Below are 86279 nucleotides of genomic sequence, written 5' to 3'. Positions count from 1 at the left end.
TATCTTGCGCTGCGCGCGCCTCCGGTCGGGCTACGCCCGCCCTCCGCCGCACGCAGCGCAAGGCGACCCTCAACTAACCGGCATCATATCCGAAAAGGGGGTCCCTCTTCGACGCCGATAGGGGGTCCCTTTTGAACGCCGTTTGACAATTGTGACTGAGGTGCCGAGACTCAGAACGGGCGGCAAGGTCATCACGCAAGTCGGTCGCGAACCGTTCCAGCCGCGCGAGGCTCTCAGCTAATGAATACCGCTCATCCGCCGCCAAAGCCGATGTGTGATTTTCCGGGTACTGCGCGAATTTCGGATCATCAGCCAAGGCGTCGCGCAATGCCTCAACCGGGTTGAGTATCTGCTGTTGCAGCCATCGCGCCCGCTTGGAGAGAGACATATCATCAGGGCCATGGTCAAAGCTGGACGGCGTGGCATCGATAATCGCGCGAATGCGTTTGCCGACCGCTAGGAAATCGCGACGCGCCGCCTCGACCTTATCGTCTAACCCGAGATGCCCCGACAGCTTGCGCATCGCCGCGTCACCAAACATCTCCGGCCATGGCAGATACATGATGCTCCTTACTGCCGTGCAGTCACGAACAATGCGTCCAACTCTCCGGGCTGGCGCGAGTCCGCATGTCGGTTGCTCAAAAAGCCCTACACATTTGGGCTCAATTCCGCGAGCCGCTGCCCCCACATCTCCAATGCCTCGCGCTTTTCATCGGCATAGTTGTGCCGGTTATACACCGCCGCAACGCCTGAAATAATGCCGCTGACGTGGTTTAGAATCTTCTCGGTCACAGCTTGCGCAACCCCCAGCTTGGCAAGGTTGGTCGCGGCGGTGCGGCGCAGGTCATGGTAGCGCCAGTCGGAGGTTTCGGATTCGGCGGAGAGCCGGCGCAGCCACTTCGAATAGCCACTGACAGGCGTTTGGCGCGTGGTCGTAAAGACGTAATCGCAATCGAGGAAACGCGGGACCTCATTGAGGATTTCGAGGGCGAAGGTGCTGAGCGGCACATAATGCTTCTTGCCGTTCTTGGCGCGCTCGGCTGGAATCACCCAAACCTTCTCCTCGAGATCGATTTCGCTCCAGCGCATCTCGGTCAGTTCGCCCCGGCGTTGTGCGGTCGCTAGCAGCATGGGAACGATCTGCCGAAACGGATAGACCTCGTTGCGGCATGCCCGCAGAATGCGAACCAACTCATCATCGTTCAACACACGCTCGCGGGACACCTCCTTGGTGGGAGGTTTCACGCCGACGATCGGGCTGGCTTCGAGAATTCCGCGTTCGATACACCAGTTGAACAGTTTGCGGACATGCGAGAGGATGCGGTTGGCCTGATAGCCTGCTCTCCGCTCAATGGCTGCGTCCATCAATTCCAATATGTCGTACCGCTTGATCTCGCGGATATCACGCTGGCCATGCGCGCTTACGAATTCCTGCTCCAATATGCGCTCAGCTTCGCGCCAACTCTTATTGCGGGTCTGCGCATATAAGCGGATGAACTCGCGGCAGACGGTCTCGACCTTCATGTCGGGTCTGCGTCGCCGCTTGGTTGGGTCGATCCCCTCATCGGCCTGCCGGAGTAAATCGATTGCCTTCTCGCGGGCCGTTGCCAACGACAGGCGCGGATAGACGCCAAGCGTGACCCGTTTCTGTTCAAGGCCAAAACGGAATTTGACGGAAAAGACTTTTCGTCCGTTCTCCGAAACCCGAACACTCAGGCCGGGACAGTGAAGATCATGGACATCATATCGTTTTTCTTTGCCCTTGAGGGCATCGAGTGTTTTCGCGGTCAAGGCTTTCTTCATGTGTCATCCTTTCGAATGACACTTCAATAATCATGGAAATCAGCCAATCTCAAAGGAATTCCTCGTCTGTGGAGAACCCGGATCAGGAAAGTGCAACGCGGCGCAATCTGATAATATGCTCCGACACCGGGGGGTTGTTTAGATCAATTTCTCGTACCGATGCTCAGACCAAGCGTCGCGACACTGTTTCTCGGTTTTGGGTCTCATGCGATCGAATGATGACTACCTGCCAGCCTAGCCGATATCCACGTTGAGATAATAACGCGCATAACGCCGTTCGCCCGTGCGTGTGAGGGCTTCCAGATCGACCAATTCAGAAAGATCGCGGGTGGCCGTCGCGGATGTCGCATCCGTGATCGTCCGGTAGTTATGCGCACTGAGCCCGCCTTTGAAGCCATCCGGGCCTTCGGCAAACATGCGCAACAACGCCTTCTCTTGCCGCGCGTTGATCCGGTTTCTAAGGCGATCGAACATGCGGGTCTTTTCTATGAGGAAACGGATACGTGCGATCGTCCTCGTTTGGGCTTCAAGCACGATGTCGGCAAACCAACCGAGCCAACTATCAATCTCGTTGACCGCGCTCGCGCGCTGGAGTTCCGCATAATAGGCCTTGCGATGCCGATTGATGGTTTCGGCAAGGGCGGTCAGCGTCGGCGCTTCAAGAGCCTGTGCAAGTGCCTTCTCGGCGATCGCCCGCCCAATGCGCCCGTTTCCATCTTCAAACGGATGGATCGATTCAAACCATAGATGTGCAATCCCGGCGCGCGTGATCGCTGAAAGGGGCTTGGCTCCTGCCGGTGCGCTATCGTTGAACCATTGGATGAACGCCTGCATCTCGGCGGGCACACGATCCGAGGGCGGCGCCTCATAGTGGACGCGAGGCGCATGGAGCGCGCCGGAGACGATTTGCATCGCATCGGCATGCGCGCGGTACGCGCCGACCTCGTTGATGTCCCTGCGACCGTTCATCAGCATCTTGTGCCAATCGAATAACTGGCGATCGGTCAGCGGCTGGGCATAGCTCCGATAGAGATCGGCCATAAGTTCCGCCGCCCCGGCTTCCGCGGCATTCGCGCGGCGCTGGGATACGGCAAATCCAAGCTGCTTGGCGATCGAGGATTGCACGCTGGCGCGGTCGAGCACCTCCCCCTCGATCGCTGAACTCTCGACCATCTCTTGCGAGATAAGCTCGATTGCAAAGCCGCGCTGGGTTTCGCCGTCCAGATGATGCAAGGTGCCGATGACGACCCCGGCCCCTTTGAGGAATTGCGCTTCCGCCGAATGGAGGCGCGCGGCATCGAAGCGGAAATTCGGCCAATCCGGTTGTTGCCAGTTCCAGCGCATGATCGATCGACAGCCTTTCTATCGATCACAATATGCGCATTAAATGATTTATAAAACATCTTTCTATCGATCATTACTCTGCATGAGGCGTAGGGCAATGAAGCATGGGATTTTTCCTGACGGAGCAGGCATCGATCGATATGACACTGGCGACCGGCATCGTGCTCAATAAAGCCCGAACCTTCTCCCACCATCCGATACCCAGAAAATCACCGATCTTCCGCTGGGGTCCCAAGCGGGTATCGGGCGCTTAAGATTGGGTGAAAGAGCATGAAGCGGCCTCAGACAAATTGCTCAACCAAAGAGTCGAAAAATCATTGACTAGCGGACGAGATGCTGCGATATCGAATGATATAAGTTATTGAAAAGATTGACTTTTAATCAGTAGGTCGCTGGTTCGAACCCAGCAGGGCTCACCAAACCCCTTCCTTCACCACCGGCTTATGAACCAAGAGCAGGCGGTTGGCCACGGGCAGGCAACGCCGAGCCTCATGCGAAATGCAGCTTGCGATATTTGCCGCGGAAATAGAGCAAGGGGTCGCGGCGCGGTTCGAAGATCGCCTTGAGGACGCGGCCGACGAGGATGAAATGGTCGCCGCCCTCGTGCACCGCCTCGCGCGCGCATTCGAAGCTGCTCAGCGATCCGGGGAGCACGGGGGTGCCGAACTCGCCCATCTCCCACGGCGTCGCGGCGAAGCGGTCCTCGCCCTTGCCGGCGAAACGGTTCGACGTCGGCTGCTGGCCGATCTGAAGCACGTTGACCGCGAAGCGGTCCGCCCCGCGCAAGGCCGCGCCGCTGCCCGCGCTGTTGGCGATACAGACGAGCAGCAGCGGCGGGTCGAGCGAGACCGAGGTGAAGCTGTTCGCGGTGAGCCCGATCGGCGTGCCATCGGGGCAGATTGCGGTCACCACCGTCACCCCGGTCGCGAAACAGCCGAGGGCGTCGCGAAAGGTGCGCGCGTCGGACCCGGCGCGATATTCGGGCGACCCGCGCGGCGCGCGGCGCTCGAGAAAATCGATCAGATAGGCGCCGAGTGCGTCGCTGCGGTCGTCGGTGACGAGCCGCGCCATATCCTCGACCTCAACCAGCTCGCCGTCGGGAAGCTGGCCGACGAAGGCGGCGGCATCGTCGCGCGAGACGAGGTCGCTCATCATCCCGCGGACATAGAGCGTCGGCAGCGCGATATTCGCCGCGACGCCCGCAAAGCGTTCGGCGATCGCGGCATGATCAAAGGCGTCGAGCAGCCTTATATCCCATTGCGCCTGCCCCGGCGCGAGGTTCGCCGCTTCGCGCAGCCGTTCGCCGATGCGCCGCGACGCGTCGGCTTCGGGATTGACCGGCAGGTCGACGAGGACGAGCCCCGAGGCGAGCAGCGCGGCGTCCTGCTCGAGCGCCGCGCCGGCGACCCAGCCGCCGAGCGTCGAGGCGACGACCACCGGGCGCGTCCCGAGCTGCGCGAGCACCGCGCGCAGATCCTCGACCATCGCTTCGAAATCATAGCGCCCGTCCTCGGGCCATTCGCTGCCGCCATGGCCGCGCAGGTCGAGGCTGATCACGCGGCGCCCCGCCTTTCCGAGCGCATCGGCGATGCTCGCCCAGACGGCGCGCGTCTGCCCGGCGCCATGGAGCAGCAGCACCGCCGGATCGTCGTCCGCCCCGGCAACCTCCGCCTCGAGCCGAACGCCGGCAAAACCGCGATACTGGACGATGCTCATGCGCGCTCCCTAGAGCGCGCGGGCGCGTTCGTCGAGGCCCGGCGCGCGGCGCTTGACCCCCTGCCCGCAATTCCCCATCGTCGGCACCTTACGTAAAGGGAAAGCAACATGGATCCTCTCTTCGACTTCACCGGCAAAGTCGCGCTCGTCACCGGCGGGTCGCGCGGGCTCGGCTACCGCATGGTCAAGGCGCTTGCCGAGCGCGGCGCCGACGTCATCGTCGCGAGCCGCAAGCTCGACAATTGCGAGGAGGTCGCGGCGGAATGCCGCGCGTTCGGCCGCAAGGCGATGGCGCATGCGGTGCACTGCGGCCGCTGGGACGAGATCGACGCGCTGGTCGAGGCCGTCTATACCGAATTCGGCCGGATCGACATATTGATCAACAATGCCGGCATGTCGCCCGCATGCCCGAGCCACGAGATGCCCGAGAGCCTGTTCGATTCGGTGCTGAACCTCAACTTCAAGGGCCCTTTCCGCCTCGCGAGCCAGGTCGCGCACCGGATGAGCCAGGGCGAAGGTGGCTGCATCATCAACATCAGCTCGACCGGCTCGCTCGAAGCGCTGCCGACGGTCGTTCCCTATGGTGCGGCAAAAGCGGCGCTCAACGCCATGTCGGTGTCGCTGAGCCGCGAATATGCGCCCAAGGTGCGCGTCAACACGATCGCGCCGGGGCCGTTCCTGACCGACATCGCCGAAGCGTGGGAGCCGGGGAAGCGCGAGGCACAGCCCGTCGCGCTCGGCCGGCCGGGGCGCCCCGAGGAGATCGTGACCGCGGCGCTGATGCTCGCCAGCCCCGCGTCGACCTACACGACCGGCGCGCTCGTGCGGGTCGACGGCGGCCCGCGCTAGCGGCGGAACCCCGCGAGCCGCTGGTCGACGATCGCGTCGGCCTCGGCGATGATGCGGTCGATCAGCTGCTGGCAGGTCGGGATGTCGTGGATCAGCCCCTGGACCATCCCCGCCCAGAAAACGCCCTTGGTGAGATCACCGGTTTCGAGAAGTTCGCGGCCAGCCTTGCCGTTCACCAGTTCGGCGACATCGGCGAAGGTCGCGTCGGGAACCGACAGGCGGCGCACCACCTCTTCGGACACCGCGCTCTTGCCGACGCGCGCGGTGTTCTTGAGGCTGCGGAAAATCAGGAAGCTGCCGCGCTCGTCATTCTCGACATAGGCCTGCTTCACATTGTCGTGGATCGGCGCTTCCTTGGTCGCGCAGAAGCGCGTGCCCATGTTGATGCCCTCGGCGCCCAGCGAAAGCGCCGCGACGAGCCCGCGCCCGTCGCCGAAACCGCCAGAGGCCAGCATCGGGATTTTCACCTTGTCGGCCGCCGCGGGGATCAGGATCAGCCCCGGAATATCGTCCTCGCCCGGATGCCCCGCGCATTCGAACCCGTCGATCGAGATGATGTCGCAGCCCGCCTTCTCGGCCGACAGCGCGTGGCGCACCGCCGTGCATTTGTGGAGGATCGTCACGCCGTGCGGCTTCAGCATCTCCCAGATTTCGCGCACCGCCTGGGTGCCCGCGGTCTCGACGATCTTGACCCCGCCGTCGATGATCGCCTGGGCATAAGCCTTATAATCGGGCGCGTTGATCGTCGGGAAGACCGTCATGTTCACGCCGAAGGGCTTGTCGGTCATCGACCGGCAGCGCTCGATCTCATCGCGCAGCGCTTCCGGCGACGGCTGCGTCAACGCGGTCAAAATGCCGAGGCCTCCGGCATTCGACACCGCGCTCGCCAGCTCGGCATAGCCGACGCTCTGCATCCCGCCCTGCACGATCGGATGCTCGATCCCCAGCATTTCCGTGATCCGCGTCTTGAAAGCCATGCGCTGTCCTTCCCTTGTTCGATCCTGCCCTTACGGCATTGCCGACTTCACCCTTGAATTAAGTTGACGCTTACGTCAACGTCGGGTTCGGAGTCAAAATAGTTAGGTAGCGAAGGGAATCGGAATGACGGCGACGAACACAGGCATATCGGATCGCGCACTGGCGATTGCGGCCAAGGTCGAGGCGTTCGTCCGCGAAACGGTGGTCCCTTATGAAAAGGACCCGCGCCGCGACCATCACGGCGCACCGACCGATGAGCTGGTGATGGACATGCGGGAAAATGCGCGCGCCGCGGGCGTGCTGACACCCCATATCCTCGATGACGGCAGCCATCTCAACCAGCGCGAGACCGCGGTGGTGCTGATCAAGAGCGGCCTGTCGCCGCTCGGCCCGCTTGCCTGCAACACCATGGCGCCCGACGAGGGCAATATGTATCTGCTCGGCAAGGAAGGCAGCCCCGAACTCAAGGAGCGCTTCCTGAAGCCGATGGTCGAGGGGCGCGTTCGCTCCGCCTTCTTCATGACCGAACCCGCCGACGAGGGCGGCGCGGGGTCCGACCCCTCGATGATGCAGACGACATGCCGCCCCGACGGCAATCATTGGGTGGTAAGCGGCCGCAAGACCTTCATCACCGGTGCCGAGGGTGCACGCGTCGGCATCGTCATGGCGAAGGCCGAGGAAGGCGCGTGCATGTTCCTGATCGACCTGCCCGACCCCGCCATCCGCATCGATCATATACCGAACACCATCGACAGTTCGATGCCGGGCGGCCACGCGACGCTGACCATCGACAATCTGCGGGTTCCTGCCGACCAGATGCTCGGACAGGCCGGCGAAGGCTTTCGCTATGCGCAGGTCCGCCTGTCCCCTGCCCGCCTGTCGCACTGCATGCGCTGGCTCGGCGCCTGCATCCGCGCCAACGAGATCGCGACCGACTATGCGAACCGCCGCCACGCCTTCGGCAAGCCGCTGGTCGATCATGAAGGCGTCGGCTTCATGCTCGCCGAAAACCTCATAGACATCAAACAGGCCGAGCTGATGATCGACTGGTGCGCGGGCGTGCTCGACACCGGGTCGCTCGGCACCGCCGAAAGCTCGATGGCGAAGGTCGCGGTGTCCGAGGCGCTGATGCGGATCGCCGACCGCTGCGTCCAGGTGATGGGCGGCACCGGGGTCACCGACAAGACGATCGTCGAGCAGGTGTTCCGCGAAGTCCGTGCCTTCCGCATCTACGACGGCCCCACCGAGGTCCACAAATGGAGCCTCGCCAAGAAGATCAAGCGCGACTGGAAGGCGCAGCAGGCCTGATCCCACGCGGAGAGCCAACGACCTGCCCAAAATCCGTAGCGTCAAAGTGCTTGACGTTTACGTTAACGTACGGATGATGGGCGGCGATCATCAAGGGTGAGGAATCGGGACCGATGTCGATCTTGTACGACGAGGGGCAGCAGGCGATCGCGACCGAATCGCGGCGCGTGCTCGAAGCGCGGATGAAGAAGGACGACCTGCTTCCGCTGCTCGAAACCACGGGCCGCTACCACGAAGCCTTCTGGACCACCGCGAAAGAGCAAGGCTGGACCGCCCTCGCCCTGCCCGAAGCCCATGGCGGTCTCGCGCTCGGCCTCGTCGAGATGGGGTTGGTCACGCATCAAGCAGGCCGGACGCTGAGCGGCGCGCCTTTCCTGACCTCGAGCTTCGGGGTCGCAAAGGCGATCGAGCTTTACGGCAGCGATGCGCAGAAGGCGCGCTGGCTTCCGGGGCTCGCGAGCGGCGAAGCGATCGGCGCGGTGGTCTTCGCCGCAGGCCCCGACGCGCTGCCGGCCCAGCCCGGCATCACCTTCACCGACGACCGGCTCGACGGCATCGGCGCCGGCGTCACGGGCGGGCTCGCCGCCGATGTCGCGATCGTCTTCGCCAATGGGCCCGGCATGCCGGTGCTCGCGATCGCCGATCTGGCGGACACCCCGCGCACCGCGGTCGCCAGCTTCGACAACAGCCGCTGCATCGCCGACCTGGAATTCCGGGGCACCGCGGCCGAAGCGCTGGCCGTCGGGAGCGGCGCGCGCGACGCCTCGCTCCACATCCTCGCGCTGCAGGCGGTCATCACCGCGCACGAGCAGACCGGCGGCGCCGAGGCGCTGATGGAGATCGCGCGCGACTATGCGCTGACGCGCAAGGCGTTCGGCCAGCCGATCGGCGCCTTCCAGTCGATCAAGCATCGCATCGCCGAACTCTATGGGCTCGTCGAGTTGGCACGCGCCAATTGCATCCATGCCTCCTCGCGCGAGGGTCAGGCCGATTTCATCACCGCCGCCGCCGCGGCGCGCCTGTCGGCGACCGACGCCTATGACACCGCGGCGCGCGACTGCATCCAGATCCACGGCGGCATCGGCGTGACATGGGAAATCGGGCTCCACCTGCACATGCGCCGCGCGCGCAGCCTCGCGCTCGAACAGGGAAGCAGCCTGTTCTGGGAGGACATTCTCGTCGACCGGTTGGCAGGAGAAGCGGCATGAGCGATCTCGAAGCCTGGCGCGCCAAGGCCGCGGCCTGGTGCGAATCGATGGTGCCGACCTTCGGCAAGGCGGCGCGCAAGGGTCTGAGCGTCGAAGCGGATCTGGCGCTCGGTCGCCGCTATCAGAAGGCCAAGTTCGACGCGGGCTATGCCGGCATCAACTGGCCGAAGGACGTCGGCGGGCAGGGCCTCGGTCATATCGAGAAGGTCAGCTTCGAGGCCGAGGAGATGAAGCACGGCTTCCCCAACGTCTATTTCGGCATCTCGCTCGGCATGCCGGTGCCGGTGCTGATGCAGTTCGGCAGCGACCGCGACTTCGTGAAGGAGCGCGTGGTGAAGGCGCTGCAGGGCGAAGAAATCTGGTGCCAGCTCTTTTCGGAACCCTCGGGCGGCACCGACCTCGCGGGGCTGCGCACCCGCGCCGAGACCGACGGCAACGGCTGGAAGATCAACGGGCAGAAGGTGTGGACGAGCTGGGCGCAATATTCCGACTATGGCGTCATCGTCGTCCGCACCGACCCTACGGTCGCCAAGCACAAGGGCCTTACCTACTTCTGGGTCGACATGAAGGCGCCCGGCGTCACCGTGCGCCCGATCAAGCTCGCGGGCGGCGATAGCCACGTCAACGAGGTCTTCTTCGACGACGTGAAGATCAGCGACGACCATCGCATGTCGCCGGTCGGCGGGGGCTTCGCGGTCGCGATCGCGACCTTGATGATCGAGCGCTATGTCGCGACCGACAGCGCCGGTTTCGGCCCGCACCTCGATCTGTTCGTCGAACTGGCCAAGGAGGTGCGGCTGAACGGCCGCCCGGCGATCGAGGACGGCCGCATCCGCCAGCAGATCGCGCGCAACTATGCGATGCGCGCCGGGCTCGATTCGATCAACCTGCGCGCGCGGCGGATGATGGAGGCCGGCATGACGCCCGGCCCCGAGGGCTCGCTCAACAAGCTCGTCGCGGTGCGCTCGCGCCAGAAGCTGTCGGAACTCGCGATCGACCTGCAGGGCGCGGGCGGTTTCGCCTTCGACGAGCACGCCTCGCCCAAGGACGATTGGGCGTCGAGCTGGATCAACGCCCCGACGGGCCGCATCGCGGGCGGGTCGGACGAAACCCTGCTCAACACGATCGCCGAGAAGATTCTCGGCCTGCCGCAGGATCATCGCCCCGACAAGGGCGTCCCCTTCAACGAGATACCAGCCTGAGAGGAGCCTCCCCATGAAAATCGATTCCTCCATCGCCGCTGTCGTCACCGGCGGCGCATCCGGCCTCGGCCGCGCGACCGCCGAGGCGCTTGCCGCCGCGGGGGTCAAAGTCGCCCTCTTCGATATCAACGACGCGCTCGGCGAAGAGGTCGCGAAGTCGATCGGCGGGCTGTTCGTCCATGTCGACATCACCGACGAGCAATCGGTCCTGGATGGCTTCGCCAAGGCGCGCGCGGCGCACGGGCAGGAGCGCGTCGCCGTCCACTGCGCGATGACCTCGCGCCGCGGCAAGACGCTGGCCTATGACAAGGAAACGGGCACGTTCCGCCGTACCCCGACCGAGGATTATGCCTATGGCGTCGCGGGCATATTGACCGCGAGCTACCGCATCGGCTCGATCGCCGCCGAGGGCATGGCGACCCTTCCCGAGATGGAAGACGGCGAGCGCGGCGCGATCGTCTTCACCGCGTCGGTCGCGGCGCAGGACGCGCAGATCGGCCAGGTGATCTACGGCTCGGCGAAGGCGGGCGTGAACGGCCTCGTGCTGCCGATGGCCCGCGACCTTATGGACCTCGGCATCCGGGTCAATTCGATCATGCCCGGTGTGTTCGGCACGCCGCTGCTCGGCAATATGAACCCGAAGGTGAAGGAAAGCCTGGAGGCCTCGGTCCCCTTTCCCAAGCGGCTCGGCAAGGCCGAAGAATATGCGAGCCTTGCGATGGAAATGGTCCGCAACACCTATTTCAACGGCCAGGCGGTGCGTCTCGATGGCGCGATCCGCATGGCTCCCCGTTAATCACTCTCCCCGACTGAAAGGAAGTTCACATGTCCGAAGCCTATATCATCGACGCCGTCCGCACCCCGCGCGGGATCGGCAAGCCCGGCAAGGGCGCGCTGTCGCACCTCCACCCGCAGCACTTGGCCGCGACGGTGCTCGCCGCGATCCGCGACCGCAACAACCTCGACACCGCGACCGTCGACGACATCGTCTGGTCGACCTCCAGCCAGAACGGCAAGCAGGGCGGCGACCTCGGCCGCATGGCCGCGCTGTCGGCGGGTTATGATACCAAGGCCAGCGGCACGACGCTCGACCGCTTCTGCGGTGGCGGCATCAGCTCGGTGAACTTCGCCGCGGCGAGCGTGATGAGCGGAATGGAGGATTGCGTCATCGCGGGCGGCACCGAAATGATGAGCTTTACCGCCGCGCACGCCGCCGAACAGGCCAATGCCGGCATCAAGCCGCTCGGCATGGGGTCGGGCCACGAGGCGCTCGACGACATTCACCCGCAGTCGCACCAGGGCATCTGCGGCGACGCGATCGCGACGATGGAGGGGATCAGCCGCGAAGCGCTCGATGCGCTCGCGCTGGTCAGCCAGCAGCGCGCCGACATGGCGATCAAGGAAGGCCGCTTCAACAAATCGGTCGTGCCGGTGCTCAACCCCGACGGCAGCGTTGCGCTCGATCGCGAAGAATTCCCGCGGCCCGAAACCACCGCCGAAGGCCTCGCGGCGCTGAAGCCGAGCTTCGCCGGCCTCGCCGATTTCGACCTCGGCGGCGGCGTCACCTTCCGCAAGCAGATCAACCGCCGCTATCCCGATGTCGATATCCAGCACTTCCACCATGCCGGCAACTCGTCGGGCGTCGTCGACGGCGCCGCCGCGATCCTGCTGACCTCGAAGGATTATGCCGACAAGCACGGCCTGAAGCCCCGCGCGCGCATCGTCGCCTATGCCAATATCGGCGACGATCCGACGCTGATGCTCAACGCCCCGGTTCCGGCGGCGAAGAAGGTGCTCGAAAAGGCCGGCCTCAAGAAGGAAGACATCGACGTCTGGGAAATCAACGAGGCTTTCTCGGTGGTCGCCGAGAAGTTCATCCGCGACCTCGACCTCGACCGCGAAAAGGTGAACATCAACGGCGGCGCGATGGCGCTCGGCCATCCAATCGGCGCCACCGGCTCGATCCTGATCGGAACCGCGCTCGACGAACTCGAACGCTCGGGCGGCCGCTATGGCCTCGTCACCATGTGCGCCGCGGGCGGCATGGCGCCGGCGATCATCATCGAGCGGATCTGATCGATGCTCCCCCCTCCCGCTTGCGGGAGGGGTCGGGGGAGGGCCTGTTGCGGGCGCGCTTTACCCGACATGCCCTCCCCTAACCCCTCCCGCAAGCGGGAGGAGAACAACTCAAAACGGCCCGCGCACGGCGATCGTCCGTGCCGGGCTGTAGAGATTGAGGAACATCGTTCGACCGTCGGGCGCGAAGCAGACGCCCGCGCATTTGGTCTGTGCGGCCACGCGGGCGAAGGGATAGACCCCGCCGTCCGGCGTGACGCCGCGCAGCCAATTGCCAGGCCGCGCGCCGCGCCGGTCTTCGCAGACGATGAGGTGGCCGTTGGGCGCCACGATCAGATTGTCGCCGAAGCTGAAATGCTCGGGCTCGGTCGATTCGAGAAAGAGTTGCAGCTTGCCGGGCACCTTCGCCTCCGCCGCGGAGCCTTCAGCGGGCGACGGTCGATAGCGCATGATCTGCCCGCGCCGCGCGGGGCCGCCCGAGGTGCAGGTGAAATAGATCTCGCCATCGCCGCCGTGGATCCCCTCGCCGCGCGCGAAGATCGCCGCGCCGGCCCGCGCCCCGCGCTTGCGCAGGTCGTCCCCGGGGCTTTCGACCTCGTCGAGATCGATCCAGCGCACATCGTTCCAGCCACCGCTCGCAAGCACCGGACGCGACCAGTTGCGCGTATCCGCGAGCGCGGGGTCGAGCAGCGCCAGCGCCTGCAAGCGCCCGCCTTGCCGGAGCTGTCCGGGCACCGCGGGCAGGAAACGGTAGAAGAGGCTGTCCCGCCGGTCCTCGGTCATATAGATCGCACCGCTTTTCGGATCGCAGACGGCGGCTTCGTGGTTGAACCGGCCCATCGCGCGGATCGGTTCGGCGGCAACGAGCCCGCCGGGCGCGAGGGGCGTTTCGAACACCCAGCCATGGTCCTGCCCGTGCCGCCCGACAGCGCGCGATACATCCTCCTCGCAGCTCAGCCAGCTGCCCCACGGCGTCATTCCGCCCGAGCAGTTGCGGATCGTGCCGACCAGCGCGAGATATTGCTCCTCGACCGCGAGCGTCGCCGGATCGAGGATCAGGGTCGACACGCCGCCCGGAAGCGCCTCGCCGCTTCCGCCGCGAACGCAGTCGAACGCGGCGGCATCGGCGCCGGTGCCCACCGCGCAGGCCCCATAATCGAGTTCGTCGGCCCCAAGCTCATGGTTGCGCATCAGACACAGGCGCCCATCGGCGAGCGTCGCGCAGCCCATGCCATCGGCGCTGTTCGGCACCTTGCGCCCGTCGCTCATCGCCTGTCCGAATTGCGAAATAATCTTGTAGGAAAAGCCCGGTGGCAGGTCGAGGATGCCCGCCGGGTCGGGGATCGGTGCACCGAAGCCCTGCCCTTCGGCCAGCATCGCGGCGGAGGCATGCCGGCTATGAAGCGCGAGGCCGGCGAAGGCGGCCGCCATCAGGCCTCCGGCAAAGCCGCGGCGGTCGAGTGCGATGGATCCCCGTTCCATGCCGGCGCGATAGGCGCATGCGGTGACAGGTCGGCTGCAGAAATCGGACAGTTTCGCGACAGTTTGAAGTTCATCGGCACATAAGTGCAATATTCGGATGGGCCGAAGGCCCCAAGAGGAGACAGGATATGGCAGGACCGCTCAAGGGCATCAGGATCGTCGAGTTCGCGGGCATCGGTCCCGGCCCCTTCTGCGGCATGATGCTCGCCGACCATGGCGCCGAGGTGATCCGCATCGACCGCCCCGGCGGTTTCATGGACCCGCGCGATCCCCTGTCGCGGAACCGCACCTCGATCGCGCTCGACATGAAGAACCCCGAGGCCGTGCAGACCGCCCGCGACCTGTGCAAGAGCGCCGACGGCATCATCGAGGGCTATCGCCCCGGCGTGATGGAGCGGTTGGGGCTCGGCCCCGAGGTGCTGCTCGCCGACAATCCGAAGCTCGTCTACGGCCGCATGACCGGCTGGGGGCAGTTCGGCCCCTATTCGCAGGCAGCGGGGCACGATATCAATTACATCTCGCTTTCGGGCGTGCTTCACGGGATCGGCCGCGCGGGCGAGAAGCCGGTGCCGCCGGTCAACTATGTCGGCGATTTCGGCGGCGGCGGCATGATGCTCGCCTTCGGCATGGCGAGCGCGCTGCTCCATGCCGCGAAGACCGGCGAAGGCCAGGTGATCGACTGCGCGATGACCGACGGCTCGGCGCTGCTCGCGGGGATGACCTGGGGGTTCAAGGCGATGGACCGGCTGAAGGACGAAGCCGGCGTCAACATGCTCGACGGCGGCGCGCATTTCTACGACACCTATCGTTGCTCGGACGGCAAGTTCATTTCGATCGGCTCGATCGAGCCGCAATTTTACGCGCTGCTGCGTGAAAAGACGGGCCTCGCCAACGATGCCGCCTTCGACGCGCAGATGGATCCCGCGCAATGGGGGCCGCTCAAGGAGAAGCTCACCGCGCTGTTCGCGACGAAGACGCAGGGCGAATGGTGCGAGTTGATGGAAAGGACCGACGTCTGTTTCGCCCCCGTCCTGTCGCTCGAAGAGGCGCCCAAGCACCCGCACAATGTCGAGCGCGAGACCTTCGTCACTATCGGCGGCGCAACCCAGCCCGCCCCCGCGCCGCGCTATTCGGCGACGGTGAACGATACGCCGCGTGAGGCGCCGAAAGTCGGAGCGGATGCCGATGCCGTTCTGGCGAGCCTCGGCTATGACGGCGCAAAGATCGCGGCGCTGCGCGACGGCGGCGCGGTGCGCTGATCCGTCACTCGGCGCGCGCGGTCAGGGTTTCCCACAGGCCGCGCCCGCCGAAGCCGGCAACCTGTCGTCCCAGTCGCTCGGCCCAATAGGCGTCGTTGCCGTGCAACCCGCGCCAGCGCATGAGCGGGATGGTCACGCGGTGAAGGTCGTATTCGCGGGTGAAGCCGATCGCGCCGTGGACCTGATGCGCGACCGCGGTGACGATACCGACCGCGCGATTGGCGCGCAGCTTCGCCGCCGCGATCTCGAAATCGGCCGCCTCCGCGTCGAGCCCGGCCGCGTCGAGTCGCGCCGCCATCGCCGCGGCGGCGGCATCGACCGCCGCGACCTCGCACGCCAGAACCGCGAGCGATTGCTGCACCGCCTGGAACTTGCCGAGCGGACGCCCGAACTGCTGGCGCGTGTTCACATGCTCGATCGACAGCGCCAGCGCCTGCCCCATCGCACCCGCCATCAGCCCGACCGTCGCCGCGGCGTGGAGCGTCTTCGGCGCATCGCCGAGCCCCGACAGGATCCGTTCGGCCACGGGCAGGTCGGGCACCGCGACGCCGGCGATGCGCAGCACTGCATTCGCATCGCCCCAGTCACCGCCGAATCCGCCGTCGGCTTCGGGCACGAGCAGCAGATCGAACCCTGCCGCCTCGACCGGCGCCATGCCGGCCTCGGCGGCTTCGGCGAACACGGCGCGCGCCGTGTCGCACAGCATCTCGCGCGCCGCGCTCATCGCAGGCCCAGCCCGCGCGCGATGATCCCGCGGATCACCTCGCGCGTTCCACCGCGCAGCGAAAAACTGGGCGAGGCGATGAGCAGCGCGCGCAGCAACCGCGCCAGATCGTCCGTGTCGTCCCAACCGCAGTCGGCCACCGCCTGCACGCGGCGCGGCATGTCCTGTTCGAAGCCATTGCCCAGTTCCTTGACCACCGACGCCTCGACCATCGGATCCTCGCCCGCCGCGAGCTTCGCCGCGGTCGACATCGACAATTGGCGCAGCGTCCACATCTCGGCGGTCAATTCACCGATCAGCGTCGCGAGCGCCGGTGCGGGATCGGGTCCCGCCGCGTCGATCAGGGCGACCAGCAGCGCGTGGCTCGACAGGTAGCGCTCCGGCCCCGACCGCTCCAGCCCAAGCTCGGCGGTGACCTGTTTCCACCCCTGCCCCCGCTCGCCGACCAGGGCGCCGTGCGGAACGAGGACGTCGTCGAAGAAAACCTCGTTGAAATCGTGATTCCCGGCCATGTCGATGATCGGACGGATGGTGATACCGGGCGTGTCGAGGTCGATCAGGAGCTGACTGAGCCCGGCATTGCGCTCGCTACCCTCCTCGGTGCGGATCAGCGCGAGCATGATGTGCGACAGATGCGCGCCGGTGGTCCAGATCTTCTGACCATTGACACGCCAGCCCTCGGCGGTCTCGCGCGCGCTCGTCCGCACCGCGGCGAGATCCGATCCCGCACCGGGTTCGGAGAGGCCGATGCAGGCATAGGTTTCGCCGCGCGCGATCCCCGGCAGATAGCGCTGGCGCTGTTCCTCGGTGCCATAGCGCAGGATCAGCGGCCCCGTTTGCCGGTCGGCGATCCAGTGTGCGCCGACGGGCGCGCCGGCGGCGAGCAGTTCCTCGATCGCCACATAGCGTTCGAGCGGATGCCGGTCGCCACCGCCGTAGCGGGCGGGCAAGGTCATGCCGATGTAACCCGCGGCCCCCAGGGCACGGCTGAAATCGGCGTCGAAGCTCGCCCAGCAATTGGCGCGGCGGACGATGTCGCCCCGCGGCTGATGATCGGCGAGCCAGCGCCGCAGATCGGTCCGTAGAGCCGAACTATCGCCCGGCGGGTCGAAAGGGTAGAGTGCAAAGCCTTGCATGTCCCGCCAGCCATGCAATAGCTTTTCGAAACTGAAAAGGATGATCTGAACGATGGGCGAATTTCTGAGTGTCGAACGGCGGGGCAAGGTCGCAATCCTGACGATGAGCAAGCCCGAGAGCATGAACGCGATCGGCACGCACGCCGACTGCGACGACATCATCGACACGCTGCGCGCGCTCGGCGAGGATCGCGGGGTCAGCGCGATCGTCCTGACCGGCAGCGGCAAGGCGTTCAGCGCCGGCGGCAATCTGAAATCGATGCAGGATCGTCAGGGCATCGGCGTGCTCGACCAGCCCGATTCGACCCGCGCCAACTATCGCCGCGGCGTTCAGGCGGTGATCCGCGCGCTGATGGACTGCGAGATCCCGATGATCGCCGCGGTCAATGGTCATGCCATCGGGCTCGGCTGCGACCTCGCCTGCACCTGCGATATCCGCATCGCCGCCGAGAGCGCGAAGTTCGCGTGCAGCTTCATCAAGGTCGGCATCGTCCCCGGCGACGGCGGGGCGTGGCTGCTCCAGCGCGTGCTCGGCTATCCGCGCGCCGCCGAACTGTTCCTGACCGGCGACCGCTTCGACGCCCGGACGGCGAAGGACTATGGCCTCGTCACCGAGGTCGTGCCCGACGCCGAACTGCTCGACCGCGCGCTCGCCATCGCCGACCGGATCGTCTGCAACCCGCCGCGCGCGCTGCGCCTCACCAAGCGGCTGCTCCGCGAGGCGCAGCACAGCCGGATGAGCGACATCCTCGAACTCAGCGCCGCCTATCAGGCGATCGTCCACGAAACCGCCGACAACCGCGAGGCGATCAATGCCTTCGTCGAAAAGCGCGCGCCGGTGTTCACGGGAGAATGACCATGCTCGCCGACCGCGTCCTGCCCCTTTCGGGCGTCCACAATTTCCGCGATTACGGCGGCTATGCGGTCGAAGGCGGCGGGCGGCTGCGCGACGGCATATTGTGGCGCTCGGCGCACCATGCCGAGGCGGCTGACGACGACCTGACGGCGATCGACGGGCTGGGCATCGAGACGATCATCGACCTGCGTGGCGACGACGAACGCGAGATGCACCCGTGCCGCCGCAGTGAGAATTTCGCTGGCCGGGTGCTGTTCGCCGGAGGCGCCACCGCGGGTCTCGCGCCGCATCTTCAGGCGGCGGTTGGCGCGATCGACGCTGCGACGGCGCGGGCACGGATGATCGACACCTATGCCGGCATGCCCTATCGCCCCGCACTCGTCGCGACGCTGCGCCTCTACCTCGCCGCGCTCGCCGAATATGACGCGCCGAGCCTCGTCCACTGCGTCGCGGGCAAGGACCGTACCGGCTTCGCGGTCGCGATCGTCCACCGGTTGCTCGGCGTGCACGAGGACGATCTGATGCACGACTATCTGCTGACCAATACCGCCGGCAAGGTCGAGGAGCGGGTCGCGCAGGGCGCGGCGCATATCCGGGCGCGCTATGGTTCCGAGATCCAGGACGAGGCGGTGCGCGCGATCATGTCGGTCAATCCCGTCTACCTCGACGCCGCACTGGCGACGGTGCGCCGCGACCATGGCGACATTCCGGGCTACGCCGAGGCGGTGCTCAACTTCACGCCCGAAATGCGCGAGGCGATGATCGACCGGCTGGTGGTCTGAGCCGGCGTCAGCCGGGCTCCTTCACCAGCACTCCGCCCTTCACCACCGCCGCGACATGCTCGAGCCGCGTCACGTCGGCGAGCGGGTCGCCGTCGACCGCGATGATGTCGGCATAGCGGCCGACCGCGATCGAACCGACGTCGCCCGTCATGTCCAGCGCCTCGGCCCCGCTCAGCGTCGCGGCGCGGATCGCCTGGATGGGAGTCATGCCCCATTCGACCATCTTCGCGAGCTGCCGCGCATTGTCGCCGTGCGGGTATACGCCCGCGTCGGTGCCGAAGATCATCCGCACCCCCGCCTTCACCGCGCGCTGGAAGGTCTGGCGCTGGGCGAGGCCGATCGCCTTTTCCTTGTCGAGGCTTTCCTGCTCGGTGCCGTTCGCGGTGCCCGTCGCGAGGATATAATCGTCGTTGTAGATATCCATGTCGAACCAGGTCTTGTGAAGAGCGGCGAGCTTGATCGTCTCGTCGCTCGCGAGGCTGCAATGCTCGATCATGTCGATGCCGGCGAGGATCGCGGTGCGGATGCCCTCGTCGCCATGCGCGTGCGCCGCGACCTTGATCCCCAGCATATGGGCCTCGTCGGCGATCGCCTTCATCTCCTCGAGCGTCAGCTGCTGCGCGCCGACGCTGTCGCCGAGCGAGAAGACGCCGCCGGTCGCGCAGATCTTGATCACGCGCGCGCCGAATTTGTGCAGCCAGCGCACCTTGCGGCGCGCTTCCTCGGGGCTGTCGACCACCGACGGCTCCTTGCGGTCCATCGACGGCGGCAGACCGCCGCTGTCGCAATGCCCGCCGGTCGCGCCGATCGCCCAGCCCGCGGGGATGATGCGCGGCCCTGGAATATAGCCGCCCTCGATCGCCTGCTTGAGCCCGACATCCTCGAAATCGGCCGAGCCGACGTTGCGCACCGTGGTGAAGCCGGCGTCGAGCGTCGTCTTCGCGTTGGCGACGCCGACGACGGTCCAGAAGCTGTCGGTATAGCGCAGCGCCTGATAGCCGCCGACTTCGGCCAGCGAGGTCAGGTGGACGTGCATGTCGATGAGGCCGGGAAGCAGGGTCCGCTCACCGAGGTCGACATGCCTGACGTCGGCGCCCCAACGCACCGTGCGCGCGTCAGCGATGTTCGTGATACGCCCGTCGGGCCCGACGAAGATGGCGGGATAATCGACCGTCTTGCCGCTTGCGACGTCGAGCATGTGCGCGGCGGTGATCACGGTCTGGCCGGTCGCCGCGCCCTGATGTGCCGCCGCGCCCGACGCCGCGAAAGACGCGGTCGCCGCAAGCGCGATTCCCCGCAGAAAAGTCCCGAACTTCACACGGAATCGCATATCCGCCCTCCCCCTGTCGATGCCCGCTTCGTTGATGGCAAAAAGCGGCCTTGTAGGACAGCGGAAAAAGAGCCGGCGAGAGATGCCTTACCCCAAGCTCGTCATTGCGAGGGCCGCAGGCCCGTGGCAATCCAGAGCGGTGCACGGCCACTCTGGATTGCTTCGCTCCGCTCGCAATGACGGGGGTTTTTCCAACGAGACGAGGACAAGACATCATGGACGACTGGAACCTTCCCTGGACCGGCGGCTGCCGCTGCGGCAAGCTGCGCTTCGAGATCAGCGCGCCGCCGCTGATCACGATGGCGTGCCACTGCACCGGCTGCCAGAAGATGAGCGCGAGCGCCTATTCGCTGTCGATGGCGATCCCCGACGGCGGCTTTCGCGTGACCGAGGGCGAGCCGGTCATCGGCGGCCTCCACGATCCACGCCTGCACCACAGGCATTGCGATCACTGCAAAAGCTGGGTGTTCACCGAGATCGAGCCCAGCATGGGCTTCACCAACGTCCGCCCCTCGATGCTTGACGACTTCGCCTGGTTCGAGCCCTTCATCGAAAGCTACACCAGCGAGGCGCTGCCCTGGGCGAAGACCGGCGCGAAGCACAGCTTCGCCGAATTTCCCGGCATGGACGATTACGGCCCGCTGGTCGCCGAGTTTGCCGAGAAGGGCGCACGGCCGGGGCGTTGACGCGGCGGGCAGACCGCGCCTAAGGCGCGGCGTCGCCCGATAGGCCGGAGCTCCGATGTCTTTTCTCTCGCTCGGCCTCGTCGTGCTCGCCGCGCTGGTCCACGCGACATGGAACCTGCTCGCGAAGCGCGCGGCGCACGCGGGGGTGGCGTTCGTCTTCGCCTATAATCTGGTCGCGACGATCGCCTATGCGCCGTGGGTCGCGTGGGTCTTGCTGACCGAGGGCATGGCGTGGAGCGGCGTCGCGGTCGGCTTCATCTTCCTCTCCGCGCTCGTCCACCTCGCCTACAGCCTCTGCCTCCAGCGCGGCTATCAGGTCGCCGATCTGTCGGTCGTCTATCCGGTCGCGCGCGGGACCGGGCCGACGCTCGCATCGGTCGGCGCCTTCCTGCTGCTGGGCGAGGATATCAGCGCGCCGGGGATCGCGGGCCTGCTGCTCGTCGTCACCGGCATCGCGCTGATCGCGACGCAAGGGCGCTTCGCGGCCTTCCGCACCGCCGAGGCGCATCGCGGCGTCCGCTGGGGGATGGGAACCGGCGCGTTGATCGCGACCTATACCGTCGTCGACGGCTGGGCGGTGAAGATGCTCGGCGTCGTTCCGGTGGTGCTCGACTGGCTGTCGAACATGCTGCGTTTCCTCTTCCTGCTGCCGGTGATCCTGCGCAATCCGTCGGGCGCGATGGCGCGGATGCGCGGTCATTGGGGCCTTGCGATCGCGGTCGGCCTGCTCTCGCCCGCCTCCTATATCCTCGTGCTGACCGCGCTGAAAATGGGCGCGCCGCTGCATGTCGTGGCGCCGACGCGCGAGATGTCGATGATGGCGGGCGCGCTGTTCGGAATGATTTTCCTCGGCGAAGCGGTCGGGCGCTGGCGGCTCGCCGGCTGCGTACTGCTGATCGTCGGCGTCGTGCTGCTCAGCGGCTGACCCGCCGATCGATCGCCGCCGCCGCGAGCGCGAAGGCCGCGCCGAGCATCGTCCCGCCCAGCACATCGCTCGGCCAATGGACGCCGAGCATAACCCGCGACAGCGCGGTGAGCAGGACGGCTCCCGCCGCGCACCCCGCCGCGGCGCGGCGCCAGAGTGGCGGCGCGAGCAGCGCGAAGGCGAGCGCGATCGCGGTGACGCTGGTCGCATGGCCGCTGGGGTAGGACCAGCTCGACACATGGTCGAGATGCGGGATCAGGTCGGGGCGCGGGCGGTCGAAGATGTTCTTGAGCAGGCTCGACGCGAGATTGGCGGCGACCGCCGTGCCGACGAGCAGCAGCGCGGGCCGCCGCCCGGCGCCGCGCCAGAGCCACGCGGAGAGGAGCAAGGCGAGCGCCCAGCGCGGAACGCCACCGCCGAACCAGCTCACCTCCTGCATGAAGGCGATGAGCATCGGAGACGAAGCGTCGGTGGTGAGCAGAACCGGCGTTGCGAGCAGGGCGTCGGTGGTCGTCACCGCTCGTCCTCCGACGAACAGACCCAGCAGCAGCGCCGCCCCTAGCAGCAGCGCGGAGGCCAACCACCGTCGCACGCCGCGCGCTCAGATATGCAGCGCGCGTCCGTAGGCGCCGAGCACCGCCTCGTGCATCGTCTCGCTGATCGTCGGGTGCGGATAGACGGTGTGCATGAAGTCTTCCTCGACCAGCTCGGCGGTCTTGCCGACGGTATAGCCCTGGATCATCTCGGTGACCTCGGCGCCGACCATATGCGCGCCGAGCAGTTCGCCGGTCTTCGCGTCGAACACCGTCTTCACGAAGCCCTCGACCTCGCCCAGCGCGATCGCCTTGCCATTGCCGATGAAGGGGAAGTTGCCGACCTTGACCTCGTGCCCTGCTTCCTTCGCCTTCGCCTCGGTCAGCCCGACGCTGGCGATCTGCGGGTGGCAATAGGTGCAGCCGGGGATGTTGCGCGCATCCATCGGGTGCGGGTGGACATCCTTGTTGCCGAGCTCCTGTGCGATCGCCTCGGCGGCGATCACGCCCTCGTGGCTCGCCTTGTGCGCGAGCCACGGCGGCGCGGTGACGTCGCCGATCGCCCACAGCCCCTTCACATTGGTGCGGCAATAGGGATCGGTGTCGATATGCCCCTTGGTGGTCTTGACGCCGAGCGTGTCGAGCCCGACGCCCTCGGTATTGGGGATGATGCCGATCGCGACGATCGCATGGCTGTAATCGCCCGCCTGGACCTTTCCGTCCCTGGTCTTGATCTTCGCCGACACGCCGGTCGCGCTCGCTTTCAGTTCCTCGACACCGGCTCCGGTCAGGATCGTCATGCCCTGTTTTTTCAGCGATTTTTCGAGGAAGCTCGACACGTCGGCATCCTCGACCGGCACGATGCGGTCGAGCATCTCGACCACGGTCACTTCGGCGCCCATATCGTTGTAGAAGCTCGCGAATTCGATCCCGATCGCGCCCGAGCCGATGACGAGCAGCTTCGTCGGCATTTCGGGCGGGGTCATCGCGTGACGATAGGTCCAGACGCGCTTGCCGTCGGCGGGTGCGAAGGGCAGATCGCGCGCGCGCGCGCCGGTCGCGACGATGATATGCTTCGCGGTCAGGGTTTCGCTGCCCTTCTCGCCCTTCACTGCCAGCTTCCCGGGCGCGGTGAGCTTGCCGTCGCCCATATGGACGGTGATCTTGTTCTTCTTCATCAGGTGCGTGACGCCCTGGTTGAGCTGTTTCGCCACCCCGCGGCTGCGCTTCACCACCGCCTCGAGATCGGCGCTGATGCTCGCCGCGGCGAGGCCATAATCCTTGGCGTGCTGCATATAATGATAGATTTCGGCCGAGCGCAGCAGCGCCTTGGTCGGGATGCAGCCCCAGTTGAGGCAGATGCCGCCGAGATTCTCGCGCTCGACGATTGCCGTCTTGAGCCCGAGCTGCGCCGCACGGATCGCCGCGACATAGCCGCCGGGACCCGAACCGAGGACGATGAGGTCGTAGTTGGTATCAGCCATTATGGGCTCCTGTTAAAGCCCCTCTCCCCTTGCGGGAGAGGGGTTGGGGAGTGGGGTCGGCGCGCGTCTGCGCGCCCGGAGATTCGATTTCGTGCAATATGGCTTCGGCCACGCCTTCGCCATTGGTCAGCACGTCGTTGTTCCAAAAACGGAGAATGCGAAAACCTTGCTCTACCAGCCAAGCGTCGCGTTGCTCGTCATAGGTGCTTTCTGCATGTTGCCCGCCGTCGGCCTCGACGATCAGGCGATGCTCGAAACAGATGAAATCGGCGATGTAGAGATCGTCGATAATCTGTTGGCGCCGCCAGCGGATACCGGCCAGTCGTCCCGCGCGAAGGATCGACCAAAGCCGGCGCTCGGCATCGGTCGGGTTCGAACGCATATGGCGCGCGCGTTCCAGCATGGTGGCTTTTCGGGCGAGAGCATCGGTCAGAGTCTTGTGCGCCGCGGACGCGGCGCGAACCCCACTCCCCAACCCCTCTCCCGCAAGGGGAGAGGGGCTATGCCCTCCATCGATCATTACGCCACCAGCCCTAGCGGGTTCTCCACGATCTGCTTGAACGCCTGCATCAATTGCGCGCCGTCGGCGCCGTCGATCGCGCGGTGGTCGAAGCTGCCGGTCGCCGACATGACGGTCGCGATCGAGACGGCGTCGTCGACGATCCAGGGCCGCTTCTCGCCCGCGCCGATCGCCATGATCATGCCCTGCGGCGGGTTGATGACCGCGTCGAACTGGGTGATGCCGAACATGCCCATGTTGCTGATGCTCGCGGTGCCGCCCTGATATTCGTGCGGCTGGAGCTTGCCCTCCTTGGCGCGGGCGGCGAGTTCCTTCATCTCGGTCGAGATCTTGCTCACCGATTTCTCGTCGGCGCCGGTGATGATCGGGGTGATCAGGCCCGCGGGGACCGACACGGCGACGCTGATGTCGGCGCGGCTGTAGCTGATGAGCTGGTCACCGGCATAGCTGACGTTGCATTTGGGCACCTGGATCAGCGCCTTGGCGAGCGCCTTGATCAGGAGGTCGTTGACGCTGAGCTTGACGCCCTGCGGCTCGAGCGCCGCGTTGAGCTCGCCGCGCAGCTTGAGCAGCTTGTCGAGCTGGATGTCGACGGTCAGGTAGATGTGCGGGATCGTCTGCTTCGCCTCGGTCAGGCGGCGCGCGATCGTCTTGCGCATGTTGCTGAGCTTGTCGGCGGTGTGCGGAATGTCGGTCTCGAAGGGCGTCGTCCCAGCGGAAGCTGTGACCGCTGGCGTTGGAGCGCTGCCGATAGCGGCCCCAGCCTGCGCTGGGGCGACGGTTGCGGGCGCATGTTCAAGGTCTGCCTTGACGATGCGGCCGCCGGGGCCGCTGCCGGTCAGCGCCTTCAGGTCGATGCCCTTTTCGGCAGCGATGCGCTTGGCGAGCGGGCTGGCCTTGATGCGGTCGCCCGAGGATGCGGGCGCGGGTGCCGGTGCAGGCGCCGCCGCTGGGGCCGGGGCCGGGGCGGGCGCGGGTTCGGCCTTTGCTTCGGGAGCCGGCGCAGCGGCGGGGGCCGGCGCGGGCGCGGCCTTCGCCGTGCTCGCATCCTCGCCTTCGCCCGCGATCGTCGCGATCACGGTGCCGACCTTCACATTGTCGGTGCCCTCGGGGACCAATATCTGCGCGATCGTGCCCTCGTCGATCGCCTCGAACTCCATCGTCGCCTTGTCGGTCTCGATCTCGGCGAGCAGGTCGCCCGATTTGACCGTATCGCCTTCCTTGACCAGCCATTTGGCGAGCGTGCCCTCCTCCATGGTCGGCGAAAGAGCGGGCATTTTGAGTTCGATCGGCATCGTCGCTGTGGTTCCTGTCAGTCTGGGGAGGCCGGGGCCTGCCGTTACGGCTTCTCCCTCGCCATAAGCATAAGCCGGGTCAAGGTCCAGCGGGGCGAACTTGCGTTTCATACGAATGTGACGCAGTCTCGCGCGCGAAAAAGAACAAGAGGGGTCGGGGCGATGCGGACATATCTGGTGGTGATCGACGATAGTCCGGAAGCGACGCTGGCGCTGCGCTTCGCGGCGCGGCGCGCGGCGCGCACGGGCGGCGGGGTGATGGTGCTCGCGATCGTGCCGCCGCAGGATTTTCTCGCCTTCGGCGGCGTCCAGGCGACGATCGAGGCCGAGGCGCGCGAGCAGGCCGAGGCGCTCGCCTCGGCGGCGGCCGAAGCGGTCGCGCAGGAGGCCAATGTCTCGCCGCAGATCCTCGTCAGATCGGGCAAGCCCGCCGAGGTGGTGCGCGACGTGATCGGCGCGAGCGACGAGATCGCCGCACTCGTCCTCGCCACCGCGCCGAGCGGCGCGCCGGGGCCGCTCGTCGCCTATTTCACCGGGCACGACGCGGGCACCCTGCCCTGCCCGGTTATGCTGGTGCCGGGCGGGATCGACATCGATCGGCTCGACGCGCTGAGCTGAGGGCGGCAAAGCCCCTCCCCCGAAAGGGAGGAGGTGATTTGTCTTATTGCCCTGCCAGCGCCGCCGACTGGTCGACCGGCACCACCGGCAGCAGCACGCCGCTCGCGGTGTCGCCGCCCTGCAGGATCGTCACCTCTTGCTTCTTATAGTCCTCGGGCTTCGCGAGGAAGATATTGGGGACGAAGGTCTGCGGGTTGCGGTCGTAGAGCGGAAACTGGCTCGACTGGATCTGCACCATGATGCGGTGCCCCGGCTGGAACACATGGTTCACCGTCGGCAGGCGGAACTTGTAGGCCTGCGTGACGCCCGAGGGGACCGCGGTCGGGTTTGCGAAGCTGTCGCGATAGCGGCCGCGGAAAATGTCCTGGCTGATCGCGAGCTGATAGCCGCCCATCTTCGGGTCGGTCGCCACCTCGGCCGGATAGACGTCGATCACCTTGACGACGAAATCGACGTCCGATCCGGTGATCTGCGCGAAGATGTTCGCCATCGGCGCGCCCGACACGCGCACCGGCTCGGTCAGCACCCCGGTCTGATAGGTCAGCACGTCGGGGCGGCCGTCGACGTGGCGCTGGTCGCTGACCAGCCAGTCGCCCCAGCGCCCGTCGCCGAAGTTCACCGGGCGCGACAGATGCGGCACGGGCTTCGCCGGATCGGAGATATAGCTGGTGACGCTTGCCGCCGGCTTGCCGAAACCGAGGCTGCCTTCGGGCCCGACATAGATCGGGGTGAGCGGCGCCTGGCACCCGCTTTGGCAGGCGAGCGGCCAGGTCGTGAAGCGGTCCCAGTGATTTTCGCCGGTGTTGTAGATCGCGGCGGCGGGCAGGTTCGCGGGCGGGCCGTCCTTCAGATACTGGTTGAAGAGCGGCAGCACCATGTCCTTGCGGAACTGCGCCGCGGTGTCGCCGTCCCATTGGAACGGACCGAGCGAGCGACCTTCGCGGTTGATCTGGCTGTGACGCCACGGGCCCATGACGAGGAAATTGTTGCCCATCTTCCCCTTCGCCTTCAGCGCCTCCCAGCTCATGATCGCGCCGTACATATCCTCCTGGTCCCACAATCCCTGTTCCCACAAGGTCGGGACATTCGAGGGGTTGGCGGCGACCAGCTTGTCGAGCGCCTGCTGCTGCCAATAATCGTCATAGGCGACATGCTTCAGCATCTTCTGCCAGAAGGGCAGCTGGTCGTAGCCGACCTTCTTCGCCCAGTCGTTCGCCGATCCGGTGCGGAAATTGTCGTAATCGTCATAGCCGCCGGTCGAGGGCACCTTGCCCTCGCCCTTGTAGCCGGTCTGGCCGCCGATCCACGCGATATTGGCGAGGCGGAAGGCACCGTGGTGGAACCAGTCGTCGCCCATCCAGCCGTCGATCATCGGGCTCTCGGGCGCCGCGACCTTCAGCGCCGGGTGCGGATTGAGCAGCGCCATGACGACGGTGAAGCCCTCGTAGGACGAGCCGATCATCCCGACGCGGCCGTTCGATTCGGGCAAGTTCTTCTTGTTCACCAGCCAGTCGATCGTGTCCCACGCATCGGTGGTGTGATCGACCTTGGTCGGGTTGAGCGGGCCGACCGGCGGGCGGTTGACGATATAGTCGCCCTCCGACCCATATTTGCCGCGGATGTCCTGATAGACGCGGATATAGCCGTCCTTCACGAAAATCTCGTCGGCGAGCGGCAGCGTCGACAGCATGCTGGGACTGTCCATCCGGTTCGCGCGGCCCTTGGCATTATAGGGCGTGCGCGTCAGCACGATCGGCGCGTTCTTCGCGCCCTTGGGCACGACGATGACGGTGTAGAGTTTGGTGCCGTCGCGCATCGGGATCATCTCGACGCGCTTGTCATAGTCCGCATTCTGCTCGGGAATCACGAATTTGTCGGGGATGTCGCTGGCGACCGGCGCCGATTTCGGCGCCGCGGTCTCGGCCGCGCCAGTGACCGATGCGCTGGTCAGCGCAAAGGCCGACAGAGTGACGAACAGGAACGAGCGGACCATGCGAACCCCCTTATTGTCGATTTGGCAGGCGCGGACCTTGGCCCCGCAGGCGAAGCATTGCAACCTTTGGGCGTAACGATCTTGCGCAAAAAAAGACGGAGCGGCGCGCGGCCGCTCCGCCAAAAGCCGGATCGGTAAGTCAGGCGGTGGCGGTGGCACGCGGCAGCGCGGCGGCGCCCTTCGCCTCGAGCAGGGCAAACTCCAGTACCACCAGCGCCTGCACCAGCGTGATCGCGATGCCGAGCCAACTCATCTGCCCGGCGAAGATCGCCAGCACCGCAAGGCTCGCCGCGACCCAGCCGAGATTGCCGACCGCGATCAGCTTCGTAAGCCCCCGGCTCGGCGCCCGCTGCATCGCGACGACCAGCATCGGCACGGCGGCGGCGAGGCAGATCCAGCCCGCCGCGGTCACCACGCCGGCGGGAAGCCCGAGCAGCGCGGCAAGCGTCGCGGCGGCCAGAACGCAGAGCAGGAACATCGCGGTGCAAGTGACCGCGTCGAGGATCAGGATGGTCTTGAGATTGGGATTCGGCATGGGAAGTCTCCTTTCGAACCCCACCCAACTGAACCCCGGAACGCGGCAAGTCGATTACGCGCGAGGTAATGGAAACCGGAACGGGCCTGCGCTAATCCGGCGGCGAAGGAGAGACGGGATGCAGGTCGCACCGCTCGGCGAGCAACTTCGCGAATGGCGCACGCGGCGCCGGATGAGCCAGATGGACCTCGCGCTCGAAACCGATATGTCGACGCGGCACCTGAGCTTCATCGAGACGGGCCGGTCGAGGCCGAGCGCGGCGATGCTCCAGCGGATCGCCGACCGGCTCGAGGTGCCGCACCGCGCGCGCAACGCGCTGCTCCTCGCCGCGGGCTATGCCCCCGACTATCCCGAGCGTCCGCTCGACAGCCCCGAAATGGCTGGGATGAAGGCGATCGTCGAGCATGTGCTGAAGGGACACGAGCCCTACCCCGCGCTCGCGGTCGACCGGCATTGGAACATGGTCGCGGCGAACGACGCGATCGCGATCCTGATCGAACAGGTCGCCCCCGCCCTGCTCGCGCCGCCCGCCAATGTGCTGCGCATCGCGCTCCATCCCGATGGCCTCGCCCCGCAGATCGTCAATCATGGCGAATGGCGCGCGCATATCCTGCACCGGCTCGACCTCCAGATCGAGGCGAGCGCCGACAGCGGCCTGATCGCGCTGCGCGAGGAACTCGCGGGCTATGCCGCACAGGCCAACGACAATGACGCCGGCGCCGTCAGCAGCATCGCGGTGCCGTTGATCCTCGACACGATCGCCGGACGCATCCGCTTCGTCTCGACGGTGACGATCTTCGGGACACCGGTCGACATCACGCTGTCGGAACTCGCGATCGAGGCTTTCTTTCCCGCGGATGCGGAGAGCGCGGCGCTGCTGCGGAGACTGCAGAAATTCTAGATCGCGTCATTGCGAGCGACGCGAAGCAATCTCCAGCCATCGACCTCGAGCAAGGCCGGTGCCTGGATTGCCGCGTCGCTTCGCTCCTCGCAATGACAGGGCTGGGTTTACCGCCGTTTGCCCTGATGCCGGATATTACCCGGCCGTCCGCGCTTGCCGACCATATGCTTGCCCTTCCCGTCCCTTCGCGGCGGGCGTTTCGCCGGCCCGCCCTCGGGCGCGTCGGGCAGTTCGAAGCGTAGCGCGCCGCTGACCCGATTGGCCTCCATCAGCCGCAGGTCGAGCCGCTGGCCAACGCTGTAGCTCACCCGCCCATGCTCGCTGTCGAGCGTCCGCGCCGCCTCGTCGTAAAAGAAACGCTCGCTGCCCAAGGTCGACACCGGCACCAGCCCGTCGCCGCCGAGCCCGTCGACGGTCGCGAAGAAGCCGAACGGCTGCACCCCGGTAATCCGCGCCGGCACGATCTCGCCGATCTTGCCCGCCAGATAGGCCGCGACATAGCGGTCGATCGTCTCGCGCTCGGCTTCCATCGCCCGGCGTTCGAGGGCGCTGATCGTCTCGCCGATGCGCGACAGCCCCTTGCGGTCGGCTTCGCCAAGCCCGGTGCGTTCGGGAAGATTCTTCGGCTTTCCAGAGACTTCGAGGCGATAGCTGTCGACGAGTGCGCGGTGGACGATCAGGTCGGCATAGCGACGGATCGGCGAGGTGAAATGCGCGTAGGAGCCAAGCGCGAGGCCGAAATGACCCGCGTTGGCGGGGCCGTAATAGGCCTGCGTCTGGCTGCGCAGGATCGCCTGCATGATCTCGGGCAGCCGGTCGTCTTCCGAAAAGCCGTCGATCAGGCGGTTGAACACCGCGGGGGTGATGACTTGCCCGAGCGCGAAGCTCTGCTCGAAACTTTCGAGATAGTCCTTCAAGCTCACGAGCTTCTCGCGGCTCGGCGGCTCGTGGATGCGGTACATGACGGGCGACTTTTTCGCTTCGAGCGCCTTCGCCGCCGCGACGTTCGCCGCGATCATATAATCCTCGATCAACCGATGCGCGTCGAGCCGCTCGCGCACGCGGATTTCGGCGATGCCGCCCTTATCGTCGAGGATCACCTGCCGCTCGGGCAGGTCGAGGTCGAGCGGCGCCCGCGCGGCGCGCGCCTTCGCGAGCAGCGCCCAGCAACCCCAGAGATTTTGGAGCGACGGAAGAACGTCGGCATCCCACCCCTCGTCGGGCGCATCGGTGTCATGGGCGGCCTGCGCGCGTTCATAGGCGATATTCGCGCGCAGCCGCACCAGCGCGCGGGTGAAACGCCATGACGTCACCTTGCCGTGCCGGTCGACGGTGAGATGGCACGCCATCGCCGCGCGGTCCTCGCCCGCCTTTAGCGAGCAGACGCCCGCCGAGAGGGTTTCGGGCAGCATCGGAACGACGCGGTCGGGGAAATAGACGCTGTTGCCGCGCCGCCGCGCCTCGCGGTCGAGCGCGCCGTCGGCGCGCACATAATAGCTGACGTCGGCGATCGCGACGATCGCGCGCCAGCCGCCCTTGTTGCCGGGATCCTCGTCGGGAGCCGCCCAGACCGCATCGTCATGGTCGCGCGCGTCGGCGGGATCGATCGCGACGATCGGCAGGCCGCGCAAATCCTCGCGCCCGTCGGGGGTCAGCGGCAGCTTCGCCGCGCGCTCGGCCTCGGCGAGCGTCTCCTCGCCGAAGACATGCGGGATTTCGTGCTTGGCGATCGCGATCATGCTCAGCGAGCGCGGCGCGAAGGGATCGCCGATCCGCTCGACCACCCGCGCCTTCGTCGCCGGGCCGCGGCCCGACAGTTCGGCGCGGACGAGATCGCCGATGCCGGCATCGCCCATGTCGGAAACGGCGAAATCGAAGCGCGCACGCTTGTCGGCGGGGCGCAGCCAGGTGATCGGCTTGCCGCCGGGGCCGGTGTCGGCGACGAGGACGCCGATGATCGTCTCCCCGCCCGCCTGCAGCCGCTTCATCGGGTGCGCGACATGGCCGCTGCCGCGCTCTTCGGTGCGCGCGAGGATGCGGTCGCCGAGGCCCAGGGCGCTGCGCCGGCCCTTCTCCATGACGCGAAGGCGCGGCGGCGGGGCCGATCCTTCCCAGCGTTCGGGCACTGCCCAGACGGTATCGCCCTCGACCGCCGCGACGCGCAGCACGGTGACGCGCGGCAGGCCGCCATGCTTGTGGAAGGCACGGCCCGGAGCCAGGTCGACGAGCCCCTCGTCGGTCATGTCCTTGAGCAGCGCTTTCAGCGCGATCTTGTCGGCGCCGCGCAGCGCGAAATGCTTGGCGATCTCGCGCTTGCCGACCGCCGACGGGCTGTCCTCGATAAAGCGGAGGACCTGCTCGCGACTCGGGAGGCCTGCGGGGATCGGCTTGTCGGCTTTGCGCGCGGGTTTCTTGGATGAGGGCATCGCGCCGCAATAGGGGCAAATGCCCGATTAGGCGAGAGCGCGGCGCAGGAAGACCGTATCGGGCACCGGCGTATCGTAATAGGGCGCCATCGGCGCAAATCCTTCGGCCCGATAAAGCGCCTGCGCCGCGCCCATCCTCGCCAATGTGTCAAGCCGCATTTCGTGATAGCCGAGCGCCGTGGCTTCGGCGATCAACCGGCGCACGAGCCTTCGGCCGAGCCCCAGTCCGCGTCCCGCCGGGGCGACGAACAGCCGCTTCATTTCGCAAGCCCCCGCCTCGGGGAGCGGGCGGCAGGCGACGCAGCCGAGCGCCGCGCCGTCGTCCCCGCGCGCAAGCAACAGCAACCCGCGCGGGGGCGCATAGGCCCCCGGCAGCGCGGCGAGCTCGCCCGCGAAACCCTGATAATCGAGGTCGATGTCGAGCGAAGCGGCATAGTCGGCGAACAGGCCCGCGACCGCCGCGACATCCGCCTCCGCCAGCGCCCGGGTGATGAGGACGCCGTCGGCCACGTCGCCCGGACTCAGTAGGTCCGCCCGATCAGCACGCGCTCGACCGCCGGCTCGCCGGTGAAGAAGCAGGCGCCGTCGACGGGCGCACCGTCCAGCGGAGTGTTGCGCATCGTCAGCTTGAGCGCCTTCAGCCGCTCGACAATTCCGTCCAGCACCGCCCCCGTCGGCCGCGACCATTGCACCTCGACCCAGCCGACAAACTTGTCGTCGCCCGAGAAATGCGCTGCCAGATCGGTGACATCGCGGCGAATATTGCCATCGAGCCTCGCCTTGGCCTCGGCGTGAAGATTCGCCTGGATATCCCCCAGCATCGCCACCGCGCCCGCGACGAAATCGCCCCTGGCGACGAACGCCGTGGCGAGCTTGCCGCTCTCCTGATAGAGGCGGTCGCGGCGGATCACCGCGACGTTGCCGCCGGCGACGTCGCGCGGGCCGATCTCGACGATGATCGGCGCGCCTTTCTTGACCCAGCCCCAGCGCTTGGTCTGCGCCTTGTTGGCGGTTGCGTCGAGCAGCACGCGCACCGGTTCGCGGAACACGTCGAGCGCCTTCAGTTCGGCTTCGAGGGCGCGGCAATAGTCGAGGATCGCGGCATCCTCGTCATTGTCGCGCAGCATCGGGACGATGACGATCTGGTGCGGCGCGATGCGCGGCGGGCAGCGCAGCCCGTCGTCGTCGCCATGTGTCATGATGACGCCGCCGATCATGCGGGTCGAGGTGCCCCAGCTCGTCGTATGGCAAAGGCTGTGGCCGCCCTCCTTGTCCTGATAGCGGATGCCCGCCGCCTCGGCGAAGCCGGTGCCGAGATAGTGCGATGTGCCGGCCTGGAGCGCCTTGCCGTCCTGCATCATCGCCTCGATCGAATAGGTCGCGACGGCGCCCGGAAAACGCTCATGCTCCGGCTTCTCGCCCGCGATCACCGGCATGGCGAGCACGTCCTCGGCGAAGGCGCGATACATTTCGAGAGCGCGCAGCGTCTCCGCCATCGCGTCGTCCTTGTCGGCGTGCGCGGTATGGCCTTCCTGCCACAGGAATTCGCTGGTGCGCAGGAACATGCGCGTGCGCATTTCCCAGCGCACGACATTGGCCCACTGGTTGACCTTCAGCGGCAGGTCGCGCCAGCTCTGCACCCAGCGGCTCATCGCCGATCCGATCACCGTTTCCGAGGTCGGACGCACGATGAGGGGCTCCTCGAGCTTCGCCTCGGGATCGGGAACGAGCTTGCCCTTCCCGTCCGCGATCAGGCGGTGGTGGGTGACGACCGCCATTTCCTTTGCGAAACCATCGACATGGTCGGCTTCCTTTTCAAAGAAGCTCAAGGGGATGAAAAGCGGAAAATAGGCGTTCTGGACCCCCGCATCCTTGATCGCGGCGTCCATCACCGTCTGGATGCGTTCCCAGATGCCATAGCCCCACGGCTTGATGACCATGCAGCCGCGCACGCCCGATTCCTCAGCGAGGTCGGCCTCGGCAATGACATCCTGATACCAGGCCGCGAAGTCGGCCTGACGGGTTACGCTGAGCGCATGCTTGATCATCTGTCCTGTTTCTGTGCTGGGGGCGGGAGAGAGCCCCGGATTATTTCTTTTTGGCGAGCTCGGCCTTGAGTTCGGCGATTTCGGCCTTGAGCGCCGCGATTTCGGCGTCCTTCGCCTTGCCGCCCGCCGCACCTGGCATGAAGGCGCCCGCCGCCTGGCTGAAGATCTCGAAATTGCGGCGCGTCAGTTCGGCCAGCGGGTTCGAGCCGAGCGCCCCTTCGAACGCCGCGCGGACCTCCTGCTGGTTCTTGCGGAACGCCGCCATCGACGCTTCGAGATATTGCGGCACCGCCGACTGCATCTTGTCGCCGTAAAGGCCGATCAGGTGGCGCAGGAAATTGACGGGAAGCAGCGTCTCGCCGCGCGTTTCGGTGTCCATGATGATCTGAGTCAGGACATTGTGGGTGATGTCCTCGCCGCTCTTGGCATCGACGACACGGAAGTCGCGGCCGTCGCGCACCATCGCGCCGAGGTCGTCGAGCGTGATGTAGCAGCTGCGTTCGGTGTCGTAGAGCCGCCGGTTGGCGTATTTCTTGATGGTGACGACATCGCCGTCCGCTGCCGTCTTTGCCTTCGCCATGCTGACCCGCGCTCCTTGATTGCCTGCCGCCGCATTAGCACCATATTATGATGCGTCGCAACATGGCGCGCGCCGCCGTCCCGCTATGGTTCACGGCTTGTTGACCATTCAGGGCTAGCCTCCGCCCGCCGCCGACCGATCCCCCGCGGCACGGAGTTTCACATGACCAAGACGCGCCTTCTTCTGAGCGCCGCCCTTTTCGCGCTGACCGCTGGCGCCGCGCAGGCACAGGACGCCCCGCCCTGCCCCGCCGACGATACCGCGTGCGACGCCGATGCGATCATCGTCACCGGGTCGCGCATCGCGCGCCCGCGCTTCGAGACAGTCGAGCCGGCGCTGGTCGTCTCCTCTGACGCGATCGAGATGCGCGGCTTCGATTCGCTCGGCCAGGCGCTCAAGGAGCAGCCCGCTTTCGGCACCCCCGGCGCGACACCGATCGGCGAGCAGTCGCCGCTGGCGCAGGGACAGAGCTTCGTCAATTTCCTCGGTCTCGGCTCGCAGCGCACCCTCACCCTCGTCGACGGCCGCCGCTTCGTGTCGTCGAACACCGCCTCCATCTTCGGCCCGACGGGCGCGGGGAGCCAGGTCGACCTCAACATCATCCCGACCAAGCTGGTCGACCGCGTCGAAACGATCGCGGTGGGCGGCGCGCCGATCTATGGCGCCGACGCGATCGCGGGGACCGTGAACATCGTCCTCAAGCGCGACTTCGACGGGTTCGAGATCGACGGCCAGGCGGGCGTGTCGAGCCGCGGCGACGCCGCGAGCCAACGCGTCCGCGCGCTCGCGGGCCACAATTTCGCCGATGGCCGCGGCAACGTCACCGTCGCGGGCGAATATAGCCGTGCCGCCGGGCTGATCGGCGCCGACCGCGCCTTTTTCGCGCAGGGCGGCTTCTTCGGCAACGCCAGCGATCCCGCCTCGCCCTTTCTACAGGAGCTTTATGGCGATCGGCGCCTGCCCGCGGTGTCCGAAGCCGGCATCCCGCTCGTCGGCGACGGCATCCCGCTGAGCGTCGAACAGCAGGTCGCGACCTTCGGCTTTCCGGGGCTCCACTTCGGGGTCAGCGACGCGAACGGCAGCCAGCTCCGCTTCGACGCCAACGGCGGGCTGACCGCGATCGATTTCGGCCGCTATGCCGGCGCACCCGGCACCTTCGGGGTCGATTTCGAGGGCGGCAACGGCTTCAGCGCGGCGCCCTCGACCAACCTGCTTGCTTCGACGCGGCGCTATAGCGGCGTCGCGCTCGCGCGCTACGACCTGTCCGACACGGTGCGCCTGTTCGGCGAAGCCTGGTATGCAAACAGCAAGGGCCGCAATCTGCGCAGCCAGCCGGTGTTCAACACTGGCCTCGCCGGGCCGGGGGGATCGCCCGACGGCAATATCGTCGTCAGCATCGACAATCCCTATCTGTCGTCCGAGGCGCGCGCGGCGATCGTCGCCGCGATCAACGCCAATCCGCTCTCCGATCAGAATTTGGGCGGCTTTCCGCAAAATTATTTCTACCTCGCCCGCGCCAACAGCGATCTCACCACCGGCGAGTCGACCGGCAAGGTCGAGGTGATGCGCTTCGTCGCGGGCCTGTCGGGGGCGTTCGACTTCGCCGCGGGGCGCTGGGACTGGGAGGTCGCGGGCAATGTCGGCCGCTCGAAAACGACGAGCCGCTCGCGCGAGCTTGTGCAGCAGAATTTCCTCAACGCGGTCGATGCGGTTCGTGACGGCAATGATATCGTCTGCCGCCCTGGCGCTGTGAATGCGCCGATCGCGACGGTAAGCGCGACCTGCGCGCCGCTCGATCTCTTCGGCACCGGGCAAAGCTCGCAGGCGGCGCTCGACTATGTCACGGCGATCGCGACGCCGGTGTCGCTCAACAAGCAGAAGCAGTTCACCGCATCGCTGACCGGCCCGCTCTTTGCGCTGCCCGGCGGCGATTTCGCGGTCGCCTTCGGTTACGAGCATCGCGCCGAGTCGCAGGATTTCGACCCCGGCACCTTCTTCCATGGCGCCGACGACCCCGATCCGCTGACCGACGCCAATGGCGACGGTGATCCGGCGAACGACCGCATCGGCTATGGCCGCGCGACCCCGGTGCTGCCGGTCTATGGCAAGTTCGATACCGACGAATTTTCGGCCGAGTTCTTCGCGCCGATTCTCTCGACTGCGAGCGGCGCGCCGATCGACCTGCTCGAGGTCAAGGGTGCGGCGCGCTACGTCGACCACAGCCTCGCCGGCGGCGACTGGACCTGGACGCTCGGCGGGCGGTTGGGGATCGTCCCCGATCTGATCGTGCGCGGCAATTTCACCCGCGCGATCCGCGCGCCCGCGATCACCGAGATGTTCAATCCGTCGAGCAGCTATTTCGGCTTCGCCACCGACCCGTGCGACGCCGCGAACCGCGGCAACGGCCCCGACCCCGCGACGCGCCAGGCGAATTGCGCCGCCGACGGCCTGCCCGCCAATTTCCAGTCGCTGTCGAACAGCCGCACCTTCGCGCAGGCGATCGAAGGCAACCCTGACCTCGCCAACGAAAAGGCGAACAGCTGGACGATCGGCCTCGTCCTCGAACCGCGCTTCGCACCGCGGCTGCGCGCGAGCGTCGATTATGTCGACATCCACCTGAAGGACGCGATCAGCAATGGCGGCGCGAGCAGCATCGTCGCCAACTGCTACGATTCGTCCGATTTCGCGAACGCGGCCGATTGCGCGCGTTTCACGCGCGGTCCCGACGGACAGCTCAGCTTCGTCGAAGTGCAATATCTGAACCTCGCCGACCAGCGCTACAAGGGCTATCTCGCGGCGCTCGACTATCGCCTGCCGCTCGGCGGCGGCGCGCGCTCGGTCGGGCTCAACCTCTCCTATCAATATATCGACGAGCTCAGCACGCGCGCCGACGCCGCGTCGCAGCGGGTGCGGCTCGACGGAATGATCGGCTATGCGAAGCATCAGGCGCTGGCGACGCTCGATTACAGCACCGCCGGTTTCGGCTTGTTCGCGCAGGTCAACTATATCGGCAAGGCGCGGATCAACCCGCAGGCCGCAGCGAATTTCTACCCCGACGGGCTCGACCGGGTCTCGGCGATCGCGTTCGTCAACCTCGGCGCCAGCGTCCGCGTCGACGATCGTTTCACGCTGCGCCTCGCGGTCGACAATGTCTTCGACCGGCAGCCGCCCTATCCCTATCCCGCGACGGGCGGCACCACGACCTATTTCAACGGCGTGCTCGGCCGCTATGCCCGGCTGGGGGCGAGCGCGAGCTTTTAGGGTCAGAATCCCTTCATGGCACGTTCGAGGCGTCGAAATGGCGAAGATATCGGGCTTGGGCGGATGCAGCGGGTAGCATCGCTACCCGCAAGGCCGCGCGGGCCCGAGACCGAAGCCATTTCGGCGTCCCTGCGGGATTTGACCGATTTTGCCCAGGGCTTCGTCGGCAAGTCTTGAAGTATCGACATATTCCTACGCCTTGCCTCCTTGCCCTGGGCAAAATCGCTTCAAACCTCGAACGTGCCATCAAGGGATTCTGACCCTAAACCCAGTAACGCTCGAAGCGCGCACCGAGCCCGGTGAGCAGCTCATATTGCGACAGGCCGCTGCGCGCGGCGGTCATGGGCAGGTCATAGTCGAGCGTCAGCCAGTCGCCCTCGGCGAGCCCCGGCGCGGCGCTCGCGTCGAAGGCGATCAAGTCCATCGACACGCGCCCGATCAGCGGCAGCGCATGGCCCTCCCATGTCGCGCCGCCCGCGCCGGCGTGGCAGCGCAAATAGCCGTCGGCATAGCCCATGTTCGCGACCGCGACGCGGCTATCGCGCGGCGCCGTCCACGTCGCGCCGTAACCGACCGCCTCGCCCGCCGGAACGTCGCGCATCTGGAGCACTCGCGCCTCGGGAAAGGCGACCTGGCGGATAGGTCCTGCGGCCTCGGCGCGCGGAACCCCGCCGTAGAGCGCGAGACCGGGGCGCGTCAGGTCGAAGCCATAGTCGGGACCGAGGCAGATGCCCGCGCTGTTCGCGAGGCTATAGCGCCGGGCGGGAATAGCGTCGCGGATCGCCGCGAACGCTGCGAGTTGCCGTCCAGTTTGCGGACTATCCTCGTCGGCCGAGGCAAGGTGGCTGAGCAACGTTTCGATGACAAGCCCGCCGAGCGCGCCGCCGAGCGCCTCCTCGACGCGCAGGCCGAGCCGGTTCATCCCGGTGTCGACCATCACGTCGCACGGCCGCCCCTCCCCGCCCGCGCGCCAGCGCGCGACCTGTTCGATGCTGCTGAGCACCGGGCGCACGGGCAAGGTCCGCGCGGCGATCATGTCAGTCTCGCCGACCCCGTGGAGTACCGACAGCGAGACGCCCGCCGGCAGCGGCATCAGCGCCGCCGCCTCGACCCAGGTCGCGACGAAGAAGAAGCGGCAGCCCGCGGCAGCCAGCCGCTGCATCACCGCGCGCGCGCCGAGCCCATAGCCATCGGCCTTGATCGCCGCCCCGGCCTCCGCACCGCTGGCTTGCGCAAGCCAGCGCCAGTTATGAACGAGCGCGGCGGAATCGAGGCGAAGGCGGAGCGGGGAAGCGATGTCGATCATGGCCCGCACCTAGCCGTGATCGGCCACCGCGCCAATGCCCGAGCGTCAGGCGGCGGGCGCCTTGTCCCACTGGCCCTCGACGGGCTCTTCGAGCATGAAGGCGGTGACCAGGAAAGCGGCGAGCACCACGCCCCACGTATACCAGAGCCCGGCATAGGCATTGCCCGTCTTGGCGACGATGAAGCTCGCGATCAGCGGCAGGAAGCCGCCGAAATAGCCGGTTCCCAGATGATAGGGGATCGACAGCGACGAATAGCGGACGTGCGGCGGAAACATCTCCGAGAGCAGCGCGGCGACGGGGCCGTAGGTGAAACCCGACAGCGCGCTCAGCCCGAGCAGCGCGAGCAGGATCACCGCGATGCCCAGCGCGCTCGGAATCTGCTTTTCGAAGCTGTAGCCCATCGCTTCGAGCGCGGGCCGGAGCAGCGCGGGATCCTCGCTCGCGACCTCGCGGCCGCCGATGTGGATATTGACGCTGTCGAAGCCGCCACCGCTCGCGACCACCTTGTACGGCACGCCCAATTGGGTCAGCTCGCCGAGCGTCTTGCCGCAGGCGGTCGCCTGTTGCTTGGCGAAGGGATCGAAGCTGCACTTCGAGCCCGTGACGACGACCGGCGCGCGCGCCGCCGCGGCTTCGAGCCCCGGATTGGCGACGCTGCCCATCCACCAGAAGAGCGGGAAGAGCAGAACCAGCGTGACGCCATAGCCCCAGACGATCGGCTTCTTGCGCCCGATACGGTCGGACAGCTTCCCCGCAATCACGAAGAAGCCCATGCCGAGTGCCGCGGCGACGCCGACGATGATTTCGGCCGCCGTATCGTCGACCTTCATCGGCCCCTTGAGGAAAGACAGGCCCGAGAACATCGCGGTATACCAGATCACGGTCAGCCCGGCGGCGATGCCGATCATCGCGACGAAGATGCGGCGCGGGTTGCCGGGGTAGGTGAAGCTTTCCTTCAGCGGATTGCGCGCGATCTCGCCCTCGGCCTTCATCGCCTGGAACACCGGGCTTTCGGACAGTTTGAGCCGCATCCACAGTGAAATCGCGAGCAGCAGCAGCGACAGCAGGAAGGGCACGCGCCAGCCCCAGGCGTTCCACAGATCGTCGGACATCGCCGCCTTGCACGACAGGACGACGATCAGGCTCAGCACGAAACCGCCGACGACGCTCGCCTGGATGAAGCTGGTGTAATAGCCGCGCTTTTCGGGTGGCGAATGCTCGGCGACATAGATGGCCGCGCCGCCATATTCGCCGCCGAGCGCGAGGCCCTGCAGGATGCGGAGGCCGATGACGATGATCGGCGCGGCGATGCCGATCGTCTCGGCCGATGGAATCATCCCGACCCCGGCGGTGGCGATGCCCATCAAGGTGACGGTGATCAGGAAGGTATATTTGCGCCCCAGCCGGTCGCCGAGAAAGCCGAACAGTACCGCTCCCAGCGGCCGGAAACCGAATCCGACCGCGAAACCGGCCCAGACGAGCAGCACCTCGAGCGTTGCATTGTCGCTGGGGAAGAAAGCCTTGCCGATGATCGCCGCGAGCGTGCCGTAGATGAAGAAATCATACCATTCGAAGATCGTCCCCGCCGACGACGCGGCGATGACCATGCGGATATCCTTCGCGGTCGGCTGATAGGCCGCGCCGTGATCGGCGACGGCGGCTGCGTCGGTCATACACTCTCCCCTGCCCTTTGCGGGCTTGACGCCATCTCTAACTCGGGCCTGCCTTCGCGCAAGCCTTCTTGGCGCGACGGCGTTCCGGTGGCAGACTGGGGTCATGCAGTTCATCGACCTCTCGATCCCGATCACCAATCATGTCGTGTCCGACCCGCCGGTGATGCGCCCGCAGATCACCTACATGACCCACGAAAATACGTGGGAACAGATCGCGATGTTCTTCCCCGGCCTGACCAGGGACGACCTTCCCGACGGCGAAGGCTGGGCGGTCGAGAGTGTCACCCTCTCGACCCATAACGGCACCCATATGGACGCGCCGTGGCATTTTCATTCGACGACCGACAGCGGCGCGAGCGCGGCGCCGAGCATCGACGAGGCGCCGCTCGACCTCTTCTTCCGCCCCGGCGTGAAGCTCGATTTCTCCGACCGGCCCGCGGGCCATGTCATCGGCGCCGACGAGGTCGAGGTCGAACTCGCCCGCATCGGGCATGCGCTCCAGCCCTTCGACATCGTCCTCGTCCAGTCGGGCGCGGTCTACGGCACCGACAATTTCACCGACCAGGGCTGCGGCATGGGCGCCGAAGCGACGCTTTACCTGACGACGCGCGGCGTCCAGGTCGTCGGCACCGACGCGTGGAGCTGGGATGCGCCGTTCAGCCACACCGCGAAGCGCTGGGCCGAAACGCGCGATCCCTCGATCATCTGGGAGGGACATAAGGCGGGGCGCATCAAGCCCTATTACCAGATCGAGAAGCTGACGAACCTCGCCGCACTGCCCGCGACCGGCTGGACGCTGAGTTGCTTCCCGGTGAAGATCGAACGCGCCAGCGCCGGCTGGATCCGGGCGGTGGCGCTGGTGGATTGATTGGCGGGTGAATGGCATCTTCGGGGCGGAAAGTTGCCATTTCCCTCTATGAGATGACGCGGCCTGTCCGGTCGAAAACGCGCGTCACAGCAGGATCGACAACCCGACGGCTTCCAGCAATGCCTCGCGCGCGCGGCGCACATCGGCTGCAAGCGCTGCCGAAGCCAGATCGCCGGGCGCGATCGCCTCGGGCCAGTGCTTCTCCACCACCGCGGTGATCCGGTCGAGCTTCGCGTCGTCGGCGAGGAAGCGCGGATCGACACGTGCCGGGTCGGCGACGACGCGCAACCGCAGACAGGCGGGGCCGCCGCCGTTCGCCATCGACTGGCGGACGTCGACCGGGAAAAGTTTCCGGATCGGGCCGTTGCCCGTGACGTGCGCTTCGAGCCAATTCCACACCGCGGGCGTTTCCCTGGCTTCGGTCGGCAATACCAACCCCATGCCCCCGCCGTCGGGCAGGCTGACGAGCTGGGCGTTGAACAGATAGGATTTGATCGCTTCCGCCAGGCTCACCGCGTCGGCGGGCACCTCGACGATCTCGACCTCGGGAAAGGCGGCGCGGATCTCGGCGTGTGCCGCGGCGCGGTCGTGGAAGGCGGCTTCGTGGGTGAAAAGCACATGTTCGTTGGCGACCGCGACGACATCGTTGTGAAACGCCCCGCCCTGAATCGCTACGTCCGACTGGCGCAGGAACAGCGTGCGCCTGGGGTCGAGCCGGTGGCGCCGCGCGATCGCCTTCGACGCGTCGAGATGCTGGCGCGCCGGGAAGCGGCCACCGCCGACGCCATAGACGAAGATCTCGACCCCCGGCGTATCGTGCCCGGCGCATAGCCGCATATGGTTCGCCGCGCCTTCGTCGCCGAAGGGGGCGGGAACGGGACCGTGCACCGCGAAAGCGGGATCGGCGAAGGCAAGGCGAAGCTGCGCGAGCGTACCCTGCCATTCGTGGCTGCGGTGCGGCATGGTGACGAGGTTGGCGACGGTCAGATGGCATTTGCCGTCGCCGCTGTCGGGGGCGGGCGAGACGGTCGCGGCGTTGGCGGCCCACATCGACGAGGCCGACCAGGCCTGCGCGCGCAGATGCGGCTCGGCGGCGTCGAGGGTCGTTCCCAAGGCTTCGAGCCAAGCCGCATCGGGGCGGTCGAGCGGCATGAAGAAACCCTGCGGCAGGCCGAGCGTCAGATTGTGGCGTATCTTCTCGAGGCCCTGGAGCGCCGCGGCGCGCGGCTGCGACAGGTTGCCGGCGTGGCTCGCGGAGGCGATATTGCCGCGGCTCAGCCCCGCATAATTGTGCGTCGGGCCGATGATTCCGTCGAAATTGATTTCGGTGAGCATGTCAGCGCCCGATCCAGCTGATCGCGTCGCCCTGTCCGACGCCCAGCAGGCCGGCGCTCGCGGCGTCGATCGTGCCGTCGCCCCCGACCTGTCCGAAGCAGCAACGGAAATCGGCGAGCCGGCCCGCGGCGATCAGCGCATCCTCGCCGCCGTCGCCGATCCCGGCGACCTCGACATGCTTCGCGTCGCGCACGCTCGCGACCTGATCGGTGCGCGCGGTCATCGTCGGGCCGCCGTCGAAGATGTCGACATAATTTTCGAAGGCGAAGCCCTCATTCTCCAGCATCCGCATCGCCGCGCGCCCGCTCGGGTGCGGGACGCCGATCACCGCACGCGCGCTTTCGGGCAGCATCGCGATATAGACGGGGTGCTTGGGCATCAGGTCGGCGATGAACTGGTTGCCGTGCACCGCGTTGAACTGGTCGGCCTCCTGAAAGTTCATGCCGAAGAATTTGCCCGCGACCCCGTCCCAGAAGGGCGATCCGCCCGCCTCGTCGATGACGCCGCGCAGCTCGGCGAGAACGCGGTCGCCGAAGCGTGCGCGGTGACGCGCGATGAACAGATAGCGCGAGCGCGCGAGCAGCAGCCCGAGCCCGCCGGCGCGCGCCGCGGGGTGCAGGAACAGTCCGCCGACCTCGCTCGATCCGTTGAGGTCGTTGCTGAGCATCAGGATCTGCGCGTGAAAGGTGCGGCCGAGCTGTTCGCTATGCTTGCTGTCGGTGCCGATACGGTAGGAATAGAAGGGCCAGCGCTGACCGACCTGCCCGAAAATCTGGCAGGTGCCGCGCACCTCTCCGCTGTCGGTGTCTTCGAGCACGAGCAGATAGAGCTCGTCCGACGGATATTCCTTGTCGCAGGCGAGGCTCGCCTCCGCGCGCTCGAGCTTGGCGCGCAGCGCCTTTTTGTCGGGGGGCAGATTGGTGAAGCCGCCGCCCGTCAGCTTCGCCATCTCGTAAATGCTTTGCAAATCGCCCGGCTTGGCTGCCCGGATCACATAATTCACACGGTCCCCCGTTCTGCTATTCTCGTCAGGACAAGCGCCGACAATCGCGCCCGTTCGGCAAGGCTGCCGGTAATCAGAAATTCGTCCGAACTGTGAATGGCGCCGCCGCGTGGGCCCATGGTGTCGACGACCGGAATGCCGCAGGCGGCGATATTGTTGCCGTCGCACACGCCGCCGGTCGCTTTCCATGCGATGTCGATTCCCAGCGCCCCGCCGCATTCACGCACCAGCTCGAAGAGGCGCGTTGCGGCGGCGTCGAGCGGCTTGGGCGGGCGGTTGAAGCCGCCATGAAGGTGGCAATGCACGTCATGGTCGCGCTCGATGTTGGCGATCGTGTCGCGGAGCGCGGCTTCGGCGGCCGCCATCGCCTCGGGGGTCGCGGGGCGCAGGTTGACGCGCAAAATCGCCTGGTCGGGCACCACATTATTGGGTCCGCCGCCGTCGATCTTCGCCGGATTGACCTTTAATTCCAGGGATTTGAGCGCATTCAGCCGCAGCGCCAGATCGGCGGCGGCGACGAGGGCGTTGCGCCCCTCTTCGGGGTTGCGGCCGGCGTGGGCCGAGCGGCCGTGAATCCGGATGCTGAAGTTGCCGCTTCCCGGCCGCGCGCCCGCGAGCGTGCCATCGGGCAGCGCGGGTTCGTAAGTCAGCGCCGCGGTCTTGCCCGCGGCAAGGTCCGCGATCAGCCCGGCCGAGGCGTGGCTTCCGGTTTCCTCGTCGCTGTTGATCATCACGTCATAGCCGATGCGGTTCGCGAGCGGCGAGGTTTCGAGCGCCGACAGCGCCGCGAGGATCACCGCGAGCCCGCCCTTCATGTCGGCGGTTCCGGGACCATTGAGGACACCATCCTCAAGCCAGCGGAGCGACTGGAACGGATGGTCGGCGGCGAACACCGTGTCCATATGGCCGGTCAGAAGCAATTGCACCGGCGCTTCGGGACGAACGCGGACATGGAGATGGTCGCCGCGCTCGATCGTCCGCACCGTCCCGGCCGCATCGACGCTCTCGACCGGCGCGGGCGCGACGAGCCGGACCTCGCCCGGCAGAGCAGCAAAGGCATCGGCGAGCAGGCCCGCGACCGTCTTCAGTCCCGAAAGATTGCCGGTGCCGCTGTTCACCGCCGCCCAGCGCTCGACCTGCGCCAGCATCGGCGCGTCGGCGGCGCGTTCGAGCGTCGCGGCTTCGGTGGCGGTGGGGCTGGTCATTGCGCAGCTATAGCGGGGGCCGCGACGCTTTTGCACCCCGTCTTGTCATTTTGTTGCGACCGATACCACCCTTGACCCGGTGGCCGCGACGCGGTCCATTGGGATGCCGGATGGGCGAATCGAGGAAGCGATATGGCTGGCGGATGCTGCGGCGGGAGCGAAACGGCCCCGCCCACCGACGACAAGGCATGGCGGCGGGTGCTGTGGATCGCGCTGACCATCAACGCCGCCATGTTCGTGGTCGAGATCGCGGGCGGCGTGGCCGCGCAGTCGGCGGCGCTTCAGGCCGACGCGCTCGATTTCCTGGGCGACAGCGCCAATTATGCGATCAGCCTCGGCGTCGCGGGGCTCGCGCTGCAATGGCGCGCGCGGGCGGCGTGGTTCAAGGGCGCGTCGCTGTTCCTTCTGGGCCTTTGGGTGCTCGGCAGCACGCTATGGATGGCGCTCGCCGGCACGCTGCCCCACGCCGAGACGATGGGCGCGATCGGCGTCCTCGCGCTTGTCGCGAACATCGCCTGCGCGATCATGCTCTGGCGGCACCGCGACGGCGACGCCAACCGCCGCTCGGTCTGGATCTGCTCGCGCAACGACGCGATCGGCAATATCGCCGTGGTCGCCGCGGCGCTGGGCGTGTTCGGCACCGGCACCGCCTGGCCCGATATCATCGTCGCCGTCATCCTCGCAGCTCTGGGACTCAGCGGCGGGTGGCAGATCGTTCGGCAGGCGCGCGGCGAACTGGCGAGCGTGGCGGCGGAACGACGGACGGTGCGCGACGCGGCATAGCGGCTTCACGCCGCTCAGCCGATATGGCGCAGCATCTCCTCGAGCGCCGGGCGCAGGCGGCGGATTTCGTCGCGGTGCGCCGCCGACAGCGACCGCAGCACCGCATGCGCCTTGTCGGTAAGGCGCAGCGTCGCGCGCCGGCGGTCGTCCGCCGCCACTTCGCGCCGGATCAGCCCGAGAAGTTCGAGCCGGTCGATCAGGCCGCTCGCGCTGTGCGGTTTCAGCATCAGCCGCTGCGCGACGGTGCCGATCGTCGGCGCCTCGGGCGCCGCGCCGCGGATCGCCAGCAGCGCCTGATGCTGCTGCGGGGTCAACCCCTCCTCGGCGGCTCGCGCTTCGCTGAAGGCGTGAAACTGGCGCAGCGCGTGGCGGAAATCTGACAGCGCGGCATAGTCGGTGTCGGTCAGTTCGTCGGCGGTTTCGGGCATCGGCAGTCCCATGATGAAAGATAAGTCCCGCGGTTGAATTATATCGTATTGCGATATATGGGCGCGGGCGCCTGTTCAACCACCATCGGAAACGCCCCGTGTCCTCCCAATCTGCCGCCCTCCCCAAGCTGGCCGACCATAGCGCCGACAAGCGCATGCTGCTGCTCGCCGCAATGGCGCTCGTCGTCGGCGCGGGCGGCGCGATCGGGGCGTGGGTGCTGCTGAAGCTGATCGCGCTCGCGACCAACATTTTCTGGTTCGGGCGTTTCTCGACCGATCACGCCGCGATCACCGATGCGTCGGTGGGGCTGCTGGTCGTTGCGATCCCCGTCGTCGGCAGCCTGATCGTCGGGCTGATGGCGCGCTTCGGATCGGACAAGATCCGCGGTCACGGCATCCCCGAGGCGATCGAAGCGATCCTCTACGGCCAGAGCCGCCTGTCGCCCAAGGTCGCGATCCTGAAGCCGATCTCGTCGGCGATCTCGATCGGCAGCGGCGGGCCTTTCGGCGCCGAGGGGCCGATCATCATGACCGGCGGTGCGATCGGGTCCTTGTTCGCGCAATGCTTCCGCCTGAGCGCCGCCGAGCGCAAGACCTTGCTCGTCGCGGGCGCCGCCGCGGGGATGACCGCGATCTTCGGCACTCCGCTCGCCGCCATATTGCTGGCGCTCGAGGTGCTGCTGTTCGAATGGAAGCCGCGCAGCTTCGTTCCCGTCGTCGCGGCGGTGCTGGTCGCGATGGCGTGCCGGCCGGCGCTGGTCGGCAGCGGGCCAATGTTCCCGATGGCGGCGGGCCTGCCCGCTATCGGCCCCGCGCTGGCCGCAGCCGGTGCGCTGGGCCTGGCGGTGGGGCTGCAGGCGACGCTGCTTTCGGCGCTGCTCTATCGCATCGAGGACATGTTCCACCGGCTGCCCGTCCACTGGATGTGGTGGCCCGCGATCGGCGGGGTGGTCGTCGGGCTGGGCGGGCTGATCGACGCGCATGTGCTCGGCGCGGGCTATGGCAGCATCCAGGCGCTGCTCGACGGATCGCTGGGGCTTCGCGTCGTCCTCGCGCTGCTGCTGGTCAAGGGGGTGGTCTGGCTCGTCGCGCTGGGGTCGGGGACGTCGGGCGGCATTTTGGCGCCGCTGCTGATCCTCGGCGGCGCGGCTGGCGCGCTCGCGGGACATCTGTGGCTCGGCGATCCGGGCGTCTGGGCGCTCGTCGGCATGGCGGGTATCCTGAGCGGCGCGATGCGCGCGCCGCTGACCGGCGCGCTGTTCGCCGCCGAAGTCACCGGGCTGTTCGAGGCGCTGCCGCTGACCGTCGCGAGCGCGGGCACCGCCTATGCGGTCAGCGTTCTCATCATGCGCCGCTCGATCCTGACCGAGAAGATCGCGCGCCGCGGCCGTCACATCCGTCAGGAGTATGTCGTCGACCCGATGGACCTGATGCAGGCGCGCGACCTGATGACCGCGGATCCCGCGACGCTGCCGGGAACGATGACTGCGGGCGACGCGCTGCGTTTCTTCTCCGAGCAGGCCGACCATCGCAGCTATCCGGTCGTCGACGCCGCCGGACGGCTGCTCGGCCTCGCGTCGCGCACCGACGCCCTCGGCTGGCGGGTCGCCGATATGCCCGCCGACCGCACGCTCGCCGACCTCGTCTCCGACGCCGCGCAGCCCGTCGCCTATGCCGAGACGCCGGTCGGGCAGGTCGCCGACCTGATCGTCGAATCGGGGGTGGGGCGCATCCCGATCGTCGATCCGGCGACGCGCCGGGTGGTCGGCATATTGTCGCGCCACGACCTGTTGAAAGCACGCCACAGCCACCGCCAGACCGAAACCGCGCGGACAAGCTTCAGGGCCCCGGGGGCTGGCCAATAATCGGGGATTGCATCGCTTTCGAACGGGTGTCGGCTTTGGGGTGGATTTGAGCCATTCCCCTCCCTTTTAGGGAGGGGTTAGGGGTGGGTGCGCGAGCGGTGCGAGCCCACGAAAGAACGCCGCCTTCGGCGGTGTTAGGGGACAATAGGGACCGGAGTGCCGGGATTGGCCGGTATTAGGTGGGATTTGGCGGGACAAGCCGCGAAAAATCGGGCGTTTCGACACATTCGGGGCGCTCCGCGGAAGTGGGACCGATATCTAGATTAACCACCCTAATAGAGCCCACTACGGCAAGAGCAACCGGAGTCCGGGTGCGACCCTCTTAGAAGCGTCTGAGAGGGCGCTGAGCGCGCTTTTACGGGGCTCTCACGGCCCGACGATGCCCGCGGCGGCGGCGATGGCGCGGGTCACCTAGGCGCGGGAAGTGGGACCCGCGGCCGGATCGGGGGCGAGGATGGTCCCACTTACGATTTGGGGCTGAAATGCGTGGGGTAGAGCGTCAAGCGCGGCCGACGACGTTCATATGCGGTGACTTTAAGTGGGCCGCTTTTCCTAGTGGTGCCAGGCTAAGCGCCGGAGCTCTTCCGCGCGATCGCTCATGGATCGACGACGTCGCCCGTCTCGCAGATGACGTGGCCGAGGCTAGCCGAACGGAAATCGATGCCTTGGGCGACCTTCGCGATGTCGACGATGCGAACATGCGTCCGGCCCGCTAGCGCGCCCTTTTCCTTCAGCAGCTCGCAGACATATTGCGCATATCCGATCCGGTTCGATCCGTCGTCGAGGACGCCGATATGCCACTGGACCGCGTCATCGGCGTTATAGGTCAAATCCTTGACCTTGGGCTCGGCGCGCAGCGCGGTCTTTGCCGCCTCGATCGCATCGGCTGACGGGCCGGCAGCTGCCTGAGTGGCGTTCGCGGCCGGCGTCTCGCTCGTTGCCGCGCGATCGGGTGTCGGTGCCCGCTCCGAGCAGGCACCCAGCGCCAGCAATCCTAAAACAATCGCGCTTCTCATGGCTTCCCTTTGAAATCCCGCGTCGGCGAGTGCAGCGTCGCCCGGAGGTCGGACATCGCCTGCAGCTCGTCGATGCCTATAGCTTCTCCGGCGAGCGTTGAGACCAGGTTAAAGACGGCATGGCGCTCGCGCACTGATAGCTTACCGATCATCTCGATCAGCTGGGCGGTGATGTTGTCCAAGGATCGGTCGGTGCGACGGCCGGTCAGCACATAGCCGATGTCGATCTTCACATCCTGAAAGACCAGCAGCATCACGACGTTCATGGCCGTGGCGCCCCGCTCATAGGCGCCTAGGCTGTTCTTGCTGATCCCCGTGCGGTCGGCGAGCTCCTCCTGCTTCAGGCCCAGACGCACGCGCTCTTCGCGCAGCCGCTCGCCAATCGGCCCGAGTAACTCGCTCATTTTCCGCCCCTATTTTCGCACAGGAACAGTTTCACGTGAAAAAAACACATCATCTTGCGTTTGAACCGTTGCAAAAAACCAATGTTCTTGTCATGGTCCAAAAATCAGGAACAGAAATTTGGACTTCACGATGCAAGAGCAGGTCAGGCGGTTCCGGGGGTTGCACCCCGAAGACGTGAAGGCGGCGATCCGCAAGAAATTCGGAACAATCGGCGAATTTCATAGGTTTTACGACCTTCCAGCGACGGGTTTGCAGGACATCCTGCGCGGTCGGCCGAGCCAGCGCATCGCTGACGCGGTCGAGGAGGTTCTCGCCGGCGAGCAAGAATCCAAGAAGCTGGATAGCAGCCCCGAATCGGCGGCGCAGCATCTAAATGCGGAGGCCAAATAGTCATGGCTGCCGCACCGATCGACGCCGCCGTCGAAGTCTTCCCGATCAACCCCGACGACGTTTATATCCCGGCGGGCATCGGGATGTTCTGGCCCGAAGAAGCTGCCGCCATCGGCGCGTCGATGAAGCGCGACGGGCAGAATGATCCGATCAAGGTGGTATTTCGCAACGATCGCTGGGAGCTGGTTGCCGGTCGACACCGGACGCACGGCGCCCGCGCGATGCGGCTGCCGTGGATCTACGCGATCGAGGTCAAGGGCACCGCCGCCGAGCTGCGACTGATCGAGGCGAGCGAGAATATCCATCGCCGCAATTTCGGGCCGATCGAGCGCGCGCTGTTCGTTCGCGCCATCGCCGACGACGCCGAGGCGCGGTGGTCGGAAGGCCATGACGGGATGACCCCTCAGCAGATCGGCCAGATCAAGCGGTGGGAGAAGGAACGCGCGAAAGTCGACGGGGTCGTTCGACCTGATGACGCTGCGAATATGGAGGCGGAATATAGTTCCGCCAAGTTGGCGGGACTATATGGCTGGCAGGATGAGGTCGCGGAAACGCTCGGTCTGTCCTCGCGGTCCCTGCAACGCTCGCTGCTGATCCACCGGCAGCTGATCGCTCCCTTCGAGCCCGAGGTTTGGGAGGAGCTGGCGCGCTCGCCGCATGGGCGCAACGCCAGCTCGCTCGAGGCGCTGTGCCGGATCAAGGATGCCGACGCGCGCCGCGACACCATCGACCTGCTCATCGACAACCCGGCGCTGAAGGTCGAGCAGGCGCTCGCGATCGTCGACGAACAGGCGCCGCAGCCGAAGGTCCGCGTCACCGGCGACACGAAATATATGGACAATGCGGGGTCGAACCTCGCGCGGCTGTCGGCATCGGGCTGGCGCAGCTTTGCGCCGGCGCTCGCGGAATCGATCAAGCCGAGCGCGCTGCTCGCGGTGCGCGACGCGATCGAGGCGCGGATCGCCGAGCTCGGCGCCGACGCGGTCGGAGGCGAGCATGCCTGACGTCTTCGCCCAGCCCTCGGCCGATCCGGTCGCCGACGCGCTCTCGCACCTTGAGGATGCGTTCGACGCGCTGACGCTCGAGATGGGCGTCCGCATCGACTGCCGGACGGGCGAGGAGACGCCGATCCCGCCGCTCGAGCTGTGCATCAGCGAGGAGCTGGAACGGATGGATCGCGCGATGCGCGCGACTCCCAGCTCGCAGACGATGCTCGCGCCGATCGCGGCCGAAGTGAAGCGCGGGCTGCACGGCGTCTATCTGGCGATGCAGGCGCTGCGGCAGCTGAAGGCGCCCAAGGCATGACGCGCGCCGCCGTCACCTGTGCCGCGCCGTGCTGCCGGGCGCCGATCGAGCAGGGCAAGCTGCTGTGCGCGGCGCACTGGTTCGCGCTGCCGGAACGGCTGCGCAACGCGATCGGCGCGACGTGGCGCGCGCGGCATGTCTCGGCCTTTCAGGAGCTCTGGACCGAAGCGCTGGTCATCCTCGACCCGGCGCCGCGGCCGTTCGATCCGCCGCGCCAGCGCGGCACGACGCCCATGACGATCGCTTACGAGGGCTCGCGCCCGGTCGTCTATGCGACGGGGAGGCTGCTGTGAGCATCTACGGACACGGCCCGACCGCGACGGTGCTCGACGCCTGCTGCGGGTCGCGCATGTTCTGGTTCGACAAGCGGGACGACCGCGCGCTCTTTCTCGATAAGAGGCGGGAAGTCTGCACCGACCCCCAAGGACGAGAGATTGTAATCGATCCCGACGTGCTCGGCGATTTCACCGACCTTCCGTTCGATGACGAATCCTTCTCGCTCGTGGTGTTCGATCCGCCGCACACCTTCAACGGTAAGAACAGCGCGATGGCGCAGAAGTATGGTCGCCTGGAGCCGGGCTGGCGCGAGGGGATCGCGGCCGGATTTGCCGAATGCTTTCGCGTCCTGCGCGCCGGCGGCACCCTGATCTTCAAGTGGAACGAGCACCGCGTGCCGGTGAAAACGGTCCTCGCGATGACGCCCGAGAAGCCGCTTTTCGGCCATCTGTCCGGCAGGGCAGCCAAGACCCACTGGTTGGTGTTCATGAAACCCGGAGGCGACCAGTGACCGCCGCCGAGCTCACCGCGCATGCTGACGATCGCCATCCCTGGGATTGGTATATCGACGAGAGCTGGTGCACCGACGCGCTCGTTCGCACCCTCGGCTTCGAGGCGTTCGACGGCCAGCATATCCATGATCCGTGCTGCGGGCGCGGGACGATTCCGCATTTCTTCGACCAATATGGCTTCAGCGCCTCGGGCGGCGATGTCGAGGACCGGCGCGGGGCCTATGGCTTCCCGGTCGGCGACTGGCGTTTCGCGCTGCACGATTTCTATCGCATCGCGGCGCTGCCACCGGCGTTCGTCGGCCTGCCGCCGGCGCAGGCCGAGCTGCCGCGCCGCGCGCTGTCGATCGTCTTCAACCCGCCCTACAGCCTGCAGGAAAACCGCATCGTTCGCGGCCTGACGGCGCATATGGTGGCGCGCGCGATCCGGCTGGCATCGCACAAGGTCTGCGTCCTCGTTCCCAGCAAGTGGCTCGCGAGCGCCCAGCGCTTCCAGCTGTTCCAGCGCCATATGCCAGCGGCGATCCTGCACCTGATGGAGCGGCCGTCGATGCCGCCGGGCCACCTGATCGGCCAGATGGGCGAGCGTGCCTTCAAGGGCGGCAAGGCCGATTATTGCTGGGTCGTCTTCGACAACCAGGCCGAAACGGCGGAGGGCGAGACACGCACCCATTTCGTGGCGCCGCGCGACGCAGCGACCAAGGCGCGGGAGCGCGGCCGATGAAAAAGCCGAGGCTGACCCGCGCCGAGCAGCTCGCCCGGCATCGCAAAATCTTCCTCCTCGCGCGTGAGCGCGACGTGGCGCTGGTCGAGGCCGAGCAGCTGCTCGCGCGCGAGGAATGGGCGGCTGCGCAAGAGCGGCTGCGCGTCGTGACGATGTGCGGGCGCGGGCAAGGGAAGTCCGTCGCGACCGAAGCGGCGCTGACGGCCGCGGCCGAGGCAGGCTTTCGCGTGCTCGACCTGCGCGGACGCCCGATTCCCGACGATGCACCCTGGATGATGAGGGACTGACTGATGATGATCGATCTGATCGCCAACCGGCCTGAAGGCATTTCCAGCGAAGTCTGGTGCTATTTCCTGAGCGACTATCTGCGGCCGCAGCGACCCGCGCTCGCGCATTGCTATGCCCGCGCCGAGATGGTCGCGTTCGAGCGCAACGAGAGCCTGCCGTCGATATCGACGTTGAAGCGGCATCTCGCCAAGATTCAGCCTGCGGGGGCGGTCGAGACGGCGCGCGGGGATTGTTCCTACCTGCTCATCATCGATGAGCGAGACACGAGCATCGAAATCATGGCCCCGCCGGCGCCGGTCGAATTCAGCGCCACCAGCCGCGGATTTTCGCGGGGCGAGTTCATCGACCTCTATGGCAAACCCTGTTCGGTTCAGGACAGCAGCCTCGCGACGGCCGACGCGATCTGGCTGGGCGTCCATGAAAATCGCATGCACCTATCGCGCGAGCATGCGGCGGCGCTGCTGCCGTTGCTGCAGCGGTTCATCGACACCGGATCGATCGGAGAACCGGCATGACGTGGCAGCCCACTTGCTATGTCTGCGGATCGACCGAGGTCATTCCGACGCCCAACCCGCATAGTCCGACCTGCGCGCGCCACAAGGCGGCGCGGGCGCATCTCATCAGCAGGCGCAACGCCCCGGTGACGGGCGACCATATGGCGCTCTGCCGCTGCGGCTGGAGCGAAACGCGGCCGCGCACCCGCGAGGGGCATCAGGAGCTCGACGGGCTGGTGAAGGCGCACTGGCGCCAGATTTGCGGGGAATCGGCATGAGCAACATCCGCCCGATCGCCGATCCCTCGATCGCCACCGCGATGCTCGCGACGATGCAGTCGATCGACGCCGCGCGGTCGGCGCCGTCGGGCATTTCGGACACGCGCTGGCGCATCCTGCAGTGCATCGCGAAGGCGGCGCCGAATGTGCCGAGCCCCGGCGAGCTGCGGATGTGCAGCGGCCTGTCGAAGGCCGCGCTCGCCGAACATGTCCAGGCGCTGCAGTGGAAGGGCCTGCTCGAGATGGGCGGCTATCGCCTGTCGCCCTCGGCTGCTGCGATGGTCGGGCTGGAGCAGCCCTATCCGCCGAGCGACGCCAAGGCGATGACCTTCGCGGAGCCGACGCCCCTGAAACTGCCGGACGATCCCGACGCCGTCGTTGCGTTGCGCCATGCCATTTCGGCGATGGGGCCGGAGGGCGCGCCTTTGCTTCCCTACCAATCGAAGCCGACCATCATCGGCGTCGACATGGCGAACCGTCCCGACGTCGCGGTCGAAGCGATCGTGCGCTTCGGCGCCGATGGAGCGTTCGAATTGGTCAAGGTGCTTGCACCGCTCGATCCCGCCGACGTTCCGGCCTGCATGCGGCCCGATTGCACGGCGCCGGTGGAGCCGATCCCGGCACCGAAGACGCGGCGGGAAACAAAAAAGACAGACAAACATGGCCGGGGTGGCGCGGCGGTTGCGCACCCGTTGCAAGGGGGCGCACACTGCGATCGGGTCGCACCCGATCGCACCCCAAGCACGTCGGAGGAGGTCGCAGGTTCGAATCCTGCCCCCGGCCAACCCGCGCAACAGCAGGCCAGCGCGCCGACGGAACCGCCGAAGTTCACCAGCTGGATCGACCAGCGCCATGCGCGCATCGCCGGCGCCATCGCGTTTCTGAAGAGCCAGGCGATCCTCGTCAGCGTCGTCGATCGCGACGCGCCCGTCCGGCAATATTTCGTCGCGGGCAAGCGATATCGGCAATATGCCGAGGAGGTCATCGAGATAGCGATCGCCAAGGGGTGGGCCGAGTAGATGCCGGTCGATCCCCGCATCCAGCGCATGCTCGACGCGCCGCTGACGACGCCGACGGACCTGCGGTTCGAACCGCTGAAGGGGCACGTCCAGCCTCCGGCAACCGGCCCTATCGGCGAACATTGCCGGTCATGCCGGCATCGGGAGCCGACGGACTGCACTTATCGCGTCTGGATTTGTTCGGCCGTTCCGCGCGATCGCGCCGACCGGGGCGTGGCGATTGCGCTGGCAGAAGATGCGTGCGGCCGCTGGCAGCCCTCCCTTCGCGTTCGAGGCGCTCGCTGATGGCTAAGCGTCGCCCCGCCTTTGACGATCGCCAGCTGGCGTTCAACCTCGACGCGTTCAACGTGCCGATGCCCGATCGCTTCGACGGCGCGCTCGCGCATCTGCCGCGCGTGATCTCGTCCTCGGTGGCGCGGATTCTGCAAGAGGACGGGCGGTCGCGGCATGTGATGGCGGGCGAGCTGTCGCGTTTGCTCGGTGCAGAGGTCAGCAAGATGACGATCGACGGCTGGGCGAGCGAGTCCCGCGACCGCTTCAATATCTCGGCCGCGCATTGGATCGGGCTGCTCGCCGCGACCGATCGCATCGACGTGCTGGACGGAATCGTCCGTCCCTCGCTGGGCGTCGCGGTCTTCGCCGGACCCGAGGTCGCGACGGCCGAGCTGGGCCACATCGACAGGCAGATCGCCGCGCTGCGCGATCGCCGCAAGAAAATCGAACAACGGGCGGTGCCTATTCGCCGCGGGAAGACGGGGGACCTATGAAGTTTCACGGGGGGAAGTTCTGGTTCACCGCGGCCGAGCTTGCCGATCTGAAATTGCCGGGACTTCCCGCGACGAAGCGCAAGGTGAACGAGCGCGCGGCGAAGGAATGCTGGGCGCTGCAGGCCGACAGCGAGGGCATGCCGCTCGCGCGGCCGCGCCAGGCGCGCGGCGGTGGGCTGGAATATCATCTGTCGGTGCTGCCCTCGGCGACGCGGACGGCGCTCGTCCGGCGCGGGATCGCGATCGAATGCCAGCCCGCGGCCGATTCCTCGCCGATCGGGCAGAGCGCGCTGTGGAGCTGGTATGAGGCGCAGAGCGACAAGGTGAAGGCCGAGGCTGAGCGCCGCGCGCGCATCATCGGCCAGATCGACCTGATGATCGATACCGGGGTCCTGCCGTCGAACGCGGTGCCCGCCGTGGCGATCGGCGAGAAGATCGGCGCATCGACGCTGTGGAGCTGGCTGTCGCTTGTCGACGGCGTCGCGCCGTCCGACCGGCTGCCGCATCTGGCGCCGCGCCGCAAGGGTGGCGGGCGCACCGTCGAGGTCGACGAGGAGCTCTGGTCGATCCTGGTATCGGATTATCTGCGCCCGTCGCGGCCGACCTTCGCCTCTTGCTATTCGCGGACTGAAGATATCGCGGCCGAGCGCGGCCTCTCATTGCCGTCTGAGAAGACGCTGAAGCGCCGCCTGGAGCGCGAGATCGACGGGCGGCTGATCGTCGCGCGCCGCTACGGCACCGACGCGCTGAAGCTGACGATCCCCCAGCAGCGCCGCACCGTCGCGCACATGCACGCGATGGAATGGGTCAATATCGACGGGCACAAGTTCGACGTCTTCGTTCGCCGCAAGGGCGCACGGCCCGGCGACAAGCCGATCCGCCCGGTGATGGTCGCGCTGCAGGACGTCTTCAGCCGCAAGATTCTGGCGTGGCGTATCGGGGAGAGCGAGAGCGCGGTGCTGACGCGCCTCGCCTTCGCCGACCTGTTCCGCGATTATGGCATTCCCGGCCATTGCCTGCTCGACAACGGCCGCGCCTTCGCCTCGAAATGGATCACCGGCGGCGCACCGACGCGATTCCGCTTCAAGATCAAGGATGACGAGCCGACCGGGCTGCTCACCGCGCTCGGTGTCAAGACGCGCTGGGCCAAGCCCTTCCACGGCCAGGCGAAGCCGATCGAGCGCGCCTTCCGCGTCCTCGCCGACGTCGTCGCGCGCGCACCGGACACCGAAGGCGCGTGGACGGGCAACCACGTCGACGCGAAGCCCGAGAATTACAACGAAAAAGCGCTCGATTGGGACGTCTTCGTCGCGCTGGTCGACCGCGTCATCACCAAGCATAACGCGAAGCGCGGTCGCCGCACCGAAACCGCGAACGGCCGCAGCTATGACGAAGTCTTCGCCGCGAGCTATGCGGTGTCGGAGATCAGGAAGGCGTCGCAGGAGCAGCTCCGGCTGGCGCTGCTCGCCGGCGAACAGGTCCGCACCCACCGCCAGAGCGGCGAGATCGCGCTGGTCGGCAACCGCTATTGGGCGCCGGAGCTCAGCCAGATCGCGGGCAAGCCGGTGACCATCCGCTTCGACCCCGACAATCTGCACAGCGAGATCCACGTCTATAGCCAGTCGGGCGAGTTCCTCGTGACCGCCGCGCTCGTCGCGGACACCGGCTTCGACAATATCGGGGCGGCGCGCGCGCGGGCGAAGGCCGATCGCGATATCGTCAAGCTGGCCCGCGAGCTGGAGAAGCAACAGGAGCTGCGCGACGCGGCCGAGATCGCCGCGCTGCAGCCCGGCGCGATCGAGCCCGACCGGCCCGAGCCCAAGATCATCCGCCCGGTGCGCGCCGCGCATCGCAATGGCGCCGCCGCGGCGGTCCAGCAGGAGCCCGCTCCCAATTTCATGAACCGGTTCGCGGCGTCGGTGTCGCCGCTGCGGCTGGTCGATTGAAGGCCGCGACGGAGGGTTAGGAGCCTCCGCCGCGACGATGTCCCTGTCAGAACGAAAGGATTTTAGCATGAACGACCCCCAAAACCAGCCCATCGATATCGAGGACCAGCGCGCCTGGTTGATCGACCACAAGAACGCGACGAAGATGAGCTGGACCGAGCTCGCGAAGCGCATCGGCCGATCGGCGGGAACGCTCAGCCAGTTCGGCAGCACCAACGGCTACGCCGGCGACGAGCAGACGATCGCCGAGCAGGTCTATCGCTACCAACAGCAGCTTTTCAGCCAGGCCGCGTTCGAAGTGACCGCACCCCCGCTCCCCGGCTTTTTCGCCGGCCCGACGGCGAACGACATCATCACGATCCTGACCTATGCGCAGCGCGGCCGCATGACCGTGATCGCGACCGGCGCCGGCATGGGGAAGACCAAGACGATCGAGCATTACCAGGCGAGCATTTCCAACGTCTGGAAGGCGACGATGCGGCCCTCGTCTGCGGGCATCATGAACATGCAGCTTTCGGTCCTCGCCGCGCTCGGCAAGTCCGACGCGGTCGGCACCCCCGCGAAGCTGAGCACCATGATCATGGAGAAGGTGGACCGGTCGGGCGGGCTGTTGGTGCTGGACGAGGCGCAGCACCTGTCCGAAAAATCGCTCGAGGAAATCCGCAGCTGGCATGACGAAACGGGCGTCGGCATCGCGCTGTCGGGCAATATCTCGGTCCTCTCGCGCCTCGAGGGCGGGACGCGCAAGGCGAATTTCGCGCAGCTCTTCAGCCGCGTCGGGATGCGGATCGTGCGCGCGCAGCCGCTGCAGGGCGACGCCGACGCGCTGTGCGATGCGTGGAACATCGGCGACGACGGCATCCTTCAGGCCATCCGCGAGATCAGCCAGAAGCCGGGCGCGCTGCGCGGGGCGACGATGACGCTCGAACTCGCGCACATGATCGCCGCCAGCGAGGGCCAGGCGGTGAACGCCGGCCATGTCCGCGATTGCTGGGCCCAGCTCTCGACCCGGCAGATCGCGGCATGAGCACCGATCTTGCCAAGCTGCTGTCGGCGTCGGGTCTGCTCGGCCGCTCCAGCCGTGTCATCCGCGCGAACGTCGCCAGCCTGATCGAAACCTCGAGCAAGCTGGACGAGAGGTTCCCCGGCGATATCGTGCCGGTTCCCGGCACGATCGATCCGCGCGCGCGCCCGCTAATCGAGAGCTACGTCCAACTGCTCCGCGACATCGATGCGTGGGTCGGTGCGCCGCTGGAGCTCGGCCCCGACTGGCTCGATGAAATCATCGCCCGGCGCGGCGCCTGGGAAGGCGGTGTGCAGTGACCTCGCGCCGCAAGATCATCCGCGCGCTGACCCGCGACGGGCAGGACGGGCCGCTGGAGCTCGGCGCCGCGCTGGCTGGCGGCGCGATCGCCGCCGGGGTCAAGGTCGCGATCATCGTCCTCGTCGCGGTGATGATGGGGGTTTGGCCGTGACCGCGGCGCTCACCCGCGGGGAGCGCGTTACGCGCATCTTTGACGAGGCTTGCCGGCGCTGGTCGGTCGACCTTGCCGAGCTGCGGGGGCCCTCACGCCTCGGAAACCTGATCCCGCCGCGCGCCGCGATCGTCGTCGCCCTGCGCCAACTGACGCCGGAACCGCTCTCCTATCCGGTCATCGGGGAAAAGCTCGGCGGCCGCGATCATAGCGCCGCACATAATCTCGCGCACCGGGGCCACCAGCTTGCCCGGCGATCGACGGGCTATCGGGCGGCTGTCGACGATCTGATCGCGATCGCGCGCGGTGCGCCCCAAGGATTGCGGCCATGAGCGCGCCCGCCCGCAAGACGTCGATCGACCCGACCCAGCAGCGCCGCCGCGCGCTGCTGGCGAAGGTCCATATCGCGAAGAACCAGCTCGGCCTGGGCGAGGACGATTATCGTGCGATCGTCTTTCAGCACATCTCGCCCATCCCGATCGAGGAGGCGAGCGAGGAGGACATCGCTCTCGCGAGCGCCAGCAAGGCGACGGAGGCGCAGCTGGCGGCGCTCGTCCAGCATTTCGGGCAGCGTGGCTTCAAGGCGACCGCGAAGGGCGTTCCGGGGCGCCGGGCGCCCGCGGTCGACACGCCGAGCGCGCGCAAGGCGCGGTCGCTGTGGATCTCGCTCCACCAGCTCGGCGCGGTGCGCAACCGGTCGGAGCAGGCGCTCGAGGCGTTCGCCTGCCGCCAGCTCCAGTGCGACCATTGGCGATGGTCCGACCAGTCGATGGCCTACCGCCTGATCGAGGCGCTGAAGGCGATGGCCAAGCGCCACGGCTGGGAGGTCGGCGACGGCCGCACCGCGACGCTGCAGGGCAGCAAGTGGCGGCTGCTGAAGGCGATCCTCGCCAAGCTGGTCGCCGCGGGCATCGCGCATCCCGACTGGACCGTCCCCGTCGCGCTGTTCCGCCTGACCGGCGAGGAGGCTCGCGCGATCGACCTGCCGATCGACATCGAGGCGATGACCCGCGCCGCCCAGATGCTCGGCGCCGTGCTGCGCGAGCGGTCCCCTGAATTTTCACCGGAGGCATGATCATGCAACATTCGTTCTACCAGAGCCACCTGCGGCCCGACCGCGAATATCTCGACTTCCAGAGGTTGCCGCTGCTCGAATCGAGCGCCGATCGGCGGCGCCGCGAGGAAGCGCGGCGCCGGGCCCGGTCCTTTACTGCCGGTGCGGCAGCGATGGCGCTCGCCATCGCGCTTCTGGTCATCATGCTCTGATCCATGCGGCATTCGCGGATCTTCAACTCTGCGATTTTCGACGAGGTCGCTGCCGTGATCGGCAGCGGCCCCGCCACGAAGCTGTGCGACCGCTTCGGCGGCACGATCCTCTACGTGCCGCGCGTCGCGGCGAACAATCACGAGATCGCCGTCGTCATCGGCGCCGAGCTCGCCCAGCTGCTGTGCGACCGATTCGCCGGCAGCGACCTGCTGTTGCCCAAGGCCTATCACCGGAGGCAGCGCGTCATCGAGCTGCTGAAGGAAGGAAAACTGTCGATCCGCGCGATCGCCCTTGCCACCGACTATACCGAGCGGCATGTCCACAACATCAAGGCCGATTCCATCGAGGACGACGGCCAGGGCAATCTGCTCGACCTCCTATGAAATAGTTCATCTGACTGCGCGGCGCGCGACGCGTCAAAGCAGCGGTCATGGGGAGCGAAACCAACCACATCGATAGCGCGGCCGACGAGATCGTCGTCAGCGGCTGGTCCGAGCGCTTCGCGCGTGCCTTCGACGATCTGATCGGCGACGAGGGCACGCGCTTTGTCAACGATCCGTCCGACCGCGGCGGGGCGACCAAATTTGGCTGGTCGCTGCGCACGCTGGTCGTCGAGGGCAAGATCGACCTCGACGCGGACGGCCGCGCCGACTTCGACCTCGACGGCGACGGCGATATCGACGGCGCGGATGTCCGGCTGCTGACGCGCGGTGACGCCAAATTCCTCTATCACCGCTGTTTCTGGCTGCGGCTGGGCGCCGACGATCTGCCGCGCCCGGTCGGCGAGATGCTGTTCAACCAGGCGGTGAACGCCGGCATCGGCAACGCGCGCCGCCTGTTGCAGCGCGCGCTCAACCGCTGCCTCGAGCGCGCCGCCTCGGCGCCGTCGCAGCTGAAGGTCGACGGCGCGATCGGGCCGGCGACGCTGCAGGCGATGAACTGGGTGCTGCGCTGGGGCGCGCTCGGCATGCCGGCGCTGACCGACGCGTTCCGCGTCGAGGTCCGCCTTCGCTACCGCGCGATCGCCGAGCGCGATCCGTCGCAGAAGAGGTTCCTGAAGGGCTGGCTGGCGCGCGCCGACCGGCTGGGGAGGATTTGATGTTCGGGCTGTCGGGACTTCGCCTTTACGGCGCGATCGGCGGGATGCTCGCCTTTGGCGCGATGCTCCTCGCCGCCTGGACCGGGGTGCAGGCGCGCGCCGACCTCAAGGATTTGCGCGGCGACGTCGCCGCCTGCAGCCGCGCGGCCGAGAAGATCGGCGAGCCCGCCGACCGCTGCGCCGAGCCGGTCAAGGCGGCGATCGCCGCCGCGCGCGCCGCCGGCCAGTGCGACGTCGCGCTCGCCGCGGGCAACCGCGACGCCACGCGCTTCGCGATCCAGTCGGCCTGCTCGACCGCGGTCAAGGCCGAGGTCGCGGCGCGCACCGCGGCCGAGGATGGCCAGCGCCAGGCCGAGGCCGAGGTCGACCGGCTGATCGCCGACCAGGCGAAGATCGCCGACCGCGCCGAGGCGCGCGGCCGCGCCGCAACCCAACGAAAGGACGCCGCCGATGCCGCTATCCAGAGCGCGCCTCCGGCTGTCGGCTCTGGCACTGGCAAGCGTTGCGACGCTCAGTGCCTGCGCCGGCTCTCCGGCAAGGCCTGACCCCGGCCCGGCGCCCGACCCGGTCGTCGAGCGGGTGATCGTCACCAAGACGATCTGCCCCGCCGAGCTGCGCCAGCCGATCCCCGCCGAGCCCGTCATGCCCGCCGACGCCGCGATCGAAGCGGCCGACAACGTGCTGCAGTGGCTCGCTGCCCGCTTCCGCCGCGAGGCGCTCCTCGAGGAGCGGCTGCGCGATGCCAGGACCCTATGCCCCGATGGCTGACACGCCCGTCCTTCCCGAGACGCGGACGCTCGACCAGCTGCCGTTCACCACCGCGGTGTCGCCCGATGCGCTGATGGGCATTCAGGAGCCCGGCGCGCCGATGACGGCCACCGCGGTCAAGCAGCTGCTCGGCCGCCTGATCTCCACCGAAGCCGCCTTCGAGGAGGAAGCGGCGCCGGACGGCATCCAGGGCGCCCTCGACCATCCCGAAAATGCGCTCGGCCTCGTCTATGCCGACCCCGCCCCGGCGAAGAACGGCTGGTATCGAAAGGTTGGCGCCGAGGGCGGCGGCAACTGGTACCAGTTCGAAAAGCTGTCGGCCTATGCCGCAGCCGAGGTCGGCGTGATCATCGGCCAGGCGCAGGATGCCGCCGACGCCGCGGCGGCGACCGCCGAGGAGCTGAGCTCGACGCTCACCTATTTCCCCGAGAAGGCCCAGACCAACCTCGCCGACCCCGATCGCGCCAACGCGCTCCTGCCGACGCGCCTCGATCAGACCTGCCGTATCTGGTCGCCGGGCAATCCCGATTACCTCGCGGCGCGCAGCGAGGCGGCGTGGCCGACGTTCGCCGTGCTGCGGCCGATCCCGCTGCCGGCCTCGACCGACCTTGTCCTGTCGATGCACAATGTGCCGCCGAGCGTGATCGCCTACATCACCGGCGGCAACGCCTTCTACAAGAAGCTGAACGGCACCTACGGATCGTTCGCGGTTACGCTGCGGGGCGGCAATCGCGAGATCGCGATGACGACGCCCGCGGATCTCGCCCAATTGCTGCCGACCGTCCGCGATACGGTCGATTTCGCCGCGGGCGTGCCCTTCACCGCCGACATGATCGACAAGATCGAGCGCGGGATCATGGTCAACACCGGCGACGCGGCGCTGGAGTTCAATCCCTACGCCGCACCCGGCGAGCGCGCGCCCGACCCCCAGCTTTTCCAGCTCGACAACAGCGCGCCGGGGACGGCGGTCTATCAATGGCCCTATCTCTTCGTGCGCCGTCCCGCGCAGCTGAGCCCGGCCTACGATCAGGTCGACTGCTATCTGATCGGCGAGCAGGTCGCCCAGGTCGGGCCCAACCTGTTGCCGCGGTCGGGCGCGATCGATCTGGTCGGGACCCGCTTCATTTCGCGCGATACCGGTCGCTCGGCGACGGTCGGCGCCTATATGCTATCGGCGATGGTCGCCAGCATCGGCGGCGATCAGCGCACCCCGATCAAGCTCAATTTCCAGCTGGACGGCGGCACCCACGGACCCGACGGTCGCCAGCTCGATCTCGCCGCGCACGGCTTGACCGCGGGCGATGTCTACAAGAACGGCGAGGACCGTCAGTTCGTCGTCGTCTACGTGCCCGACGCCAACAATTTCTGGATGATCGCGCGTAACAATGGCTCGCCGACCAGCTGGAACATCGAGGCCGCGCCGGCGGGGCTGCTGACCAAGGTGAGCGGAACCGGCCCCGCGACGCTGTCGGGCTATGTCGACGAAGGCGTCATCCAGCTCTCCGGCGCATTGCAGAACCACGAAAAGACGGTGAGGATCGATGGTGCCGAGATCAGCGTCGACGGCATCTATCCGTGGACCGACCTGTCGATCGAGGAAAGCTACGACATCGGCAATGTCGCATCACTGCTCGAATATATCGTCGCGCATCCGGGCACGACGGACTTCGACAACCCGGCGATCGACCGGCAGGTCGCGATCCAGAGCGATTGGCGCTTCAACCGCTGGGGCGGCCGCACGCGCACGCTGACGATCGAAGCGCTGCAGCCGTATGACCGTAGAGAGGCGACTGGCGGCAATCTTCCCGACGGCGCCTGGTCGATGCAGTGGCTGAAGCCTGGGCTGACGACCGACGTGAGCCCCGGTATGTCGACGCGCATCTCGCTCTACGCCGCGGGCATGAATCCGGTCGACGTCGCTGGCGTCGACATCGATTATCGCGCGATCGTCGACATCACCGACAACAACGCGATTATCGAGTTCCCTCGTGCCTCCGCGATCAACCCGGCGGCGCCGGTCACGCATTTCGCCCACATTGGATATGACGGCGGCGGCGCGATGCTGGTCGGCCACGCCTTCGGCAATCACATCCTGCGCGCCGACGGAAAGCCCGACCGAGCGGCCGCGCTGATGGCGACGCTCGGCGTGATGAGCGGCTTCGAAAAATTCTACCTCATGTTCGTCAACCAGGTCGGCGCGGTCGCCGTCGGCGAGGTGCTTCAGGTCGTCGCCTGGGATTGCTGGTATCTGGCGACCGACACGGCACTGACGCTGCCCGCGCCGATCTATACGGTCGGCGACACGCATTTCGCGCCGGTGACCCGGCACGGCGCGCTGTCGCGCCATTGGGTCGCGCTGCCGCGCGAGCTCGCCGATCGTCCCGTGAAGATGATCGCGCCAGATGCGAACATCACCCTGCACACCGACACCGTGCAGTCGCGGGGCGTGATGATGAGCTTCGCCGGCGCGGTGAACGAGACGATCCTGCAGATCGGCGGTGCCGAATGAGCACGCCCGCCCTGGCACCGACCGCCTTCTATGCGGCCTGGACGCCGGCGCTGATGCTGTCGAGCGCGGCGGGGCGCGCATCGCCTTCCGATATCGTGATCGCCGCCGGCGGCTTCGACTGGCCGGTCGTCACGCTGGCGATCGCCGCGATCGGCGTGCTCGCGGCGCGGCCGATCAGCCCGAAGCGCAATCCGCCGCTCGGCCTGGCGAAGAATATCCTGGTGACGCTGATCATGCTTACCGCGGCGCTGCTGTGGGTGCTCGATACGCGGCCCGGCCTGCTTTTCGCCTTCGTCGTGTCGATCGGCCTCGGCTTCTCGGGCTACTCGCTGATCGAGCTGCTCGGCGAGGAGATCGGCGCCTACATCAAGCGCGCGATCGGCGCGCTCCCCTTGCCCGGCCTGAAGGCCGGCCAGACCACCCCGCCCGACGAGGACCAATCCGCATGAGTGATCTCTACCAGTGGGCGATCATCGCCTTCATCCTGCTCGGCATCGGCGTCGCCGTCTGGCGCGGCGGGCAGGCGAACCCCGAAAGCACCGGCAAGCTCGCCCGGCGCCTGTCGCGCGTCGAGCTCGAGCTGAAGGACAAGGCGACGACGACCGACGTCGCGGGGCTGACCAGCGAGCTCGCCGGCGTGAAGGCGCGCCTCGAGGCGGAGCATGAGCTCAACGTCCGCACGCTCGCCGCGGTGACGCGGATCGAGTCCTTCCTGATCCAGAAGGCGATCGGGGGCGAATGATGGACCCGTTCTCGATCGCGGCGCAGCTGCTCCTCGGCTGGCTGATCGCCGACCTTCTCTCCGGCTTCTTCCACTGGCTCGAGGACCGCGTCCTGTGGATCGGCATGCCGCTGATCAGCCGCGCGATCGTCGAGCCGAACCGGCTGCATCATCGCGATCCCGACGCCTTTCTGGCGCAGTCGCTGTTTGCGCGCAATTCGACGACCTGGACGGCGGTCGCGGCGATCGCGCTGCTCTGGCTGTGGCTCGCGGGCTTCGGCTGGGTCTGGCTCGGCGCGCTCGCCGGCGGGCTCGCTGTGACCGAGGTGCATGTTCGCGCGCATCGCCGCGTTCCGCGCTCCAGCATTTATCGCGCGCTGATGGATATCGGCATCGTCCAATCGACGCCGCATCATTGGGGGCATCACACCGCCGCGATGGACGGCCGCTATTGCGTCCTCACCGGCTGGCTGAATCCCATTCTCGACCGCGCGCGCCTGTGGACGCGCCTCGAGCGCGCGCTCGAAGCGATCGGCTTCACGCCGAACAGGGGGGCAGCATGAGCTACGCCGACTTCCACTTCCAGCACGTCCGGCTGACGATCCTGCGAATCCTCGCCGAGGCGCCGGGCTATTCGGCGAACGATAGCGTGCTCACCGACGCGGTGAACGCGATGGGGCTGGTCTGCACGCGCGATCAGCTGCGCACCAATCTCGCCTGGCTCGAGGAACAGCGGCTGCTGACCCAGCTCCACCCGACGCCGACGCTCACCGTCGCCACGATCAGCGAGCGCGGCGTCGACGTCGCGAAGGGCCGATCGGTCATCGCCGGCGTCCAGCGCCCGTCGCCGGGGAGCTGATATGGCCCGTCGCCCGGCACGTCCCACCCGCCATCGGCCGTCGTCGATCGACAAGCTCGATTTCGAGGTCCGCGAGCTGATCGGCAAGCTGCGGATGGATCATGGCTGGACGATCGACGAGATCCGGCAGCGCCTGCTCGACATGGGGCAGAGCGTCAGCCGATCGGCGCTCGGCCGCCACGTCCGCACGCTCGAGGATATCTCGGCCGAGATGCGCGAGGCCCAGGCGATGGCGACCGCGCTGGCGCGCGAGGTCGGCGACGCCGACCAGTCGCGGATGCTCGACGTCAACGCCCAGCTGCTCCAGGCGAATATGTTCAAGCTGATGCTCGCGGCGAACGAGGAGGATGGCGAAGGTGTCCAGCTCGGGGCGAAGGATGCAAAGGCGTTCGCCGACGCGCTGCGCTCGATAGCGCTGACGCGGAAAACCGACCTCGATCTTGTCGAGCGGGCGGAGGCGCGGGCCGTTGCCCGCGATCGTGCGGCACAGCGGAAGAAGCTCGACGACGCTGGTCGATCGGGCCGCCTCGACGTTGCAGCGCTCGAGGAAGCGAAGCGCATTCTGGGTTATGACTGATGGAAACGGTCGCAACTGCTGACGTCCAGCGCCTCATCGATTTCTATCCCTATCAGCGCGCCTGGCTCGCCGACCAGAGCCGTTTCAAGGTCGGCATGTTCACCCGCCAAGGCGGCAAGTCGATGGTCGCCTGCGCCGAGATCGTTGAGGATTGCATCAACGCGGAGATCAACGGCAAGCGAACCAAGTGGGTCATCCTCTCGCGCGGCGAGCGTCAGGCCAAGCTCAACATGAAAGAGCATGTGAAGCCGATGACGCGCGCCTTCTGGACGCTGTATCGCGGTTTGCTGGATGGTCCCGAACCCGACATCGTCGAAGAGACGGTTCGCTATACGCGCGACGATGGCGTCGACTCCGAATATACCTCGCTGTCGGTCACTTTCCCCGGCGGATCGGAAATCGTCGCCGTGCCCGCAAATCCCGACACGGTGCGCGGATTCAGCGCCAACATGCTGTTCGACGAATTCGCGATTCACCAGGACAGCAAGGCAATCTGGGGCGCGGCCTTCCCGATCATTTCGAAGGGCTGGAAGGTTCGTGTCGTTTCGACCCCGAAAGGTAAATCGAACAAATTCTATGATCTGATGACCGAGGAGCCGACGATCTGGTCGCGGCATGAGGTTGATATCTATCAGGCCGTCGAACAGGGGTTGCCGCGGAACATCGAGGAATTGAAGGCCGGCCTCAATGATCCCGATCTCTGGGCGCAGGAGTTCGAGCTGGAGTGGCTCGACGAAGCGGGCGCCTGGCTCGACTATGATCTGATCAACAGTTGCGAGACCGCGGGTTATGGGCGCCTGCGGCGGATCGAATACAAGGGCAAGGTCCAGACCGTATGTACCGAGAGCGGCGAGGCGCTGCCGCCTGCGCGCGGCCCGGTCTATGTCGGAATGGATATTGCGCGGAAGAAGGATTTGACCTGCATCTGGTCGGCCGAGCAGATCGGGGACGTCCTCTATCCGCGCGAGATCATCGTCATGCTCCGCGCGCCTTTCAAGGCCCAACATGCGGAGCTGAAACGGCTGCGCGATCGCGATCAACCTATTCGCTTCGCTATCGATCAGACGGGCATGGGCGAGCCGTTCGTCGAAACCGCCCAAGACTATCTCGGCGAATCGCGATGTCAGGGTGTCATCTTTACGCCGGCCATTCGCTTCGCCCTCGGCACGACGCTGAAGGAATCGATGGAGGACCGGAAGTTCCGCCTGCCTATGGGGCAGAAGGACATCAAGGACGATCTCCACAGCATTGCCAAGATCGTCAACCGGGTGGGCAATGTTAGTCTGCTCTATGACGGCGAGAGCGAGGGTCATGGCGACCGCTTCTGGGCGGCCGCGCTCTGTGCCAGCGCCGCCGATCTGCCCATCGCCAAATATGCCTACACCGGCGTGAGCGCCCGCAGCGATCGTCCCGATCGCCGGCCCGACGGCATGCGCGTCAGCGACGAACCCAATCGACACCGCCGGGGCAGTCGCTTCGGCCGAGGAGCATGGTAATGAACGAAGACGCAGCCCTAATACTCGCTCCGGTCATCGCAGCGCTCGAAAAGGCGCTCGCCGACGCCAAGGCCCGCCCCGGCACCGATCCGCGCATGCTCGCGATCGCCCGCACCGATCTCGATAAGGCGATCATTGTGTTCGGCTTTGCTCTCTCCGGCGGAGGCGTGCTCGATGCGTGAAGCCGTTCCCCCCGCCAAAGTCCCGCCGCCGCTCGTCTGGCCGAACGGGCAGCTGATGCAGCCCGCCAATCTGGCACGCGAGGTCGCGGCGCCGCGCATGGCGTCGGTGCGGTCGATCCTGTCGGCGCATCCGGCGTCGGGGCTGACGCCGATCCGGCTCGCGCAGCTGCTCCGCGCGGCCGAGGACGGCGACGCCACCGCCTATCTCGAGCTTGCCGAGGAGATGGAGGAAAAGGACCTCCACTATCTCGCCCAGCTCGGCACCCGGAAGCGCGCCGTGGCGCAGCTGCCGATCACCGTCGAGGCGGCGAGCGATGCGCCGCACCACAAGGAACATGCGGACTTCATCCGCAAGTGGCTCGATCGCGACATGCTGCAGGCCGAGATCTTCGATATCCTCGACGCGATCGGCAAGGGCTACAGCGTCACCGAAATGATCTGGTCGACGCGGCCCGGCAAATGGCTGCCGCAGGATTTGAAGTGGCGTTTCCCGCAGTGGTTCGAATTCGACCGGATCAACGGCGAGACGCTGAAACTGCGCACCGCCGGCGAGCCGGCGTCGCTCGAGGCGGGCAAGTTCATCGTCCATGTCAGCAAGGCGAAATCGGGGCTGCCGATCCGCGGCGGTCTGGCGCGCGCGGTCGCCTGGGGCTGGATGTTCAAGAACTTCAGCATCAAGGACTGGGTCAGCTTCCTCGAGACATACGGCATGCCGCTGCGCGTAGGCCGCTATGACAATGGCGAGACCGAGGACAATATCGCGATCCTCGCCCGCGCCGTCGCGGATCTCGGCAGCGACGCCGCCGCGGTCTTCCCGAAGACGATGGAAGTCCAGTTCATCGACGGCAAGGGCGGCAGCGCGCCGGGCGACCTGTGGCGATCGATGGCCGAATATATCGACGACCAGGTGAGCAAGGTCGTGCTCGGCCAGACCAACACCGCCGACGCGAAGGCCGGCGGGCTCGGCTCCGGCCAGGCCGAAGTGCACAATGACGTGCGCCTGGATATCCGCGACTATGACGCCGCGATGCTCGGCGCGACGATCCGGCGCGATATCGTGGTGCCGATGATCATGTTCAACTACGGCCCGCAGGATGAATATCCGCGGATCAAGGTCGGCGAGGTCGATTCCGAAGACGTCGAGACGCTGCTGAAGGCGGCGACGGCGCTCGTGCCGCTGGGTGTCAAGGTCGGCGCTCGCCAGATGGCCGAGAAGACCGGACTGCCCCAGCCCGAACCGGGCGAGGAAGAGCTGCAGGCCGCCCCGTCGCCGACCCCCGAAAATTTGCCCCCAGGAGCGCCAGCAGCGCCCCGAGTGGGGCTGCGCCCCCGCGCAACCCCGACTCCTGCCCTCTTAGGCCCTCTTAAACCGCCTGTGGGGCGTTTCGGGGTGGCGACCGCGACCCCGAATGGCGATGCGGAGCCCGATCCGATCGCGGATGCCGCGGATGCCTTCCTCGACGACTGGACCGAGCTCGTCGAGCCGATGCTCGGCCCGATCGAGGAGCTGCTCGCCGCGAGCTCGTCGCTCGCCGAGTTCCGCGACGGGCTCGCGGGGCGGATCGAGGCGATGGACGAGAGCGCGGTCGCGGCGCTGCTCGCACGCGCCGGCTTCGCCGCGCGGCTCGCCGGCGACGCCGCCCAGCAGGATGACGAGCGGGACGCGGGCTGATGGATATCGGGCAGTCCCTCTTCGACGCCTGGTTCGATTTCGCGCGTCCGACCGTGGCGCCCTATCGCGACGCCGCCGGCGATGAAGTCGTCGCGGCGATCGACGCGCCGCGCTTCGACCATGACGCCGCTGCGGCGTCGATCGGCCTGCTCGTCGAGCCCGGCGCCGAGCTCGGCCAGGCCGATCGCGCCCGGCTGCAGGCGGCCGCGATCGGCGCGACCAAGGCGACCGTGCTGCACCGGCGCCGCACCGATGACGGGGCGATCGTGCGGCGCGCCTGGTATACGCTCGATCCGCAGGCCGTCATCGACGCCTGCCTCGGGCAGGCGGGCCATCACCTCAGCATCGGCGCCGTGCCCGGCTATCGCCCCAACCTCGGCGGCTTCGTCCGTTACCGCGGCGAGGACTGGCAGCTCACCGACCTGGTCGGCACCGGCACCGGCGCCGCGATCGGCGACGAAGAGGGCCGCGCCCTGATCGGAGCATAGGGTGGCGGACGAGGTTCTTCCCATCAATCTCGCCCCCGCAGAGGCGATCGCCTGGTTTCGCGCCAAGGGCTATCAGTTCGGCTTTTCGTGGCAGGACGTCGAGCATGAGGAGCACGGCCGCGGCTTCACCGTCGCCAAGGCGATGACGCGCGACATCCTCGAGACGATCCGCGCCGCGGTCGACCGCGCGATCGCCGAGGGCGAGACGCTGCAGATCTTCAGCAAGGAATTGCGCCCGCGGCTCGAGGCGGCGGGCTGGTGGGGCCGCAAGGAAATGGTCGATCCCGCGACCGGCGAGACGAAGCTCGTCCAGCTCGGCAGTCCCCATCGGCTGAAGACGATCTTCGATGTCAACATGCGGACGAGCTATGCCGCCGGGCGCTGGGAGCGGATCGAGCGCAGCAAGCGCGCCTTCCCCTTCCTCGAATATGTGACGGCGGACGACGAAAGGGTGCGGCCGCAGCATCACGCCTGGCACGGCACGGTCCTCCCCGTCGACGACGCCTGGTGGGACACGCACTATCCGCCGAACGGCTGGCGATGCCGCTGCCTGCCCAAGCCGGTGTCGCGTGGTCAGGCCGAGCGCCGCGGGCTGAAGGCGACGAAGCCCAAGGTCTTCCCGATGCGCCAGTGGATCAATAACCGCACCGGCGAGATCCACATGATCGAGCGCGGCATCGATCCCGGCTGGGCCTATCATGTCGGCAAGGCGCGGCAGACCGGGCTGTCGCCGACGCCCTATCGCGGCGACGGGCTTGCCACGATGAGCGCGGTCTCAGAGGCGGATGAGGATGCGGTGAGCGGCTTCTTCGCGGCCTTCGACCTGCGATCGCGCGCGGCGATCGTGCGCGGCCGCACCTTCCTCGACGTCGCCGGCTGGCCGCTCGCGATCGATGGCGCCTGGCTGCGCGATGCCGCGGGCCGTCCGGTGCTGCCCGCGGGCTTGCGCGCGGCCGAGCTCGAGGACGTCGCCGCCGCGATCATGACGCCGGCCGAGATCCGCTGGCTGTGGGTATCGTCGAAGGATGCGCCGGCGCAGCTCGTCCGCCGCTACATCGGCGCGCCCGATGCGTCCGGCGCCGCGATCGTCGTCGATATCGCCCGCTGGTGGCGCGCCGGCCGCGTGCCGGCGTCGCGCTTGGGGGCGGCACGAAAGGGCGCCCTCGCCTGGTCGGCCGACAGCTGATTTCCATTCGCTCTGGCCCGAATCGGACACGCATGCCATGAACGATCGAGCGCGCGATCGCTTCCCATGAAATAGTTCATCTGACGCGGCGCCTCGGCCCCAGCCATAGCAACCTCATCGACCGGCGCGGTGCCGGGCGCGGGGAGCGTTGCAGCTGTGGCGAAGGGGAAATCTGGCACGAATGCGATGGCTTACGGCGCTTGCGTCGTCGCGATCGCTTCCGTCGGCGCCCATGAGGCGGGTCCCGCTGACACGATCCAGCTTTTCGCCATCGGTGACAGTCCCTCGCGCAATGGCAAGCCGCCGGTCGTTCGGGTCAAGGACCGCGCTGCCGCCGATCGTGTAGCGGCCGCGACCGCCGCCTGGCACAAGGGCGCGCCGATCGTCGTCGATTATGATCATCAGTCGGTCTTCGGCGCGCGCGCCGGGGTCGGCGGCACCGCCCGCGCCGCAGGCTGGATGACGCATGTCTATGCCGACGACGCCGGCGTCTGGGCCCAGGTCGATTGGACCGAGGCCGCGGCGGGCGCTCTCAATGCTCGCGAATATCGCTTCATCTCACCGGTCTTTCATCACGACGCCCAGGGCAATGTCATCCGCGTCGTGAACGCGGCACTGACCAACACGCCCTCGCTCGATCTCGCCGCCGTGGCGAGCGCCCTTTCCACCGAAGAAGGAAGTGCATCCATGAATCTCTCTGCAATTGCCAAGGCCCTCGGCCTTGGCGAGGACGCGACCGAGGAGGAAGTCCTCCGCGCGATCGCGAACCTCAACGGCGGCGCCACGATGACGGCGATCGCCAGCGCGCTCGGCGCCGAAGCCAACGCCGATCTGGTCGCCGCGGCAACCGCTCTGAAGACCAAGGCGGACAGCGCCGGCAATCCCGACCCGGCGAAGTTCGTGCCGGTCGAATCCGTCGCGGCGCTGCAGACGTCGGTCCAATCGCTGCAGGGCACCGTCGACACGCTGCAGGCGGCGAACCGCACGGCGAAGATCGACGCCGCCCAGGCCGAAGGTCGCCTGCCCCCCGCGCTCGTCGCGCACGCAACCTCGATCACCGACGAGGCCCAGCTCGACAAGTTCCTCGGCGCCCTGCCGAAGGGCGGGCTCGGCACGCCCGCGATCGAAGGGGAGCCCGAGGCCGGAAAGGGCAAGCTGGGCGAGGAGGACCTCGCCGTCTGCTCGGCGATGGGTCTTACCCAGGAAGAATTTCTCGCCGCGCGCGCGAAGGAAAAGGAAGGGGCCAACTGATGGCTGCGTTGACCGAAGATCGCATCGCCCAGGAGCGCCAGGGGCGCAATTTTTCGCGACCCGTGGCCGCGGACAAGAAAATCTTCCTGGGTGCCCTCGTCTGCCTGTCTGCGACGGGCTACGCAACGCCCGGCGCGACCGCGACCACGTTGGTGGCCGACGGCATCGCAATGTCGAGCGCTGACAACACCGACGGCGCCGATGGCGACATCCGCGTCGATGTGAGGAAGGGGACGTTCCCCTTCAAGAACAGCGCCGCCGGCGACGCCATCACGATCGCCGACATCGGGTCCGATTGTTACATCGTCGACGATCAGACCGTGGCGAAAACGGACGGCGCCACCACCCGCTCAATCGCCGGCAAGATTGTCGATCTGGATGCCTACGGCGTCTGGGTCGAGATCGACTGACCGCGCTCAGGAAAGGATAGTTCACAGTGTCCAAGGTCAAAATTACCGCCGGTTTGCTTGCTGGTATCTTCACCGGCTATTCGGCCGCCTACAATAATGGTCTGGGGATGGCGCCGCCGAAGCGCCAGATCATTGCGACCAACGTTCCGTCGTCCTCTTCGAAGCAGGAGTATGGCTGGCTCGGCAAGTCGCGCGGTATGCGCGAATGGCTCGGCGACCGCGTCGTCAACCGCATCCAGGCGCACGGCTACAGCATCACCAATAAAAAGTGGGAGCAGACCGAAGCCGTCGACGTCGATACCATCGAAGACGATGAATATGGCGTGTTCACCCCCCTCTTCCAGGAAATGGGCCGGAGCACGGCGGCGCATCCCGAAGAACTCGTGTGGGGCCTGCTGAAGGACGGCTTCAACCAGCCCTGCTATGACGGGCAGAATTTCTTCGATACCGATCACCCCGTCCTCGACGCGAACGGAAATCCGCAGTCGGTTTCGAACTCGGGCGGCGGTGCCGGCGCGTTCTGGTGCATCTTCGACGACACGCGCGCGCTCAAGCCGATCATCTTCCAGGAGCGGCTCAAGCCGCAATTCACCCAGCTGAACAAACCGACCGATACGAACGTCTTCCTGCAGGACGAGTATCTCTACGGCGTGAAGGCTCGCTACAACGTCGGCTTCGGCTTCTGGCAGTATATTTTCGGGAGCCAGCAGGCGCTGGACAAGGCCAATCTGAAGGCTGCCTTCGCTGCGCTCGAAGGGATGAAGGGCGATTATGGTCGCCCGCTCGGTGTCACGCCGACCGTCCTTGCATGCGGCCCCTCGCTTCGCGAAGCGGCGCTCGAACTCCTCAATGCCGAACGCGATGCCGCGGGGGCCACCAACGTCTGGAAGGGCACGCTGCGTCTGGAGATCGTGCCGTGGCTGGCCTGATCCGCGTCACCGCGCTGGCGGCGTCGCGCCGCCGCGCCGGCTTCGCCTTCGGCAAGCAACCGCTGGTCTTCGGCCGCGAGAGCTTGCTCGAGGGGATCGACGGCCTGCGCCAGATCGCGGCGATCGTCGGCGACCCGGTGCTGCTGGTCGAGGTCAATGACGAGGACACGCCCGACCAGTTCCGGTCGGTCACCGATGCGGAGCGCGAGGCGCTGCGCGACATGGTGACGGCCTATGAGCTGCACGAAGATCGCGAAGGCGCCGAGCAGGCGGTGAGAGACCTCATCGCCGGCCTGGTCGCCGACAAGGAATTGCAGAGCCCGGAGGATGCCGAGGACGAAGATGACGGCGCCGCGGCGCCGGAGTCGGACGCCGGAGCGAAGGCGGATGGCGGCACGAGCGCGGCCCCCGCTGTTGAACCTCCTCCGGCATCGGACGCGTCCGCGGCGTCCGGTGAGCAGTCTCGCGCTGGGGCGGACGCATCGGGGGCGGCGCCTGCCGCCGATGCGGACGCAGGGAAACAACCGGGGGACGCCCAGCAGCCCCCGGTCGCGGATGGAACCGCGCGGCCCGCCGCCCCTGCGGGCGACGCCGCCAACCCGGCCGCAGCCGCTTCGGCGGCGCCGGCCGACACGCAACCGAAGAAGGGGAAGACGGTCCCGGCCAAGCCTGCGAAGGCGAAGTCCGTTGCCAAGCCGTCCGGCTCTTCGGGTCGCAAGCCCGCGGCGGCGCCGCCGCCCGCCAAGGGCTGAAGGGGGAAGGCCGGCGCGGCCCCACCCGCGCCGGCCCGAACCTCTCTCGCTTCCAGATGATGAGTTTCCATGTCGATCGTCTACGCCACCCTCGCCGATATGCAGGCCCGCTTCCGCCCCGAGCAGCTGATCCAGCTGTCCGATTGGGACGGCACCGGCGCGCTTGACCAGGCACGCATCGAGCAGGCGATCGCGACCGCCGGCACGAAGATCGACGGCTATGTCTCCGCCAAATATGGCGACCGCTCCGCGCTTCCCGTTCCGCCGCTGCTGACCGCGCTCGCCTGCGATATCGCCTTCTATGAGCTGCACCGCGCGACCGCGCCCGAAGGCGTCGAAAAGAAGCACAAGGCCGCGATCGACACGCTGCGCGATATCGCCGCCGGCAAGGTCAAGATCGACGAAGGCGACATCACCGCCGTCCCCGCGCGCCCCGGCGCGATCCATATCGCCGGCACCCGGCGCTTCTCTCGCGCCGATTTGAACAAGCTATGAGCGGCGCCAGCTTCACCTTCCATGTCGACGGCGCCGACGCGATCGAGCGCGAGATGGCGGCGCTCGCCGCCGCGGGCGAAGACCTGACCGAATTCAACCAGGCGTTCGGTCTGATCCTCGAATCCAATGTGCTCGATCGCTTCGACCGCGAGAGCGCACCCGACGGATCGGCGTGGAAGAAGAGCGCGCGGGCGAAGGCCGAGGGCGGCAAGACGCTGACCGACACCGCGCGGCTGAAGGGCTCGATCACCAGCGCCGGCGACGCGCGCGAGATCCGCGTCGGCACGAATGTCGTCTACGCGGCGATCCACCAGCTCGGCTTTTCGGGCGCGCAGAAGGTCAGCACCCACAAGCGCCGGATCAGCGAAGCCTTCGGCCGCCGGCTGAAGGCGCCGGTCGAGGTCATCGTCCCCGGCTTCACGCGTCAGATGGAGATGCCGGCGCGCGCCTACCTCGGCATCGGGCCCGAGGATCGCGACGACGGCGCGGATCTGTTCCGCGAATTCTTCGCCGGTCGCGCGCCCGGCCTGTTCGCGGGGGGCTCGGCATGATCGGTCTCGCGCTCGTCCTGGTCGTCTGGCTGGGGGTCGCCAACACGCTGGTCCGGCTGAAGCCGGTGCGTGCGCGCCCCGACGCCTGGCCGCTCGTCCTGCTCTGGCCGCTCGCCGTCGCGGGCATCGTCGGCATCCTCGTCTACGAGTTCTTCTATCGTCTCGGCCGATCGGCGTGGCGGCGCGTGAAGGCGGTGCGGCGATGATCGCGCAGATCGAGCTCGCGATGATCGCGGCGCTGAAGGCCGCGGGCGACGCGGGCGTCCTCGGCTATAAATGGCTGACGCTCGACACCTATCCCGACGAATGGGACGCGTATCTGAAGGAAAAGACCAATTGGCGCGCGCCCGCCGCCTGGTCGATTTTCGCCGGCGCGCGCGATGTCCAGATGACCGGCTCGTCGATCCTGATCGAGGGCGCGCAGTTCGGCCTGGTCGTCGCGGCCGAGAATCTGCGCAACGAAACCGCGACCCGCCACGGCGGACCCGCCGGCGGGGCGATCGCCGAGCCCGGCAGCTACCAGCTCGCGCTCGACGCCTTCGGCATCCTCGCCGGCAATTCGCTCGGCCTCGGCATTCGCGCGCTGCAGCCGCGATCGATGCACCTCGTCCGGCCGTTCGACGCGCTGAAGGAACGGCCCGTGTCGATGATGGCGCTGACCTTCGAGACCGCGTTCGAAGTGACCGCGATCCCCGGCGCCGACGAGATCGGCGATTTCGCGACGCTGCATCTCGATTGGGACATCCCGCCCTTCGGCCGCGTCGACGGCGACCTCGGCGCGCCGGGCGTCCAGCTTCCGGCGCCGGCCGACGGGCCGGGCAGCGCCGACGCCTCCGACCATCTGACCCTTCCGCAGGAGTAGAGCATGATCAGTTTCAACCAGATCGCGGCGAACCTTCGCGTTCCCGGCGCCTATGTCGAGTTCGACAGCAGCCGCGCCGGCGGCGGGCTGCCCGCGCTGACCAATCGCGTCCTCATCATCGGGCAGATGCTCGCCGCCGGCACTGCCGACGCGCTCGTCCCGACGCGCCTGTTCGCCGAGGCCGAGGCCGACGCCGCTTTCGGCAAGGCCTCGATCCTCGCGCGCTGCTATCGCGCCTTCCGCGTCGGTGACGCGTCGAGCGAGTGCTGGGCGATCGCGCTCGACGATCTCGGCGCCGGCACTGCGGCAACCGGCACGATCACGGTCACCGGCCCCGCGACCGCGGCGGGCACGATCGCGCTGATGATCGCCGGCCAGGCGGTGCCGGTCGCGGTCGCGAACGCCGCCGCCGCCAACACCGTCGCCGCCGCGATCGCCGCCGCGATCAACGGGATGGCGACGCTGCCGGTCACCGCCGCGGCCGAGGCCGCCGTCGTCACGCTCACCGCGCGGCACAAGGGCACGGCGGGCAACGATATCGACGTGCGCCACAGCTTCTTCCAGGGCGAGGCGCTGCCCGGCGGCATCGGCCTGGCGATCGTCGCGATGGCGCTCGGCGCCGGCGATCCCGACTATGACGCGGTCTGGGACGCGATCGCCGACGGCGGCTATCGCACCATCATCCTCGCGCATAACTCGGCGGCGGTGCTGACCTCGGTCGAAGACGAGCTCGAGCGGCGCTGGGGTCCCGACGAAATGCTCGAATCCTTTTGCTGGACCGCGCATCGCGGCGACCTCGCCGCGCTCACCGCCTTCGGCGAAACGCGCAACTGCCCGCTCGTCTCGAACATCGGCACCGGCCTGTCGCCGACGCCACCCTGGGAATGGGCTGGCAATTACGGCGCGATCGGCGGCTATTACAGCGCCACCGACCCCGCGCGGCCGCTGCAGACGCTCCGGCTCGACGCGGTGCGCCCGCCGGCCGAGAACGCGCGCTTCGCCCGCGCGGCTCGCGAGGCGCTGCTCGGCGCCGGCATCGCGACCTTCCGTGTCGACGCCGGCGGCAATGTGCTGATCGAGCGCACGGTGACCAGCTATCGCGAGAATGCGTTCGGCGAGCCCGACACCGCCTATCTCGACAGCGAGACGCCGCTGACCCTGTCCTACCTGCGCGTCTCGTGGCGCGGGCGCGTCCTGGCGAAGTTTCCCAGGCACAAGCTGGCGAACGACGACACGCGCTTTTCGACGGGGCAGGCGATCGTCACGCCCAACGTGCTGCGCGCCGAGGCGGTCGCCTGGTTCCTCGAGCTCGAGGAGGCCGGGCTGGTCGAGGATGTCGAGCAGTTCAAGGCCGACCTGATCGTCGAGCGCAATGCGGCCGATCCCAACCGCGTCGACATGCTGTTGCCGCCCAACCTCGTCAACCAGCTGCGCGTCATCGCCGCCCAGGTCCAGTTCCGCAGCTGACGTCATCGCCGCCGAGACGGGTCTGAGAGCCCTCTCGGCGGTCCCTGAAGACCCGAACGTGAGGAGTATCATATGGCCAATCCCAATCAGGTCGTCGGGCAGGCGACGATCAAGGTCGACGGCGACACGCTGGAGACCAAGGCGGGCGCGACGCTCGAGCTCGGCGGCCCCGTCCGCACCGCGCAGCGCGGCGACTATCAGGCCGGCGCCTTCAGCGAGGAAACCGTGGAATCGAAGCTGACCTGCACGCTGCTCGTCAAGCGCAACACCCGGATCACCAACTTGCGCGAGATCGACAACGCCACCGTCACCTTCAATGCCGACACCGGGCAGGTCTTCATCATGCGCCAGGCCTATTGCGCCGACAACATCAGCCTCGCCGCCGCCGGCGAAGGCGCGTCGGTCGTCTTCCAGGGCCCGCCGGCGCAGGAGCTGTGACGATGGACAAGCGCTACACGCTCCTGCGGCCGATCGGCCCGAAGGACGGCGACAAGGTGACCGAGGTTGCGATCGTCGAACCGACCGGCGCCGACCTCGAGGTCCTCGACGAGTTCCTGATCGTCAACGCCGCCGGCGAAACCGTCATGACGAAGCCGATGGCCTACACGCTGACCATGATCGATCGCCTCGTTCGTTACCCGAACGGCGATCCGATGTTTCCCGGCTTCTCGCGCATGTTGAAGGCATCCGACGTCGACAAGCTGGGGGAGCTTGTGATGGCCATGTTGCCCGATGGCCAGAAGACTGGCGGGACTGCCTAGGGCACCTGGCCGACCATTTCGGATGGGGGCCTAGCGAGCTGATGCGGCTCACCTGGCCTCAGATCGAAAAATGGGTCGAACAGGCGGATTGGACGGCCGCGCGGCGTCGCGGCGAGCAAGTGGAGCGATAGGTGGCGCTGAAGTTCGCCATGATCCTGCAGGCGGTGGATCGGCTTTCCGGTCCCGCCAAGCGCGCGAACGCCGGCGCCCGGACGCTCGTGAAGGGCGCGCTCGAAATCGCGCGCAGGGCACCCGGCGCGGCGCGCGCGATGGACATGATGTCGCGCGCGGCCGAGCGCATCCCCTCGCGCCTCCGCAACGCGACCGTCCGCGTCCGCCAGCTTGCCGGTCATTATGGCATGAAGGCGCTCGAGAAATCTGCCTATGGCGCGGGCGTCGCGATCGGATGGACGATCCGCAAGGTCGGCACCCTGATATTGCGCACCGGGCAGCTCGCGGCCGCGACCGCCGCGCTGGGCGCCGGTGCCGCGATCGGCGGCATAATATCCGTCACGTCGAAGTTCGAACAATTTCAGATCATGCTCGAGGGGATCGAGGGGTCGTCGGAAAAGGCCAAGGCATCGATGGCCTGGGTGCGCAATTTCGCGAAGACGACGCCCTATGAGCTCGACCAGGTCATGGAGGCCTTCGTCCAGCTGAAGGCCTATGGCATCGATCCGATCGGCGGGGCGCTCGCCGCTGCCGGCGATGCCGCTGCCGGCATGTCGAAGCCGCTGATGCAGGCGATCGAAGCGCTCGCCGATGCGCAGACCGGCGAGTTCGAACGGCTGAAGGAATTTGGCATCCGGGCGCGGGTCGAGGGCAATCGCGTCGCCTTCACCTACATGAAGAACGGCAGGGAAATCCGTCGCGAGGTCGCGGCCAACGCGACGGCGATGCGAGATGCCATCACCGGCATCTGGTCGGATCGTTTCGGCGGGATGATGGAGCGGCAGAGCAAGACCTTCTCCGGCATGATCTCTAACCTGAAGGACGGGTGGACCGATTTCCTCCTTCGCGTCGGCCAGGCGGGAATCTTCGACAAGGTGAAGGCCAGGGTCCAGAGCGTGCTCGACTGGCTCAACAAGCGCCTCGACGATGGCTCGATCGACAAATGGGCGCAGAATGTCTCCGATCGGCTGGAAAAGATCGTCGACTGGGCGAGCCAGCTCACCGAAAAGGACTGGGCGACCTTCGGCAGCGATCTCTGGAATATCGCCAAGGCCGCATGGTCGATCGCAAAGGCGCTCGCGTCGGCGGTCGATTGGGCGCTGCGGCTCGTCAATACGCAGGAAAAGATCAAGAATAACGGCGCGACGACCGTGGTTGATGGCGGCCCGCTCTTTCGCATTCGCCGCGCCAACGACGCGCCGCCGCCGCCTCGGCCGCCCAAAGCGCCGCCGATGTCGATCCGCTCCTCGCCCCGCGCGACGCCGATCAATCTGCGCGGCACCACGGTCAACCCGCGCGCGTCGACCGCCGCGCCGCAGAAGGTCGCGGTGGGCGGCAGCATGACGGTCGAAATCAAGCCGCCGCCGGGCTGGTCGGCGAAGCCCACCCGCATGAGCAGCGCCAACGACGCGGTGCCGCTCGTCTATCGCGGCGGGTCGATGGTGCGGGGCGGCTGATGGCGATCGTCCCCCAGCAATCGCCCGTCCCGTCGACCTCGCCCGCGGCGCCGGCATGGCGCCAGCGCTATGTCCAGGGCAGCTTCCGCGGAGCGCCCTTCGTGACCCAGCAGCGCGAGCGCGTCGGCGGGCGCCGCATCGCGCTGTTCGAGCTGCCGTTCCGCGACACGCCGGTCGGCGAGGATCTCGGGCGCCGCGCGCGCGAGGCGACGATCGACTGTTTCGTCCACGGCGCCGATTACATGGACCGGCGCGACGCGCTGATCGACGCGATCGAGGCGTTCGGCCCCGGCACGCTGGTCGATCCGTGGACCGGCGAGCAGCTGCAGGTCTTCGTCGACGACTATCGCCTGGTCGAAAGCACCGACGAGGGCGGCATCGCCCGCTTCACCATATTGTTCCGCGAGAGCGGCGCCGAAGCCAAACTCGGCGCGAGCAGCGACACGGCCGCGCTCGCCTCGTCCACCGCGGCGTCGGTGAGCGCGGCGCTGCCCGGCGATTTCGCCGACCGCTTCTCGGTCGACAAGGCGGCGAGCTTCGTCGAGGACGCGGCGTCGGGCCTGGTCGACGCCTTCGCGCTGACGGCCGAGCTCAGCGCCGCGACCTCGGGCGGGCTCGGCCAGGCGCTCCGCAGCTTCGAAAGCGGGCTGCGGCTGCTCCCCGGCGGCACCGCAAGCCTGCTCCGCGCGCCGCTGTCGCTCGGCCAGACGATCGTCGGCCTCGTTTCCGCCGTGTCGGCGCTGTCGTCGCAGCCGCGCGCCCGGCTGCGCACCCTCGAGCCGCTCGCGCGCTTCGGCGCCGATCTCGACGCGGTGCCGCGCACGACGCCGGCGCGCACCCGGCAGGCCGACAACCAGGACGCGATCGTCCATATCGTCCGCGCCGCCGCCGGGGCCGAGCTTGTCGCCGCCGCCGCGACGATCCGCTGGACCAACCAGGCCGACGCGGCCGAGGCGCGCGACCGGCTCACCGCGATCTTCGACGGCCATGCGCTCGAGTCGGCCGACGCCGGCGAGGACGCGCGCGCCGAGATCTTCGACACGCTGCGCACCGCGCTCGCGCGCGACATCGGCGCGCGCAGCGCCGGGCTCGCCCGCGGCTATCGCTACACGCCGCGCGCCACCGAACCGGCGCTCGCGATCGCGCAGCGCCTGCACGGCTTCGGCCGCACGATGGAGGCGTCGGCCGACGCGATCGTCGCGATGAACAAGGTCCGTCATCCGGGCTTCGTCCCCGGCGGCGTCGCGCTCGACATCATGGCGGGGGCTGCCAATGGCTGACGCCGCTCCCCCGCGCGCCTCGCTTCAGCTCGACGGCCAGCGCTACGAGGGCTGGGACTCGCTGCGCATCACGCGCTCGATCGAGAGCCTGACGGGCAGCTTCGTCCTGACGATCGCCGCGCGCGATTTCACCGGCGCGCCGCGCTGGCCGCTGCGCACGGGCGCCGCCTGCGTCGTCGAGATCGACGGCGAGACGGTCATCACCGGCTATGTCGGGCGCATCGCGCCGCAGTTCGACGCGACCGGCTATTCGATCGAGCTCAGCGGCCGCGATCGCGCCGGCGACCTGGTCGACTGCTCGGCTATCGCGAAGCCCGGCAGCTGGACCGGCCGCCGCATCGAGGCGATCGCGGCCGAGCTCGCCAAGCCGTTCGGCATCGAGGTCGTCGCGAAGGCCGACACCGGCGCGGCGGTCAAGCGCTTCGCGCTGCAGCAGGGCGAGAGCGTCGACGCCGCGATCCAGCGGCTCGCGCGCTATCGCGGACTGCTCGCGGTGTCGAACGCCGCGGGACAGGTCGAGCTGATCCGCCCCGGCCGCGGCCCGGTCGTCGCCCAGCTGGTCGAGGGCCAGAATATGCTGGGCGGCGGCGCCTCCCACAGCGCCGACGATCGCTTCAGCGATTATATCGTCAAGGGTCAGTCGTCGGGCGACGACCTGGTCAACGGCAAAGCGGCGGCGGCGAGCAAGGGCGAGGCGCGCGATCCCGCGGTCGGGCGCTATCGCCCGCTGCTGATCATCGGCGAGGATCAGTCGACCCCCGCCAATCTGCGCGACCGCGCCGCCTGGGAAGCCTCGTCGCGCGCCGGCCGATCGCAGAATGCCACGATCCCGGTCATGGGCTGGCGGATGCCGTCGGGCGAGCTGTGGCGTCCCGACGTCCGCGTCGGCGTGAAATCGCCCTTCCTGCTGATCGACGCGACGATGCTGGTCTCCGAGGTCGCGCTGGTAAAGGACGGGCGCGGCACGGTGACCGAGCTGACGGTCGCGCCGGTTGAGGCGTTCAGTTTGCTCCCCGTTTCGGAAAGCGCGGACGCCTCCGCGATCGGGGGTCTGTGATGGACGCGATGCGCCGCGCCCTCGATCCGCTCCACGGCCGCATCAACATGATGATCGGCCGCGCCGTCGTCTCGGGCTCCGACGACGAGGCGAAGGCGCAGGCGCTGCAGGTCGAGCTGCTCTCCGACGAGGTGCAGGACGGCGTCGAGCGGTTTCAGGGCTATGGCTTCACCAGCCGGCCGCATCCCGGCGCCGAGGCGCTCGTCGTCTGCGTCGGCGGCACCCGCAGCCACGGCGTCGTCGTCCAGGTCGAGGACCGCCGCTATCGCCTGAAGGGGATGGAGGAAGGCGAGGTCGCGATCTTCGACGATCTCGGCCAGGTCGTTCACCTGAAGCGCGACGGCATCCTGATCGAAAGCACCCTGAAGGTGACGATCGATGCGCCCGACGTGATCGTCACCGCCGATAGCGTCGAGGTGACCGCCGACACGGTGACGGTCGAGAGCGGCGACCTCCGCCTCGGCGGCGCCGGCGGCCAGCCGGTCGCGCGCGTCGGCGACGACGTCGACCTCGGCACCGGCAAGATCATCAGCGGCAGCGGACAGGTGACGGCGGAATGAGCGGAAAATTGCCTAACAGGGAGCAGCGCAGGGCAGGCCGGACGCGCACCAAGCGCGCGCGGAGCGTCGGCACCTATCGCTGGAAGGTCTCGCCCGGCGACAAGTTCGACGAGCTCGCGAAGATGATCGGCGCGGCGAGCGCCCATGTCTTCGACGGGTCGCCAACCGAGATCATCGGCAGTGCCGAGAAGGGCAGCGGCCGCATCCGCGGACTCAAGGCGACCTATGGCGCCTGCCAGACCGTCACCGTGCGAATCCGCAAGGATGGCAGCTACAGCGTGTCCTTCGGTCTGCGCCTCGTCACGAAGGTGAGCCAGTGACCGACATCGCCATCCTCTGGTCGAACGACAGCTTCAGCGGCGATATCGCCGTCGTCGACGGGCGCCTGGTCACCGACGACGGGCTGCGCACCGCGATCGAAATCTCGCTCTTCACCGACGCGCGGGCGCGCGAGGACGATCCGCTGCCCGACAACGGCGCCGATCCGCGCGGCTGGTGGGGCAACGCCTTCCGGCCCAGCGAGGACGCGCCCGAGGAGCTCGGCTCGCGCCTGTGGCTGCTCGAACGCGAGAAGCTGACGGCCGCCAATGTCGAGCGCGGCCGCACCTATGCCGCCGACGCGCTCGCCTGGCTGAAGCGCGCCGGCATCGTTTCCGATCTGGTTGTTATCGCGGTCGCGCTTGGCCGCACGACGCTAGCGCTCGGCGTCGAGGTCGAACGGCCCGAGGGACCGTCGCGCGACCGCTTCGATTTTGTGTGGGAGGCCAGCCTTGCCGTTTAACCGTCCGACGCTTTCGGGCCTGATCGAGCGCATCCGCGCCGACCTCGACAGCCGCCTGCCCGGCGCCGATGCCCGCTTGCCGGCGAGCGTCCTCGACGTGCTCGCGCGCTCCTATGCCGGCACCGCGTCGAACCTCTATGGCTATGTCGACTGGCTCGCGCGCCAGATCCTGCCCGACACCGCCGAGGCCGAGCTGCTCGGCCGCCACGCCGCGATCTGGGGTCTCACCCGCAAGGCCGCGATCGGCGCGACCGGCAGCGTCGCGCTGACCGGCGTCGAGGGAACGCCCGTCCCGGCGGGGACCGCGCTGATCCGCGACGACGAGGTCGAATATCGCACGACGGCGGCGGTCGCGATCGGCGCCGGCGCGACGAGCGTCGCGGTCGAGGAGGTCGCGGGCGGCCCGGCGGGCGACACGGCGACGGGAACGGTGCTGCGCTTCGTCGCGCCGATCGCCGGCGTCAACGCCGCCGCGACCGTCGAGGCGCCCGGCATCGCCGGCGGCGCGGCCGAGGAGGATGACGAGGCGCTGCGCGCGCGGCTGCTCACTCGCATCCGCACCCCGCCGAAGGGCGGCGCGGTGGGCGATTATGAGCAGTGGACGCTGGAATTCCCCGAAGTCACCCGCGCATGGGTTTTCCCGCTCTGGATGGGTGCCGGCACCGTCGGGGTGACCTTCGTCCTCGACAACCGGCCCGACATCCTGCCGCTTCCCGCCGATATCGAAGCGGTCGACGCGTGGCTCGCGCCGCTCCGCCCGGTGACTGCCGACGTCGTCGTCTTCGCGCCCGAGGCGTTTCCGATCGACCTGCGCATCAAGCTCGTCCCCGACACCGCCGACGTCCGCGCCGCCGTCGTCGCCGAGCTCGACGACTTCTTCGCGCGCGACGCGCAGCCGGGCGGCACCATCTATCTGTCGCGGCTGCGCGAGGCGATCTCGATCGCCGCCGGCGAGACGTGGCACGACCTGCAGCTGCCCGAGCTCAATGTCGAGGTCGCCCCCGGATCGCTGCCCATGCTCGGCGAGGTCGAATGGGTATGACCGAAGCGCCGTCGACCAGCCAGATCGCGCCGCACAGCGCCGCCGCCTACGCGACCCAGCTCGCGGCGATGCTACCGCGCGGCCGCGCCTGGCCGCGCGAGGACGGTTCGACGCTGATGCAGCTGATGCGCGCCAAGGCCGAGGAGCTGGCGCGCGTCGACGGCCGCGTCGCGGACCTGTTCGAGGAGGTCGACCCGCGATCCGCGCTCGAGCTGCTCGCCGATTGGGAGCGCGTCGCCGGGCTTCCCGACAGCTGCATCGCCGCGCCCGATTCGATCGCCGAGCGCCAGGCGGCGGTGCATTCGCGGCTGACCGGCCTCGGCGGGCAGAGTCGCGCCTATTTCATCGGCCTCGCGGCGACGCTGGGCTTCGCGATCACGATCGACGAGTTCCGGCCCTTCCGTGTCGGGCA

At 67.4% G+C, this 86279-nt stretch carries 96 protein-coding genes and 2 tRNA genes (1 of these 98 running past the window's edge); 71 read left to right on the top strand and 27 right to left on the bottom strand.

The genetic code is table 11. The features are described 5' to 3' along the window. Nucleotides 1-73 precede the first annotated feature (73 nt). From CD928_RS03535 to CD928_RS03525, 3 genes are all read right to left on the bottom strand, one after another. Nucleotides 74-562, bottom strand: a complete 489-nt coding sequence (locus CD928_RS03535) for a hypothetical protein (protein WP_141237074.1) — start codon at nt 560-562, stop codon at nt 74-76. Nucleotides 563-648: 86 nt separating this feature from the next. Beyond that, nucleotides 649-1803 (bottom strand): site-specific integrase, encoded by a 1155-nt coding sequence (locus CD928_RS03530; protein ID WP_095384885.1) that lies wholly within the window; start codon nt 1801-1803, stop codon nt 649-651. A gap of 234 nt (nt 1804-2037) precedes the next feature. Further along, entirely contained in the window at nt 2038-3147 is a 1110-nt protein-coding gene (locus CD928_RS03525; protein WP_095384882.1) for a Fic family protein, read from the bottom strand. A gap of 104 nt (nt 3148-3251) precedes the next feature. Between CD928_RS03525 and CD928_RS23290 the strand changes: the two genes are divergently transcribed. Together CD928_RS23290 and CD928_RS03520 are read left to right on the top strand one after the other, a co-directional pair. Further along, the gene (locus CD928_RS23290) at nt 3252-3401 is read left to right on the top strand and encodes a hypothetical protein (RefSeq protein WP_176473426.1); all 150 of its coding nucleotides are present in this window, start codon (nt 3252-3254) and stop codon (nt 3399-3401) included. A gap of 76 nt (nt 3402-3477) precedes the next feature. Further along, nucleotides 3478-3566, top strand: a tRNA-Ser gene (locus tag CD928_RS03520). A gap of 70 nt (nt 3567-3636) precedes the next feature. On the opposite strand, the gene CD928_RS03515 is transcribed toward CD928_RS03520, so the two are convergent. After that, nucleotides 3637-4863: an alpha/beta fold hydrolase gene (locus CD928_RS03515; RefSeq protein ID WP_095384879.1), complete on the bottom strand. Its 1227-nt coding sequence runs from the start codon at nt 4861-4863 to the stop codon at nt 3637-3639. Nucleotides 4864-4971: 108 nt separating this feature from the next. Here CD928_RS03515 and CD928_RS03510 point away from each other — a divergent pair, with 108 nt between their 5' ends. Then, nucleotides 4972-5712, top strand: coding sequence for an SDR family NAD(P)-dependent oxidoreductase (locus CD928_RS03510; protein WP_095384876.1), 741 nt, complete (start codon nt 4972-4974; stop codon nt 5710-5712). Here the strand turns inward: CD928_RS03510 and CD928_RS03505 are convergent. Continuing rightward, nucleotides 5709-6689, bottom strand: a complete 981-nt coding sequence (locus CD928_RS03505; RefSeq protein WP_095384873.1) for a nitronate monooxygenase family protein — start codon at nt 6687-6689, stop codon at nt 5709-5711. The two genes, CD928_RS03510 and CD928_RS03505, sit on opposite strands and share 4 nt — an antisense overlap. 124 nt (nt 6690-6813) lie before the next feature. Here CD928_RS03505 and CD928_RS03500 point away from each other — a divergent pair, with 124 nt between their 5' ends. The 5 genes from CD928_RS03500 (at nt 6814) to CD928_RS03480 (ending at nt 12484) form a co-directional block, all read left to right on the top strand. After that, nucleotides 6814-7998: an acyl-CoA dehydrogenase family protein gene (locus CD928_RS03500; RefSeq protein WP_095384870.1), complete on the top strand. Its 1185-nt coding sequence runs from the start codon at nt 6814-6816 to the stop codon at nt 7996-7998. Between the two features lie 113 nt (nt 7999-8111). Further along, entirely contained in the window at nt 8112-9206 is a 1095-nt protein-coding gene (locus tag CD928_RS03495; protein WP_095384866.1) for an acyl-CoA dehydrogenase family protein, read from the top strand. Continuing rightward, a complete protein-coding gene (locus CD928_RS03490; protein WP_095384863.1) occupies nt 9203-10408 on the top strand; it encodes an acyl-CoA dehydrogenase family protein in 1206 nt (401 codons plus the stop codon). The genes CD928_RS03495 and CD928_RS03490 overlap by 4 nt, the downstream gene beginning before the upstream one ends. Nucleotides 10409-10421: 13 nt before the next feature. After that, on the top strand, nt 10422-11204 hold the full coding sequence (locus tag CD928_RS03485) for an SDR family NAD(P)-dependent oxidoreductase (RefSeq protein ID WP_095384859.1): 783 nt from the start codon (nt 10422-10424) through the stop codon (nt 11202-11204). A 29-nt stretch (nt 11205-11233) separates the two neighbouring features. Next, nucleotides 11234-12484: an acetyl-CoA C-acetyltransferase gene (locus tag CD928_RS03480; RefSeq protein WP_095384856.1), complete on the top strand. Its 1251-nt coding sequence runs from the start codon at nt 11234-11236 to the stop codon at nt 12482-12484. A 111-nt stretch (nt 12485-12595) separates the two neighbouring features. Here CD928_RS03480 and CD928_RS03475 read toward each other — a convergent pair whose 3' ends face one another. Further along, nucleotides 12596-13966 carry an alkaline phosphatase PhoX gene (locus tag CD928_RS03475; protein ID WP_095384853.1) on the bottom strand — a complete coding sequence of 457 codons (1371 nt, stop codon included), beginning with the start codon at nt 13964-13966 and terminating at the stop codon, nt 12596-12598. Nucleotides 13967-14094: 128 nt separating this feature from the next. Here CD928_RS03475 and CD928_RS03470 point away from each other — a divergent pair, with 128 nt between their 5' ends. Further along, nucleotides 14095-15225, top strand: a complete 1131-nt coding sequence (locus CD928_RS03470) for a CaiB/BaiF CoA-transferase family protein (RefSeq protein ID WP_095384850.1) — start codon at nt 14095-14097, stop codon at nt 15223-15225. A gap of 4 nt (nt 15226-15229) precedes the next feature. Here CD928_RS03470 and CD928_RS03465 read toward each other — a convergent pair whose 3' ends face one another. Then, nucleotides 15230-15949, bottom strand: coding sequence for an acyl-CoA dehydrogenase family protein (locus CD928_RS03465; protein ID WP_095384847.1), 720 nt, complete (start codon nt 15947-15949; stop codon nt 15230-15232). Then, a complete protein-coding gene (locus tag CD928_RS03460) occupies nt 15946-17085 on the bottom strand; it encodes an acyl-CoA dehydrogenase family protein (protein ID WP_095384844.1) in 1140 nt (379 codons plus the stop codon). Before CD928_RS03460 ends, CD928_RS03465 begins: the two co-directional genes overlap by 4 nt. 52 nt (nt 17086-17137) lie before the next feature. Here CD928_RS03460 and CD928_RS03455 point away from each other — a divergent pair, with 52 nt between their 5' ends. Together CD928_RS03455 and CD928_RS03450 are read left to right on the top strand one after the other, a co-directional pair. Then, nucleotides 17138-17941: a crotonase/enoyl-CoA hydratase family protein gene (locus CD928_RS03455; RefSeq protein ID WP_095384841.1), complete on the top strand. Its 804-nt coding sequence runs from the start codon at nt 17138-17140 to the stop codon at nt 17939-17941. Nucleotides 17942-17943: 2 nt separating this feature from the next. Continuing rightward, nucleotides 17944-18723 (top strand): tyrosine-protein phosphatase, encoded by a 780-nt coding sequence (locus CD928_RS03450; RefSeq protein WP_176473425.1) that lies wholly within the window; start codon nt 17944-17946, stop codon nt 18721-18723. 7 nt (nt 18724-18730) lie between these two features. Here CD928_RS03450 and CD928_RS03445 read toward each other — a convergent pair whose 3' ends face one another. After that, nucleotides 18731-20053 (bottom strand): amidohydrolase family protein, encoded by a 1323-nt coding sequence (locus CD928_RS03445; protein ID WP_095384835.1) that lies wholly within the window; start codon nt 20051-20053, stop codon nt 18731-18733. A gap of 215 nt (nt 20054-20268) precedes the next feature. Between CD928_RS03445 and CD928_RS03440 the strand changes: the two genes are divergently transcribed. Both CD928_RS03440 and CD928_RS03435 read left to right on the top strand, forming a co-directional pair. Beyond that, a complete protein-coding gene (locus CD928_RS03440; protein WP_095384833.1) occupies nt 20269-20739 on the top strand; it encodes a GFA family protein in 471 nt (156 codons plus the stop codon). Nucleotides 20740-20794: 55 nt separating this feature from the next. Beyond that, entirely contained in the window at nt 20795-21664 is an 870-nt protein-coding gene (locus CD928_RS03435; RefSeq protein ID WP_095384830.1) for a DMT family transporter, read from the top strand. Here the strand turns inward: CD928_RS03435 and CD928_RS03430 are convergent. The 4 genes from CD928_RS03430 to CD928_RS03415 all read right to left on the bottom strand — a co-directional run bounded on the left by CD928_RS03430 (nt 21654) and on the right by CD928_RS03415 (nt 25496). Beyond that, entirely contained in the window at nt 21654-22256 is a 603-nt protein-coding gene (locus tag CD928_RS03430) for a phosphatase PAP2 family protein (RefSeq protein WP_141237073.1), read from the bottom strand. The two genes, CD928_RS03435 and CD928_RS03430, sit on opposite strands and share 11 nt — an antisense overlap. Before the next feature lie 9 nt (nt 22257-22265). Continuing rightward, the gene (gene lpdA / locus CD928_RS03425; RefSeq protein WP_095384824.1) at nt 22266-23681 is read right to left on the bottom strand and encodes a dihydrolipoyl dehydrogenase; all 1416 of its coding nucleotides are present in this window, start codon (nt 23679-23681) and stop codon (nt 22266-22268) included. After that, a complete protein-coding gene (locus CD928_RS03420) occupies nt 23674-24084 on the bottom strand; it encodes an endonuclease domain-containing protein (RefSeq protein WP_095384822.1) in 411 nt (136 codons plus the stop codon). The genes lpdA and CD928_RS03420 overlap by 8 nt, the downstream gene beginning before the upstream one ends. Before the next feature lie 116 nt (nt 24085-24200). Beyond that, on the bottom strand, nt 24201-25496 hold the full coding sequence (locus CD928_RS03415) for a pyruvate dehydrogenase complex dihydrolipoamide acetyltransferase (protein ID WP_095384819.1): 1296 nt from the start codon (nt 25494-25496) through the stop codon (nt 24201-24203). A gap of 162 nt (nt 25497-25658) precedes the next feature. On the opposite strand from CD928_RS03415, the gene CD928_RS03410 reads away from it, so the two are divergent. After that, complete coding sequence (locus CD928_RS03410) at nt 25659-26114, top strand: universal stress protein (protein WP_095384816.1); 456 nt, start codon at nt 25659-25661, stop codon at nt 26112-26114. A 43-nt stretch (nt 26115-26157) separates the two neighbouring features. On the opposite strand, the gene CD928_RS03405 is transcribed toward CD928_RS03410, so the two are convergent. Together CD928_RS03405 and CD928_RS03400 are read right to left on the bottom strand one after the other, a co-directional pair. Next, complete coding sequence (locus CD928_RS03405; protein ID WP_095385252.1) at nt 26158-28107, bottom strand: CocE/NonD family hydrolase; 1950 nt, start codon at nt 28105-28107, stop codon at nt 26158-26160. A gap of 139 nt (nt 28108-28246) precedes the next feature. After that, nucleotides 28247-28642: a hypothetical protein gene (locus CD928_RS03400; RefSeq protein ID WP_095384813.1), complete on the bottom strand. Its 396-nt coding sequence runs from the start codon at nt 28640-28642 to the stop codon at nt 28247-28249. A gap of 118 nt (nt 28643-28760) precedes the next feature. Between CD928_RS03400 and CD928_RS03395 the strand changes: the two genes are divergently transcribed. Continuing rightward, the gene (locus CD928_RS03395; protein ID WP_095384810.1) at nt 28761-29543 is read left to right on the top strand and encodes a helix-turn-helix domain-containing protein; all 783 of its coding nucleotides are present in this window, start codon (nt 28761-28763) and stop codon (nt 29541-29543) included. Between the two features lie 107 nt (nt 29544-29650). Here the strand turns inward: CD928_RS03395 and CD928_RS03390 are convergent, their stop codons facing one another. The 4 genes from CD928_RS03390 to phaR are packed head-to-tail and all read right to left on the bottom strand — an operon-like array spanning nt 29651 to nt 34597. Then, on the bottom strand, nt 29651-31969 hold the full coding sequence (locus tag CD928_RS03390; protein WP_095384807.1) for a ribonuclease R family protein: 2319 nt from the start codon (nt 31967-31969) through the stop codon (nt 29651-29653). A gap of 27 nt (nt 31970-31996) precedes the next feature. After that, nucleotides 31997-32479, bottom strand: coding sequence for a GNAT family N-acetyltransferase (locus CD928_RS03385; protein WP_095384805.1), 483 nt, complete (start codon nt 32477-32479; stop codon nt 31997-31999). Nucleotides 32480-32490: 11 nt separating this feature from the next. Continuing rightward, nucleotides 32491-34017, bottom strand: a complete 1527-nt coding sequence (locus CD928_RS03380; protein WP_095384802.1) for an aminoacyl--tRNA ligase-related protein — start codon at nt 34015-34017, stop codon at nt 32491-32493. A gap of 40 nt (nt 34018-34057) precedes the next feature. Then, nucleotides 34058-34597, bottom strand: a complete 540-nt coding sequence (gene phaR, locus CD928_RS03375) for a polyhydroxyalkanoate synthesis repressor PhaR (RefSeq protein WP_095384799.1) — start codon at nt 34595-34597, stop codon at nt 34058-34060. 162 nt (nt 34598-34759) lie between these two features. On the opposite strand from phaR, the gene CD928_RS03370 reads away from it, so the two are divergent. Continuing rightward, a complete protein-coding gene (locus CD928_RS03370; protein WP_095384796.1) occupies nt 34760-37858 on the top strand; it encodes a TonB-dependent receptor in 3099 nt (1032 codons plus the stop codon). 262 nt (nt 37859-38120) lie between these two features. Here the strand turns inward: CD928_RS03370 and CD928_RS03360 are convergent, their stop codons facing one another. Beyond that, nucleotides 38121-39164: an alanine racemase gene (locus CD928_RS03360; RefSeq protein ID WP_095384794.1), complete on the bottom strand. Its 1044-nt coding sequence runs from the start codon at nt 39162-39164 to the stop codon at nt 38121-38123. A 45-nt stretch (nt 39165-39209) separates the two neighbouring features. Further along, nucleotides 39210-40838, bottom strand: a complete 1629-nt coding sequence (locus tag CD928_RS03355; protein WP_095384791.1) for an MFS transporter — start codon at nt 40836-40838, stop codon at nt 39210-39212. A 103-nt stretch (nt 40839-40941) separates the two neighbouring features. Here CD928_RS03355 and CD928_RS03350 point away from each other — a divergent pair, with 103 nt between their 5' ends. Beyond that, nucleotides 40942-41706: a cyclase family protein gene (locus CD928_RS03350; RefSeq protein ID WP_095384789.1), complete on the top strand. Its 765-nt coding sequence runs from the start codon at nt 40942-40944 to the stop codon at nt 41704-41706. Between the two features lie 84 nt (nt 41707-41790). Here CD928_RS03350 and CD928_RS03345 read toward each other — a convergent pair whose 3' ends face one another. From CD928_RS03345 to CD928_RS03335, 3 genes are read right to left on the bottom strand one after another with little or no spacing between them, the layout of a single operon-like run. After that, nucleotides 41791-43041 carry an N-succinylarginine dihydrolase gene (locus tag CD928_RS03345; RefSeq protein ID WP_095384786.1) on the bottom strand — a complete coding sequence of 417 codons (1251 nt, stop codon included), beginning with the start codon at nt 43039-43041 and terminating at the stop codon, nt 41791-41793. Nucleotide 43042: 1 nt separating this feature from the next. Continuing rightward, nucleotides 43043-44044, bottom strand: a complete 1002-nt coding sequence (locus CD928_RS03340; protein ID WP_095384783.1) for an arginine N-succinyltransferase — start codon at nt 44042-44044, stop codon at nt 43043-43045. Further along, nucleotides 44041-45249: a hydrolase gene (locus tag CD928_RS03335; protein ID WP_095384780.1), complete on the bottom strand. Its 1209-nt coding sequence runs from the start codon at nt 45247-45249 to the stop codon at nt 44041-44043. The genes CD928_RS03340 and CD928_RS03335 overlap by 4 nt, the downstream gene beginning before the upstream one ends. Before the next feature lie 132 nt (nt 45250-45381). On the opposite strand from CD928_RS03335, the gene CD928_RS03330 reads away from it, so the two are divergent. Next, nucleotides 45382-46032, top strand: coding sequence for a cation transporter (locus CD928_RS03330; protein ID WP_095384777.1), 651 nt, complete (start codon nt 45382-45384; stop codon nt 46030-46032). Between the two features lie 14 nt (nt 46033-46046). Here CD928_RS03330 and CD928_RS03325 read toward each other — a convergent pair whose 3' ends face one another. Then, nucleotides 46047-46460 carry a MarR family winged helix-turn-helix transcriptional regulator gene (locus CD928_RS03325; RefSeq protein ID WP_095385246.1) on the bottom strand — a complete coding sequence of 138 codons (414 nt, stop codon included), beginning with the start codon at nt 46458-46460 and terminating at the stop codon, nt 46047-46049. A 155-nt stretch (nt 46461-46615) separates the two neighbouring features. Here CD928_RS03325 and CD928_RS03320 point away from each other — a divergent pair, with 155 nt between their 5' ends. Further along, nucleotides 46616-48325, top strand: a complete 1710-nt coding sequence (locus tag CD928_RS03320; RefSeq protein ID WP_095385243.1) for a chloride channel protein — start codon at nt 46616-46618, stop codon at nt 48323-48325. A gap of 596 nt (nt 48326-48921) precedes the next feature. On the opposite strand, the gene CD928_RS03315 is transcribed toward CD928_RS03320, so the two are convergent. Next, nucleotides 48922-49341: a hypothetical protein gene (locus CD928_RS03315; RefSeq protein ID WP_141237072.1), complete on the bottom strand. Its 420-nt coding sequence runs from the start codon at nt 49339-49341 to the stop codon at nt 48922-48924. Beyond that, nucleotides 49338-49745 (bottom strand): helix-turn-helix domain-containing protein, encoded by a 408-nt coding sequence (locus CD928_RS03310; protein ID WP_095384771.1) that lies wholly within the window; start codon nt 49743-49745, stop codon nt 49338-49340. Before CD928_RS03310 ends, CD928_RS03315 begins: the two co-directional genes overlap by 4 nt. A 118-nt stretch (nt 49746-49863) precedes the next feature. Here CD928_RS03310 and CD928_RS03305 point away from each other — a divergent pair, with 118 nt between their 5' ends. The 52 genes from CD928_RS03305 to CD928_RS03050 all read left to right on the top strand — a co-directional run. Continuing rightward, on the top strand, nt 49864-50136 hold the full coding sequence (locus CD928_RS03305; protein WP_095384768.1) for a hypothetical protein: 273 nt from the start codon (nt 49864-49866) through the stop codon (nt 50134-50136). Nucleotides 50137-50138: 2 nt separating this feature from the next. Next, entirely contained in the window at nt 50139-51140 is a 1002-nt protein-coding gene (locus CD928_RS03300; protein WP_095384765.1) for a ParB/RepB/Spo0J family partition protein, read from the top strand. Continuing rightward, on the top strand, nt 51133-51441 hold the full coding sequence (locus tag CD928_RS03295; protein WP_095384762.1) for a hypothetical protein: 309 nt from the start codon (nt 51133-51135) through the stop codon (nt 51439-51441). The genes CD928_RS03300 and CD928_RS03295 overlap by 8 nt, the downstream gene beginning before the upstream one ends. Continuing rightward, nucleotides 51438-51734: a hypothetical protein gene (locus CD928_RS03290; RefSeq protein ID WP_095384759.1), complete on the top strand. Its 297-nt coding sequence runs from the start codon at nt 51438-51440 to the stop codon at nt 51732-51734. The genes CD928_RS03295 and CD928_RS03290 overlap by 4 nt, the downstream gene beginning before the upstream one ends. Nucleotides 51735-51790: 56 nt before the next feature. Next, entirely contained in the window at nt 51791-52228 is a 438-nt protein-coding gene (locus CD928_RS03285; protein WP_095385240.1) for a class I SAM-dependent methyltransferase, read from the top strand. Continuing rightward, a complete protein-coding gene (locus tag CD928_RS03280) occupies nt 52225-52950 on the top strand; it encodes a hypothetical protein (RefSeq protein ID WP_095384756.1) in 726 nt (241 codons plus the stop codon). Before CD928_RS03285 ends, CD928_RS03280 begins: the two co-directional genes overlap by 4 nt. Next, on the top strand, nt 52947-53237 hold the full coding sequence (locus CD928_RS03275; RefSeq protein ID WP_095384753.1) for a hypothetical protein: 291 nt from the start codon (nt 52947-52949) through the stop codon (nt 53235-53237). The genes CD928_RS03280 and CD928_RS03275 overlap by 4 nt, the downstream gene beginning before the upstream one ends. Nucleotides 53238-53240: 3 nt before the next feature. Then, nucleotides 53241-53753: a DNA-binding domain-containing protein gene (locus CD928_RS03270; protein WP_095384750.1), complete on the top strand. Its 513-nt coding sequence runs from the start codon at nt 53241-53243 to the stop codon at nt 53751-53753. Continuing rightward, nucleotides 53750-54010 carry a hypothetical protein gene (locus CD928_RS03265; RefSeq protein WP_095384749.1) on the top strand — a complete coding sequence of 87 codons (261 nt, stop codon included), beginning with the start codon at nt 53750-53752 and terminating at the stop codon, nt 54008-54010. The genes CD928_RS03270 and CD928_RS03265 overlap by 4 nt, the downstream gene beginning before the upstream one ends. A 663-nt stretch (nt 54011-54673) precedes the next feature. Continuing rightward, nucleotides 54674-54792 (top strand) — tRNA-OTHER (locus CD928_RS23285). 521 nt (nt 54793-55313) lie between these two features. After that, nucleotides 55314-55796, top strand: a complete 483-nt coding sequence (locus tag CD928_RS03250) for a hypothetical protein (RefSeq protein ID WP_095384740.1) — start codon at nt 55314-55316, stop codon at nt 55794-55796. Further along, complete coding sequence (locus CD928_RS03245; protein ID WP_095384737.1) at nt 55793-57742, top strand: transposase domain-containing protein; 1950 nt, start codon at nt 55793-55795, stop codon at nt 57740-57742. Before CD928_RS03250 ends, CD928_RS03245 begins: the two co-directional genes overlap by 4 nt. A gap of 67 nt (nt 57743-57809) precedes the next feature. Beyond that, nucleotides 57810-58769 (top strand): AAA family ATPase, encoded by a 960-nt coding sequence (locus CD928_RS03240; RefSeq protein WP_176473424.1) that lies wholly within the window; start codon nt 57810-57812, stop codon nt 58767-58769. Continuing rightward, complete coding sequence (locus CD928_RS03235) at nt 58766-59065, top strand: hypothetical protein (protein WP_095384731.1); 300 nt, start codon at nt 58766-58768, stop codon at nt 59063-59065. Before CD928_RS03240 ends, CD928_RS03235 begins: the two co-directional genes overlap by 4 nt. After that, a complete protein-coding gene (locus CD928_RS23280; RefSeq protein WP_176473423.1) occupies nt 59062-59217 on the top strand; it encodes a hypothetical protein in 156 nt (51 codons plus the stop codon). The genes CD928_RS03235 and CD928_RS23280 overlap by 4 nt, the downstream gene beginning before the upstream one ends. After that, entirely contained in the window at nt 59214-59549 is a 336-nt protein-coding gene (locus CD928_RS23275) for a helix-turn-helix domain-containing protein (protein ID WP_176473422.1), read from the top strand. Before CD928_RS23280 ends, CD928_RS23275 begins: the two co-directional genes overlap by 4 nt. Beyond that, on the top strand, nt 59546-60292 hold the full coding sequence (locus CD928_RS03225) for a regulatory protein GemA (protein WP_095384725.1): 747 nt from the start codon (nt 59546-59548) through the stop codon (nt 60290-60292). The genes CD928_RS23275 and CD928_RS03225 overlap by 4 nt, the downstream gene beginning before the upstream one ends. 2 nt (nt 60293-60294) lie before the next feature. Then, on the top strand, nt 60295-60483 hold the full coding sequence (locus tag CD928_RS03220) for a hypothetical protein (protein ID WP_141237071.1): 189 nt from the start codon (nt 60295-60297) through the stop codon (nt 60481-60483). 3 nt (nt 60484-60486) lie between these two features. After that, nucleotides 60487-60867: a hypothetical protein gene (locus tag CD928_RS03215; RefSeq protein WP_095384719.1), complete on the top strand. Its 381-nt coding sequence runs from the start codon at nt 60487-60489 to the stop codon at nt 60865-60867. Between the two features lie 47 nt (nt 60868-60914). Next, nucleotides 60915-61583: a glycoside hydrolase family 108 protein gene (locus tag CD928_RS03210; protein ID WP_095384716.1), complete on the top strand. Its 669-nt coding sequence runs from the start codon at nt 60915-60917 to the stop codon at nt 61581-61583. Further along, the gene (locus CD928_RS03205; RefSeq protein WP_095384713.1) at nt 61583-62128 is read left to right on the top strand and encodes a hypothetical protein; all 546 of its coding nucleotides are present in this window, start codon (nt 61583-61585) and stop codon (nt 62126-62128) included. Before CD928_RS03210 ends, CD928_RS03205 begins: the two co-directional genes overlap by 1 nt. Nucleotides 62129-62162: 34 nt before the next feature. Continuing rightward, entirely contained in the window at nt 62163-62351 is a 189-nt protein-coding gene (locus tag CD928_RS23270) for a hypothetical protein (protein WP_095384710.1), read from the top strand. After that, nucleotides 62344-64860: a hypothetical protein gene (locus CD928_RS03195; protein ID WP_095384707.1), complete on the top strand. Its 2517-nt coding sequence runs from the start codon at nt 62344-62346 to the stop codon at nt 64858-64860. Before CD928_RS23270 ends, CD928_RS03195 begins: the two co-directional genes overlap by 8 nt. After that, nucleotides 64857-65309 carry a hypothetical protein gene (locus CD928_RS03190; RefSeq protein ID WP_095384704.1) on the top strand — a complete coding sequence of 151 codons (453 nt, stop codon included), beginning with the start codon at nt 64857-64859 and terminating at the stop codon, nt 65307-65309. Before CD928_RS03195 ends, CD928_RS03190 begins: the two co-directional genes overlap by 4 nt. After that, a complete protein-coding gene (locus CD928_RS03185; protein ID WP_095384701.1) occupies nt 65306-65602 on the top strand; it encodes a hypothetical protein in 297 nt (98 codons plus the stop codon). The genes CD928_RS03190 and CD928_RS03185 overlap by 4 nt, the downstream gene beginning before the upstream one ends. Beyond that, entirely contained in the window at nt 65599-66144 is a 546-nt protein-coding gene (locus CD928_RS03180; protein ID WP_095384698.1) for a fatty acid desaturase CarF family protein, read from the top strand. Before CD928_RS03185 ends, CD928_RS03180 begins: the two co-directional genes overlap by 4 nt. After that, nucleotides 66141-66440, top strand: a complete 300-nt coding sequence (locus tag CD928_RS03175; RefSeq protein ID WP_095384695.1) for a hypothetical protein — start codon at nt 66141-66143, stop codon at nt 66438-66440. Before CD928_RS03180 ends, CD928_RS03175 begins: the two co-directional genes overlap by 4 nt. Nucleotide 66441: 1 nt before the next feature. Then, on the top strand, nt 66442-67017 hold the full coding sequence (locus CD928_RS03170) for a phage protein Gp27 family protein (RefSeq protein WP_095384693.1): 576 nt from the start codon (nt 66442-66444) through the stop codon (nt 67015-67017). Next, nucleotides 67017-68513, top strand: a complete 1497-nt coding sequence (locus CD928_RS03165; protein ID WP_095384689.1) for a terminase family protein — start codon at nt 67017-67019, stop codon at nt 68511-68513. Before CD928_RS03170 ends, CD928_RS03165 begins: the two co-directional genes overlap by 1 nt. Beyond that, the gene (locus CD928_RS03160; RefSeq protein WP_095384687.1) at nt 68513-68695 is read left to right on the top strand and encodes a hypothetical protein; all 183 of its coding nucleotides are present in this window, start codon (nt 68513-68515) and stop codon (nt 68693-68695) included. The genes CD928_RS03165 and CD928_RS03160 overlap by 1 nt, the downstream gene beginning before the upstream one ends. Further along, a complete protein-coding gene (locus tag CD928_RS03155; protein ID WP_095384684.1) occupies nt 68688-70367 on the top strand; it encodes a DUF935 domain-containing protein in 1680 nt (559 codons plus the stop codon). The genes CD928_RS03160 and CD928_RS03155 overlap by 8 nt, the downstream gene beginning before the upstream one ends. Continuing rightward, nucleotides 70367-70855, top strand: a complete 489-nt coding sequence (locus CD928_RS03150; RefSeq protein WP_095384681.1) for a hypothetical protein — start codon at nt 70367-70369, stop codon at nt 70853-70855. The genes CD928_RS03155 and CD928_RS03150 overlap by 1 nt, the downstream gene beginning before the upstream one ends. Nucleotide 70856: 1 nt before the next feature. Then, complete coding sequence (locus tag CD928_RS03145; RefSeq protein WP_095384678.1) at nt 70857-72041, top strand: phage minor head protein; 1185 nt, start codon at nt 70857-70859, stop codon at nt 72039-72041. 186 nt (nt 72042-72227) lie between these two features. Then, nucleotides 72228-73292 (top strand): phage protease, encoded by a 1065-nt coding sequence (locus tag CD928_RS03140; RefSeq protein WP_095384676.1) that lies wholly within the window; start codon nt 72228-72230, stop codon nt 73290-73292. After that, nucleotides 73292-73702 carry a hypothetical protein gene (locus CD928_RS03135; RefSeq protein ID WP_095384673.1) on the top strand — a complete coding sequence of 137 codons (411 nt, stop codon included), beginning with the start codon at nt 73292-73294 and terminating at the stop codon, nt 73700-73702. The genes CD928_RS03140 and CD928_RS03135 overlap by 1 nt, the downstream gene beginning before the upstream one ends. A gap of 26 nt (nt 73703-73728) precedes the next feature. Then, complete coding sequence (locus CD928_RS03130; RefSeq protein ID WP_095384670.1) at nt 73729-74631, top strand: Mu-like prophage major head subunit gpT family protein; 903 nt, start codon at nt 73729-73731, stop codon at nt 74629-74631. Then, nucleotides 74619-75383: a hypothetical protein gene (locus CD928_RS03125; RefSeq protein ID WP_095384667.1), complete on the top strand. Its 765-nt coding sequence runs from the start codon at nt 74619-74621 to the stop codon at nt 75381-75383. The genes CD928_RS03130 and CD928_RS03125 overlap by 13 nt, the downstream gene beginning before the upstream one ends. A 69-nt stretch (nt 75384-75452) precedes the next feature. Then, a complete protein-coding gene (locus CD928_RS03120) occupies nt 75453-75878 on the top strand; it encodes a gp436 family protein (protein ID WP_095384665.1) in 426 nt (141 codons plus the stop codon). Beyond that, nucleotides 75875-76429, top strand: coding sequence for a phage virion morphogenesis protein (locus CD928_RS03115; protein ID WP_095384662.1), 555 nt, complete (start codon nt 75875-75877; stop codon nt 76427-76429). Before CD928_RS03120 ends, CD928_RS03115 begins: the two co-directional genes overlap by 4 nt. After that, nucleotides 76426-76635 (top strand): hypothetical protein, encoded by a 210-nt coding sequence (locus CD928_RS03110; protein ID WP_095384659.1) that lies wholly within the window; start codon nt 76426-76428, stop codon nt 76633-76635. The genes CD928_RS03115 and CD928_RS03110 overlap by 4 nt, the downstream gene beginning before the upstream one ends. Continuing rightward, nucleotides 76632-77291, top strand: a complete 660-nt coding sequence (locus CD928_RS03105) for a phage protein Gp37 (protein WP_141237069.1) — start codon at nt 76632-76634, stop codon at nt 77289-77291. Before CD928_RS03110 ends, CD928_RS03105 begins: the two co-directional genes overlap by 4 nt. Nucleotides 77292-77294: 3 nt before the next feature. Beyond that, the gene (locus tag CD928_RS03100) at nt 77295-78758 is read left to right on the top strand and encodes a phage tail sheath subtilisin-like domain-containing protein (protein ID WP_095384654.1); all 1464 of its coding nucleotides are present in this window, start codon (nt 77295-77297) and stop codon (nt 78756-78758) included. 72 nt (nt 78759-78830) lie between these two features. Further along, the gene (locus CD928_RS03095) at nt 78831-79196 is read left to right on the top strand and encodes a phage tail tube protein (protein WP_095384651.1); all 366 of its coding nucleotides are present in this window, start codon (nt 78831-78833) and stop codon (nt 79194-79196) included. A 2-nt stretch (nt 79197-79198) separates the two neighbouring features. Next, nucleotides 79199-79519 carry a hypothetical protein gene (locus CD928_RS03090; protein WP_095384649.1) on the top strand — a complete coding sequence of 107 codons (321 nt, stop codon included), beginning with the start codon at nt 79199-79201 and terminating at the stop codon, nt 79517-79519. A 131-nt stretch (nt 79520-79650) separates the two neighbouring features. Then, nucleotides 79651-81147 (top strand): tape measure protein, encoded by a 1497-nt coding sequence (locus CD928_RS03085; RefSeq protein ID WP_095384646.1) that lies wholly within the window; start codon nt 79651-79653, stop codon nt 81145-81147. Further along, on the top strand, nt 81147-82427 hold the full coding sequence (locus tag CD928_RS03080; protein ID WP_095384643.1) for a DNA circularization protein: 1281 nt from the start codon (nt 81147-81149) through the stop codon (nt 82425-82427). Before CD928_RS03085 ends, CD928_RS03080 begins: the two co-directional genes overlap by 1 nt. Continuing rightward, complete coding sequence (locus CD928_RS03075) at nt 82420-83484, top strand: phage baseplate assembly protein (protein WP_095384640.1); 1065 nt, start codon at nt 82420-82422, stop codon at nt 83482-83484. Before CD928_RS03080 ends, CD928_RS03075 begins: the two co-directional genes overlap by 8 nt. Next, nucleotides 83484-84044, top strand: a complete 561-nt coding sequence (locus CD928_RS03070; protein ID WP_095384638.1) for a phage baseplate assembly protein V — start codon at nt 83484-83486, stop codon at nt 84042-84044. Before CD928_RS03075 ends, CD928_RS03070 begins: the two co-directional genes overlap by 1 nt. Nucleotides 84045-84052: 8 nt before the next feature. Beyond that, a complete protein-coding gene (locus CD928_RS03065) occupies nt 84053-84364 on the top strand; it encodes a hypothetical protein (RefSeq protein ID WP_141237068.1) in 312 nt (103 codons plus the stop codon). Further along, nucleotides 84361-84825 (top strand): phage GP46 family protein, encoded by a 465-nt coding sequence (locus CD928_RS03060; RefSeq protein ID WP_217983708.1) that lies wholly within the window; start codon nt 84361-84363, stop codon nt 84823-84825. The genes CD928_RS03065 and CD928_RS03060 overlap by 4 nt, the downstream gene beginning before the upstream one ends. Continuing rightward, nucleotides 84815-85867 (top strand): baseplate J/gp47 family protein, encoded by a 1053-nt coding sequence (locus tag CD928_RS03055; RefSeq protein ID WP_176473421.1) that lies wholly within the window; start codon nt 84815-84817, stop codon nt 85865-85867. The genes CD928_RS03060 and CD928_RS03055 overlap by 11 nt, the downstream gene beginning before the upstream one ends. Continuing rightward, nucleotides 85858-86279 carry the 5' portion of a YmfQ family protein gene (locus tag CD928_RS03050; RefSeq protein WP_217983707.1) on the top strand. Its footprint extends 268 nt past the window's final position, so the window shows 422 of its 690 coding nt (coding positions 1-422); the start codon lies at nt 85858-85860; its stop codon lies off the right edge, out of view. The genes CD928_RS03055 and CD928_RS03050 overlap by 10 nt, the downstream gene beginning before the upstream one ends.

Origin of the sequence: Sphingopyxis sp. GW247-27LB (assembly GCF_002277025.1) — a bacterium.
Lineage (GTDB): Bacteria > Pseudomonadota > Alphaproteobacteria > Sphingomonadales > Sphingomonadaceae > Sphingopyxis.
This window is presented reverse-complemented; position numbering and strand designations above follow the sequence as displayed.

What these genes read in the sequence shown, in the direction of transcription:
- CD928_RS03515 (WP_095384879.1), bottom strand. Translation starts at nt 4,863, where the DNA reads ATGAGCATCGTCCAGTATCGCGGTTTTGCCGGCGTTCGGCTCGAGGCG.
- CD928_RS03290 (WP_095384759.1), top strand. Translation starts at nt 51,438, where the DNA reads ATGACGCGCGCCGCCGTCACCTGTGCCGCGCCGTGCTGCCGGGCGCCG.
- CD928_RS03210 (WP_095384716.1), top strand. Translation starts at nt 60,915, where the DNA reads ATGGGGAGCGAAACCAACCACATCGATAGCGCGGCCGACGAGATCGTC.
- CD928_RS03245 (WP_095384737.1), top strand. Translation starts at nt 55,793, where the DNA reads ATGAAGTTTCACGGGGGGAAGTTCTGGTTCACCGCGGCCGAGCTTGCC.
- CD928_RS03400 (WP_095384813.1), bottom strand. Translation starts at nt 28,642, where the DNA reads ATGCCGAATCCCAATCTCAAGACCATCCTGATCCTCGACGCGGTCACT.
- CD928_RS03330 (WP_095384777.1), top strand. Translation starts at nt 45,382, where the DNA reads ATGGCTGGCGGATGCTGCGGCGGGAGCGAAACGGCCCCGCCCACCGAC.
- CD928_RS03525 (WP_095384882.1), bottom strand. Translation starts at nt 3,147, where the DNA reads ATGCGCTGGAACTGGCAACAACCGGATTGGCCGAATTTCCGCTTCGAT.
- CD928_RS03380 (WP_095384802.1), bottom strand. Translation starts at nt 34,017, where the DNA reads ATGATCAAGCATGCGCTCAGCGTAACCCGTCAGGCCGACTTCGCGGCC.
- CD928_RS03240 (WP_176473424.1), top strand. Translation starts at nt 57,810, where the DNA reads ATGAACGACCCCCAAAACCAGCCCATCGATATCGAGGACCAGCGCGCC.
- CD928_RS03110 (WP_095384659.1), top strand. Translation starts at nt 76,426, where the DNA reads ATGATCGGTCTCGCGCTCGTCCTGGTCGTCTGGCTGGGGGTCGCCAAC.
- CD928_RS03320 (WP_095385243.1), top strand. Translation starts at nt 46,616, where the DNA reads ATGCTGCTGCTCGCCGCAATGGCGCTCGTCGTCGGCGCGGGCGGCGCG.
- CD928_RS03165 (WP_095384689.1), top strand. Translation starts at nt 67,017, where the DNA reads ATGGAAACGGTCGCAACTGCTGACGTCCAGCGCCTCATCGATTTCTAT.
- CD928_RS03530 (WP_095384885.1), bottom strand. Translation starts at nt 1,803, where the DNA reads ATGAAGAAAGCCTTGACCGCGAAAACACTCGATGCCCTCAAGGGCAAA.
- CD928_RS03420 (WP_095384822.1), bottom strand. Translation starts at nt 24,084, where the DNA reads ATGCTGGAACGCGCGCGCCATATGCGTTCGAACCCGACCGATGCCGAG.
- lpdA (WP_095384824.1), bottom strand. Translation starts at nt 23,681, where the DNA reads ATGGCTGATACCAACTACGACCTCATCGTCCTCGGTTCGGGTCCCGGC.
- CD928_RS03485 (WP_095384859.1), top strand. Translation starts at nt 10,422, where the DNA reads ATGAAAATCGATTCCTCCATCGCCGCTGTCGTCACCGGCGGCGCATCC.
- CD928_RS03510 (WP_095384876.1), top strand. Translation starts at nt 4,972, where the DNA reads ATGGATCCTCTCTTCGACTTCACCGGCAAAGTCGCGCTCGTCACCGGC.
- CD928_RS03300 (WP_095384765.1), top strand. Translation starts at nt 50,139, where the DNA reads ATGGCTGCCGCACCGATCGACGCCGCCGTCGAAGTCTTCCCGATCAAC.
- CD928_RS03185 (WP_095384701.1), top strand. Translation starts at nt 65,306, where the DNA reads ATGAGTGATCTCTACCAGTGGGCGATCATCGCCTTCATCCTGCTCGGC.
- CD928_RS03225 (WP_095384725.1), top strand. Translation starts at nt 59,546, where the DNA reads ATGAGCGCGCCCGCCCGCAAGACGTCGATCGACCCGACCCAGCAGCGC.
- CD928_RS03535 (WP_141237074.1), bottom strand. Translation starts at nt 562, where the DNA reads ATGTATCTGCCATGGCCGGAGATGTTTGGTGACGCGGCGATGCGCAAG.
- CD928_RS03480 (WP_095384856.1), top strand. Translation starts at nt 11,234, where the DNA reads ATGTCCGAAGCCTATATCATCGACGCCGTCCGCACCCCGCGCGGGATC.
- CD928_RS03075 (WP_095384640.1), top strand. Translation starts at nt 82,420, where the DNA reads ATGGCTGACGCCGCTCCCCCGCGCGCCTCGCTTCAGCTCGACGGCCAG.
- CD928_RS03505 (WP_095384873.1), bottom strand. Translation starts at nt 6,689, where the DNA reads ATGGCTTTCAAGACGCGGATCACGGAAATGCTGGGGATCGAGCATCCG.
- CD928_RS03160 (WP_095384687.1), top strand. Translation starts at nt 68,513, where the DNA reads ATGAACGAAGACGCAGCCCTAATACTCGCTCCGGTCATCGCAGCGCTC.
- CD928_RS03460 (WP_095384844.1), bottom strand. Translation starts at nt 17,085, where the DNA reads ATGCAAGGCTTTGCACTCTACCCTTTCGACCCGCCGGGCGATAGTTCG.
- CD928_RS03495 (WP_095384866.1), top strand. Translation starts at nt 8,112, where the DNA reads ATGTCGATCTTGTACGACGAGGGGCAGCAGGCGATCGCGACCGAATCG.
- CD928_RS03315 (WP_141237072.1), bottom strand. Translation starts at nt 49,341, where the DNA reads ATGAGAAGCGCGATTGTTTTAGGATTGCTGGCGCTGGGTGCCTGCTCG.
- CD928_RS03410 (WP_095384816.1), top strand. Translation starts at nt 25,659, where the DNA reads ATGCGGACATATCTGGTGGTGATCGACGATAGTCCGGAAGCGACGCTG.
- CD928_RS03195 (WP_095384707.1), top strand. Translation starts at nt 62,344, where the DNA reads ATGGCTGACACGCCCGTCCTTCCCGAGACGCGGACGCTCGACCAGCTG.
- CD928_RS03275 (WP_095384753.1), top strand. Translation starts at nt 52,947, where the DNA reads ATGAAAAAGCCGAGGCTGACCCGCGCCGAGCAGCTCGCCCGGCATCGC.
- CD928_RS03475 (WP_095384853.1), bottom strand. Translation starts at nt 13,966, where the DNA reads ATGGAACGGGGATCCATCGCACTCGACCGCCGCGGCTTTGCCGGAGGC.
- CD928_RS03140 (WP_095384676.1), top strand. Translation starts at nt 72,228, where the DNA reads ATGGCTTACGGCGCTTGCGTCGTCGCGATCGCTTCCGTCGGCGCCCAT.
- CD928_RS03150 (WP_095384681.1), top strand. Translation starts at nt 70,367, where the DNA reads ATGGATATCGGGCAGTCCCTCTTCGACGCCTGGTTCGATTTCGCGCGT.
- CD928_RS03395 (WP_095384810.1), top strand. Translation starts at nt 28,761, where the DNA reads ATGCAGGTCGCACCGCTCGGCGAGCAACTTCGCGAATGGCGCACGCGG.
- CD928_RS03285 (WP_095385240.1), top strand. Translation starts at nt 51,791, where the DNA reads ATGTTCTGGTTCGACAAGCGGGACGACCGCGCGCTCTTTCTCGATAAG.
- CD928_RS03470 (WP_095384850.1), top strand. Translation starts at nt 14,095, where the DNA reads ATGGCAGGACCGCTCAAGGGCATCAGGATCGTCGAGTTCGCGGGCATC.
- CD928_RS03345 (WP_095384786.1), bottom strand. Translation starts at nt 43,041, where the DNA reads ATGCTCACCGAAATCAATTTCGACGGAATCATCGGCCCGACGCACAAT.
- CD928_RS03270 (WP_095384750.1), top strand. Translation starts at nt 53,241, where the DNA reads ATGATGATCGATCTGATCGCCAACCGGCCTGAAGGCATTTCCAGCGAA.
- CD928_RS03355 (WP_095384791.1), bottom strand. Translation starts at nt 40,838, where the DNA reads ATGACCGACGCAGCCGCCGTCGCCGATCACGGCGCGGCCTATCAGCCG.
- CD928_RS03070 (WP_095384638.1), top strand. Translation starts at nt 83,484, where the DNA reads ATGGACGCGATGCGCCGCGCCCTCGATCCGCTCCACGGCCGCATCAAC.
- CD928_RS03180 (WP_095384698.1), top strand. Translation starts at nt 65,599, where the DNA reads ATGATGGACCCGTTCTCGATCGCGGCGCAGCTGCTCCTCGGCTGGCTG.
- CD928_RS03215 (WP_095384719.1), top strand. Translation starts at nt 60,487, where the DNA reads ATGCGGCATTCGCGGATCTTCAACTCTGCGATTTTCGACGAGGTCGCT.
- CD928_RS03170 (WP_095384693.1), top strand. Translation starts at nt 66,442, where the DNA reads ATGGCCCGTCGCCCGGCACGTCCCACCCGCCATCGGCCGTCGTCGATC.
- CD928_RS03120 (WP_095384665.1), top strand. Translation starts at nt 75,453, where the DNA reads ATGTCGATCGTCTACGCCACCCTCGCCGATATGCAGGCCCGCTTCCGC.
- CD928_RS03490 (WP_095384863.1), top strand. Translation starts at nt 9,203, where the DNA reads ATGAGCGATCTCGAAGCCTGGCGCGCCAAGGCCGCGGCCTGGTGCGAA.
- CD928_RS03090 (WP_095384649.1), top strand. Translation starts at nt 79,199, where the DNA reads ATGGACAAGCGCTACACGCTCCTGCGGCCGATCGGCCCGAAGGACGGC.
- CD928_RS03095 (WP_095384651.1), top strand. Translation starts at nt 78,831, where the DNA reads ATGGCCAATCCCAATCAGGTCGTCGGGCAGGCGACGATCAAGGTCGAC.
- CD928_RS03500 (WP_095384870.1), top strand. Translation starts at nt 6,814, where the DNA reads ATGACGGCGACGAACACAGGCATATCGGATCGCGCACTGGCGATTGCG.
- CD928_RS03155 (WP_095384684.1), top strand. Translation starts at nt 68,688, where the DNA reads ATGCGTGAAGCCGTTCCCCCCGCCAAAGTCCCGCCGCCGCTCGTCTGG.
- CD928_RS03235 (WP_095384731.1), top strand. Translation starts at nt 58,766, where the DNA reads ATGAGCACCGATCTTGCCAAGCTGCTGTCGGCGTCGGGTCTGCTCGGC.
- CD928_RS03190 (WP_095384704.1), top strand. Translation starts at nt 64,857, where the DNA reads ATGAGCACGCCCGCCCTGGCACCGACCGCCTTCTATGCGGCCTGGACG.
- CD928_RS03105 (WP_141237069.1), top strand. Translation starts at nt 76,632, where the DNA reads ATGATCGCGCAGATCGAGCTCGCGATGATCGCGGCGCTGAAGGCCGCG.
- CD928_RS03250 (WP_095384740.1), top strand. Translation starts at nt 55,314, where the DNA reads ATGGCTAAGCGTCGCCCCGCCTTTGACGATCGCCAGCTGGCGTTCAAC.
- CD928_RS03205 (WP_095384713.1), top strand. Translation starts at nt 61,583, where the DNA reads ATGTTCGGGCTGTCGGGACTTCGCCTTTACGGCGCGATCGGCGGGATG.
- CD928_RS03465 (WP_095384847.1), bottom strand. Translation starts at nt 15,949, where the DNA reads ATGAGCGCGGCGCGCGAGATGCTGTGCGACACGGCGCGCGCCGTGTTC.
- CD928_RS03450 (WP_176473425.1), top strand. Translation starts at nt 17,944, where the DNA reads ATGCTCGCCGACCGCGTCCTGCCCCTTTCGGGCGTCCACAATTTCCGC.
- CD928_RS03370 (WP_095384796.1), top strand. Translation starts at nt 34,760, where the DNA reads ATGACCAAGACGCGCCTTCTTCTGAGCGCCGCCCTTTTCGCGCTGACC.
- CD928_RS23290 (WP_176473426.1), top strand. Translation starts at nt 3,252, where the DNA reads ATGGGATTTTTCCTGACGGAGCAGGCATCGATCGATATGACACTGGCG.
- CD928_RS03455 (WP_095384841.1), top strand. Translation starts at nt 17,138, where the DNA reads ATGGGCGAATTTCTGAGTGTCGAACGGCGGGGCAAGGTCGCAATCCTG.
- CD928_RS03175 (WP_095384695.1), top strand. Translation starts at nt 66,141, where the DNA reads ATGAGCTACGCCGACTTCCACTTCCAGCACGTCCGGCTGACGATCCTG.
- CD928_RS03115 (WP_095384662.1), top strand. Translation starts at nt 75,875, where the DNA reads ATGAGCGGCGCCAGCTTCACCTTCCATGTCGACGGCGCCGACGCGATC.
- CD928_RS03080 (WP_095384643.1), top strand. Translation starts at nt 81,147, where the DNA reads ATGGCGATCGTCCCCCAGCAATCGCCCGTCCCGTCGACCTCGCCCGCG.
- CD928_RS03435 (WP_095384830.1), top strand. Translation starts at nt 20,795, where the DNA reads ATGTCTTTTCTCTCGCTCGGCCTCGTCGTGCTCGCCGCGCTGGTCCAC.
- phaR (WP_095384799.1), bottom strand. Translation starts at nt 34,597, where the DNA reads ATGGCGAAGGCAAAGACGGCAGCGGACGGCGATGTCGTCACCATCAAG.
- CD928_RS03440 (WP_095384833.1), top strand. Translation starts at nt 20,269, where the DNA reads ATGGACGACTGGAACCTTCCCTGGACCGGCGGCTGCCGCTGCGGCAAG.
- CD928_RS03265 (WP_095384749.1), top strand. Translation starts at nt 53,750, where the DNA reads ATGACGTGGCAGCCCACTTGCTATGTCTGCGGATCGACCGAGGTCATT.
- CD928_RS03220 (WP_141237071.1), top strand. Translation starts at nt 60,295, where the DNA reads ATGCAACATTCGTTCTACCAGAGCCACCTGCGGCCCGACCGCGAATAT.
- CD928_RS03405 (WP_095385252.1), bottom strand. Translation starts at nt 28,107, where the DNA reads ATGGTCCGCTCGTTCCTGTTCGTCACTCTGTCGGCCTTTGCGCTGACC.
- CD928_RS03390 (WP_095384807.1), bottom strand. Translation starts at nt 31,969, where the DNA reads ATGCCCTCATCCAAGAAACCCGCGCGCAAAGCCGACAAGCCGATCCCC.
- CD928_RS03295 (WP_095384762.1), top strand. Translation starts at nt 51,133, where the DNA reads ATGCCTGACGTCTTCGCCCAGCCCTCGGCCGATCCGGTCGCCGACGCG.
- CD928_RS03100 (WP_095384654.1), top strand. Translation starts at nt 77,295, where the DNA reads ATGATCAGTTTCAACCAGATCGCGGCGAACCTTCGCGTTCCCGGCGCC.
- CD928_RS03415 (WP_095384819.1), bottom strand. Translation starts at nt 25,496, where the DNA reads ATGCCGATCGAACTCAAAATGCCCGCTCTTTCGCCGACCATGGAGGAG.
- CD928_RS03310 (WP_095384771.1), bottom strand. Translation starts at nt 49,745, where the DNA reads ATGAGCGAGTTACTCGGGCCGATTGGCGAGCGGCTGCGCGAAGAGCGC.
- CD928_RS03350 (WP_095384789.1), top strand. Translation starts at nt 40,942, where the DNA reads ATGCAGTTCATCGACCTCTCGATCCCGATCACCAATCATGTCGTGTCC.
- CD928_RS03360 (WP_095384794.1), bottom strand. Translation starts at nt 39,164, where the DNA reads ATGATCGACATCGCTTCCCCGCTCCGCCTTCGCCTCGATTCCGCCGCG.
- CD928_RS03445 (WP_095384835.1), bottom strand. Translation starts at nt 20,053, where the DNA reads ATGCGATTCCGTGTGAAGTTCGGGACTTTTCTGCGGGGAATCGCGCTT.
- CD928_RS03335 (WP_095384780.1), bottom strand. Translation starts at nt 45,249, where the DNA reads ATGACCAGCCCCACCGCCACCGAAGCCGCGACGCTCGAACGCGCCGCC.
- CD928_RS03135 (WP_095384673.1), top strand. Translation starts at nt 73,292, where the DNA reads ATGGCTGCGTTGACCGAAGATCGCATCGCCCAGGAGCGCCAGGGGCGC.
- CD928_RS03325 (WP_095385246.1), bottom strand. Translation starts at nt 46,460, where the DNA reads ATGCCCGAAACCGCCGACGAACTGACCGACACCGACTATGCCGCGCTG.